This is a genomic window from Streptomyces sp. NPDC058646 (assembly GCF_042716875.1).
GTDB lineage: Bacteria > Actinomycetota > Actinomycetes > Streptomycetales > Streptomycetaceae > Streptomyces.
Map to the genome: position 1 here is coordinate 167915 of NZ_JBHXRK010000002.1, position 114505 is coordinate 282419.

The window sequence follows — 114505 nt, forward strand, 5'->3', positions numbered from 1 at the left end:
CGACCTGAACAGCCCGCCCGTGGCGGCAGCCGCCTGCGCGGAGCTGTTCCCCGACGCCACCCTCGTCGTACAGCCCGGGGCCGGCCACTACCCGTGGCGGGACGACCCCGGAGGCTTCGTCGCGGCCGTCGAGGCCTTCCTGGAGCGCACCCGGCCGGGGCACGCGTCCCGGCCACACGCAAGGCTTCCAGCAGAAGATTCCTGATGACGCACTAGACTGACGGGCTGTTCGCCGCCGGACCGGAACAACCCGGACAGACCCGGGCTCCGCCGGCGACCCGGACGTGCCGGGAACGAGACGCGAGGGCCGATGGCAGCAACACCTGGACACGGTGAAGGCACCCTGCTCGACGGCGCGGCGGCGTACGAGCCGGGCAAGTCCGCGCGCTTCTCCGCCGCCCCCGCCGCCCCCGCGCGCACCCTCGTCGACATCTTCGAGGACTCCGTACGGGCCCACCCCGACGAGCTCGCCCTGGACGACGGCACCGCCCAGCTCACCTACCGGGCGCTCGCCGCCGAGGTGGAGCGCCGGCGGCGCGCCCTCGCCGCCGCGGGAGTGGGCCTCGGCGACCGGGTGGGCGTCCGCGTCCCCTCCGGGACCAACGAGCTGTACACCGCGATCCTCGCCGTGCTCGCCGCGGGCGCCGCCTACGTACCCGTCGACGCCGAGGACCCGGACGAACGGGCCGAGCTGGTCTTCGGCGAGGCCGGTGTACGGGCGGTGCTGGGCGCCGGGGCCCGCATCGACCTCGCCGGCCCCGCGGCGCCCGCGGCGCCCGCCGCCCGGCCCGGCCCGGGGCAGGACGCCTGGATCATCTTCACCTCCGGATCCACCGGCAAGCCCAAGGGCGTCGCCGTCAGCCACCGCAGCGCCGCCGCCTTCGTCGACGCCGAGGCCGCGCTGTTCCTCACCGAGGAGCCGATCGCCCCCGGCGACCGCGTCATGGCCGGACTGTCCGTGGCCTTCGACGCCTCCTGCGAGGAGATGTGGCTGGCCTGGCGCTACGGAGCCTGCCTCGTGCCCGTCCCCCGCTCCCAGGTCCGCAGCGGCGCCGACCTCGGCACCTGGCTGGTCGAGCAGGAGATCACCGTGGTCTCCACCGTGCCGACCCTGGCCGCCCTCTGGGAGCCCGAAGCACTCGGCGAGGTCCGGCTGCTGATCTTCGGAGGCGAGGCCTGCCCGCCCGAGCTGACCCAGCGCCTGGTCACCGAGGGCCGCGAGGTCTGGAACACGTACGGCCCCACCGAAGCCACCGTCGTCGCCTGCGCCTCGCTCCTGACCGGAGAGGAACCCGTACGGATCGGCCTCCCGCTGAACGGCTGGGAACTGGCCGTGGTCGACGAGTCGGGGGAGCCGGTGCCCATGGGCGGCAGCGGCCAGCTCGTCATCGGCGGCGTGGGCCTGGCCCGCTACCTCGACCCCGAGAAGGACGCCGAGAAGTACGCCCCCCTGGAATCCCTCGGCTGGCAGCGCGCCTACCGCAGCGGTGACCTCGTCCGGGCGGAACCGGAGGGCCTGGTCTTCCTCGGGCGCGGTGACGAGCAGATCAAGCTCGGCGGCCGCCGGATCGAACTGGGCGAGGTCGACGCCGCACTCCAGGCGCTGCCCGGCGTCGCAGGCGCCGCCGCCGCCGTACGCACCGCACGCAGCGGCAACCAGCTGCTCGTCGGCTACCTCGTCACCCAGGACGGCTGGGACCACGCCGCCGCGGTGACCCGGCTGCGCGCCGAACTGCCCGCCGCCCTGGTACCGCTCCTCGCACCCGTCGGCGAACTGCCGACCCGCACCTCCGGCAAGGTCGACCGGGACGCACTGCCCTGGCCGCTGTCCGGCCTGGAGAGCACCGGCCCCGCCGAGCAGCTCTACGGGACCGAGGCCTGGCTCGCCGAGCAGTGGAACGAGACCCTCGGCGTGACCGTCGCCGGCGCCGCCGACGACTTCTTCGCCATCGGCGGCAACAGCCTCGCCGCCGCCCAGCTCACCACCCGGCTGCGCACCCGCTACCCGAGCGCAGCCGTCCTCGACATCTACCAGCAGCCCACCCTGCGCAAGCTGGCCCGGCGCCTGGAGAAGTCCGTGCAGGAGGACGGCGCGGCCCGGACCGTCGTGCCCGTACCGCTGCGCGCCAAGGTGATCCAGACGCTCCTGCTGCTCCCGCTGTCCACCCTGGTCGGCCTGCGCTGGACCGTGGCACTGCTGGCCCTCGGCAACGTGCTGCACCGGTTCGGGCCCTACCCCTGGGCACCCACCGCCTCCTGGTGGCTCGTCGCCGCCGGCGCCCTCCTCCTCTTCAGCCCGCCGGGCCGCATCGCCCTCTCCGCCGGCGGGGCCCGCCTGCTGCTGCGCGGGGTCCGGCCGGGACGCTACCCGCGCGGCGGAAGCGTGCACCTGCGGCTCTGGACCGCCGAGCGGCTGGCCGAGTACGCCGGCGCGACCTCCCTGACCGGCTCCTGGCTGGAACGTTACGCCCGGGCCCTCGGCGCCAAGGTCGGCCCCGAGGTGGACCTGCACGCGCTGCCCCCCGTCACCGGCATGCTCAAACTCGGCCGCGGCTGCGCCGTGGAGTCCGAGGTGGACCTCTCCGGCCACTGGCTGGACGGGGACCGGCTGGAGATCGGCCAGGTCAAGGTCGGCGCCGGAGCGGTGGTCGGCACCCGCAGCATGCTCTTCCCCGGCGCGCGGGTGGGCAAGCGGGCCGAGGTCGCACCCGGCTCCGCCGTCGTCGGCACCGTCCCGACCGGCCAGCGCTGGGCCGGAGCACCCGCCGTCAAACTCGGCAAGGCCAAGCGGAACTGGCCCGACGAGCGCCCACCGCGCGCCGTCCACTGGCGCGCCATGTACGGGACCACCGGCTTCTGCCTCACGGCCCTGCCGGTGCTCGCGACCGTGCCCGCCCTGTTCGTGGTGAGCCGGTTCGTACCGGCCGACGCCGGGACCGCCGAGGCCCTGCGCGGCGCGCTTCTCGCCGTGGTGCCCGGGGCGCTCGCCTTCGGGCTCGCGTACGCGCTGCTGCTGCTGGCCGCCGTACGTCTGCTCAGCCTCGGACTGCGCACCGGGAACCATCCGACGCACAGCCGGACCGGCTGGCAGGCCTGGACCGTCACCCAGCTGATGGACCTGTCCCGGGAGACGCTCTTCCCGCTGTACGCCGCGCTGATCACACCGGTGTGGCTGCGGCTGCTCGGCATGAGGATCGGCCGGGGTGCGGAGGTGTCCACGGTGCTCGCGCTGCCGAGCCTCACGACCGTCGGCGACGGAGCGTTCCTCGCCGACGACACCCTGACCGCCCCCTACGAGCTAGGCGGCGGCTGGATGCGGATCGGCCACTCCGAGATCGGCCGCCGGGCCTTCCTCGGCAACTCGGGCATGACCGCCCCGGGCCGCAGCGTGCCGGACGACGGCCTGGTCGGCGTCCTGTCCGCCACCCCGAAGAAGGCCAAGAAGGGCAGCTCCTACCTGGGCCTGCCGCCGGTCCGGTTGCCGCGGTCCGCCGCGGACTCCGACCACAGCCGCACGTACGACCCGCCCGCGCGCCTGCTGTGGGCGCGCGGCCTGGTTGAGCTGTGCCGGCTCCTCCCGGTCTTCTGCTCGGCCGCCCTGGCCGTGCTGACCGTGGCCGTACTCTGTGCGCTCGCCGCCACGACCGCCCTCGGGATCTGGGGAGCCGCCCTGCTGTCCGGAGCGGCCCTGCTGGCCGCGGGTCTGGCCGCCTGCGCGGTCTCCGCGGCCGCGAAGTGGCTGCTCGTGGGCCGGCACCGGGCGGCGGAGCACCCGCTGTGGAGCGGCTTCGTCTGGCGCAACGAGCTGGCCGACACCTTCGTCGAGGTGCTGGCCGTGCCCTGGCTGGCCGGATCCGTCCCCGGCACCCCGCTGATGACCCTGTGGCTGCGCTCGCTCGGGGCCCGGATCGGGCGCGGCGTGTGGTGCGAGAGCTACTGGCTGCCGGAGACGGACCTGGTGGTGCTGGGTGACGCGGTCACCGTGAACCGGGGCTGTGTGTTGCAGACACACCTCTTCCACGATCGGATCTTGAGAACGGATACTGTGGTCCTCCGCGAGGGCGCCACACTGGGCCCGGGCGGAATCGTCCTGCCCGGCAGCACCGTCGGGGCCCGCAGCACCCTGGGTCCCGCCTCCCTCGTCATGGCCGGGGAGTCCGTCCCCGCCGACACCCGCTGGCTGGGCAACCCGATCGAGGCCTGGCGGTCCTGAACGGTCCGCCCACGGCCCGGCACGTCGTACGAGCACAGCGCAGGGAGCGGCAGTGAGCGGCCAGAAGACAACGGCATCGGACCCGTACTTTCCGGCCAACGGCGACCCCCGTTACCGCGTGCACCGGTACGAACTCGCTCTGGAGTACCGTCCCGGCCCCAACCGGCTGGCCGGGACCGCGCGGCTGAGCGCGATCGCCGGGCGGGCGCCGCTCAGCGAGTTCCACCTGAACCTCGCCGAGTTCAGAACAGGCCGCGTCCTGCTGAACGGCCGGGCCCCGCAGTACGCCCACCGCGGCGGCAAGCTCCGCATCCGGCCGCCCAAGCCGTTGCCCGCCGGCGCCGCCTTCACCGTGGAGGTGCACTGGTCGGGCAACCCCAAGCCGGTGCGCAGCCCCTGGGGCGGCCTCGGCTGGGAGGAGCTGACCGACGGGGCGCTGGTGGCCAGCCAGCCCGTCGGCGCCCCCTCCTGGTACCCGTGCAACGACCGGCCCGCCGACAAGGCCTCGTACCAGATCTCGGTCAACACGCCGTCCGCCTACACGGTGGTGGCCGGAGGCCGGCTGCTCACCCGTACCACCAGGGCCAGCACCACCACCTGGGTGTACGAGCAGTCCGCACCGACCTCCAGCTACCTGGTCGGCCTGTCCATCGGCATGTACCAGACCGTCCTGCTCGGCGAGCCCGGGCTCGGCGGGATCCCGCAGAGCGCCCACGTGCCCGCGCACCTGCTGGCCCGGTTCTCCCGGGACTTCGCCCGGCAGCCCGCCATGATGCGGCTGTTCGAGGAGGTCTTCGGCCCCTACCCGTTCGGGGAGTACGCGGTGGTCGTCGCCGACGAGGAGCTGGACGTCCCGGTCGAGGCCCAGGGGCTCTCCCTCTTCGGCGCCAACCACGTGGACGGCGTCCGCGGTTCGGAGCGGCTGATCGCCCACGAACTCGCGCACCAGTGGTTCGGCAACAGCGTGACCATCGCCGACTGGCGGCACATCTGGCTGAACGAGGGGTTCGCGAAGTACGCGGAATGGCTCTGGTCGGAGCGCTCCGGCGGCCACACGGCGCACGAACTGGCGGCCACCGCCCACCGGCTGCTGTCCCTCCAGCCGCAGGACCTGCGGCTGGCCGACCCCGGCCGCAAGCTGATGTTCGACGACCGGCTGTACCAGCGCGGCGGGCTCGCCGTGCACGCGGTCCGCTGCGCCCTCGGCGACGACGCGTTCTTCCGCATGCTGCGCGACTGGACCACCGCGCACCGCCACGCGGTGGTGACCACGGCCGGCTTCACCGCCCACGCGGCCCGCTACGCGCCCGCGCCGCTGGACGAGCTGTTCACGGCCTGGCTGTACGAACCGGCCCTGCCGCCGCTGCCGGCGCCCGCACCCGTACGCCCGTCGATACCCGCCAGGCCCGGCTACCCGCCCACGAACGGCGGGGCAGCCTGGTAGCGGGCCCGGTGGAACCGGGCACGGGGCGGCCGCGTCCCTCCTGGTCATGAGCGGAAGAAGTACGGGACGGGCACCGGAACGGGCCGTGGGACAGATCCTCGCCGGCCTCGGCGCGACGGTGGCGGTGATGGTCTGGCTGCCGCGGGCCGCCTTCAGCATCGACGGCGGCTTCGAGAGCCATGCCCGCGACCTGAGCGTGGTCTACGTCGACCTGCCGCTCATCGTGCTCGGCGGCGTCCTGCTGCCGCTGTCCGTCTGGACGGCGACGACGAGGTGGGTGCACCGTCCCTGGATCCCGGTCCTCGCGGCCGTGGCGGCCCTCGCCCTCGGCGTCTGGGGCCTCACCGAATGGTGGAACCCGCGCCAGCACCCCGACCCCGGCTACGGGCCGGGGATCTGACCCCTCCAGGCGCGGCGGGACGGGCAGCGCGGTCCGGCGGAACGGCCGGCCGCTTCAGGGACGGCCGGCCGGTACCCGTGGCGGTACCGGTGCCGGGGCGCGGTTCCAGTGCATCCGGGACCAGGGGAGGGCGAGTTCGGCCTGGCTGGAGACGGGGCGGGGGGCGAGGTCCTCGATGCGGGCGGCCTCGCGGTGGCGGGCGTAGACCGTGTCCACGTAGCGGTGGCCGGTGTCCGCGGCGATGAACAGGACGGTACGGTCCGGGGCGCGGTCGCGTTCCCAGCGCGCGGCGAGGTAGCCGGCGCCGGTGGAGAGGCCGGCGAAGACGGCGTGCCGGCGCAGCAGGTCCACGCTGCCGGCCAGGGCGGCGTCGAAGCAGACCCAGTGGAGCTCGTCCTGGCCGCCCGGACCGCCGGGTTCCTGGCCGCCGTCGTGGTGGGCGGGGTCCTCGCCGACCGCCACTCGCGGCGGGCGGTCGTCCTCTGGTCGGCGCTGGCAGCCGGAGCCGCCGCCCCGCTGCCGGCCGCCGGACTGGGCCGTTCCGTCCTGCTCATGACCTGCGCCGCCGCCCTGGCGGGAGCCGGCCAGGGTGCGTGCCGGCCCGCCTTCCAGGCCCTGACCGCCGAGACCGTCGACCCCGGCCGCAGGCAGCAGGCCAACGCCGCCATGACCCTTGCCGTCCGCAGCTCCACCCTGGCCGGCCCCGCCCTGACCGCCCTGCTCGCCGCCTTCCTCGACATCCGGACCCTGCTGATGGGCATCGGCCTGCTCTGGCTCGTCGCCGCCCTCGTCCCCGGCCGGGGCTCACGGAACCCCGAAGCCGCCGCCGGACCGGCCCCGAAGGCGTCCTTCCGTGCGGAGTTCGTGGACGGCATACGCGAAGCCCGGCGCCATCCGTGAATCCTCGCGGGCCTCGGCGCGCTGACCGCCGTCATCGCGCTGGGCTACTCCGCGACCAGCGTCGCCCTGCCGCTGATCAGCCGGGACCGCTACGGCACGGAGTGGGTCCTGGCCGCGGCCCTGACGGCCTACACCGTCGGCGCACTCGGCGGGGCCCTGGTCATCGCCCGCCGGCGCCCCCGCGCCCAGGGCTGGGCGGCCTTCGCCGGGCTCGCCGCCTATGGGTTCGCGCCGTTGAGCCTCATGCTTCCCGTGCACCCCGCCGCGGTGATCGTCGCGTACGCCGTCGCCGGGATCGGGATCGAGCTGTTCAACGTGCCCTGGTTCACGGCCACCCAGCGCGAGGTCGCCCCGGACAAGCTGGCCCGCGTCTCCTCGCTGGACTTCCTCGTCTCCTACGGCCTGGCCCCGGTCGGCCTCGCCCTGATCGCCCCGGCCATCGGCGCCTTCGGCGTCACCCCGGTGCTCGCCGCGTGCGCCGCCGTGTGCTTCCTCGCACCGGCGGCAGCGGCGCTGGTGCCGACGGCCCGTCACTTCGCGCGGACGCCCGCCGCCTCCGGCTGAGACGGCCCGGGACGCCCGGCGGGACGACGGCGGCGGAGGCCGTCCGGCGGGCGTCACGGATCCCGCGCGCGTACGGACCCGGGAGGCGGCCGTACGCGCGCGGGGTCAGGTGTGCGCCGCCCCGCTCCGAACGGGTGCCGGGACGCGTCACCGGGCGGACGGGGCGGCCCGGCGCCCGTCTGCCGAGGGTGAGGTGCCCGCGGGACGCCGGCCCACACGAGCGCCGATCCCGGCAGGTGCCCCGGGATGCGGGCCCGGGGCCGCGGGACGCACCCTACGGGGCGCGGACCGATCCGGTGGTCGTGCCGGTGCTGTCGCCCAGGAAACAGGTGACCTCGCGGTCGCCGAGGTCCCAACTGTCGGACCGGGGGTGGTAGTAGTAGCTGTCGAGCTTCTCCAGGTTCGCGTCCGCGCCCACGTAGTCGGTGAGCGCCGCCCCGGAGCACCTCTCCTCGGCGATCGAGGCGATCTTCTCCGGGCCCGGGTACGCGCCGTCCTCCAAGTCGAAGACGGCGTACGCCTCCCCTTCGTGAGGCTGGTCGCAGGGCACGACGCGCACCGAGTAGGAGGCCTGGTTCTCGCCCTCGTCCCGGTGCTCGGTCAGATCGTCGTCCGTGGTGAAGCAGTCGCCCCGGCGGATGTCCTGCACCTCGATGGAGCCCGGTTCGGTGACCTGGCCGGCGCTCGAACGCTTCGGAGCGTCGTCCAGTGCTCCGGAGAAGCCGAAGACCAGCGCGAACGCGTAGAGCACGAGGGTCGCGCCGTTGATGGCGATGGCCGCGACGGCCAGGCCCTTGCCCTGTTCGCCGCGGTTGCGGATCTGGGAGAGGGCGATGACGCCGAGGACCAGCGGGACCAGCGGCAGCGGGCAGAGGATCGACATGACGAACGCCACGACGGCCAGCACGTTGGTCTTCCGCGCAGGCATCCCGGGCGGCGCATGCCAGCCCTGCGGGGCTCCGTACGGGCCAGGTCGGCCGGGGTGGCCGGGTTGCCCCGGCGGTCCGTACGGCCCTGGCTGCCCTGGCGGTCCGTACGGGCCCGGCTGGTCCGGCGGTCCGTACGGGCCCGACTGCGGGTCCGGTTCAGGGGGCCAGGGGGGTTGCGGTGGTGTGGTCATCCGCGTGGCGCTCCTTGTGCGGAGGCGGAGGAGGACGCTGCCGGGCCCGGTCCGTGTGCCCGGGGCGGCGCCGGCCACTCCCGAACCGCCAGGTCCCGGATGCCGTCGGCGGGACGACGGGCGGCGTACGCCGGTGGGCTCGTGCTCCTTCCACGCTACCGCCCGCCGCAGGGAGGCGCCCGTGGGGCGCGTGGCGGAACAGGCCCGCCCTCAGCGTGCCGAAGGGACGAGCGCCGCCGCCTCCCGGGTGTCCTCGGTGCCGCGCCCGGCGTGGTGTCCCTCAGGAGGGCGATGAGCGAGGTGCGGGCGCCGGCCCCGCGGGAGCGTACCGCCCCGATGGGACAGCCGACCGCCTGCGCCGCCTCGGCGTAGGGCAGGCCCAGGAGTTGGGTGAGGACGAACGCCTCGCGGCGCTCGGACGGGACGGCCGCCAGGAGTTCGGCCAGGGTGATGCCAGGGCGATGCCGTCCTCGGAGCCGGGTGCGTCGTGCGGCTGGGTCTGTTCGGCCGGGGTCTGCCAGTCGGCAGGGTCGGAGAGCCGGGGTCGGGACGCGGCGTGCCGGAAGCTGTCCACGACGGTGCGCCGGGCGATGGACAGGAGCCAGGTGCGGGCCGAGGAGCGGCCCTCGAACCGGGGGAGCGCGGCGAGTGCGCGGAGGAACACGTCCCGCGTGAGGTCGTAGGCGGACTGCGGACCGGCGCTGAGGCAGGCCAGGTAGCGCCGGACGTCGCGCTCCAGGGCGGGGACGAACCGGTCGGCCTTCGCCGCGTCCCCGTCACGGGCGGCGAGCGCCAGGAGCGTGACGGCGGCGTCGGAGGCGGGACTGTGCCGCGCCGGATGCCGGGCGGTGTCACGGCGCGGTGTGTTCAGGGCAGGGGTCATCGCCACAAGGCCCTTACGGGCAAGGGGTGTCCGGCGCCGGCGCGACGGGAACAGCCGTCAGCGCGTGCTCGGGGAGCCGGCTGTCACAGGACAGCGGTTCCCGCGGGCGGGCCCCGTGAGGTCCTCCGGTCGTCCGCCGCCGCGTGGGAACGGCGCCCGTCAGCCCCCCCGTGGCAGTGGTCGGTCGGCGGATGCGCGGGGTTCCCGCGGCACGGAGCCTTTTCGGCGGCTCCCGGTGCCTCCGGTCAGCGCCGGTCGGTCGTACGGGAAGCCGGCGTGAGCAGCGCGGCGTACGCCAGGGGTGCTCATGCGGGCGGCGAAGGCCGCCGGCAGTGCCTCGTGAGCGAGGACCAGGCTGCTCCCGGCGGGCGGGCGGGCGGCCGGCTCGTGCCGGAGGCGCGTCCGCCCAGGGGGAAGGCGGCAGGGGCGTTGCCGTACGGGCCCGCCACCAGGAAGCGGGCGACGTGCAGCCCGGCGCGGCCCGCACCGGCGGGGGCGTGAGGTCCACGGCGTCGGCCGCCGCCCGGTGAACCGGGAGGCGTGGGCGGGACGGGTGGGGGACGAACCGCCGGCTTCCGCGCGCAGGGTGCAGCCGGCGGCCGGCCGATCGTGCGGCCCCGGCTCCGCTGCGTGCTCCCTCAGTCCCGGCGAACGGCTCGTTCTCCTCCCACCGGCATCCCGTCGCCGGGTCGTCCGGGGCCGGGCAGGACGCTGACGAACGGCACCCCGGTGCGGGGGTGTTCGAGGACCTCGGCCTCGACCTCGTACACCTCGGACAGGAGGGAGGCGGTGAGGACCTCCGCGGGCTTTCCGCCGGCGACGACCCGGCCGCCCGCCATGACGCAGATCCGGTCGCAGAAGGCCGCGGCGAGGTTGAGGTCGTGCAGCGCGACGACGGCGGTGACGCCGAGCCCCCGGACGAGGCGCAGCGCGTCGAGCTGGTGCCGCAGGTCCAGGTGGTTGGTCGGCTCGTCCAGGACCATGGTCCCCGTGCGCTGGGCGAGCGCCCGGGCGATCAGGACCCGCTGCTTCTCGCCCCCCGACAGGCGGTCGAAGGGAGCGTGCGCGAGGGCGTCGACGCGGAGTTCCGCCAGCGACCGCGTGATGATGTCGCGGTCGTCCGCGTCGTCGCCCGCGAAGGCGCGCTTGTGCGGGGTGCGGCCCATGGCCACCACGTCGTACACGGTCAGCTCGAACTCCCCGGAGGTCTCCTGCAGGACGGCCGCGAGCCGCTGGGCGAGCCGCTTGCCGGGCATCCGCCAGACGTCCTCGCCGTCCAGCAGGACCCGGCCCGACGTGGGGCGCACCGCCCGGTAGAAGGTGCGCAGCAGGGTGGACTTGCCGGCGCCGTTGGGGCCGACCAGGCCCACTACCTCGCCGGGCGCCGCGTACAGCGACGCCTCGTGGACCAGGGCCCTGCCGTCCACGACGACGCTGACGGCCTCGGCGGCGAGGGAGCCGGCACCCGGTGAACCGGCCGGCCAGGAAACGGAGCCGGGGGAAGCGGAGTCGGGGGAAGGGGAGTCCTGGGGAGCGGCCGTGTCGGCCGGTCGGTCGGTCACCGGGCCGCCCTCCGTCGCATCAGCCAGAGGAAGAAGGGGCCGCCGACCAGGGCGGTGAGGATGCCGACGGGGATCTCCTCCGGACTCATGAGGCTGCGCGCGGCCAGATCGGCGGCGATCAGGAAGGCCGCCCCCAGGAGCGCGGCGGCGGGCAGTGCGCGGCGGTGGTCGGCGCCCACGAGCAGCCGCACCACGTGCGGCATGATCAGCCCGACGAACCCGATCTGCCCGCTGACGGCGACGATCGTGCCGATCATCAGCGCCACCAGCGTGAACAGGGCGCCCCGGAAGCGGTGCACGTCCAGGCCGAGGGCCGCGGCGGCCTCCTCCCCGGCCAGCAGGAGGTTGAGGGGACGGCAGACGCCGAGGAGGACGGCCGTACCGAGCAGGACCGCACCGACCGGGATCCATACGGTCGTCCAGCTGGTCCCGGCCAGTCCGCCGAGCATCCAGCGCAGTGCGGACTGGGTCTTGTGCGGATCGTTGGAGGTGACGATCAGGAAGCTGGCCAGCGCCGACAGGACTTCAGCCGTGGCCACCCCGGCCAGGACCAGCCGCACCGTCGTCATCCTCCCGCCGGAGCGGGCCAGGAAGTACACGGCGACCAGGGCGGCCAGGGCACCGCAGAACGCCGCGACGGGCAGCGTGAAGAGGCCGAACGCGGTCAGGTTGAGGACCAGGACGAGGACCGCGCCGACCGACGCGCCCGAGGACACCCCGAGCAGCATCGGGTCGGCCAGCGGATTGCGGACCAGCGCCTGCAGTGCCATGCCGGCCACCGACAGACCCGCGCCCACCACGGCGGCCAGCAGCACCCGCGGAAGCCGGACGTCCACGACGATCGTCTCGCGCACCGGGGTCCAGGTGGGCTCGGCGAGGGCCGGGTGCACGCGGTGGAGCAGGATGCTCCACACCTGGTCGGCCGGGACGCTGATCGAGCCGACCGCGATCCCGGCCGTGGCGGCGCCGGCCACGAGGACGCCGAGGAGCGCCAGCACCACGCCGTAGGGGACACCGGGACGGCGCGCGGGTACGGCCGTGCCCGTCCGCCGGACAGCAGTCGAGGCCCCGGCCGCCCCGTCCTTCAGGTGGGTCACTGGACGCGGCCCGGGTGGAGCTGGTGCGCCAGCGACTCCACGGCCGCGGGGACCCGGACGCCGAGCACCGTGGAGGACAGCGGCAGGACCGCGAACCGCCGGTTCCTGACGGCCGGTACGTCCTTGAGCGCCGGGTGGGCGAGCAGGAACTTCTTCTTGTCCTCGACGGACTGGTCCCCGTAGTCGTAGATGACGATGGCGTCGGGGGCGCGCTGCGCCACCTGCTCGAACGAGACGTCGCCGTAGGCCTTGTCCAGGTCGGCGAAGAGGTTCACCCCGCCGGCCCGCCGGATCATCTCGTTGCCGATGCCCTTGCCGCCCGCGGTGAAGGCCGTCTTGTCACCGCTGTCGTAGACGAAGAGCTTCACCGGCTCGGCACCCGCGAGCCCGGTCTCGACCTTGTCGAGGGTGGTGTGCATCTTCCCGATCTGCCGTTCACCCCGCTCGGGCACCCCGAAGATCTTCGCGACGGTACGGATCTCCTCGTCCATGGCGGCCACGTCCACGGGGCCGGTGGGACACTCCTCCGTGTTGAGGTGGGTGTTGATCCCGGCCTTGGTGAAAGCGGCGCGGCTGCGCCCTTCCTTCTCGTCGAAGGTGGAGGCCCAGCCGCCGTAGACGAAGTCGGGCTCGGCCTCCAGCAGGGCTTCGAAGGAGGGGTACTCCTTCGACAGGACCTTCACGCCGTCGTAGGCGCCCTGGTATTCGGGGAGGATCCTGTCGTCGAGGTAGCCCGTGCCCACCATCGACCGCTCCAGGCCGAGCGCCAGCATGACCTCGGTCGCGTGCTGGTTCAGGGAGACGGCGCGCTGCGGGGGGCGCTGATAGACGGTCTGCACCCCGCAGTTGTCGACGGTGACCGGAAATCCCTGGGCGGCCGCGCCCTCGGACGAGGTGGCCGAGGGTGTGGTGCCGCCTCCGCAGCCGGATATCAGCAGGGCCGCGGCGAGCGCGGACAGCACGGATTTCGGGTGCTTGCGGGGCATGGGGTGGTCCTCTCACCGCGGATGGAACGAAGGGGTCGCAGGGCCTCGCGTCCCGTCGGGTGGACGGGACCGCGCGGGCGCGGACGGCTCGGTCTCCGCGGACCCCTACGGATCCAGTCATTCCGGTTCGTCCCTGCCTCCGTTGATGCAACTTAGAGCTATTTGCATATAGTTCGCAACAAGGCTGCCGGGGCGCGCGGGGTCGCGCGCCGTGCACCGCGCACTCCCTCGTCCCTGGCAGCACGCCCACGTGCGGGGCGGTACGGGTTTCCCGTGCCGCCCCGCACGCGGCCGCCCGGTCTCGGCCCTGCTGGAACAGCCCGCCCTGATCACGGAGCGCAGGAGCCGCCGAAGGGGCGGGCCCGTGAGGTTGTCCACAGGTTCCGGCGGCCGGGGCGGGCCTGTCGGCAGGTGCCGATAGGCTTCACGAATGGCCCTTCCGGACGCTTCCCCCGAGACCTCCGACGCTCTGCAGGTGCTGCACCGCGTCTTCGGTTACAGCTCCTTCCGCGGTGAGCAGCAGGAGATCATCGAGCAGGTCGTCGGCGGCGGCGACGCCCTCGTGCTGATGCCGACCGGCGGCGGCAAGTCGCTCTGCTACCAGATCCCCGCTCTCGTCCGCGACGGCACGGGGATCGTGATCTCGCCGCTCATCGCGCTGATGCAGGACCAGGTGAACGCGCTCACCGCCCTCGGGGTGCGGGCCGGATTCCTCAACTCGACGCAGGACCCGTACGAGCGCCAGGCCGTCGAGCAGGCCTTCCTCGCCGATGAGCTGGACCTGCTCTACCTGGCCCCCGAGCGGCTGCGCTCCGAAGGCACGCAGCGGCTCCTCGACCGGGGCAGGGTCTCGCTCTTCGCCATCGACGAGGCGCACTGCGTCGCCCAGTGGGGCCACGACTTCCGGCCCGACTACCTCGCGCTGTCCATGCTGCACGAGCGCTGGCCGAAGGTGCCGCGGATCGCGCTGACCGCGACGGCCACCGAGGCCACCCACGCCGAGATCGTCGCGCGGCTCGGGCTGGAGGACGCCCGGCACTTCGTCGCCAGCTTCGACCGGCCGAACATCCAGTACCGCATCGTCCCGAAGAACAACCCGCTCAAGCAGCTGCTGGAGCTGATCCGGACCGAGCACGACGGGGACGCCGGAGTCGTCTACTGCCTCTCGCGCGCCTCGGTGGAGAAGACCGCGGCCTTCCTGGTGGAACAGGGCATCGATGCCGTGGCGTACCACGCCGGCATGGACGCCCGTACGCGTGCGGCGAACCAGGCGCGCTTCCTGCGGGAGGAAGGGGTCGTGGTGGTGGCCACGATCGCCTTCGGCATGGGCATCGACAAGCCGGACGTGCGCTTCGTCGCCCACCTCGACCTGCCGAAATCGGTCGAGGGCTACTACCAGGAGACCGGCCGCGCGGGCCGCGACGGGGAGCCGGCCACGGCGTGGCTGGCCTACGGGCTGCAGGACGTGGTCCAGCAGCGCAAACTCATCGACGGCTCCGAGGGCGACGACGCGCACCGCCGTTCGCTCGGCATGCACCTCGACGCCATGCTCGCCCTGTGCGAGACCGTCGACTGCCGCCGGTCGCGGCTGCTGGCGTACTTCGGCCAGCCGGGCGAGCCGTGCGGCAACTGCGACACCTGTCTGACGCCCGCCGAGTCCTGGGACGGGACGGTCGCGGCGCAGAAGCTGCTCTCCACGGTCTGGCGGCTGGCGAAGGAGCGGCGCCAGAAGTTCGGGGCCGGCCAGATCATCGACATCTTGCAGGGCAAGAAGACGGCCAAGGTCATCCAGTTCGACCACGACGGGCTCTCGGTGTTCGGTGTCGGGGCGGACCTGAGCACCGCGGAGTGGCGGGGCGTCGTACGCCAGCTGCTGGCGCACCGGCTGCTCGCGGTGGAGGGCGACTACGGGACGCTCGTGCTGACGGAGGACAGCGGCGAGGTGCTGGGGGGCCGCCGCAGCGTCTCGCTGCGCAAGGAGAAGGCGGTCGCCGGACCGTCGCGGAAGGAGTCCGGGTCGCGCTCCGGGAAGGGCGCCCGCGTACCGGTCGACCTGCCGGCCGGAGCCGAGCCGGTCTTCCTGGCGCTCCGCGCCTGGCGGGCCGCGACGGCGCGCGAGCAGGGCGTCCCGGCGTACGTCGTCTTCCACGACGCGACCCTGCGGGAGATCGCGACACGGCTCCCGGGCACGGTGGAGGAGCTGGCCACCATCGGCGGCGTCGGCGAGGCCAAACTCGCCAAGTACGGCCAGGGCGTCCTCGACGCCCTGACCGGGTCCGACGCCACCGGGTCCGACGCCACCGGGTCCGACGCCACCGAGCCCGCCGCCCCCGGAGCCGCCGCCCCGGCCGAACCCGCGCCACCGGCCCCCGCGGCCCCCGTCCCGGCGTCCCGCTCCGCGGAGCCGTACCCGGAGGAACCGCCCGCCGACCTGGACGAGTTCGACCCGCCCTGGGACGAGGACTGGCAGTAGCCGTCCGGCGCCGGGGGCGGCAGGGGCCACGAGCACGAGCAGGTGGGCCGGGCCCCTCCGTCCGCCGTGCGCCGCACGGCACCGGCCGCCGCCCCCCGACCCGGCCCGACCGGCACGGCCTCCCCGTGGCCCTCGCCGGCCCGGCGTGGACCTGGCCCTCCTGGACGCCGACGTCGCCGGTCTGGTGCAGAGGGAACTGAAGGGCGCACTCGACGACAGCGGCATCGCCCAGCTCCGGGTCCGCATCGCCGACCCCGCCGAGATCGTTCCCCTGATCCACGAGGAGTACTGCGCCTCGTACTTCACGCGCCTTCGGACGATGGCCCGGGTCGCAGCAGCGCCCCACGCCCCCGGCGCGGTCTGACCGCCGGGGACGAGACACCCCCGGGGTTTCCCGCGGCCCTCGTCAGGTTCTGGCCCGGTCCCGTTCGCCGGCGTTCGCTGCCGCTCGCTTCGTTGCGGGTGGCGGGCAGCTCGCTCTTCGAGCTCGGTGGCCGGTCTGGTCCGGGCCGCGACGGTTCCGGCGCCCCGGGGGGCCCTGGCCCGCCGGCAGTACGGGCGGCACGAACCCTTGACGCGGGGCCGAGGGCCTCGGATACTGGCGGCCAAATCGATTTGGCCAAATCGATTTGGCTCTCCGTACAGGGCCGGATCGCGGCTGAAATCCGAACGCGCAGCAACGCCCGAACGGAGCCCGAACGTGTCGAGTCCCCGCCAGAGCCCGCCCGGTGCGGAGCAGTCCCCGCCCGCACCCAGGACGCCCCAGCCCCACCCCGTCGACGAATCCCGCCCCCTCGGCCGGATCCTCCTCTTCGGGATCCAGCACGTCCTCGTCATGGCCGCCACCCCCATCTCGGCGATCTTCCTGATGAGCGCGACCCTCCGCCTCGATCCCGGCCTCACGGTCAACCTGCTCTCCGCCGCCTTCGTGCTCTCCGGGGCCGGATCCCTGATCCAGTCGCTCGGCCCGTGGAGGTTCGGACCGCGCCTCCCGTTCGTGATGCTCCCGGGAGGCGCGCCGCTCATCCTGTTCCTCGCCATCGCCGAGCAGCACGGCCTGCCCACGGCCACCGGGGCGGTGATCCTCACCGCCGCCTTCATCTTCGTCGTCCTGCCCGTCTTCTCACGGCTGCTGGCCTTCTTCCCGACCCTCGTCATCGGCACGATGATCGTCATCGTCGGCATCAACCTCGTGAAGGTCGGCGCCGTCCTCGTCACCGGCCGCCCGGGCACGCCGGGCTTCGCCGACCCCGCCAACCTCGCCCTCGGCCTGGCCACCATCGGGTTCACCGTCGCCTTCTACCTGCTGTCCAGCGGCACCCTGCGCCAGCTCGCGGTCATGCTCGGACTCCTCGCCGGCACCGCCCTCGCGGCGCTCCTCGGCTCCATCGACCTCGGCCGAGCCGCGGACGGCGGGCTCCTGACCCTGCCGCAGCTGATGCCGTTCGGCTCACCCCAGTTCAACCTCGTGGCCGCGCTGCCCCTGATGCTCTACAGCCTGGCCTCCATGGCGGAGGCCACCGGCCAGACCGTCATCAACGCCGAGGCGGTCGGCAAGGAGATCGACAAGCGCACCGACGTCCCCAAGACCGTCCGGGGCGACGCCCTCACCTCGCTCTTCGGCGGGTTCTTCGGGCTGCCCCTCATGGTCACCAGCGGGGAGAACATCGGGATCGTCCGCGTCACCGGAGTGCGCAGCCGCTTCGTGACGGCCGCGGCCGGCGTCGTCCTCATCGTCATCGGGTTCCTCGCACCCGTGACCCGGGCCATCAGCGTCATCCCCGCCGCGGTCGTCGGCGGCACCGCGATGGTCGTCTTCGCCGTGATCACCGTGCTCGGCGTGCAGATGCTGGGCCGTTCCGACCTCGACCAGCACACGCGCACCTTCATCTGCGCCGTCGCCCTCGCGCTCGGCCTGCTGCCGATCCTCGTCCCCGGGGTGTACGCGGGCTTCCCGCCGAACGTCCGGATCCTCCTCGAGAGCGGCGTCGCCGTCGGCGCGACCGTCGCCGCCGTCCTCAACATCCTGTTCCACCACGTCCGGCCGGGCGTCGTCGCCCGCCTGGCCACCTCCCGCCCGGCCACCGCCCGTACGGAAAGCACCCGATGACCCGGCTCAGCCGCGAACTCCTGAACCACTCCGGCCCGTTCCTCCTCGTACCGGACGCCGTACTGCTCCCCGAAGGTCCCGCCGAGGGGCATGCCGTGGTCGTCGGCGACGGCTCCTTCCGCGCCGTGGGGCCCGCCGGGCAGCTGATGCGCGACCATCCGCACCTCGACCCCGTACCGCTGCCCGGCCACCTCCTGATGCCCGGCTTCGTCGACTCCCACCACCACCTCACGCAGAGCTTCGGCTCCGCGCTCGCCTTCGGAGAGCCCTCGGAGATCTTCCGCAGGGTGTGGGTGCCGCTGGAGGGTGCGCTGGACGAGGAATCGGCCTACGTCGCGGCCAAGCTGGCCGCGTTCGAAGCCCTGCGCGGCGGTTTCACCACCGTCGCGGACGCGGGAACCCGCGCCGGCGTCGACGTCGAGGTGGTCGCGTCCGCGGCGCGCGACGCCGGGATCCGGTGCGTGCTGGGACTGGTCTGCAACGACGCCGAGAGCGGTGACCCGTCCGTCCTGGAGCGCGCCGCGAAGCACCTCGCGCGCTACGCGGGCGACCCGCTGGTCCACCCCTCCCTCGCCGTCTCCGTCCCGGAGGCCGCCACCGAGCGGACGCTGCGGAACACGGCCCGCCTCGCCGCCGAGGCCGGGGCGGTCGTCCAGATCCACCTCAACGAACACCTGGCCGGGGTCGAACGCTCCCTCGTGCGCCACGGGCTCCGCCCCCTGGAGCACCTGCACCGGATCGGTGCACTCGGCCCCCAGCTGCTCGCCGCGCACGCCACCCTGCTGACGCCGCGCGAACTCACCCTGCTCGCCGAGACCGGGACCTCGGTCAGCTACAACCCCGTGGCCAGCGCCTGGAAGGGCAACGCGGTGGCGCCCGCCACCGCCATGGCCGAACGGGGCGTCCGCTTCGGCCTCGGCACGGACGGCACCCGGGGCGACGGGTTCCGGCTCGCCGAGGCGGCGGAGTTCGCCCAGCGGCTCGCGTACGGGCTGGCCAGCGGCGACTCGTCCTGCGGAGCCGGCTGGACCTGGCTGGAGCACGCCACGAGCGGGGGCGCCGATGCCGTCGGCCTCGGCGCGCGGACCGGGGCGGTCGCCGAGGGCCTGGCGGCCGACTTCCTCCTCGTCGACATCGCCACCCCGGAGCTCGCGCTGTCCTGGGACCTGCCCTGGGAGCTGGTGCGGCGCGGCAACCGCGACCAGATCACCGCCGTGTTCGTCGACGGACGGATGCGCCTGTGGCGCGGCCGGCCAGAAGGCTGGGACGGCCCCGCTCTCGTGCAGCAGGCGGTGGGACTGGCCCGCGCCACCGTGGGACGGGCCGCCATCACCCGTGTGCACCCCACCTCCACCCAGGCACGCGGACGGAGTGCGGCACGGTGAACACACTGCATCTGGTGGTGCTCGCCGTCACCGTGACGGCCGCCGCGTTCGTCCAGGGCAGCAGCGGGCTCGGCTTCGCCCTGATCGTCGCCCCGGTGGCGGGCATCCTCGACCCCGGCCTGCTCCCGGTCTTCGTCCTGGCGGCGATGATCCCCCTCAACCTGTACGTCGCCTGGCGCGAGCGGGCCTCGCTCGATCTGCGGGGCGCGGGCTGGATCACCGGCGCGCGGCTGGCCGCCACCCCCGGCGGCCTGGCGCTGCTCCTGCTGGTGCCCGACCGCCGGCTCGGCCTGCTCGTGGGCGGCGCGACCGTGCTGGCGGCCGTCGTGAGCCTGGCGGCGCCCGCGTTCGCACCCGGCCGCGCCGCCTATGTGGGCGCGGGCGTGGTGACGGGCCTGACGGAGACCGCCACGGGGGTCGGCGGACCGCCGCTGGCGCTGGTCTACCAGCACCGGCCGCCGGCCGAGCTGCGCTCCACCGTCGCCGCGTGCTTCCTCGTCGGCGAAGTCGCCTCGCTGCTCCTGCTGTTCGCGACCGGGGAGGGGAGCCCCGCCGACCTCGGGTGGGCGCTCGCCCTCGTGCCCGCGATCGCCGTGGGGGCGTGGCTGAGCCGCCTGGCGCACCACCGGCTGGACCCGCGGCGGATGCGCCTGTGCGTGCTGGTCTTCGCCCTGGTGTCGGGGGTGGTGCTCCTGCTGGGCGTCTGACCCGTACGGAGAGGGGATGCCACCCCGCCGTCCCGTCCCGTCCCGCCGCCCGGTCCCTTCCGGCGCGGCGGGGCTCACGCCACGGCGGGGTTCACGCCACGGTCGCGCGGCGGAGCGACGACGCACGGACGATCAGCCGGGGCTCCGAAGCCGTGACCACCTGCCGTGCGGGGGAGTCACCGCGCAGGCGGCCCAGCAGCAGGTCCACGGCTTCGCCCGCCGCGTGGTCCAGGCGCAGGTCGACGGCGGTCAGCGGCGGTTCGCAGGTCCGGGCGCGCAGACCGTCGTACCGGGTGGCGACCATGACGTCGTCCGGGACGGACCGGCCGCTGTCCCGGAGCGCCCGCACGGCGCCCACCGCGAAGGCGTCCACCAGCGCGCAGACCGCGTCGATGCCGGGGTGCTCGGCGAGCAGGGCCGCGCACCCCTCGTAACCGGCCTGTTCGCCGCCCGCCTCGGGGGCGGTCGCCACGATCGGCTCCCAGCCGCGGACCGCGGCGATCCGCTCGAAGGCGGCGCGCGCGTCGACCGACGAGTGCCGTGAACCCGAGCCGATGAACAGGGCCGGCCGCCGGGCACCCTGTTCGTGCAGATGGGTGAGGAGCAGTTCGGCGACGAGCCCGCCGCGCAGATCGACGTACGGCACGTCAGGCGGTGCGTCCTCGTCCGGCGACACGGGCCTGCCGAGGGTGACGTACGGCAGTCCGCGCTCCTTCAGCACGGCCACCGCCGCGTCGTCCACGTCGGGCTCCACGACGATGGCCCCGTCGATGTCGACGGAGTAGAGCGCCGAGCCGGACATCACGGGCGGCACGAGCACCAGCGCGTAGTCGTGGGCGAGGGCGCTCTCGGCGGCAGCGGCGGCGACCTCCATGTAGAACCCGAGCCGGGACGGCCCTCCGGCCACCGCGAACGGCATGGACGACGCGAGGGCGATCGCCCTGGCCTGCCCGCTGCGCAACCGCTGGGCCCGCAGGTTGGGCCGGTAGCCGAGCTCGGCGGCGACCTGCTTGATGCGCTCCCGGGTCCGCGGGTCGACCTTCCCTAGCCCGTTGAGCGCGTGCGAGACCGTCGTGCGCGACACACCGGCGGCCTGCGCGACGTCGGCGATCGTCGGCGGCCTCGGACGGGAAGCGGTGGGGGACATCTGCGGGAACGCTCCTGGCGGGATGGGTACGGGCGACGCCTCCATCATCGCCGACGGCCGCAACGCACAGGGCGCGCCCGACGAGTTCGCAGCGCGCAGCGCCGAAGCCGGCGCCCGCCCCGCTCGCACACCGCCACGGCGCCGTCGCCCGGAGCGTGCTCCCGGTCCGGCCCCCGACCCTGAAGTTACCGAGGGGTAGCCGCGGGGCGGGCCGGGACGGTAGCGTCGGCCGCCGAGAAGGGGAGAGCCATGCCTCGTACGTTCACCGTGTCCGACAGCATCGTCGTCCAGGTCCCGCCCGCCGACGTCTACCGGCACGTTTCCGATCCCGCACGGATGGGTGACTGGAGCCCGGAGAACCTCGGCGCCACCGTCCACGGCGCCGCCGGCGGGGTGCGCGTCGGAACCGTCTTCGACGGCCGGAACAAGCGCGGCGCCTTCCGCTGGACCACCCGGTGCACGGTGACGGCGATCGAGGAGAACCGGCTGTTCCGGTTCCGTGTGCACGCCATCGGGATCCGGCGCCCGCGCCTACCCGGCCCCATCGCCACCTGGGAGTACCGCTTCGAGCCGGTCCCCGGCGGCACCCGGGTGACCGAGACGTGGACCGACGACCGCCGCGCGTGGCCGGACTTCGCGGCCCACGCCTTCGACCGGGTCGCGACGCGGGGCCACACCTTCGCCGACTTCCAGCGCAGGAACATCAGCACCACCCTGCGCAACCTCAAGAAGGCCCTGGAGCCGGCTTCCGACGCCGGGTGATCCCGGGCGTGCGGTCAGGCGGCGGGCCGGCCGGGCTGGTCGTGGGCCGCGCAGAGGATGCCGCCGCCGGCCGAGCGATCGCGCCGCTCGCGAGCGGCACGGCGTCCCGGCCGGGGAACTGCTCCGCAGGACGCTGTGGGCCCGGTCGTCGGCCTTGCGGTCCCCGAACCGGGGTCGGGCTGCGGCAGGTCGATCACCGCGAAGCGCCGGCCGCAGGGGTCCGTCGCCTTCGAGAGGGCGGACTTCGCGTGGTCGGCGGAGCGTGACCGCAATGCCCGCCGGGGTGCTGGACCGCGGAGCCTGAACCGGGGGTCCCGTACTCCTGGAGCGGGGTGCGGCCGACCGCCCCGTCGTTTCCGTGCTCCCGGCCGCGATCGGAGGACGGCCACCCGGCGCGGCGCCGGTGGACACGTACGCATCCACGGCGTACGGGCTGTCCGCACCGCCGGCAGCGTGGGGGAGCGGACGGCCGAGGCCTTCGCTCCGGGGCAGCGGCACGCCACCTGCGCAACGGGCCGCCCTACGCCCCTCTGCGGACACCGGGTGTGAGGGAGCCGTCACCCCGCGCGCCTTCCGGAAACCTGCACATCGTGTGCGCGAGGGCGACAGATGGCCCCCTCCACCCCGCGATATGACCCCTATGTCCCTTGGGATTCGCGCTGCTTTGTCCCGTTCGGTTCCGTGTGAGCAACCGAAGGCCCCTATCTGTTACTCGATCCTGTGGAGAAGTCGTCACCATTCGGTGAATCAAGCTGCACCTCCGTCGGCAGCGGTGGTCATCCACCCGCGGCGGGGCGTCAACGGGATTGGGTGCGCAGCCCGTTCGCGTGCTTTCATCTTGCGCATTGCAGCAGCCGTGAATGGCGGCCGAGTTCGGGCCGCCCAGCCGCCGCAGGAATGAATTCCTCCCCCCAATGAAAGGTGCGCGCCATGCGTAACGACATCGAGACCCGCGAGATCGCCGACACCGAGCTGGACGCTGTCTCCGGCGGCGTCATCAGCGTCTCCGGTGGCCTGGCCGGCGCCGTGACCAGCGATGTCAACGACGTCGTGGGCGTCGTGGGATCCCTCCACACCGTCCAGGCCGCGCAGGGCATCGTCTCCCACGTCCCCGGCCTCGTCACGGGCATCACCGGCGTTTCGGTGAACACCGGTCGTGCCGGTCTCTGATAGCGATATCCCCATGAACCCCGGAGTGTCCCCCACGGCTCCGGGGTTCCTGGCTGCCCGCTTGCCCCACCGATACGAATGCAGTCGAAGGAATAGTCCGTGCAGTTTCGCCAAAAGGCACTTTCCAAGCTGCAATCACCCGAAGAACTCGACCTGCCCGTCCGCTTCGCGCGCCCGCAGGGACGGCTCGTCCTCGCCGTGACGGTCCTCGTCATGGCCGCCGCGAGCTTCTATGCCTTCACCGGCACCGTGTCCTCCAAGCTGAGCGCACCCGGCATCCTCACCTACGCCGAGGGCAGCTACGTGCTCCAGACCCCGGTCGCGGGACAGGTGACCGCCGTCCTCGCCGAGGAGGGCCAGCTGCTGGCCGCCGGCGCACCCCTGCTCAACGTCCGTACGGATCAGGGGGACCGCCCCGTACGCGTGGTGACCGGCGGCCGGGTGGCGACCCTGGTGACCGAGGTGGGTTCCGTCGTCGCCACCGGTGCGGACGTGGCCACCGTGGAACGGGTGAAGGATCCGCAGGACCCGCTCGTGGCCGTCCTGTACGTGCCGGGCGGCAACGGCTCGGCGGTCCCCGTGGGCGCTCGCGTCGACCTGAGCGTCCAGTCCGTCCCGCAGCAGCAGTTCGGCACGGTGCGCGGCCGCGTCACGGCGGTCGGCCGAGCACCCCAGACGCCGGCACAGATCGGCGGTTTCCTGGGCGACAGCGGGCTCGCCGAGCAGTTCTCCCGCCACGGCAACCCGGTCGCCGTCCTCGTCCAGCTGGAGCGCTCCTCCTCCACCGCGTCCGGCTACCGGTGGTCCTCCGCGGGCGGTCCCCCGTACGCCGTCGACTCGCGGACGCCGGTCACCGGCGCCGTCCACCTCGCCGAGCGGCGCCCCGTCGACTGGCTGCTGCCGTGACCGCGCCGCGGACCGGGACACCGCCGCAGGCACCGCAGCTCCCTCCGGCCGGACGCCGACGCCACCGCCCCGATCCCAAGGGCGGCACCCGCCGCAGACCCGCGCCCGCCCCCAGGGGCAGGACGCCCCGGCCCGTACGCACCCCCACCGTCCTGCAGATGGAAGCGGTGGAATGCGGCGCCGCAGCCCTGGCCATGGTGCTCGGCCACTACGGCCGCTTCGTCCCCCTCGAAGAACTGCGCATCGCCTGCGGCGTCTCCCGGGACGGCTCCCGCGCCGGCAACCTCCTCAAGGCGGCCCGCGGCTACGGGCTGAAGGCCAAGGGCATGCAGATGGACCTGGCCGCGCTCGCCGAGGTGAGCGCCCCGGCCGTCCTCTTCTGGGAGTTCAACCACTACGTCGTCTACGACGGCATGGCCCGCCGACTCGGCCGCAGGGGCGTGTACGTCAACGACCCCGGCAAGGGACGCCGGTTCGTCCCCATGGAGGAGTTCGACACCAGCTTCACCGGTGTCGTGCTCACCTTCGAACCCGGCGACGGCTTCCGCCGCGGCGGGCGCAAGCCGGGCGTCCTGGGCGCCATGCCGGCCCGCCTGCGGGGCACCTCCGGCACCATGGCCGCCGCCGTGATCTCCAGCCTCCTCCTGGTGGCCGTCGGCGCATCGGTGCCGGCCCTCAGCCGTACGTACATCGACATGTTCCTCATCGGGGAGCAGACGTCCCTGCTGGGTGTGCTGTTCGCCTCGATGGCCGTCGCCCTCGTCCTCACCGCGACCCTCACCGCGCTGCAACAGGCCAACCTGCTGCGCGGGCGCATCATCTCCTCCACCCTGGGCAGTGCCCGCTTCTTCCGGCACCTGCTCAGACTCCCGGTCACCTTCTACTCCCAGCGCAACCCCGCCGACCTGGTCCAGCGCCTCCAGTCCAACGACGCGGTCGCCGAGACCCTCGCCCGGGACCTGGCCGCCGCGGGCGTGGACGCCGCGGTCGTCGTGATCTACGCCGTGCTGCTGTGGACGTACGATCCGCAGCTCACCCTCGTCGGCGTGGGCATGGCCCTGCTCAACGTGGTGGCCATGCGGATCGTGATCCAGCTGAGGGCCACCGGTACCCAGAAGCTGCGCGCCGAGAGCGCCCGGCTGACCAACACCTCCTACAGCGGTCTCCAGCTCATCGAGACGATGAAGGCCACCGGCGGCGAGAACGGGTTCTTCCGCCGCTGGGCCGGACAGCACGCCGTCACCCTCGACGTGCAGCAACGGCTCGGCGTGCCCAGCGCGTGGCTCGCCGTCGCCGCGCCCACCCTGGCGGCGTTCAACAGCGCGCTGATCCTGATGATCGGCGGCCTGCGGGCGGTGGAAGGACACCTCACCGTGGGTCTGCTCGTCGCCTTCCAGGCCCTGGTGACCAGCTTCACCGCGCCGATCTCCCGGCTGGGCGGCGTCGCCGGAAGGATCCAGGACTTCGGAGCCGACGTCGCCCGCCTCAAGGACGTCGAGAACTTCCCCGTCGACCCCGTCTACTCGCGGCGCGAGCCCGCCGCCGGCACCCGCCGCCTCAAGGGCCACGTGGAGCTGGACCACGTCACCTTCGGCTACAGCCCGCTGGACGCCCCGCTGCTCACGGGTTTCACGCTCTCGGTCGGCCCCGGGCAGCAGGTCGCGCTCGTCGGCGGCTCCGGCAGCGGCAAGTCCACCGTCTCCCGGCTGATCTCCGGCCTCCACACCCCCTGGGAGGGGGCCGTGCGCATCGACGGGATGCGGCTGGAGGACATCCCGCGCGGCGCGCTGGCCGCTTCCGTCTCCTTCGTCGACCAGGACATCTTCCTCTTCGAGGGCACCGTCCGCGACAACGTCACCCTGTGGGACCCCTCCATCCCGGACGAGGCCGTCGTCGCCGCCCTGGAGGACGCCGCCGTGCACGACGTGGTCGCCCGCCGCCCGGGCGGCATCCACAGCCGCGTCGAGCAGGACGGCCGCAACTTCTCCGGCGGCCAGCGGCAGCGCCTGGAGATCGCACGGGCGCTGGTGCGCCGCCCCAGCATCATGGTGCTCGACGAGGTGACCAGCGCCCTGGACGCGGTGACCGAGCAGGTCATCATCGACAACCTGCGCCGCCGCGGCTGCGCCTGCGTGGTCATCGCCCACCGGCTGAGCACGGTGCGCGACAGCGACGAGATCGTCGTGCTCGACCGGGGCACGATCGTCGAACGCGGGCGGCACGAGGACCTGGTCGCCGCGCAGGGCCCGTACGCCGAACTGGTCAAGGAGCACTGAGGTGACGCACGCCCACCCCGCCCCCGCCCCCGCCCCGACCGGCGCGTGGGCCGGGGCCCCGGACCCGGTCGTCGCGGCTCTGGGTGCGCTGGGTTCGCCGGTCGACTGCACGGGCCTGCGCAGCCTGTCCCTGGAGGGTCCGCTCGTCCTGTGGCTGGTCGTGCAGGGCGAGCTGGACCTGTTCGCCGTCGACGCCGCGCAGGCCGGGCACTGGCACCACCTGGGCCGGCTGGACCCGGGCACGCTGCTGCTGGGCCCGGCCGAGGGCCCCGGCCACACCCTGGTCGGGCGGCCCCTGCAGGGGTGCCGGCTGCGGCGCATCGAACTGCGCGAGCTGCACCGCCCGGAACAGGGCGACCGGTTCCACGGCGGACCGTGGTACGCCGAGCAGGGACCGTACGGCTCCGCCGCCGCCACCGGACACCTCAGCCCGCTGGAGGACGCCTTCGTACGCGGCATCGGCCGCGGCCTGCGCGTGCTCTACCAGGCACCGCTGGACGGCACCGCAGACACCGGGCACGGCCGGGCCGACGACGACATCCTGTGGATGCAGATCCCCCCGGGCAGCGTCCGGTACGGCGCCGTGTACGAGACGGAGGCCGTCGGCACCCTCCTCGTCGACGCGGCCATGTGGCAGGGCATGGTCGATCAGCAGTACCGGCTGCTGTACGCCCTGGACGGCTGGATCGAACAGCTGGAACGCGCGCACGAGGACCGTACGGCGGCCGGGATCGAGGCCGGCCGGGCCGCCCGCACCCAGGCGGACCGGGCGCTGCTGGCGTCCATCGGCCGCGAGGGCCGCCGCTCCCGCAGCGCCGGCGCCGACGCGACGTACGCCGTGTGCCGCCTGGTCGCCGACGCGGCCCGCATCACCCTGTCCGAACCGGGGGAGGCCGGCCGCACGGCCGGGCGGACGGACCCCGTCGAACGCATCGCGCTGGCCTCACGGATCCGTACCCGCACGGTCGGGCTCAGCGGGCGCTGGTGGCGGGAGAACAGCGGCCCGCTGGTGGGCCGGCGCGAGTCGGACGGCACGCCCGTCGCCCTGCTGTGGCGGCGCGGCGGCTACGAGGCCGTCGACCCCGCCACCGGCGTGCGCGAGCGCGTCGCCAAGACCGGCGGGACCGCCTTCGAGCCGCGCGCCGTCATGCTGTACCGCCCGCTGCCCGACGGGCGGGTGGGCCTGCCGGCCCTGCTCCGCTTCAGCGCGCGCGGAACCCTCCCGGAGCTGCGCAGCCTCCTGCTGGGCGGGCTCGTCGCGGTGGTCCTGGGCGCCCTGGTGCCGCTCGCCACCGGCCAGGTCCTCGGCCGGTACGTGCCCCGGGCCGAGAACGGCCTCATCGTGCAGACCGGACTGGCGCTGATCGCGACCGGCATCGTCTCGGCCGTCTTCATGCTGCTGCAGAACACGTCCGTCCTGCGCATGGAGGGCCGCATCGAGGCCACCCTCCAGCCGGCGGTGTGGGACCGGCTGCTGCGCCTGCCGACGACGTTCTTCGCCGGCCGTTCCACCGGCGAACTGGCCGGTGCGGCGATGGGCATCAGTGCCATCCGCCGCATGCTGTCCGGCATCGGCCCGGTCTGCCTCCAGGCGGGCGCGGTCGGCGCGGTGAGCCTCGTCCTGCTGCTCGTCCACAGCGTGCCCCTGGCGATGGCCGCGCTCGCCATGCTGGTCGTCGTCGCGGGGCTCTTCCTGGGCATGGGCCTGTGGCAGCTGCGCTACCAGCGCCGGCTGATCGAACTGGGCCACCGGCTCAACAACCAGGCCTTCCAGACCCTGCGCGGACTGCCCAAGCTCCGCGTCGCCGCGGCCGAGAGCTTCGCGTACGCCGCCTGGGCGCGGGAGTTCGCCCGTACCCGCGAGCTGCAGCAGCGCATCGGCCGGATACAGAACGTCGTCACGGTGCTGGGAGCCGTCTACCTGCCGCTGTGCACGCTGGTGATGTTCATGCTGCTGGCCGGCCCGGCCCGCGGCGCCATGTCCGCCGGCGAGTTCCTCACCTTCAGCACCGCCCTGACCATGCTGCTGTCCTCGGTCACCCAGCTGACCGGTGCACTGATATCGGCCGCTGCCGTGCTGCCGATGTTCGAGCAGATCAAGCCCGTCCTGCGGGAGATCCCCGAGGTCGTGCGCTCCAGTACCCGACCTGGCGAGCTGACCGGCGCCATCGAGGCCAAGAACCTGTCGTACCGCTACTCCGACGACGGCCCGCTCGTACTGGACGACGTCGGCTTCCGCATCCGCAAGGGCGAGTTCGTCGCGATCGTCGGGGCCAGCGGCTGCGGCAAGTCCACCCTGCTGCGGCTGCTCATCGGCTTCGACAGGCCCGTCTCCGGCAGCGTCCTGTACGACGGCCAGGACCTGGCGGCGCTCGACCAGGCGGCCGTGCGCCGCCAGTGCGGCGTCGTCCTGCAGAACGCCGAGCCCTTCACCGGCTCGATCCTCGACTGCATCTGCGGGGCCGGGACGTTCTCGCTGGAGGAGGCGTGGGAAGCCGCCGCGATGGCCGGCCTGGCGGAGGACATCAAGGCCATGCCGATGGGCATGCACACCATGCTGTCCGACGGCGCCGGCACCGTCTCGGGCGGCCAGCGCCAGCGACTGATGATCGCCCAGGCCCTCATCCGCAAGCCGCGGATCCTGTTCTTCGACGAGGCGACCAGCGCGTTGGACAACGAAGCCCAGCGCGTGGTCGTCGAATCCACCCGAGCCTTGCACGCCACCCGCGTCGTGATCGCCCACCGCCTGTCCACGATCATGGAAGCCGACCGGGTGATCGCCATGGCGGACGGCCGGATCGTCCAGCAGGGCCCACCCGCCGAACTGCTCGCCGACACGGCCGGCCTCTTCCACGACCTGGTCCGTCGCCAGCTCCGCTGACGCACACGACCACCGGCCGGCGGTCGGGGAACTCCCGGTGCGCAGGGGGCGGTTACGCGGGGGGCTCCTCGCGGGCCACGGACGGCAGCGGGGCGTCCCCAGGGGCTTTCCCCCGCTGGTTGAAGGGGAGCCTGCCGAGCACGACCGCCATGCCGCAGCTGTTGCTGAGGGCGGCGAAGACCAGGCCGGCCGCGATCCCAGCGGACAGCAACTGGAAGGCCGGGTGGACGAGGAGGCCGAGGAGCAGGCCGAGCAGCACGAGGGAGCCCGCGGTCAGCCGGACCTGGCGCTCCATCGCCCAGACGGCCCGCGGACGGGCTCCGGGGTGGTCGAGCCGGTGCCCCTCGGCCGCCCAGGCAGCGGTGCCACCGGTGAGGCTCGACGCTTCGATGCCGTGGGAGGCCAGTGTGGCGACGGCGCTCTCCGACCGGGCTCCGGAGGCGCACACCACCAGCAGGGGCCTGCGCCCGGCGGCCCGCCGGAGATCCGGCAGCGCCCGCCCGATGAGGTCGAGGGGGATGCTGACGGCGTCCGGCAGATGTCCGGACGCGAACTCGCCCGGCGTGCGGACGTCGACGACGGTCAGCTCGTGGCGGCGGTGGAACGCCTCGCTCACGCTCAGGGCGGCGGAAACACTCATGGCGGATCGTGGTCCTTGGCAGAGGGAAAGGGCATGCACGGAAGAACGAGGCACGTGACGGGGATCCTAGACAGTGGATCGCTCCTCCGTCCGCCGCCCCGCCCGACTGCCATACGGTTGCCATGGTGCGGCAACACCAGCGGAAGTTGGTCCGGCCGTGCCCGCCCGCCCGGAAGCCGGCCGAGCACGGCGGCCCCACCACCGAGGAACCACACATGACCGACTCGCCCGAACCCTCCGAGCCCGCCGCGCCCTTCGCGCTCCTTCCCGGCGCCGCCTCGTCGCCGGTGATCCTCCACGTGCCGCACTCCTCCCGCGTCGTACCGGAGTCGGCCCGCCGTGCCATCGTGCTGGACGACCGGGCGCTCGGCGAGGAGCTCGACCACATCACCGACGCCCACACCGCGGACATCGCCGCAGCGGCTGCGGCGATGTCCGCCGTCACGCCGTGGCAGTTCGTCAACGGGCTGTCCCGGCTCGTCGTCGACCCCGAGCGCTTCCCCGACGAACGCGAGGAGATGCTGGCCGTCGGCATGGGCGCGGTGTACACGCGCACCACCCACCGGGAGCGGCTGCGACCGGAGGGCTTCGACGGCCGGCCGCTGATCGACCGCTACTTCCACCCGTACGCGGACGCGATGACCCGGGCCGTGGAGGACCGGCTGGGGGCCGTGGGACGAGCGGTGATCATCGACGTGCACTCCTACCCGACGGAGCCCCTCCCGTACGAAGTGCACGGTGACGGCGCCCGGCCGCCGATCTGCCTGGGCACGGACCCCTTCCACACTCCCGCCGGGCTCCTCGCCGCGGCCCGGAAGGCCTTCGCGGGCTTCGGCGGCGTCGGACTCGACAGCCCCTTCGCCGGCACGTACGTACCCCTGGAGCACTACGGCAAGGACGCCCGGGTCGGCGCGCTGATGGTCGAGATCCGCCGGGACACGTACATGTCCGAACCCGGTGGCCCTGCCGGCCCCGGCCTGCCCGCACTGGCCGAGGCCCTGGCGGAACTCGTCGGGCTGTCCGCCGGAGCGTAGGACCGCCGGTCGCCGGCCCCCGCGCGCGAGGGCCGGCGACGCCGTCAGCCGTCGTGCCCCGGCTTACAGGGTGATCTCGTACGCGAGCACGTCGCTCTCCGTCTCCTGGAGCACCAGGTCGGTGATGTTCCCCGCCGACCGCACGTCCCCGCCGATCCGGCGGAGGGCCGCCAGCAGCGGCGCCGGCCCGCGGGCGGTCACCTCGGCCACTTCGGCCCGCATGGAGACCTGGGCCGCGCTCTTGGCCTTCCGGATCGCGGCGATGGCCTCGCCGGCGACGCCCAGGAGCTGGGGCTCCCCGTCCGCAGCCGGTTCGCGCAGCTCCCTCCCGCCGGGCCACTGCGCCCGGTGCACCGAGCCCTGCTGCCACCAGCTCCACGCCTCCTCGGTGGCGAACGGCACGAACGGCGCCAGGAGCCGCAGCAGCACCGACAGCGCCGTCGACAGCGTCGCCTGCGCGGACGCGGCGGCCTCCGCCTCCGCTCCGCCGTAGGCACGGCCCTTCACCAGCTCCACGTAGTCGTCGCAGAACGCCCAGAAGCACCGTTCGACCGTCTCCAGCGCGCGGGCGTAGTCGTACGCCTCCAGCTGGGCCGTCGCCTCGTCCACGACATCCGCGAGCCGCGCGAGGAGCGCCCGGTCGAGCGGGTCGGTCACGGCCGTCGGGCGATCCGCCGCACCGAGGCCCAGGACGAACTTCGACACGTTCAGGATCTTGATGGCCAGGCGTCGGCCGATCTTCATCTGGCCGACCTCGAAGGCGGTGTCCGTACCCGGCCTGGCCGACACGGCCCAATAGCGCACCGCGTCCGATCCGTGCTGTTCCAGAAGATCCACCGGGGTGACGACGTTGCCCTTGGACTTGGACATCTTCTTGCGGTCCGGGTCGAGGATCCAGCCACTGATCGCGGCGTGGGCCCACGGGAGCGCGTCGTGCTCCAGCTCGGCGCGCGCGACGGTGGAGAACAGCCAGGTACGGATGATCTCGTGGGCCTGCGGGCGCAGGTCCATCGGGAAGACCCGTTGGAAGAGGTCCTCGTCGTACCCCCAGCCACCGGCGATCTGCGGAGTCAGCGACGACGTCGCCCAGGTGTCCATCACATCCGGATCACCGGTGAAACCACCGGGTACGTCCCGCTGGTCCGCCGTGAACCCGGGCGGCGCCTCGCTGCTGGGGTCCACGGGCAGCGACTGCTCGGAGGGCACGATCAGTTCGCCGGTCGGGCTGCCGTCGGCGTCCAGCCGGTACCACACGGGCACGGGCACGCCGAAGTAGCGCTGCCGGCTGATCAGCCAGTCGCCGGCGAGCCCCTCCACCCAGGACCGGTACCGGCTGCGCATGTGGTCGGGGTGCCAGCTCAGCGCGGAGCCCCGCTCCAGCAGCTTCTCCCGGAGGGCGGCGTCCCGCCCGCCGTTGCGCAGGTACCACTGGCGGCTGGTGACGATCTCGAGGGGCTTGTCGCCCTTCTCGTAGAACTTGACCATGTGGTTGAAGGGCCGCGGCTCCCCGACCAGGGCGCCCTCGGCGCGCAGCATTCCCACGAGCCGCTCCCGGGCCGTGTGCGGGGTCGCTCCGGCGAGCTGCGCGTACGCCGCCCGCGCGGCTTCGGACTCCAGCACTGCCGGGGCCTCGCGCACGAAACGGCCGTCGCGGCCGATCACGGACCGCGTGGGAAGGTCGAGTTCACGCCACCACACCACATCGGTGGTGTCGCCGAACGTGCAGATCATGGCCGCTCCGGTGCCCTTCTCGGGGTCGGCGAGCCGGTGGGCCACCACCGGCACCTCCACCCCGAAGACCGGTGTACGGACCGTGGTGCCGAAGAGCTTCTGATAGCGCTCGTCGTCCGGGTGCGCCACCACGGCCACACAGGCGGGCAGCAGTTCGGGCCGCGTCGTCGCGATCTCCAGGGCCGGTCCCGCCTCCGAGCGGAACAGCAGGTGGTGATAGGCACTGGGGCGCTCGCGGTCCTCCAGCTCGGCCTGGGCGACAGCGGTCTGGAACGTCACGTCCCACAGGGTCGGCGCCTCCGCCTGGTACGCCTCGCCCCGGGCGAGGTTGCGCAGGAACGCGCGCTGTGAGATCGCGCGGGCCCGGCTGTCGATGGTCTGATAGCTGTGGTTCCAGTCGACGGAGAGCCCCAGCCGCCGCCAGAGGCTCTCGAAGGCCTTCTCGTCCTCCACCGTGAGCCGTTCGCACAGCTCGATGAAGTTGCGTCGGGACACCGGGATCTGCTGCTTGCCGGGGTCGGCGGGCGGGGTGTAGTCCGGATCGTACGGAAGCGAGGGGTCGCACCGGACGCCGAAGTGGTTCTGGACCCGGCGTTCGGTCGGTAGTCCGTTGTCGTCCCAGCCCATCGGGTAGAAGACGGCTTTGCCGCGCATCCGGTGGAAGCGGGCCAGCGCATCGGTCTGGGTGTACGAGAACACGTGTCCGACGTGGAGGGAGCCGCTGACCGTAGGCGGGGGCGTGTCGATCGAGTACACCCGCTCGCGCGGCGCGGAGCGGTCGAATACGTACACGCCCTGCTCGTCCCAGGTCGGAGCCCACTTGGCCTCGAGGCCGTCGAGTGAGGGCTTGTCAGGTGCGCCCTGGTGAGGAGATGCGGTCGTCATGGCGACAGATCATATCGAGCGCGAGAGCACCGGCAATTCCTTTACCGCACGCCTCAGTTCGGCCGGCTGCGAGCCCCCACCGGCCGGCCGCGGTTTCCCTGCCTGAGTCACAGGGGAGCGCCGCGCCGGGACCGGCTCCAGGCCTCGGGAAGGGATGGGGCTCAGTGCTCGCAGAGGGAGAATTCCCGCTCGTAGAGCTGCTCGTTGTGTTCGTCGATGAAGAACTTGCGTTCCTGCATGAGCTGTTCGCGGTAGTTCTTTGCCTGTTCGAGCGTCATGGTCGAGGTTTCGGCCCATGGCTGCTGTGGTGGCACATCGGAGGTCGAGAAGATCCTCTCCGACGGATCGACCAGGAAGAACGCGAGGATCTTCCGATGTCCCGGGCGGCTGGTGTCCTTCAGACGGAATGAACCGACACGGTGCTGCAGGATGTTCGGGAACGCCAGGCAGCGGCCCGCCGGCGTCGATGTCGATCCCAGGACCTGATTCAGTGCGTCTTCGTCCTCCAGGCCGTAGACCTCACGCACACCGTTGTCGTCGTTCTGTTCGTAGTCCGGGTCGTCGAGTGCCGCCCGGAAACTCAGCCGGCTTTCGGTGATGTTCTCGCTGTCCCAGTAGTAGATGCCGGTCGAGACGATCCGCTCGTTCATCATCCCCTCGACGTGCCAGGAACCCCCGGGGTACTCGGGCTTGTCCGGAGTGAGGTGAATGGTGGCGAGCTTGACGATGACCTGGAGACGGCGCCCGCGCAGGTCGACGCGGGCGGACGCATCGGGCACCTCGGGCGGGGTGAAGGGCGGGGCGTCCGGGATGACCGGGCAGCGGTTCTCCCACCAGTCGTCCTGAGCCTGTTCCCACGCACGAAGGGCTTCCGCGTAGGCCTGGTCATCACCGTAGGACGATGCGTTCGGACGCTCCGGCTCCGAGTCGTACCACCCGTAAGGATCGGCCTCGATCCGCAGGGGCCGCGGATGACGCAGATCGGTGAGCACGTTCTCCAGCAGGGGGCGCAGGCGCGCGAACAGTTCCGGGAGGACGGAGGAGAGTTCGTGGTGCTTCTCGGGGTGGACGTTGTTGACGTACGAACGGAAGGCCACCTCTCCGTCGTCACTGACGTCGACGTCCGTGGGCAGCCACTGGAACTTCTCCGAGAATTCGTACTTCGAATAGCGGTCCGTCGGGTTCTGCCAAGCCTGCTCGGGCGCGCCACTCGCCTCTCTCACCAGGCAGAACAGCGAAGGATGGACCAGATCCAGTACCTGGCCGCCGGATCCGGGATGCCAGTCCAGTTCCGCTTCAGGGACCTGCTCCAGTACCTGGACCGCCTCACGCAGCCGGGACCGGAGCTTGTCGTCGACCAGTGTGTCCGACTGCCACACCCCGTCGACGGCGGACACCTCGATGCCGGTCCGCCCGTCCCGCAGCGCGGCGTAATGCGCGAGTTCGGCAAGAACGTAACGAACTTGCGCCTCCGTGAGCCCCTGGGCGACCGCTTCCTGCGTCCACCGGGCGACGACGTCGGCATCGTTCATCTTGTCGAACCACCCGGGCTTCGCCCGAATGTGCGCGCTGCACTGCATCATCTCCAGTTCCCGCAGCGTTCGCGGCGTCGCGAACGCTATGGAACGGGATGTGTGAAAGGGCAGCGGGAAAGCAGACAGGCCGGTCAATTCTCTCGGTCCTCCGAGTCGGTGTGCGGTGGCGGGAAGGATACTTGAGCGCACTGACACCGCAGCCGTGGTAACCCTCATGGCCGGCGCGGGAGGCCGGCCGCCTTGTGCCGCACGCGCCGCACCCTGGACGATCCCGGGCAAGGGCCGCTCAGCAGGCCTTCGGTTGCCGTGGCCGTGAGGTGGTGGGCCTGGCGGATGAACGGGTGTCCGGCGGCTCCGTCACGTGCGCCACAGGCGCCGCGGCCCCTGTGTACATCCGCCACGCCGGCCTGTCCGCCCCGCGCCACCGCGTCCGCGTCGGGCCCAAGGGAGAGCTAGCCGTCGACGGAGTCCCCGGCGACCAGGAACGAACCGTCCGCGCCCGACGCGTACCAGGGCTCCGTCCCGTTGACGGACTCGGTCCCGGTCGTCGACTCCGTGCCGGTCACGGTCTCGGTCCCCACCGAACTCTCCATCGGGGGCTGCACGTCCCCGCCGGACCCCGTCCCGTGGCGGACCTTCGCCCGCGCACGGGCCCGGGCGGGACGAGGAGCGGCCAGGGGCATCAGGCCTTGCTCCACCCGGTTGTGCTGGAGTACGCGTCGAGCAGGTCCACCACGAAGACCAGCGTCGAGCCGGCCGGGATCAACGGCGAGGGCGACTGGTTGCCGTAGCCGAGGCGCGGGGGAACGATGATCTCGCGCCGACCGCCGACCTTCATCCCCCTCACCCCCCGGTCCCAGCCCTTGATGACCTTCCCGCCGCCCAGGGCGAACTTGAACGGCTCGCCCCGGTCCCAGGAGGCATCGAACTCCTTCCCGGACGCGAAGGTCACCCCGACATAGTGGACCCTGACCACCATGCCCGGCTTCACCTCGGCCCCGTCCCCTACGACCAGGTCCCGGATGGCCAGCTCGGTAGGAGCGTCACCCTTGGGAACGTCGACCTCCGGCTTGGTCAGTTCACTCATTGCAGCCTCGTCACTCTCCGTCGAAAACCCCGCACGGACCAGCCGGACACAGGGGCATGGGGACACCCCCATGCAGCAGATGATCACGCTACCGAGAATCCCGCCCCCCGGAGCACACCGAACCCAGCGGCCACACAAGGGCCGGCGGCGTGCATGCGCCGTGCTGGGCCGTGGCAGGGGGCTCGGCCCTCGACTCCGCCGCCGGCCGGCTGTGTCGCCCGCCTAGAAGAAGCCGAGCTTCTTGGGGGAGTAGCTGACCAGGAGGTTCTTCGTCTGCTGGTAGTGCTCCAACATCATCTTGTGGGTCTCCCGGCCGATGCCCGACTGCTTGTAGCCGCCGAAGGCGGCGTGGGCCGGGTAGGCGTGGTAGCAGTTCGTCCAGACGCGGCCCGCCTGGATGGCGCGGCCCGCGCGGTACGCCTTGTTGATGTCACGGGTCCAGACGCCGGCGCCCAGGCCGTACGCCGTGTCGTTCGCGATGCGCACCGCGTCCTCGAAGTCCTCGAAGGAGGTCACGGACACCACGGGCCCGAAGATCTCCTCCTGGAAGATCCGCATGCGGTTGTCGCCCTCGAAGATCGTCGGCTGGACGTAGTAGCCTCCCGCCAGGTCTCCGTCCAGCTCCTGGCGCAGGCCTCCGGTGAGGACCTTCGCGCCCTCCCTCTGGCCGATCTCCACGTACGACAGGACCTTCCGCAGCTGCTCCTCCGAGGCCTGGGCCCCGATCATCGTGCCCGTGTCCAGGGGATGCCCCGGCACGATCAGTTCGGTGCGCGCCACCGCCGCGTCCAGGAAGTCGCCGTAGCGGCCCCGTTCGATGAGCGCCCGCGAGGGGCTCGTGCACACCTCGCCCTGGTTGAGGGCGAACATGGTGAAGCCCTCCAGAGCCTTGTCGCGCAGGTCGTCGTCGGTCGACCAGATGTCGTCGAAGAACAGGTTCGGGCTCTTCCCGCCCAGTTCCAGGGTGACCGGCTTCAGGTGCTCGGCCGCGTACTGCATGATCAGCCGTCCCGTGGCGGTCTCCCCGGTGAAGGCGATCTTCGCCACGCGCGGGCTGGAGGCCAGCGGCTTGCCGGCCTCCTCCCCGAAACCGTTGACGATGTTGACGACGCCCGGCGGCAGCAGGTCCGCCACCAGGCTCAGCCAGTAGTGCACCGACGCCGGTGTCTGCTCGGCCGGCTTCAGCACCACCGTGTTGCCCGCCGCCAGTGCGGGCGCCAGCTTCCACACCGCCATCAGGATCGGGAAGTTCCACGGGATGATCTGGCCGACCACGCCCAGCGGTTCGTGGAAGTGGTAGGCGACGGTGTCGTCGTCGATCTGGCTGAGCGCCCCCTCCTGGGCGCGCAGCGCGCCCGCGAAGTAGCGGAACTGGTCGATGGCGAGCGGGAGGTCGGCCGCCAGGGTCTCCCGGACCGGCTTGCCGTTCTCCCAGGTCTCCGCGACCGCGAGGGCCTCCAGGTTCTGCTCCATCCGGTCCGCGATGCGCAGCAGGATGCCCGCCCGGTCGGCCACGGAGGTCCGTCCCCAGGCCGGGGCGGCGGCGTGGGCCGCGTCCAGGGCCCGTTCGACGTCCTCGGCGCTGCCGCGCGCCACTTCGGTGAAGGTCTGGCCGTTGACCGGGGAGGGGTCGGCGAAGTACTGGCCGCGGGCGGGTTCCACGTACTCCCCGCCGATGAAGTGGCCGTAGCGGGACGCGTACGACATGAGCGCCCCCTCGGTACCGGGCGCAGCGTAGCGGGCCAAGGTGTCCTCCCCTTGCCGGGCGCCGCCCCCTGCCGGACGGCGTTCGGCAGGAGGTTAGGAGCCGGCAGGTTGCGGATACGTTGCACGCCGCGGGACGTCCGGCCGTCCCGCCGACTCGCCGCCCGAGGTGCCCAGTTCGCGGTCCAGGGCGTGTACGCGGGCCAGCGCGGGCGAGCGCCCCCCGGGCGGGAGCGCCGCCGCCAGGGCGTCCCATGCCTCCCGGTCGTCCGCGCCCCACGGGCTGCACACCCAGTCGGTCAGCAGTCCGGCGTCCGCCCGGGAGATCACGGCCGCCCTGGCCTGCTCCTCGATCCGGCGGCGCAGCCGGACGATGCCGGGAGCGGTCGAGGCGGGCAGCAGCGGACCCGGGTAGCGGGACAGGGCCGCGGACACGGCGCCCGCGGCGAGCTGCCGGGTGAGGACGGTGAAGTCCGCCTCCAGCGGGCCGGCCGCACGGTACGGGCGGGAGAGCGGAGCCAGCGGCCCCAGCAGCGTGCGCAGACGGGACACTTCGGCACGCAGGGTGACCGGTGACACCGACTCGTCCTCGTACAGGTCGATCGCCAGTTCTTCGCCCGACATCCCCTGCGGGTGGTGCGTGAGCAGCGCCATGATCTCGCTGTGCCGCCGGCCCAGCCGGGTCACCCGCCCGCCGCCGACCAGCAGGGCCTCGTCCCTGCCGAGCGCGGCGAGCGTGTCCGCGGAGGTCGTCGGGGACGGCGCCGGGGGCACCCCCGGAACGGCCGGCGCCGGGGCCGGTGCCGGGGCGAGCAGGGCGAGCTGTGCCTCAGCCGCGCGGGCCACCGCCTGGACGAAGGCGAGGGAGTGCGGGTGGGCGAGCCCGTCGCCGCCGGTGATGTCCACCGCGCCGAGCAGCCGCCCGCTCCGGGGATCGCGCACGGGGGCCGCAGCGCAGGTCCACGGGTGCACCCGGCGGCTGAAGTGCTCGGCCCCGAAGACCTGCACGGGTGCGCCGACCGCGACCGCCGTGCCGGGCGCGTTCGTGCCCATCGCCGTCTCGGCCCACCGCGAGCCCGGTACGAAGCCGAGCCGTTCCGCCCGCCGCAGCGTGCCCGGTTCGCCCTCCACCCAGAGCAGGCTGCCGCGCGCGTCGCACACCGCCAGCAGATGCGCCCCGTGCGCCGCGAAGGCTCCGACAAGGTCCCGGAACAGCGGCATCACCCGGGCCAGCGGGTGCTCATCGCGGTACGCCCGCAGTGCCGCCTCCGTCAGCTCAACCCGTGGGGAGCACTCCGGGCTGACCCTGGCCCGGGCGCACCGCCGCCAGGACCGCGCGATGACGGCCCGGACCGGTGCCTCGACCCGTCCGTCCCGGGTGAACACGGCGTGGGCCCGGCGCAGTTCGCGCGTGCGCGCGGCAGGATCCGCGCCGCCCGGCAGTGCCACCGCAGGATCGTCCATGTCGCCCTCCCGTGGGGCCGCGGTACCCGGAGCGCCCCCATCGTCGTCCCGGCCCGGCGCCCCGGCAAGCGGTACGTCGGCCAGTACCTGGCCGGTACGCCGGCGGCCTCGGGCCGGGGCGGGCCGGGCGAGGCCGGGCCGGGCCAGGTCGCGGAGGCTACGCAGGATCCTCCGGGTCCAGCGCCGTCAGCGCCGACGCCGGGTCCGGGGCCGACGGGCCCGCCGGGACCCACCGGCCCGCCTCGCGGCGGTACGGCCACCAGCGCCCCTCCCGGCCGAGCCGGAGCTGGCGGCCGGCGTCCGCCTCCGTCCACCGGGCGCGGACCCTGCGCAGCTCCGGCGCGGCCCCGTCCGCCCAGGCCCCGGCGAGCGCCGCCCGGGCCAGGGCCAGCGCCGCCCGGTCCGGCGTCCAGTCGTCCTCCAGCGCCGCGAGGGCCCCGCTCCCGCCGAAGCCCCAGGCCAGTACGGCCAGTTCCATCTCGGCCCGGTTCCTTCCGGTAGCCGCGGCCAAGCGGGCGCGGACCCGGACGTCGCCGGCCTCCGCCGTGAGCCGTACGGCATCCTCCGCGGCGGTGGGCGGGGCCGGGAGGGCGCGGTCGGCGTGGCCCGGAGCCAGGGCCTGCGCCAGCAGCCGCCAGGCCTGCGACGCCGCCGCCTGCGCGAGGAACTCCACCGCGTCCACGTCCAGTTGCGGCTCGGCCTCGGTGTCCAGCGTCGGCGGCTGGCCCGGGGCGTCCGGCAGCGCGGGCGGGGCGGGCAGCGGGGGCCGGGCCGGCCGCGCCTCCCAGGCCGCGTACGCCTCCGCCGCCGCGACCCCCAACGGCACGGCCTCCTGCGGAGCGGGCGCTTCCGCCGTACTCCGCTCCTCCAGCTCGTCCACCAGCTCCCGTTCGCCCCGGCCGCGCAGGAGCAACAGCACGAAGGCGTCCTGGTCCAGCAGCCGCGCCACCTGGTAGCAGAGCGCGGCCGTGTGCGGGCAGTGGTCCCACTCGCCGCAGTCGCACCGCGGGTCGAGGTCGCCGATGCCCGGCAGCAGCTCCACCCCGGCCGCCGTCGCGTCCTCGGCGAGTTCCGGCGGCACCTCCCGGTCGAGCAGCGCCGCGATGTACCCGGACTCCGCCGCTGCCAGCCCCAGCAGCCGGTCCCACTGCCCTTCCGTGAACTCCTGCACCAGCACGTCCGTACGGTGCGCCGTGCCGTCCCGGTCGCGCACCACCGCGGTGAGTCCGCCCGGGCGCACCGACACCGCGCCCACGGCGCCCGCACGGGCGTACCGGCGGCCCTGCCGGACCTGTTCCCCGTCGAGGGCGCTGTCCTCCAGCGCGCGCAGCCAGGCGTGGCCCCACCAGGTGGTCGCGAAGCCGCGTCCGGGCGCGGGCGGCAGCGCGGCGAAGGTCTTCTCCAGGCGGTCGTCGCGGTCGCTCATCCGTCGCTCCCCACGGCCGGGCGCAGCGCCACGAGCTCGGCCAGCTCGGCATCGGTCAGTTCGGTCAACGCGGCCTCGCCGCCCGCCAGGACGGCGTCGGCGAGCGCCCGTTTGCGCTCCAGCAGCCGGGCGATGCGGTCCTCCACCGTGCCCTCGGCGATCAGGCGGTGCACCTGCACGGGCTGGGTCTGCCCGATGCGGTAGGCCCGGTCGGTGGCCTGCTCCTCGACGGCTGGGTTCCACCAGCGGTCGTAGTGGACGACGTGCCCGGCCCGGGTGAGGTTCAGCCCGGTGCCCGCGGCCTTCAGGGAGAGGAGGAAGACGGGGACCCGGCCGGCCTGGAAGCCGTCCACGAGTTCCTCGCGCCGGGCGACGGGCGTCCCGCCGTGCAGCAGCTGGGAGGGGATGCCGCGCGCCGCGAGGTGCTTCTCCAGGATCCTGGCCATCGCCACGTACTGGGTGAAGACGAGGACGGAGCCGCCCTCGGCGAGGATCGTGTCGAGCAGTTCGTCCAGCAGCTCCAGCTTGCCGGAGCGGGGGGCGGCGCCCGGGTCCCGCGGGCCGGGCTCCTTCAGGAACTGTGCGGGATGGTTGCAGATCTGCTTGAGGGAGGTCAGCAGACCGACCACGAGGCCGCGCCGCTCCATCTCGTCCGCCTCCGAGATCGCGGTGAGGGTCTCGCGTACGACGGCCTCGTACAGCACGGCCTGTTCACGGGTGAGCGTGACGGTGTGGTCGGTCTCGGTCTTGGGCGGCAGCTCGGGCGCGATCCCCGGGTCGGACTTCTTGCGGCGCAGCAGGAACGGCCGTACGAGCGCCGCCAGCCGGGCCGCCGCCTGCGGGTCCCGGCCGCTCTCGACGGGCTCGGCGTAGCGGGTGCGGAACGCGCCGAGGCGGCCGAGCAGCCCGGGCGTGGTCCAGTCGAGGAGCGCCCACAGCTCGGAGAGGTTGTTCTCGACGGGCGTGCCGGTGAGGGCGACGCGCGCCGCGGCCGGGATCGTACGCAGGGCCTTGGCGGTGGAGGAGTACGGGTTCTTGACGTGCTGGGCCTCGTCGGCGACGACCAGGCCCCACGGGGCGGCGGCGAGTACGGGGGCGTCCAGGCGCAGCGTGCCGTACGTGGTGAGGACGAAGCCGCCGGTGAGCCCCGTGAGGCTGCGGCCCGGGCCGTGGAAGCGGCGTACGGGCGTCCCCGGCGCGAACTTCTCGATCTCCTGCTGCCAGTTGCCGAGCAGCGAGGCCGGACACACCACCAGGGTGGGCCCGGTGGTGGCGGGGTCCTGCGCGCGGTGGAGGTGCAGGGCGATGAGCGTGACGGTCTTGCCGAGGCCCATGTCGTCGGCGAGGCAGGCGCCGAGGCCGAGCGAGGTCATCCGCGCCAGCCAGCGCATGCCCCGCAGCTGGTACCCGCGCAGCTCGGCACGCAGACCCGGCGGAGCCTCCGGTCCGTCGGCCTGTTCCGGGCCGGCCGCGAGGAGCGCCCGCAGCCGCTCCAGCGGTCCGGAGGCCTCCACGTCGATCCGCAGGCCGTCGATCTCCGCGGAGCCGGTGAGTACGGCGGCCAGCGCGTCCACGGCCGGGACTTCGCGGTCCTGCCGCGCGCGGGCCCGGCGCAGTGCGGCCGGGTCGATGAGCACCCACTGGTCGCGCAGCCGGACCAGGGGGCGGCCGGCCTCGGCGAGGCGGTCCAGCTCGGCCCGGGTGAGGTCGTCCTGGCCGCCGAGCGCGTGGCGCCAGGTGAAGGAGAGCAGGGCGCCGGGGGAGAGCAGCCCGGAGGGGAGGCCGGACGCGGCGGAGTCGGGGGAGCGCACGACGGCGCGGGCGGTGAGCGTGCGGGCGAACTCGCGCGGCCAGTGCACCTGCACCCCGTCCGCGGCCAGGGTGGCGGACGCCTCCCCGAGCAGCTCCGTGACCTCCTCGTCGGCGAGTTCGACGGAGTCCGGGACCGCCGAGCCGAGCAGCGGGGCGAGCGGCGGCCAGAGCCGGGCGGCGCGGCGCAGGGCCCGCAGGGCGTCCATCCGGGCCCGGGGTCCGAAGGCCGCCGCCGTGGCCCCGGACCCGGCCCAGACGTCCACGGCGTCGGCGACGGGGGCCGCGTCGCCGGGGCCGTGCATCTGCAGCACGGCCCGGAAGGACGGGTCGGCTTCGGGGGCCCCGTCCAGCTCGATCCGCAAGGAGATGCGTACGCCCGCGTCGTGACCGGCGGCCACCTCCTCGGCCCAGTCGCGCAGCTCGGGCCGGAGCCGGGGCGGACGGGCGGCGTACGCCGGGCCGCCGGCGGCCGCGGGCGCGGCGGGGGAGCGGGGGAGGGTGTCGGCGACGGCGTCGAGGAAGGCGCGCAGCAGCGGCTCGGGGGAGGGCAGCCGGGGCGGTCCGTCCTGGTCCAGGGGCACGCAGTGGGCCCCGGGCGGCATCGCGGCCGCCAGCTCCCGGATGTCGGCCAGGTCGGCGGCGTCGAGCGGCCCGATCCGCCAGGCGTCGTGCCCGGCCGGGCTCAGCCCGGGCAGGAGCTGCCCGCGGGCCGCGAAGCGCAGGGCCAGCAGGGCGGCGGCGCCCCAGAAGGCGGCGGAACCATCGCCTACGGAGGCACCGGCACCGGCACCGGCCGTCGCACCGGCGTCAACAGCAGCACCGCCCGTCGCACCGCCACCGCCCGTCGCCCCGGCGCCGACAGCCTCGTCCTCGCCTGCGCGGGCGCCGGCCCTGGCCCGCGCCCGGGTGAGGAGGGGAAGGGCTTCGCCGACGGTGAGCACGCGGGCGGGCACGGTGGCCCGGTTCAGGTCGGGGGTGACGACGGTGATGTGTTCGAGGGTGTCGCCGGCTTCCTCTCCGCCGGCCGCGCCCGGCGCCGGCCAGAAGGCGACCCGCCCGTCGCGGGCGGGGTCGGCGGGAAGGAAGACGGTGGAGTGGCGGACGAGGCCGGAGATCTCGGTCAGCACGTATTCCTCAAACTTGACCACTGGGTACGGGGCGGCCGAGAGTAACCCACGAGGAGCCTCCGGAGGCAGGAGCACGCCCGTGAGGCGAGTCACTTCGCGAGATGTGCGGGCACGCGGGAACGCGCGGATGCGGCGGCGCGTTGAGGGGGTAGTGGTCGACGATCAGGAGGAGGTGTCCGCACATGTCCACCAGCGGAAAGGTCGCGGTTGCCGGGGTCGTGGCAGCCCTGGTCCTGTTCTGGACGGTCGGGTTCTGGGTGGGCCTGCTGGTCCTGATCGGCGTGCCGACGGCCGCCTACTTCCTGCTGGACCCCTCCCAGCGCCGTCGGCTGCGGGGTACGTCCAGGAAGCAGATCGGCCGCTGACGGCGGCAGGGGGGACATCATGAGCACGGCACGGAGCGCCCGGGTCACCGCGGTCAGCAGCAACGGCGTGTACTCCTTCACCAAGCCCAACCGGGACAGCATCACGCTGCTCGCGGGCCTCGGTGTCGAGGGGGACGTCCACTCCGGGGTGACGGTCAAGCACCGCTCCCGGGTGGCGCAGGACCCGACGCAGCCGAACCTGCGACAGGTCCACCTGATCCACCGGGAGCTCTTCGACGAGGTGGCGGCCTCCGGCTTCAGCGTGGAGCCCGGCCAGCTCGGGGAGAACGTGACCACCGAGGGCATCGACCTCCTCGGCCTGCCCACCGGCGCCCTGCTGCGCTTCGGCGCGGAGGCGGTGGTGGAGGTGACCGGACTGCGCAATCCCTGCGTGCAGATCGAGGCCTTCCAGCACGGGCTGCTCAAGCAGGTCGTGGGCCGGGACGACCAGGGCCGCCTGGTCCGCAAGGCCGGCATCATGGGCGTGGTCCGGGAGGGTGGCGCGGTCCGCCCCGGCGACCCGATCACCGTGACACTGCCCCCGGCCCCGCACACCCCGCTCGAGCGGGTCTGACGTACGGCGGCGGACCCCGGCCTCTGGGGGGCCGGGGTCCGCCGCCGGTACGGACCTCCGGTCAGAACCGCCCCGGGGCCGCACCTGCCGGAACGAGGTCCGCCTCCAGGAGCATCCGGGACGCGTGGTCCACCAGACGCCGCAGCACGGGCAGATAGCTCTCGTCGCCTCCGATCTGGCGCAGTATGTGGTGCGCCTCGTACCGGAAGCGCCCGATGTCGTCGCGGTACCGGCGGAGAAGGGCCGGTCCCCGCAGGATCTCGGCCAGTTCGGCTCTCGCCGCGAGGGAGCCTCCCGCGGCGGCGCACAGACCCAGGACGTGTGCCCGGACCGGGGGCGAAGCGTCCTCGGCGGCGCAGGCGAGCAGATAGGTGACGGTCCCGTTCAGCAGGTCCTCGTGACGACCGGACAGGATGTCCTCCTGGTCGTTGAACAACTGCCACAGGATGCCGAAGACGTATCCGAACTCACGCCACAGTTCTGTCCGTTCGTCAGGTGCCCCGGAAAGGATCGCCGCCATCGCGGTGATCATGCCGAAGGGTGCTCCGGATTTGCCGCGATAGGTGTCGACCACCGAAGTACGCGTCGCGCGGGCGATGTCCCCGCGCATGTCGGCCATCTGGCCGTCGGCGGCGATGACCCAGGCGTTCGTGAGCTCGCTCGTCAGGGCGCCGCGGACCGACTCGGGAATCCGCTGCGACTGGATGATCTGGATCGGCAGCGCATTGCCCGTGACCACGGACGCGAGCAGCGCCTCGTTCTCGCTGAGCTCGCCCGAGAGGTCCGTGCCGTGTCCGTCGGCCAGGTCGTCCAGGTAGCACGCCGATGTCCACCAGAGCAGGTGGACGGCGGCCAGCGGCATGGCCGGTCTGGGGTTCCCGGTCTCCGTCGCGTGGACGAGTAGCGGCAGTACGGACAGGGGATGTTTCAGCTGCCGGTGCCGCAGGAGGGCGGCGACCGCGTCCCTGGTCGCCCGGGAGGAGGTGCCCAGCTGCGCGAGGGCGGCTGCCACTTCGCTGTCGATCTCTTCCGATAATTCCCGGTGCAGGTCCAGGTACGACATCGAATTCACGGGGTGGCCTCCACCTTGGAAATGAATCACGGGGTTTGTGCGTGTTTTGTGTCGCATTACGCCGCCGATTCGATCATTCAGCCGGAGGGCGATCTAGGGCGATTTTCGGCCTTGGCTGATGTGCTGGGTCCTTCGTGGCCGCGCACCGGCGCGCCGTCAAGTTCGGGCCCGCGTGGTCGCCTCGGGTGCCGCGCGTCCCCTCCGGTCCTGCCCGCCGCCACTCTCCCCCAGGGTCCGTGCCCGCGTCAGACCGGCCGCACCGCGACGCCGTCCAGCCCCGCCAGCAGCTCCGACAGCTCCGGATCCCCGCCCCGGGGGACCTGGAGCACCTCGCCCGGCTCCTCGTCCAGCAGGACGAAGGCGGCGTCGCCGGTACGGGCCACCAAGGACCAGCCCGGCCCGTCGGCCCGCAGCGTCCGCGCGCCCTCACCGGCGAACGAGGACCGCACCCGCCCCGGCGGCGGCGGGTTCCGCGTGTACCCCAGGGCCTCGTCGAGCGCCCGTGCCAGTCCCGGGTGCGCTGCGGCCGCCGCTCCGCCGTCCGTCGCCACCCGCCCGCGCCAGTCGGCCCATTCCCGGGCGATCTGGTCCGCGCCCAGGCGGCGCTGCACCGGACCCCAGGATTGCGCCGAGGGCGGAGCCAGCGGGACGCGGCCGGTGCCGTCCGCGCCCTGTTCCGGATCGTGCGGTTCGGGGATCCCCGCGGCGGCCACCGTCAGCTCGACGGGCCAGCCCGCCAGCGAGACCACGATCGCCCGCTCGTCGGGGGACAGGTCGTACTCCATCCCGCAGTCCCAGGACGCGATCGCGGCTGCCACGAGCGAGACGTCGTCCACGACGACCGTCCAGCGCGCCCCCGCCTCGTCCTGGCCCAGCACCAGCCCGTACCCCGCCCCCGCCGGCTCCACGCCGAGGAGCGCGCAGGCCTCGGGGTAGTCGTCGCCCAGGAGGCTCGGGAACTGCGCGGGGGTCAGCTGTACGGCGGTCAGCACGTACAGCGAGCCGCCCCCCTCGTCGTCGGACACGTGCGCCTCCCGGTAGCTCTCTCGTCGGCGCACCCTAACCAGCGGGTAACCCACCCGTCGAGAGCCCGAAGGTGACGATTTCCAAGCCCGTTACCTGCACGTAGAGTTGGTGTCCCGCCACAGAAAGGGACAACCGGTGCAGCGATACGACAGGCTGAGGGAGATCCTCCGGCTCGATCCCGACCAGGATTTCCTCGCCATCTACCGGCTCACCGCCACGTACGAGTTCCCCTGGGACTTCACCAGGGCCCTGGAACTCGCGCTGTTCCGGACGTACGCCGTCCCCGCCATCGGCGGCCTGCTGGCGGAGACCGCGGAGTTCACCCGCCGGACCCAGAAGCGCTACGACGACACGGTGCTGCTGCTCGACGCGGTGGTGGAGCACGGTTTCGAGAGCGACATCGCGCGCACCGCGATCCGCCGCGTCAACCAGATGCACCGCAGTTACGACATCTCCGACGACGACATGCGGTACGTCCTGTGCACGTTCGTGGTGATCCCGGCGCGCTGGCTCGACGCGTACGGCTGGCGGCCGCTGACCCAGCACGAGCGCCGGGCTTCGGCGAACTACTACGCCACCCTCGGCCGGCACATGGGCATCAAGGATATTCCAGGATCTTTCGAGGAGTTCGAAACCGTCCTGGATGCCTACGAGAAGGCCCACTTTGGCTGGGACGGGGGCGCCCGCGAGGTCGCGGAGGCCACTCTCGGCCTGATGGCGTCCTGGTACCCGGCGCCGCTCGCCCCCGCCGTGCGCGGTGCGAGCCTCGCCCTGCTCGACCAGCCGCTCCTGGACGCCTTCCGGTTCGAGCGCCCCCGCCCCGGGGTCCGGCGGCTGGTCCGGGGAGCCCTCCGGCTGCGCGGGCGCGCGGTCCGGCTGATGCCCCCGCGCAAGCACCCGCACTACGGGCGCCAGAACCCGGAGATCAAGAGCTACCCCGGGGGCTACGACGTGGGCGAACTCGGCACCTTCCCCGTACCCGGCTCGGGCGGCTGCCCCGTCCCGCACCCTCGCCGCCCCGCCGGAGCCGACGCCCAGCCCCCGGCGTGACCCGCGGCCGGCCCTCGGCGTGACCGTCACCCCGGTTCAGGGGTGACGTACCGCCAGTACGAGGAACCGGGCGTCCTCGTCGGCGTACGAGACCATCTCCCAGCCGGAACCGGACAGCAGCGGGCCGAGGTTGGTCTCGGCCCGCAGGTCCTGCGGGGTCAACTCGCGGCCCTGGCGGGCGGCGAGGGCCGCTCGCCCGATCGGGTGAAAGAGCGCGAGCCGCCCGCCGGGACGGACCACGCGCGCCAGTTCGCGCAGGTTCGTCTCCGGATCGGGCAGGTGGGCGATCAGTCCCGCGGCGAACACGGCGTCGAGCGCCCCGTCGCGCAGCGGCAGCCTGGTCACGTCCGTGAGCAGCAGCGCGCCCTCGGCGGTGCGCCCGGCCCGCCGTGCGGCGGCCAGCATCTGCGGGGTGAGGTCGGCGCCGACGACGAGCCCGGCGGGCCCGACGGCGGCGCGCAGCGCGGCCAGCGCCCGCCCGGTTCCGCAGCCCGCGTCGAGCACGCGGTCGCCGGGCCGCAGGCCGAACTCGGCGACGGCGGTCGCGAAGGCGGGCCCGTCCTCGGGGAACTTGCCATCCCAGTCGGCGGCGCGCGCCCCGAAGAACTCCTGCACGTGCGTGTGGTCTTCGCTCATGCGCCCATGATCCCCCACCGGCTTGCGCCGCCGCGCGTGCGGACCGTGTGCAAGGTGGCACGTGGCGTGATCGAACATGAACGTAGCTCTGTCATATTCCAGCAGTTCCAGCTGCTTTCGAAATGCGCCCCTTGTTCGCGCCCTCACCCGGACTAGCGTCCCGTGGCCATGGGACACCTGGACCACGCCGCCTATGGCTGGCTGACACCCGCGCTGTCATACGTGATGGCATCGATCGGCGCCGCCCTCGGCCTGCGCTGCACCGTACGCGCGCTCGCCGCGACCGGATCCTCCCGTCGCAACTGGCTCCTCACCGCCGCCTCCGCCATCGGGACGGGCATCTGGACGATGCACTTCGTCGCGATGCTGGGATTCGACGTCGCCGGCACCGAGATCCACTACGACGTGCCGCTGACCATCCTCAGCCTGCTCGTCGCCATGCTGGTCGTGGGCGCCGGAGTCTTCGCCGTGGGCTACGGCAAGGACCGCGGCCGGGCCCTCGTACTGGGCGGCCTCACCACCGGGCTCGGCGTCGCCAGCATGCACTACCTCGGCATGGCGGCCCTGCGCCTGCACGGTGACATCTCCTACGATCCGCTCGCCGTCGGGCTGTCCGTCGCCATCGCCGTCGTGGCCGCCACCGCCGCCCTGTGGGCCGCTCTCCACATCAAGGCACCCGTGGCCGTGGCCGTCGCCTCGCTCGTCATGGGCGCCGCGGTCAGCAGCATGCACTACACCGGGATGCTGGCCGTCGCCGTCGGCGTGAGCCCCTCGGACAGCGCCCTGCCCGGCGCCACGGCCATGCAGTTCATCTTCCCGCTCGCCGTCGGCCTCGGTTCGTACCTGTTCATCACCTCCGCGTTCGTCGCGCTCTCCCCGACCGCCGACGAGCGCGCCGCCTCGGCCTCCGCGCAGTACCTGGGGGACCAGCCCGTGGCCGCCCGCTGAGCCCGCCCGGCACGCCGCGCCTGCAGCCCCCGGCACAGCCCCTCCCCAGCACAGGGAGCCCCCGGCCCGGCAGCCCCGGAGACCCCCGCCCATCCGCCCCGCACCACCGCACCGGCACGTACGCCCCGGAACGAGGAGCCCATGCGCACACCCCGCAGACCACCGGAAGCAGCGGCGCCGGGGCTGTCCGCGCCTGCGGCGCGCGGCCGCCGGGCGCACGCCGGGGCACCGGCCGAGGAGCCGCCGGTGCCCCGCGCCCCCGGGGGCGCGCCCGCAGCCGACCGTGAGGGCAGACCCCGGCCGCGGCTGCGCCCCCGCACCGTGCGCGCGAAGATCGTCTCCCTGCTGATGGTCCCCGTCGTCTCGCTCCTCGCGCTCTGGGCCTTCGCCACCGTCAGCACCGCCCAGGACATCGCCCGGCTCAGCCGCGTCCAGCGGGTCGACGCGCAGATACGGACCCCCGTCGCCGCAGCCGTCACCGAACTCCAGGCCGAACGGCGCGCCGCGGTCCGCCTGCTGGCCGGCCCCGCCGCCGAGCAGGACACCGCCCTGGACCAGCAGGCGAGCCGCACCGACGCCGCGGTCCGCAAGCTCCGGCTCGGCGACCGGCACACCGTCGCCGACTCCGGCGACCACCGCACCGACGTCGTGGTCCGCCTCCGCACCTTCGTCGCCGCCGCCGACGAACTGGCCTCGACCCGCAAGGACGTCACCGGCCGCCGGGCCACCCCCGAGGCGGCCTACGAGATCTACACCCGCGTGGTCGACTCGGCCCTCGCCGTCGCCGGGGCCCTCTCCGACGGCCAGGACGCCGAACTCGGTCCCGACGCCCGGGTGCTGCTCGAATTCGCCCGCGCCCGGGAGCTCCTCGCCCGGGAGGACGCGCTCCTCGCGCTGCCGGGCCCGCGCAGCGCCGAAACGCTTCGGCGGCTGACCGGCGCCGTAGAGACCCGCCGCGCCCTCACCACCGGTGCCACCGCGGACCTCCCCGCCGCCCAGCGGGCCGCCTGGGAGTCCGTGGCCAAGAGCGCCGCCTACGCCGACCTCACCGGTGCCGAGGACCGGGCGCTGTCCGCCGGCACCTCCCGGGACGCGGCCGGCGCCCCGGCCGGCTGGGAGGCCGCCCACACCGGGATCGGCGCCTCGATGCGGGAGATCGACGAAGCCGCGCACGCCGCGGCCGCCGACCGCGCGGACCCGTTCTCCCACGGCGCGCTCAGCCCGGCCGGCGCCGCCGTACTGCTCGGCCTGGCCGCCGTCGCCGCCTCGCTCTTCATCTCCGTACGCATCGGCCGCGCCCTGGTCGTCGAACTCGTCTCCCTGCGCAACACCGCTCTGGAGATCGCCCACCGCAAACTCCCGCACGCCATGAACCGGCTGCGGGCCGGGCAGGACATCGACGTCGAGGCGGAGACCCCGCCCGGGGCCCCGGCCGACGACGAGATCACCCAGGTCGGCGAGGCGCTCGCCACCGTCCACCGGGCCGCCCTCAGCGCCGCCGTCGAACGGGCGGAGCTGGCCAGCGGGGTCTCCGGGGTGTTCGTCAACCTCGCCCGGCGCAGCCAGGTCCTCGTGCACAAGCAGCTCACCCTGCTGGACTCGATGGAACGGCGGGCCGACGATCCGAACGAGCTCGGCGACCTCTTCCGCCTCGACCACCTCACCACCCGGATGCGCCGGCACGCCGAGAGCCTCATCATCCTGTCCGGCGCCGCGCCCGGCCGGGCCTGGCGGATGCCGGTCCCGCTGACGAACGTCGTCCGGGCCGCCGTGTCCGAGATCGAGGACTACCCGCGCGTCGAGGTCCGCCAGCTCGCCGAGGCCGCGGTCACCGGCGGCGCCGTCGCCGACCTGACCCACCTCCTCGCCGAACTCATCGAGAACGCCACCCAGTTCTCCCCGCCGCACACCAAGGTCCGGGTCAGCGGGGAGCCCGTCGGGGCCGGCTACGTCCTGGAGGTCGAGGACCGGGGACTGGGCATGGGCCGGGACACGCTGAACGACGCCAACCGGCGCATCGAGCAGTCCGAGGCGCTCGACCTCTTCGACAGCGACCGGCTCGGCCTCTTCGTGGTCAGCCGCCTGTCCGCCCGTCACGGTGTGAAGGTGCACCTGCGTACGTCACCGTACGGCGGCACCACCGCTGTGGTGCTGCTGCCGAACTCCCTGCTCCAGGGCGCGATCGCGGCCGGCGCCGCGGCCCCGGACCACGCCGCCGCAACACCGCCCCGCCGACCGGGGCACCACGACGCGCCGGCCGCGGCGTCGGAACAGCACCCCGCCGTGACCGTCGTACGGGAGGACGCACACGCCACGGCGGGGCGGGAGCACGTACGCGGCATCCCGGCCCCCGACCGCACCTCCGGGCTGAACGGGACCTCCGCGCCGGACCGGAGCTCCGCGTTCGACGGGACCCCCGCCCCGGGCCGGACCCCCGCCGCGCACCGTCGTCCCGCCGTGCCCGCAACCCCCGAGCCGCAGGAGCAGGGCCCGGCATCCGTGGCCTCGTTGCGGCCGCGTACCTCCGGGCCCGCGGGCCCCCGTACGCACGCGGCGGGCGCCGGCACCCCCGGCCCGGCCCACCAGACGGCCTCGGTGACCGAACTGCCGCGCCGGGTGCGCCAGGCCAGCCTCGTCCCCCAGCTGCGCGAGGTCCCCGCCGCCGGGCCCACGGCCGGGGACCGGGTCCCGGCGGACCCGCCCGACCGCAGTCCGGAACAGGCCCGGGACCGGATGGCGGCCTACCGGGACGGCTGGGCCCGCGGCACCCGGGAGAACTCCCCCCGTACAGGCAGCGAAGGAGAACGGTGATGATCGAACACCAGAGGATCGACCTCGACGGAGTCCGCCGGTCGGGCGAACTGGACTGGCTGCTGGACGACCTGGTGCTCCGGGTCCGCGAGGTCCGGCACTCCGTGGTCCTGTCCAACGACGGTCTGGCGGTCGGCGCCTCCAGCGGGCTGAGCCGGGAGGACGCCGAGCACCTGGCCGCCGTGGCCTCCGGCTTCCACAGCCTGGCCAAGGGCACGGGCCGGCACTTCCACACCGGGGGCGTGCGCCAGACGATGGTGGAGATGGACGAGGGCTTCCTCTTCGTCGCCGCCGCCGGGGACGGATCCTGCCTGGCCGTCCTCAGCGCCGCCAGCGCCGACATCGGGCTGATCGCGTACGAGATGGCCCGGCTGGTGAAGCGGGTCGGCGAGCACCTGTACACCCCGCCCAGGTTCGCGGCGCGCCCGCCGGCCGCCGGCTGAGGGCGGCGGTCCGACACATGAACGGCCAGTGGTACGACGCCGACGCGGGCCCCCTCGTCCGCCCCTACGCCATGACCGGGGGGCGTACCAGGCCGGGACCCCACGGCGTCCGCTTCGACCTGATCGCACTGGTCGTCGTGGACCCGCAGGGCACCGACGCGGCGGCCGAGTCGCTGCTCGGCCCGGAGCACCGTGCGCTGCTCGGACTCTGCCGGTCCGAGACCCAGTCGGTGGCGGAGCTCTCCGCGGACGCCGACCTGCCGGTGGGGGTGGTGCGGGTCCTGCTCGGGGACCTGCTGGAAGGCGGACACGTCAAGGTGAGCAGGCCGGTACCGCCCGCCCAGCTGCCGGACGAGCGGATTCTGCGGGAAGTCATCGAGGGATTGCGAGCGCTTTGATGGGACGACAGGACACCGACTCCGACATCGGCACCGACTCCGAAAGCGATGCCGAACTGACCTCGCTCGCACTGAAGATCCTCGTGGCGGGCGGCTTCGGAGTGGGCAAGACCACGCTGGTGGGCGCGGTGAGCGAGATCCGGCCGCTGCGGACCGAGGAGGTGCTGAGCGAGGCGGGCGAACGGGTCGACGACACGGGCGGGGTGGACCAGAAGACCACCACGACCGTGGCCATGGACTTCGGCCGGATCACCATCAGGTCCGGACTGTCGCTCTACCTGTTCGGGACGCCGGGACAGGACCGGTTCTGGTTCCTGTGGGACGAACTCTCGCAGGGGGCGCTCGGTGCGGTGGTGCTCGCCGACACGCGGCGCCTGGAGGACTGCTTCCCGGCGGTGGACTACTTCGAGCACCGGCGCATCCCGTTCGTCGTGGCCGTCAACTGTTTCACGGACGCCCGGCGGTACGGGGCGAACGAGGTGTCGCGGGCACTGGATCTGGACCAGGGGACGCCGGTGGTGCTGTGCGACGCCCGGGACAAGGACTCGGGCAAGGAAGTGCTGATCCGGCTGGTCGAGTACGCCGGGCGGGTGCACACCGCCCGGCTGCTGGACTCGGTGGAGCCGCAGGCGGGTTCCGTGTGAGGCGGCCCGGGCGGCACGGTCCGGTCCGCGGGGGCCCCGGCTCAGTCGGCCACGCCCGCCTCGGAGATCACCTTCGCGATGGGGACGCGGACGAGGAGTTCGCCCGGGACGGCGTTGCGCCGGCCGAAGGCCTCGCCCCGGTCCGCACCCATGTAACGGGCGCCGATCCTCGTCGCCCAGGCGAGCATGGTCTGCGGGTCGTCGGCGTACTCGCTGATCTCGGCGCGGCCCTGGAGCACGACGTAGGAGAACGGCGGCCGGTCGTCGTCCACGCAGAGCGCGACCCGGCCGTCGCGGGCCAGATTGCGCCCCTTGACGGTGTCCTTGCCGGTGTTGAAGACGAAGGAATCGCCGTCGAGTACGAACCAGATGGGAGCGATGTGAGGGCTTCCGTCCTCGCGGACGGTGGAGAGCTTGCCGGTGCGGGTGGAGTGGGAGACGAATGCCCGCCATTCCTCTTGAGTCATCTTCTTCGCCATGGGGACATCCTCCTTGCCGGAAAGGCACTGGTGGGGAAGGCTTGCTGGAGGACTACGCGGGGTGGGGCGCGGCCACGTCGGCCGCGTCGACGGGAGGGGCTCGACATGGCACTGGACAAGCAGCTCGACTGGCTGCTGGACGACCTCACGCGCAGGGTCCAGCAGGTCCGTCACGCGGTCGTGCTGTCCAACGACGGGCTGGTCACCGGCGCGAGCGCCGGACTGGCGCGGGAGGACGCGGAACACCTCGCGGCGGTTGCGGCCGGCCTGCAGAGCCTGGCCAAGGGGTCGGGACGGCACTTCCGGGCCGGTGAGGTGCGCCAGACCATGGTCGAGTACGACGAGGGGGTCCTCTTCGTCATGGCGGCGGGCGCGGGCAGTTGCCTGTGCGTGCTGAGCGCGGCCGAGTCCGACATCGGCCAGGTCGCGTACGAGATGACCCTGCTGGTCAACCGGGTGGGCGAGCACCTCGGGGTGGCGGAGCGGCGCATCACCGGCGGCTGACTCCGCCCGGCACGCGGTGGGTCGCGGGTTTTCCACAGGCCTCGCGGGATGTCGTCGCACCGCGTTACGGTCTTCACACAGAGTAATCACTTCTGGTGGGGGAGACCGTGATGATGCAGAGGGAGAGCGCCCTGCGCGAGGCCGGGACCGTGGGCGTGCGACCGCCGGCGGATACGGCAGCAGGCGCGGACGCGGGGGCGGTCGCACTGGTGGGCGGCATGCAGGCGGCCGCGGAACTGGGGCTGAGCCGGAGCGAGTTCGCACGGGCCGTGCAGCTCGGGATCGTGCGTGCCGGGCCCGCGGCGTCCGGCGGCAGCGCGCGGTACGCGCGGGCCGAACTGGAGCGGGTCGCAGCCTCGGCGTGCCTGGCGGCCGGGGACGGGCCGCGCACCCTGCGTGAGCGTGTCCGGGCCGTGGCCGGCGCGGACGCCGGAGCGCAGCTCCTCGGGATCGGCCCCAGCCGCTTCACCCGGCTCGCGCGGTGCGGACACCTCGTTCCCGTGGGGTACCGGATCAACCGGTACCGTGCCGTGGTCTGGCTCTACCTGGCCGCGGAGCTCGAGGAGTTCGCCGAGCGGGAGCCCGCGATGCTGCGGGGGGCGGCGTCACCCGCGGACCGGGCACTCACTGCGGCCAGGGCCGATCTGCGCCCGCGGAAATGGCGCGCGCGGCATGTGGGGCTCCTGCTGGGACGCACCGCCGACCCGTGGGAGCGCGCAGCCGTACTGGCCTCCGTACTCCCCGAGGAGGAGCTGTGGGAGGCCGTGCCCGACCCGGCGGAGCGGATCGTCCTGGCCGGGCTCGCTCCGCCCCCGCCGTACGGTCACCCGCAGGCCCCCGCGGCCGCGGCCGTGGCGCTGCGGCTGCTGACGGCGGAAGCGGAGGAGTTCCCCTGGTACCGGGCCGGCCTGGAGTTCGCCCTGACCGGGGCGCGCGCTCAGTCGAAGTCGACGGGGGACAGGGGGCCGACGTAGACCCAGGCCCCGGCCTCACGGGAGAAACCGCTGAACTCGTGCAGCGAGCCGGTGTGCCGCCCCTCGCGGTAGTGCGCCCGGAACTCCACCGAGCCCTCCGTCTCGAACATCCCGCCGCGTTCCGTACCGAGGATCTCCAGCCGCTCCCAGCGCTGCCCGGGGTCCAGGTCGAGCCGGTCCGGGCGGGTCGAGGGATGCCAGGAGCGCAGCAGGTAGGCGGTGTCGCCGACGGCGAAGGCACTGAAGCGCGAGCGCATCAGCAGTTCGGCCGTGGGCGCCTGCCGGGAACCGGAGTGGAAGCGGCCGCAGCACTCCGGGTAGGCGGCGGGCAGCCCGCAGGGGCAGGGGAGGGCCGGGGTGGGCATGGGTGCGCTCAGCTCTTCGGGGACGGTCCGGCCGGCCCGGCCGGCCGCGGGGAGTACGGACGGAACAGGCCCTCCTGGACCACGGAGACCAGCAGTCTGCCCTCCAGGTCGTAGATGCGGCCGCGGGCCAGGCCGCGTCCGCCGTGGGCGATGGGCGACTCCTGGTCGTACAGGAACCACTCGTCGGCACGGAAGGGCCGGTGGAACCACATGGCGTGGTCGAGCGAGGCCATGTCGAACCCGCGCATCCCCCACAGGGGTTCCACGGGGATGCGCACGGCGTCGAGGAGGGTCATGTCACTGGCGTAGGTGAGGGCGCAGGTGTGCACGAGCGGGTCGTCGCCCAGCGGGCCGACCGCCCGCATCCACACCGCGCTGCGCGGATCGGCGTCCTTGAGCTCTTCGGGAGCCCAGCGGAGCCGGTCCACGTACCGGATGTCGAAGGGCTGGCGGCGGGCCATCCGCTCCAGCGCCTCGGGCAGCGCCCCCAGGTGCTCGCGGATCTCGTCCGCGACCTTGGGGAGCGAGTCCGGATGAGGGAAGTCGAGGCGGGGCGGCAGCTGGTGCTCGATGCTGCCCTCCTCCGGGTGATGGAAGGAGGCGGTGAGATTGAAGATCGTCTTGCCCTGCTGGACCGCGGTGACGCGGCGCGTGGTGAAGGACCGCCCGTCGCGCACCCGCTCCACCTGGTACACGATCGGTACCCCGGGGATGCCGGGGCGCAGGAAGTACGCGTGCAGCGAGTGGACCGGGCGGTCGCTCTCGGTCGTCCGGCCCGCGGCCACCAGGGCCTGGCCGGCGACCTGGCCGCCGAAGACCCGCTGGAGGGACTCCTGCGGGCTGGCGCCGCGGAAGATGTTGACCTCGATCTGCTCCAGGTCGAGCAGATCGACCAGTCTCTCGGCGGGGTTCGTCATCAGGGGTTCTCCACTGTCAGGTCCGGGCGGAGCCGGCGGGAAGCGGGACTCGGCGGGTTGCGGCGGGCGGTCAGAGCGCGCCGAGTTCCCCGACCGAGGTGACGCGGATGACCGCCCGGCCCTCCTCGTCGGAGGCCGCGAGGTCGACCTCGGCGCTGATGCCCCAGCCATGGTCCCCGTTGGGGTCGGCGAACGTCTGGCGGACGCGCCACAGGCCGTGCGCCGCGTCCTCCTCGATCTGGAGCAGCTTCGGGCCGCGGGCGTCGGGGCCGGTACCCAGGTCGTCGTACTCGTCCCAGTAACCGTCCAGGGCCTCGCCCCAGGCGTCCGCGTCCCAGCCGGACTCGGCGTCCAGCTCGCCCAGCACGTTCACGTGGTCGAGCGCGGCGAGCTCCACCCGGCGGAACATGGCGTTGCGCACCAGGACGCGGAAGGCGCGGGAGTTCGCCGTGACCGGCTTGACCTGATCGGCCTTCTCCTGGGCCTGCTCCGCCGTCTCCACCTCCGGGTTCGCCAGCTGCTCCCACTCGTCGAGCAGGCTGGAGTCGACCTGGCGGACCAGTTCGCCGAGCCAGGCGATCAGGTCCTGGAGGTCCTCGGACTTCAGGTCGTCGGGGATGGTGTGGTCGAGGGCCTTGAACGCGCTCGCCAGGTACCGCAGCACGATGCCCTCGGTGCGGGCCAGCTCGTAGAACGACGTGAACTCGGTGAAGGTCATCGCGCGCTCGTACATGTCGCGGATGATCGATTTCGGGGAGACCGGGTGGTCGCGGACCCAGGGGTGGCTCTTGGCGTAGACGTCGTAGGCGTGCAGGAGCAGCTCTTCGAGCGGCTTGGGATAGGTGACGTCCTGGAGCCGCTCCATCCGCTCCTCGTACTCGATCCCGTCGGCCTTCATCTGGCCGACCGCGATGCCGCGCTCCTTGTTCTGCTGGGCGGCCAGGATCTGGCGCGGGTCGTCGAGCGTGGACTCCACCACGGACACCATGTCCAGTGCGTAGGAGGGGGACTCGGGGTCCAGCAGGTCGAAGGAGGCCAGCGCGAAGGTGGACAGCGGCTGGTTGAGCGCGAAGTCCTGCTGGAGGTCGACGGTGAGCCGGATGGTGCGGCCCTCCGCGTCCGGGGTGTCGAGCTTCTCGACGACCCCGCCGTCCAGCAGCGAGCGGTAGATCGCGATCGCCCGCCGGATGTGCCGCAGCTGGGCCTTGCGCGGCTCGTGGTTGTCCTCCAGGAGGTGGCGCATGGCCTGGAAGGCGTCGCCCGGCCGGGCGATGACCGACAGCAGCATGATGTTGGTGACCTTGAAGCGCGAGGTCAGCGCCTCCGGGTCGGCGGCGATCAGCTTCTCGAAGGTGATGTCCGACCAGGCGACGAAGCCTTCCGGTGCCTTCTTGCGGACCACCTTGCGGCGCTTCTTCGGGTCGTCGCCCGCCTTCGCGAGGGCCTTCTCGTTCTCGATGACGTGCTCAGGTGCCTGGGCGACCACATAGCCCGCCGTGTCGAAGCCGGCCCGCCCGGCCCGGCCGGCGATCTGGTGGAACTCGCGGGCGCGCAGCGTCCGGACCCGGTTGCCGTCGTACTTGGTGAGCGCGGTGAACAGCACGGTGCGGATCGGCACGTTGACGCCGACGCCGAGGGTGTCGGTGCCGCAGATCACCTTGAGCAGACCGGCCTGGGCGAGCTTCTCCACCAGGCGCCGGTACTTGGGCAGCATGCCCGCGTGGTGCACACCGATCCCGTGCCGGACGTAGCGGGAGAGGTTCTGGCCGAACTTGGTGGTGAAACGGAAGTTGCCGATGAGCTCGGCGATCTTGTCCTTCTCCTCGCGCGTGCACATGTTGATGCTCATGAGCGACTGCGCCCGCTCGACCGCCTGGGCCTGCGTGAAGTGCACGATGTAGACCGGAGCCTGCCGTGTGTCCAGCAGCTCGGTGATGGTGTCCGTGATCGGCGTCGTCACGTACTCGTACGACAGCGGGACGGGGCGGGTGGCGGAGCGGACCACCGAGGTCGGCCGCCCGGTCCGCCGGGTCAGGTCCTCCTCGAACCGCTTCATGTCGCCGAGGGTCGCCGACATCAGCACGAACTGTGCCTGCGGCAGCTCCAGCAGCGGAATCTGCCAGGCCCAGCCGCGGTCGGGCTCGGCATAGAAGTGGAACTCGTCCATCACGACCTGGCCGATGTCGGCGTGCTTCCCGTCGCGCAGGGCGATGGAGGCCAGCACCTCGGCCGTGCAGCAGATCACCGGGGCGTCCGCGTTCACGGAGGCGTCGCCGGTCAGCATGCCGACGTTCTCGGTACCGAAGAGCTTGCACAGGTCGAAGAACTTCTCCGACACGAGCGCCTTGATGGGGGCGGTGTAGAAGGTGACCTTGTCCTGGGCCAGGGCGGTGAAGTGCGCGCCCGCGGCCACCAGGCTCTTGCCGGATCCGGTGGGGGTGGACAGGACGACGTTCGCCCCGGAGACGACCTCGATCAGCGCCTCCTCCTGAGCCGGGTACAGGGTGATGCCCTGGTCCTCGGCCCACGAGGAGAAAACCTCGAAGAGGGCGTCGGGGTCGGCGTTCGGCGGGATCTGATCAATGAGGGTCACACCCCCCATCTTGCCTGGCTTCCCCCCGGATGAGGGAACCGGCGGACAGGAGGAAGATCACCGCCGGTACGCTGTGCCGTCGATGAGGCCCGAACGACACCGACGACGGGGCCCGACCACCACACCACCGGGGCGGGGAACGATCATGATGGGTCCGGCGCACTCACTGTCCGGGGCAGCGGCCTGGCTGGGGGTCGGCGCGGCGACCGCGGCAGCCGGACATCCCATGCCGTGGCCGGTCCTGGTCGTCGGCGCGCTGATCTGCGCCGGCGCGGCCCTCGCACCCGACCTGGACCACAAGTCGGCGACGATCTCGCGCGCCTTCGGCCCCCTCTCCCGGGGCCTGTGCGAAGTGGTCGACAAGATCTCTTACGCCGTCTACAAAGCCACCCGGTCCACGAAGGACGCCCGTCGCACCGGCGGCCACCGCACCCTGACGCACACCTGGCTCTGGGCCGTCCTGATCGGCGGCGGAGCCTCGGCCGTCGCCGTGAGCGCCGACCGCTGGGGCGTGCTCGGGCTCCTCTTCGTCCACCTGGTACTGGCCGTGGAAGGCCTGCTGTGGCGGGCCGCCCGGATGTCCAGCGACATCCTGGTCTGGCTCCTCGGGGCGACCAGCGCCTGGATCCTGGCCGGGGTGCTCGACCAGCCCGGCAACGGCGCGGGCTGGCTGTTCACCGGCCCCGGCCAGGAATACCTCTGGCTCGGTCTGCCGATCCTCCTCGGCGCCCTGGTCCACGACATCGGCGACGCCCTGACCGTGTCGGGCTGCCCGATCCTGTGGCCGCTCCCGATCGCGGGCAAGCGCTGGTACCCGATCGGCCCGCCCAGGATGATGCGTTTCCGCGCGGGCAGCTGGGTGGAGCTGAAGGTCCTGATGCCGCTGTTCCTCCTCCTCGGCGGATTCGGCGGCGCATCGGCCCTCGGCTTCGTCTGACCCCCGGCCGCCCTCCCTCACCGGGGCCTCAGGGGCTCGTGAGGACGACGAGCTGCTTGGTCGCCCGGGTCATGGCGACGTAGCGGTCGACCGCTCCTTCGACGCCCTCGCCGAAGGCGTCCGGGTCGACGAGGACGACCAGGTCGAACTCCAGCCCCTTCGACAGCCCCGGGGTCAGCGAGCGGACGCGGGACGTCGCCCGGAAGGTGGGATCGCCGATGACGCAGGCGATCCCGTCGGTGTGTGCGGCGAGCCAGGTGTCGAGGACCGGGCCCAGGTCCGCGACGGATCCGTGCACGACGGGGATGCCGCTGCTGCGGATGGAGGCCGGTACGTTGGCGTCCGGGAGCACGGCCCGGATGACGGGCTCGGCTTCCGCCATGACCTCTTCCGGTGTCCGGTAGTTGATGCCGAGCGAAGCCAGTCCGATCCGGTCGAGACCGATCCGCTCCAGCCGTTCCTGCCACGACTCCGTGAACCCGTGCCTGGCCTGGGCGCGGTCCCCGACGATGGTGAAGCTCCGGGACGGGCAGCGCAGCAGCAGCATCTGCCACTCAGCGTCGGTCAGTTCCTGGGCCTCGTCCACGACGATGTGCGCGAACGGACCGGCGAGCAGGTCCCGGTCGGCGGCGGGCAGAACCGTCTCGTCGATCAGACTGTCCTGCAGGTCCTTTCCGCGCAGCATCGTCACCGCGCCTTCACCGTCGGCGTCGGCCTCGATCACGCTGTCGATGACGTGGGCCATGCGCGCGCGTTCGGCGGCGACGGAGGCGTCACGCCGGCGCTTGCGCAGGGACGCCTCCGGGTCGCCGAGCCGCTGCCGGGCCGCGTCCAGCAGCGGGAGGTCGGACACCGTCCAGGCCCGGGGGTCCTCGCGCTGGAGCTTGCGCACCTCGTCGGGGCCGAGCCAGGGAGCGCACTTGCGCAGGTAGGCGGGCACCTCCCAGAGGTCTCCGACGAGGTCGGTCGCCTCGAGCATCGGCCAGGCACGGTTGAGGGTGGTGACCAGCTCCCTGTTCTGCAGCAGCGTCTTGCGGAACAGTGCGGGCGGCACCTCGTCGTCGTCCTGCTTGTCCAGGAGGATGGTGACCAGCTCGTCCCAGATCTGGTCACGCGCCTCGTTGTGCGGAGTACCCGCCTCCGGTGCCTTGAACGCCGCCGCCCAGTCGTCGGCGCTGAGCCAGATGTCGGACCAGGGGGTCTCGACCGTCATCCCCTTGGCGGGCGGCTCCTCGTAGATGCGGACGGCGGGCTCGATCGCCCTCACCATGTCCGCGGACGCCTTCAGCCGGGCCACGGCCGGGTCGCGCTCGAGCGCCGCCGCGGCTCCCTCGTCGACGAGGTCCCGCAGGGTGCAGGTCTGCACGCCCTCCTCACCGAGGCTGGGAAGGACGTCGGCCACGTAGTCCAGGTAGGGCCGGTGCGGGCCGACGAACAGCACGCCGCCCCGGCGGTGGCCCAGGCGGGGATCGGAGTAGAGCAGGTGGGCGGTGCGGTGCAGGGCGACGACGGTCTTGCCCGTACCCGGACCGCCGTCGACGACGAGGGCGCCGCGGGAACCCGCCCGGATGATGGCGTCCTGATCGGCCTGGATGGTGCCGAGCACGTCACGCATCCGGGACGACCGGTCGCTGCCCAGGCTGGCGATGAAGGCGGACTGGTCGTCGAGCGCGGCGTGCCCTTCGAGCCCGTCCGAGGTGAACACCTCGTCCCAGTAATCGCTGATCCGGCCGCGGGTCCAGCGGTACCTGCGGCGGCTCGCCAGACCCATCGGGTCGGCGTGGGTCGCCGCGAAGAACGGTTCGGCCGCGGGCGAGCGCCAGTCGACCAGCAGCCGGCGCCCCGTGCTGTCGGTGAGGCCGAGCCGTCCGATGTACAGGGGTTCGGGGCTGTCCGCACTGACGACGTGCCCGAGGCACAGGTCCAGGCCGAAGCGGCGCAGGGCCCGCAGGCGACCGGTCAGCCGGTGGATCTCCACGTCCCGGTCCATCGCTTCCCGGCCGGCGCCGCCGGGCGCCCTGCGCGCGGCGGCGAGGCGGTCGGACACGTCGGCGATCGCCTCTTCGAGGCTCGCGGCGACGGCCGCGAAGTGCTGCTCGTCGCGGTCGATCAGCCTCGGGTCGGCCTTGGGGGAGAGGTGGTCGGGAAGGTCGAACGCACTGGTGGTCAGCGAATGCACTGAGTGAAACTCCCGTTTCCGCAGGTGACTTAGGTGCATGATTCTGCGACAGCACCAGGGCCTTGCGGCAAGCCCCCCCATGGGCTATAAGTTAAGAGTGCCCCGCAGAGGGCACTCTTTTTTTGCCCTGAGCACCCCCTGCGGGCGGACGGGACCTCCCCCGAAGGCCCTCCACCGCAACCCCTTCCCCCGCGTGTCCCCTCGTGGCGGCGGCCCTCACGGCCCGCCGCCGTCCGGGATCAGCCGTGCCAGGAACGCCACAGGGCCGCGTAGGCGCCGTCCGCGGCGACCAGCTCGTCGTGGGAGCCGAGTTCGCTGATGCGGCCCGCCTCGACCACCGCGATCACATCCGCGTCGTGCGCGGTGTGCAGCCGGTGGGCGATGGCGATGACCGTGCGCCCGTCCAGCACCCGGGCCAGCGAGCGCTCCAAGTGCCGCGCCGCGCGCGGGTCCAGCAGCGACGTGGCCTCGTCCAGCACCAGGGTGTGCGGGTCCGCGAGGACCAGCCGGGCCAGGGCGACCTGCTGGGCCTGCGCCGGAGTCAGCGACGTACCGCCGGAGCCGACCGCCGTGTCCAGGCCCGCATCGAGGGCCCGGGCCCAGCCGTCCGCGTCCACCGCGGTCAGCGCCGCCCAGAGCTCCGTGTCCCCGGCGCCCGTCCTGGCGAGCCGCAGGTTGTCACGCAGCGAGCCCACGAAGACGTGGTGCTCCTGGTTGACCAGCGCCACGTGCTCGCGCACCCGCTCCGCCGGCATGTGCGACAGCCGCGCCCCGCCCAGGGTGACCTCGCCGGCCCGGGGCGCGTAGATCCCCGCCAGCAGCCGGCCCAAGGTGGACTTGCCCGCTCCCGAGGGGCCGACCAGCGCCATCCGCGTGCCCGGCGGTACGGACATCGACACCTGGTGCAGGACGTCCACGCCCTCCCGGTAGCCGAAGTGGACCTCCTGCGCGCGTACGTCCCGGCCCTCGGGCACCACCTTCGCATCGCCCGCGTCCGGCTCGATCTCCCGCACGCCCACCAGGCGGCCCAGCGAGACCTGGGCGACCTGCAACTCGTCGTACCAGCGCAGGATCAGGCCGATCGGATCGACCATCATCTGTGCCAGCAGCGCACCGGTGGTCAGCTGCCCCACCGACATCCAGCCCTGGATCACGCAGTAGCCGCCGATCATCAGCACGGAGCCGAGGATCGTCATGTACGTGACGTTGACGACCGGGAAGAGGACCGTCCGCAGGAACAGCGTGTACCGCTCCCACGCCACCCACCGGGTGATCTGCCGTTCCGACAGAGCGATCCGCTCCGGGCCGAGGCGGTGGGCCTCCACCGTGCGGCCCGCGTCCACGGTCTCGGTGAGCGAGGCCGCCACCGCCGCGTACCCGGCCGACTCCGAGCGGTACGCCGAAGGCGCCCGCCGGAAGTACCAGCGGCAGCCGATCACCAGGACCGGCAGCGCCACCAGCGCGGCCAGCGCCAGCGGCGGAGCGGTGACGGCGAGCGCGCCGAACAGGAGCCCCACCCACACCACGCCGATGGCCAGCTGCGGCACGGCCTCGCGCATCGCGTTCGCCAGCCGGTCGATGTCGGTGGTGATCCGGGACAGCAGATCACCCGTACCGGCCCGCTCCAGTACGCCCGGCGGCAGCGCCACCGAGCGCACCAGGAAGTCCTCGCGCAGATCGGCCAGCATCTCCTCGCCGAGCATCGCGCCGCGCAGCCGTACCAGCCGGACGAACAGCGCCTGCACGACGAGCGCCAGCGCGAACAGCAGCGCCACACGCCCGAGATGGAGTTCGCGCGCCCCCGCCGCGAGGCCGTCCACGACCCGGCCCAGCAGGTACGGGCCGGCCATGGAGGCGATCACCGCGACCGCGTTGACCGACACCAGCGCGAGGAAGGCCCGCCGGTGCCGCCGGAACAGGCCGCGCACATAGCCCCGTACGGTCTCCGACGTGCCCACGGGCAGGGTCGCGGCCGTCTCGGGAGCCGCCGGGTCGTACTCCGGCGGCGCTACGCCGATCATGCTGATTCCTCGATCTCTGTGAGTGCTTCTTCGAGCCGGTCCAGTTCCCGCCGTGCGAGCCGCTGCTCCTCCTCCGTCTCCCGGGTGACGACCGCCCGGTAGAGCGGTTCGTCGCGCAGCAGTTCACGGTGCGTGCCGACCGCGGCGACCGCGCCGTCGTGGATGAGGACCACCCGGTCGGCCCGGTCCAGCAGCAGGGGCGAGGACGCCATGACCACGGTGGTGCGTCCGGCGCGCAGGGCCGCGACACCGTCGGCGATCCGGGCCTCGGTGTGCGAGTCGACCGCGGAGGTCGGCTCGTCCAGGACCAGCACCTCCGGGTCGGTGACCAGGGACCGCGCCAGGGCCAGCCGTTGGCGCTGGCCCCCGGACAGGGACCGTCCGCGCTCGGTGATCCGCGCGTCCATGGCGTCGAGGACCCCGTCCGGCGCCGATTGCAGCAGGGCGTCGAGCACGTCCGCGCACTGGGCGGCCTCCAGCGCGTCCCGCGCCTCGACCGCTCCGGACGCGGGCACCTCGAACAGCTCGCGCAGCGTGCCCGAGAGCAGCACCGGGTCCTTGTCCTGGACGAGGACCAGGGTGCGCGCGGTGTCCAGCGCGAGGTCGTCCAGTGCGACCCCGCCGAGGAGCACCGAGGGTTCGTCGCCGTCGCCGGCCGCCTCGTCGTCCACGGGGTGGCCGCCGAGGCGTTCCGCGAGCCGCCCCGCCAGGTCCGGATCCCCGCACACGACGGCGGTGAACCGGCCGGCGGGGGCAAGCAGTCCGGTCCCCGGGTCGTACAGGTCCCCGCCCGGTGCGGGGGCCTGCGCCGTCCCGGCGGACCCGGGCCCCTCGCCGGCGGCGTCCGTACGGGTCAGGGACAGCACGTGAGCGGCCCGTTGGGCGGAGGGACGCGAGAAGGAGTACGCCATCGCGATCTCCTCGAAGTGCCGCAGCGGGTAGAGCAGGGTGGCCACCGCGCTGAAGGCCGCGACGAGTTCGCCCACCGCGATGCGCCCGTCCAGGACGAGCGCGGCGCCGTACCAGACCACCGTGATCATCAGCGCACCCGGCAGCAGCACCTGGATCGCGGAGATCAGCGCCCACATCCGGGCACTGTGCACAGCGGCCGTGCGCACCTCCTGGGAGGCTTCGCGGTAGCGGCCGAGGAACAGCTCCTCGCCGCCGATGCCGCGCAGTACGCGCAGCCCGGCAACGGTGTCGGAGGCCAGTTCGGTGGCCTTGCCCGCCTTGTCGCGCTGGACGTCGGCGCGCTGGGTGGCGCGCGGCAGCAGCGGGAGCGCGGCCAGCGCGACCACGGGGACGCCGATGGCCACGACCACACCCAGTTCGGGGGCGTAGAACATCAGGCCCACGCAGACCAGGACCACGGCGAAGACTGCGGCCAGGAAACGGGAGACCGCCTCGACGAACCAGCCGATCTTCTCCACGTCCGAGGTGGACACGGCGACCACCTCGCCCGCGGCGACCCGGCGGGTCAGGGCGGAGCCCAGCTCCGCGGTCCTGCGCGCCAGCAGCTGCTGCACGCGCGCGGCGGCGGTGATCCAGTTGGTGACGGCGGTGCGGTGCAGCATCGCGTCGCCGACCGAGATGGCGACGCCCAGCACCACGAGCAGGCCGCCGACGAGCAGGAGCCGGTTGGTGTCGCGGTCGACGACCGCGTCGACGCCCAGACCCACGGCGTACGGCAGCCCCGCGATCCCGGAGAAGTGCACCAGCCCCCAGGCCAGGCTCTTCAGCTGCCCTCCGATCTGCCCCCGCCCCAGCCAGACCAGGAAACGGGGACCGGAACGGGTGTCGGGCACCCCGGGGTCCGGATACGGAAGATCGCTGATCTGCATGACGCCCCATGACTGGTCGAGTGGCCCAAACAGTGCAAGGTTCGTCTTCCGGACCTGGTCGCGGCAATCGATTTTCCGTCGTCCGAGGGCTCCGGCGAACAGCCTTGCGGCGGTGGCGTCCCGCGTCGCAGCAGGTCAGAGCCTCGGTCAGGGACGGGTGGCGCGCTCCAGTTCGAGCAGGGCGGAGTAGTAGCTCCGGCCGGTGGCCCGGTCCATGCCCACTTCGCACATCCGGTTCGCCGACAGGTGCGCGTCGAATTCCCGCGCCGTCACCTCCGCGGCCTCACGGGCCGTGGCCGAGGCCGTCAGCTCGGGGTGCAGCATGCCGCGGTCGCCCGCGAAGGCGCAGCAGCCCGCGTCCTGCGGGACCACCACTTCGCGGGCGCACGCCTCGGCGACCGTCCGCAGCTGCGCCTCGTCACCCAGGTGCTGCATGGAGCAGGTGGGGTGGAGCACCGCGGAACCCACCGTGCGGCGGATCTCCAGGCGGGGCAGCAGCTCCTGCGCCGCCCACACGACGGAGTCGAGAATCCGCAGCTCCGCGTGGAGCTCCCGGTTGTCGGGCGTCAGGTACGGGAGCACCTCGCGCGCGAGGCCCAGCGTGCACGAGGAGGCGTCGGCCACCAGCGGCAGCCGGCCGCCGGCCGTCCAGCCCCAGGCGGCCTCCACGATGCGGTTGGCCATCACCCGGCTGCCCTCCTCGTAGCCCTTGGAGTGCCAGATCGTCGCGCAGCAGGTGCCGTGCACGTCGCGGGGGATCCACACGGGCCGTCCGGCCCGCTGCGACACGGCCACCACGGCCTCCGGGAGGGTGGGGCCGCTCCGGTCCGCGGGGCCGCCGAAGATCCGGTTGACGCAGGCCGGGTAGTACACGGCCGAGGCGCCCGCCCGCCCGGTGGCGGGCAGGGGGCGCGCGGCGGCGGGGATCTGGGGCAGCCACTGCGGTACGAGGCCGGGTCGTACGGCCCTGCGCGCGGCGCCCGTGACCGCTTCCAGCAGGTGGTCCCCGACCCGGTCGCCGATCTTGCCGGCGGCGGCCACGGCCAGCCGGGCCGCCGCCTCGACGGCCCCGAAGCGGCGCGCGGCCACCGCGGCCGCGCGCTCCTGGCGCGGGCTGTGCCGCCGGTGCCGGAAGTCCTTCATCAGGGCGCCGGTGTCGATGCCGACCGGGCAGGCGAGCCTGCAGGTGGAGTCGCCCGCGCAGGTGTCCACGGCGTCGTAGCCGTAGGAGCCGAGCAGGGCGTCCAGTACCGGGGAGCCGGGCTGCTGGCGGGTCATCTCGCGGCGCAGCACGATCCGCTGGCGCGGCGTGGTCGTCAGCTCCTCGCTGGGGCACGTCGGCTCGCAGAACCCGCACTCGATGCACGGGTCGGCGACCGCCTCCACCTGCGGGATGGTCTTCAGACCGCGCAGGTGGGCCCGCGGGTCGCGGTCGAGGAGGACGCGCGGGGCGAGCACCCCGTCCGGGTCGAGGGTCCGCTTCGTGCGCCACATCAGTTCGGTCGCCTCGGGGCCCCACTCCAGTTCCAGGAAGGGGGCCATGTTGCGGCCGGTGGAGTGCTCGGCCTTCAAGGACCCGTCGAAACGCTCCACGGTGAGCCGGCAGAACGCGTCCATGAAGGCCGCGTAGCGCTCGACGTCGGCGGGCAGGGCGGCGTCGAAGGCGAGCAGGAAGTGCAGGTTGCCGTGGGCCGCGTGACCGGCCACGGCCGCGTCGAACCCGTGCCGCGCCTGGAGTTCGAGGAGCGCCTCGCAGGCCTCGGCCAGCCGGGACGGCGGTACCGCGAAGTCCTCGGTGATCAGGGTGGTGCCGCGGGCGCGGGCGCCGCCGACCGCGGTGACGAAGGCCTTGCGGGCCTTCCACCAGCCGGCGATGGTTCCCGCGTCCCGGGTGAAGGCGTTCGTGACGGATGCCACCGGGGAGACCAGGTCGAGGCCGGCGAGGGCCTCGGCCGCCCGGCGCTCGTACACGGCCCGGCCGGCTGCGTCCGGAGCCCGGAACTCCACCAGCAGGGCGGCCGTCCGCCCGGGCAGGTCCGCCCAGTCGGCGGGGACGCCCGCCACGCTGACGGAGGCGCGCAGGGTGTTGCCGTCCATCAGCTCGACGGCGGCCGCCCCGGCCTCGTTGAACCGGGGTACGGCGGCCGCCGCGGCGGTGAGGGACGGGAAGAAGAGCAGGGCGCTGGTCAGCTCGCGGTCCAGCGGCAGGGTGTCGAAGACGACCTCGGCGATGAAGCCGAGGGTGCCTTCCGAACCGACCATCAGCCCGCGCAGGATCTCCACGGGGGTGTTCCCGTCGAGGTAGGCGTCGAGCCGGTATCCGGTGGTGTTCTTGATCTCGTACTTGGTGCGGATCCGGGCGACGAGTGCCGGATCGGCCTCGATCTCCCCCTTGATGTCCATCAGCCCGCGGCACAGCGCCGGTTCGGCGCGTGCCAGCTCCTCGTCGGCCAGCGGGTCGGCCGTGTCCACCACGGTGCCGCCGGGCAGGACGAGGGTCAGGGAGGAGAGCGTGCGGTACGCGTTCCTCGTGGTCCCGGCCGTCATGCCCGAGGCGTTGTTCGCCACCACCCCGCCCAGGGTGCAGGCGAGGGCACTTGCCGGGTCGGGGCCCAGGATCCGGCCGTGGCGGGCGAGGGCGGCATTGGCCCGCACGACGGTGGTGCCGGGCCGGATGCGGGCGAGCCGTCCCCCGTCGAGCAGCTCGGTCCCGGCCCAGTGGCGGCGTACGTCGACGAGGATGTCCTCGCCCTGGGCCTGCCCGTTGAGCGAGGTCCCGGCGGCGCGGAAGACGACGTCGCGCTGTCTGGCGCGGGCGTACGAGAGGACAGCGGAGACGTCGTCGATGTCCTCGGCGACCACGACGACCTGCGGAACGAAGCGGTAGGGCGAGGCGTCCGACGCGTAGCGGACGAGGTCCGAGACCTTCCACAGCACCTTCCCGGCGCCCAGCAGCTCGCACAGTTCGCTGCGCAGCGGCTCCGGCGTGCCGGCCGACCGGTGCGCGGGCACCCGGTCGGGGGCGGGTCGGGCGGTGCCGTGCGGGAGCAGGGTCCCCGGGTCCGGTTCCAGCAGCGGCATGTGCGACCCCTCGCCTGTTCGCGGCCGGCGCGGTCACCGCGCGGCCTCCTCAGCAGCGGCGCTCCGCGGGGGCGTCCGTCAGAGCGTCCAGCAGGCCGCCGAGCACCTCGCGCTGGTCGGCGGTCAACGGAGCCAGGATCTCCTCCGCCGCGTCCGTCCGCGCGTTGCGCAGGCGGCGCAGCGTGGCGCGGCCCGTGTCGGTGAGCTCGATCCTTATGACCCGCCGGTTCGCGGGGTCGGGCACGCGCCGTACGCACCCGGCCGCCTCCAGCCCGTCCACGAGGGTGGTCACGGCGCGCGGCACCACTTCGAGGCGGGCGGCGAGGTCCGCCATTCGGGGGGGCTCCCCGCCGTCGACGTGCGAGACCAGACGCAGCAGCCGGGACTGGGCCGGAGTGATGCCGAGGGGCTCCAGATGGCGCTTCTGGATGCGGTGGAGCCGCCGGGTCAGGCGCAGCAGCTGCTCCGCGAGCACGCCGTCCGTGGTGTCGGTCTCGGGGGAGGTCCTCATACTGGAAAACAGTATCAGGACCAGATTCATAGTGAGCATAGGTAACAATGAGCTATGCTCATTCGAGTCTCGTCGGAAGGAGGCCCATGCGCCCCGAAGAACCGAATTGGATCCCATCGAAAGAATCCCTCGACCCCACGCGCCCGGATCCGGCGGAGCGGCCGCGGGAGCTGCGCCGCATCGTGGGTCTCTTCCGGCCCTACCGCGGCCGGCTCGCCGTCGTCGGCCTGCTCGTCGGCGCCTCCTCGCTGGTCGGCGTCGCCTCGCCGTTCCTGCTGAAGGAGATACTCGACGTCGCGATCCCGCAGGGCCGCACCGGGCTGCTCAGCCTCCTTGCGCTCGGCATGATCCTCACGGCCGTCGTCACGAGCGTCTTCGGCGTGCTCCAGACGCTGATCTCCACGACCGTCGGCCAGCGCGTCATGCACGACCTGCGCACCGCCGTCTACGCCCAGCTCCAGCGGATGCCGCTGGCCTTCTTCACCCGGACGCGCACCGGCGAGGTGCAGTCCCGCATCGCCAACGACATCGGCGGCATGCAGGCCACCGTCACCTCGACGGCGACCTCCCTGGTCTCCAACCTCACGGCCGTCATCGCCACCGTCGTCGCCATGCTCGCCCTCGACTGGCGGCTCACCGTCGTGTCCCTGCTCCTGCTGCCCGTGTTCGTGTGGATCAGCCGCCGGGTCGGCAGCGAGCGCAAGAGGATCACGTTCCAGCGGCAGAAGCAGATGGCCGCCATGGCCGCGACGGTCACCGAGTCCCTGTCGGTCAGCGGCATCCTCCTGGGCCGCACCATGGGCCGTTCCGATTCGCTGACCTCCGCGTTCTCCGAGGAGTCGGAGAAGCTCGTCGGCCTCGAAGTGCGCTCCAGCATGGCCGGGCGCTGGCGCATGTCCACCATCGGCATCGTGATGGCCGCCATGCCCGCGCTCATCTACTGGGCCGCGGGCATAGCCCTGCAGTCGGGTGCCCCGTCCCTCTCCGTCGGTACCCTCGTCGCCTTCGTCACCCTCCAGCAGGGACTCTTCCGGCCCGCCGTGAGCCTGCTGTCGACCGGGGTGCAGATCCAGACCTCGCTCGCCCTGTTCGCCCGCATCTTCGAGTACCTCGACCTGCCGGTGGACATCACCGAGCGCGAGGACGCGGTACGGCTGGAGCGGGCCCGGGGCGAGGTCCGGCTGGAGGGCGTGGACTTCGCCTACGACACCAAGCACGGGGCCACCCTGAAGGGCATCGACATCACGGTCCCGGCCGGCGGTTCCCTCGCCGTCGTCGGCCCGACCGGCTCCGGCAAGAGCACGCTCAGCTACCTCGTGCCCCGGCTCTACGACGTCACCGGCGGCCGGGTCGCCATCGACGGCGTGGACGTGCGCGACCTCGACTTCGACTCGCTGGCCCGCTCCGTCGGGGTGGTCTCCCAGGAGACCTACCTCTTCCACGCCTCGGTCGCCGACAACCTGCGCTTCGCCAAGCCCGACGCCACCGACGAGGAGATAGCCGAGGCGGCCCGGGCGGCCCAGATCCACGACCACATCGTGTCCCTTCCCGACGGGTACGACACCCTGGTCGGTGAGCGGGGCTACCGCTTCTCCGGCGGGGAGAAGCAGCGCCTGGCGATCGCCCGGACCATCCTGCGGGACCCGCCGGTGCTGATCCTGGACGAGGCCACCAGCGCCCTCGACACCCGCACCGAGCACGCGGTGCAGCGGGCGATCGACAACCTCTCCGCGGGCCGTACCACCATCACCATCGCCCACCGCCTCTCCACCGTCCGCGATGCCGACCAGATCGTGGTGCTGGACGGGGGGAAGATCGCCGAGCGCGGTACGCACGAGGAACTGCTGGAGGCGGACGGCCGGTACGCGGCCCTGGTGCGCCGGGACCGGGAGGCCGCACTGCCCGCGGAGGCGGACCCGTCCAGGGCTCCGGGGTCCGCGTCCGAGCCGGTGCCGAAGTCGGAGCCGGAGCAGGGGACCCGGTTCGCTCCGATGAATGTGTGATCGTATGACGGGCGGACGAGTCGGTTGCCGGAAATGTGATGGTTCGCGGGTTAGCGTTCCCGCATGGGTCATGAGTACCGGCCGCCGCAGCGCCGTTTCCGGCTCACCCGCCGGGGCCGGCTGGCGCTCCTGTTCGGCACGCTCCTCGCGCTCGGGGTGATCGTCCTGATACCGCTGCTGCGCGGTGCGGAAGAGCGCGAGAAACCCCGCCACCTGGTGATCCCCGAAGGCTGGCGGGCCCCCCAGGTCTACGCCGCGGTCGACCGCGAGCTGAAGCTCCCTGCAGGTTCCGCCAAGGCCGCCGTGGCCACCGCCGGACTGGCGCTGCCCGCCGAGGCCAAGGGCAATCCGGAGGGGTACCTCTTCCCGGCCGCGTATCCGGTGACCTCGAAGACCACCCCGGCCGCCCTCCTCGCCTACATGGTGCGGACGGCGAACCAGAAGCTGGCCACCCAGGCCGTGGCGGACGGCGCCAAGGCCCACGGGATGACCCCGTACCAGACGGCCACCCTCGCCAGCATCATCGAAGCTGAGGCCGACCGGCGCGCCGACATGGGCAAGGTCGCACGGGTGGTGCACAACCGGCTGGCGAAGTCGATGCCGCTGCAGATGGACTCCACCCTCAACTACGCGCTGAACCGCAGCATGGTGGACACCACGCTCGCCGACACCCGGATCGACAGCCCCTTCAACTCGTACGTGCGCCAGGGCCTGCCCCCCACCCCGATCGACAGCCCCGGGCTGGAGGCGATGGCGGCCGCGGTGGCGCCGACGCCCGGCGACTGGCTGTACTTCGTCACCGTGAAGCCGGGGGACACCCGGTTCTCCGTGACGTACGAGGAGCACAGGAAGCACGTGGCGGACTTCAACCGGATCCGTGCCACCGGGGGTTCCCCGGCCCTCCCGGGGGCGGCCCCCGGGAAATGAGGAGCGGTCCGTCCCGCGCCGGTCCGGCTGCGTGTACCCGACGCCCGGAGCCCGCGACGCGGACACCCCGGACCGGGAGTTCCCCGTCCAGGCGCCGGCGCCGCAGTGAGGGCGCCGACGGGCGGCAGCACGGACGGGCAGCACGGGCAGCGCAGGCCTGGCAGCACGGAGCGGCAGCGCAGACCGGCAGGCCGGGCCCTGCGTTCAGGCCGGCACGGCCGCGGCGTCCTCCCGGGACAGCAGCCGGCGGATCGCCCGGACCGCGGCGCCACCCGCACGGTTGGCGCCGATGGTCGATGCCGAGGGGCCGTAGCCGACGAGGTGGATCCGTTCGTCCCGTACGGCCCTGGTCCCCTCGACGCGTATGCCACCGCCCGGCTCGCGCAGGTGCAGCGGTGCCAGGTGGTCGACGGCCGCGCGGAAGCCGGTGGCCCACAGGATGACGTCCGCGTCCACCCGCCGGCCGTCCGCCCAGACCGCGCCGGTGGGGGTGATCCGGTCGAACACGGGCAGGCGGTCCAGCACCCCGGAGGCCAGCCCGGCGCTGACGGCCTCGTTCAGGGGGAGTCCGGTGACGCTGACCACGCTCCGGGGCGGCAGCCCCCGGCGCACCCGCTCGTCCACCAGGGCCACGGCGGCCCGCCCTTCGGCCTCACCGAAGCTCCCGTCGCGGAAGAGCGGGGGCCGCCGGGTCACCCAGGTGGTCCCGGCCGCCACCTCGGAGATCTCCAGCAGGTGCTGGACCGCCGAGGTCCCGCCGCCCACCACGATCACCCGGGCACCGGCGAACTCCTGGGGGCCCGGGTAGTTCGCGGTGTGCAGCTGGCGCCCGCGGAAGGTCTCCTGGCCCGGGTAGCGCGGCCAGAACGGCCGGTCCCAGGTTCCCGTGGCGTTGATCAGGGCGCGCGCGGACCATGTGCCGGCGGAGGTCTCCACCTGCAGCCGGCCCCCGGCTCCGGCCGCTCCGCCGCGTACGGCCGTGACGTCCACGGGGCGTCGGACGTGCAGGCCGAAGCGCCGTTCGTACGCGGCGAAGTACGCCGGGACCACCTCGGAGGACGGCCTCCGCGGGTCGGCGCCGGTGAGTTCCATGCCGGGCAGGGCGTGCATCCCGTGGACCTTGCCGTACGTCAGGGAGGGCCAGCGGAACTGCCAGGCCCCGCCGGGGCGCGGCGCGTGGTCCAGCACCACGTGGCCGATCGCCGCCCGCGTCAGGTGGTACGCACTGGACAGGCCCGCCTGCCCGGCGCCGATCACCACGACGTCCGTCTCCGCCACGTCCCGCGCCATATCGTTCACGGTTCTACCAACTCGCGGGGGTCGCGGGATCTTCCCCACCGGGACACCCGCCGCGGATCGCCGCGCAGGGCGTGCCGGTGGGACGGGGGTGCCCGCGCCGTTCAGGCCGACGCGGCGATCCAGGCCGCCAGCTGTTCCGGTGTGGTCGTCGGATCGGCGACCAGCGTGGCGAGTTCGTCCTCCTGGAACGTGGCCGTGGTGACCGCCGGGCAGCGGTGGCAGGCGTCCACACCCGACTGCTGCCACCACTGGCACCGGGCGCGCAGGTGGCACCGTGGGAGCGCGCGGGCGTCCGCCGGGGGCGGCAGGGTCAGGACCCTCTCCACCAGGGCGCAGTCGTCGCCCCTCCGGTTGACGCAGGCGGAGACGCAGTGCGAGGCGAACCGCAGGACCCGGGTCGGCGCGATCCCCTCGGGGAGGGTGCCCAGTACCTCGGACGCCGGTACCGGGTCGGCGAGGTAGGCCACCCGGCCGCCCTCGCCCGACCGGACGCCGAGGACGAGCGACTCCGGGGCCCTGGCCTCGCCGCTCGGGCACCAGGTGACGGGCGATGCGCCCGCCGGCGCGTCTGCGGACGTCTCTGCTGACTGCTCGCTTCCCACGGTGCTCACCCGCCCGTCAGCCGTCGATCGCGTCGTGCGACTCGAGCACCTCACGGCCCACGGGGCCGCCCAGAGTGCCCTGCAGCCCGGCGGCCTGCTCCTGCTCCACCGCCTGCGCGAGGCTCTCGTGCAGCTGCTCCACGGAGGTGATGCGCTCGGGGGAGGACGGGGCCGCGTTGGCCACCCCGACCGCACCGATCGCGATCCCCGCGGCCATCACCACCGCGGCGCCACCGGCCGCCAGCTTGTTCTTCTTCGGATTCATCAAGGCCTCTCCTCGTGCGGAGCGGCGGTGCCCGCCGCTGTTCCCGGACCGAGGGTAGGAGCGGCCGGCGCCGCCGAGAGGCAGTTCACGGGGGCAGTCGGACCCTGCCGGTGGCCGCGGTGAGCGGGGCTGCCGCAGGGCCCCGGCGCCTGCCGGCCTGGTCGGGCGCCCGCTGCGGACGGAGCGGGCCCCCCGGAGGCGAGTCGGTTCCGGGCCGCGCCGACGGCCCTCAGCCCTCCCGGCGCGCGAGCAGCCAGTCGTACGCCGCGTCCGCGCTGAACCCGCACTGCCCCGCGGGGAAGAGCAGCCCGGCGCCCGCGAAGGCGGGATCGTCCGCCGTCGCCGCCACGTAGGGGACCGCCACGCAGTCCATCCCCGCGGCGCGGGCGGCCAGCGCCCCGGGCGCCGCGTCCTCGACGACCACGCAGTCGGCGGGCCGCGCACCCAGCCGGCGTGCGGCCTCCAGGAACACGTCCGGGGCGGGCTTGCCGTGCTCGACCTCCTCGGCGGACACCGCCGTGGTCAGCACGGCGTCCAGGCCGGTCCCGGCCAGCACGGCGTCGATCGCCTCGCGCGAGGAACCGGAGGCCACGGCCATAGGCACCCGCTCGGCGTACAGCCGCTCCACGAACTTCCGCATCTGCGGGAAGACCTCGGTCCCGGTGCGGGCCAGCTCCAGGTAGGCCGCGTTCTGCTCGGCGAGCAGCTGCTCCACCGGCGCCCGGATCCCGTACCGCTCCTTCAGGATCTCCAGCGTCTCCAGCGTTCCGATGCCGATGAACCGGGAGTGCTGCTCCCAGGTGAACTCCGGGACCCCGTGCCGCTCCAGGGTGCGGCGCCCGGACTCGTAGTAGTTCGGCTCGCTGTCCACGAGAGTGCCGTCGAGATCGAATATGACGGAGATCATCCGCTGCGCCCGTCCTGCCGGCCGTGTCCTGACCCATGCATTTTGTCAGGTTTTGCGGGCTGCCCGTCCCACGGACTCGACCAGCGGCAGCAGCCGGTGGGCGACCCGCTCGCGCAGGGCGACCTCGGTCCGGGTGCGGACCACCCCGGGGAGGCGGATCAGCCGCTGGATCACGTCCTCCAGATGCGCGTTGTCCCGGGCCGCCACCCGGGTCAGCAGGTCTCCGCCGCCGGTGATCGAAAAGGCCTCGATGATCTCGGGTACGGCGGCCAGCGCATCGCCGACCTCGTCCAGGTGCCCCTGGGTGACCTCGATGTGCACGAAGGCCAGCACCGGGTGTCCGAGCGCGGCGGGGGACAGTACGGGCCCCGTCCCGGTGATCACCCCGGTCCGCTCCAGCCGGTCCAGCCGGGCCTGGAGGGTGCCGCGCGCGACACCGAGGAGCCGGGCGTACTCGCGGACGCTGGTGCGCGGCTGCTCGATCAGCAGGCGCAGGATTCTGGTGTCGAGCTCGTCCACCGCCATGCCGCGACTGTACCAATGGCCCAGACCATGCGGACCGTGGTGTGGTGGGAGGGTGCGGGCACCCGCCCGCCCTGCGGCGGACCCAGCCGGTCGACGGACGCCGTGGACACATCCGGGCGGCGCATCCGATCCCGCCGGCCGGCGGGAAGCCCGTACGGGACCACTGAGCGCGCGAGGAGCGGAGACGACCATGACGGGCCTGAACTGCCTGGTCACCGGAGCCACCGGCTACATCGGAGGGCGGCTGGTGCCCGAACTCCTCGACGCGGGGCACCGGGTCCGCTGCCTGGCCCGCTCCCCTCAGAAGCTGCGCGACCACGCCTGGGCCGGCCGCGCCGAGGTCGTCCGCGGCGACGTCACCGACCCCCGGTCCGTGGCGGACGCCCTCCAGGGCATCGACGTCGCCTACTACCTGGTCCACGCCCTCAGCTCGGGCCCCGGATTCGAGGAGCGCGACCGCACCGCCGCCCGCGTCTTCGCCGAGCAGGCCCACGCCGCCGGGGTCGGCCGCATCGTGTACCTCGGCGGGCTCACGCCCGAGGGCATCCCGCACCGCGAACTCTCCCCGCACCTGCGCTCCCGGGCCGAGGTCGGCGAGATCCTCCTCGCCGCAGCCGTACCGGCCGCGGTGCTGCGCGCCGCCGTCATCATCGGCTCCGGCTCCGCCTCCTTCGAGATGCTGCGCTACCTCACCGAGCGGCTGCCCGTCATGGTCACCCCCAGCTGGGTCTCCACCCGCTGCCAGCCCGTCGCCGTCCGTGACGTCCTGCGCTACCTCGTCGGCTGCGCCGGCCTGCCGCCCGAGGTGAACCGCACCTTCGACATCGGCGGGCCGGACGTGCTGACGTACGAGGAGATGATGCGCCGCTACGCCGTCGTCGCGGGGCTGCCCCACCGGCTCATCCTGCGCGTCCCGATGCTCACCCCGCGGCTGTCCAGCCACTGGATCGGCCTGGTCACCCCGGTACCGCGGGCCCTGGCGCGGCCGCTCGCCGAGTCCCTGCGGCACGAGGTCGTCTGCGCGGAGAACGACATCGCCCGGTACGTCACCGGCCCGCCCGGCACCCCGATCGGCTTCGACCAGGCCCTCGACCTGGCCCTGCGGCGCGTACGGGAGGCCGACGTGGTCACCCGCTGGTCCTCGGCCTCGCTTCCCGGCGCGCCGAGCGACCCGCTGCCCACCGACCCCCACTGGGCCGGCGGCAGCCTCTACACGGACCAGCGGGAGCGGACCGTGGACGCCCCGGCCGGTGCGCTGTGGCGGGTGGTCGAGGGCATCGGCGGCGAGAACGGCTGGTACTCCTTCCCGCTGGCCTGGTCGGTACGGGGCTGGCTCGACCGGCTGGCCGGCGGGGTCGGCATCCGCCGCGGCCGGCGCGACGCGGCCCGGCTGCGGGTGGGGGACTCCCTCGACTTCTGGCGGGTGGAGGAGATCGAACCGGGCCGTCTGCTGCGCCTGCGCGCCGAGATGCGGCTGCCGGGCCTGGCCTGGCTGGAGATGTACGTGGACCCCGACCCGGACGCCCCGGCCCCCGGTACGGCCGAAGCCCCGGCCCCGGGCACCGGAGGGACCACCGCCCCGGCGCCGGGCCGTGCCCGGTACCGGCAGCGGGCGCTCTTCCACCCCCACGGGCTGCTCGGCCACCTCTACTGGTGGAGCGTGTCCCCCTTCCACGCCGTCGTCTTCGGCGGCATGGCCCGCAACATCGCCCGCGCCGCCGAGCACCTGGACGCCGAAACCCCCTGACCGGCCGGGTCCGAGGCAGCCCCCGCCGGCCCCTGCCCCACCGGCGGAGCCGGCCCGCATCCGGAAGACCGCCCCCGGCCGAAGTACCCGACGACAGCCGGCCGACCCCCAGCCCCGGAACGCGGAGCGAGAACCCATGAACGTCGCGGTGGTCCTCTACACCTCCGACCTGCGCCTGCACGACCATCCGCCGCTGCGCGCGGCCCTCTCCTCCTGCGACCAGGTCGTCCCCCTCTTCGTCCGGGACCGCGCCGTCGCCGCCGCCGGCTTCGCCCCGCCCAACCGGCAGGCCTTCCTCGCGGACTGCCTCGCCGGCCTCGACGCCGGACTCCGCGACCGCGGCGGCCGTCTCGTGATCCGCTCCGGCGACGTCGTCGCCGAGGTGTGCGCCCTCGTACGGGAGGCCGACGCCGACGAGGTGCACATGGCCGCCGGGGTCAGCGCGTACGCCCATGCCCGCGAGGAACGGCTGCGCGACGCCCTCGAAGGCGACGGCCGCAGGCTGTACGTGCACGACTCGGTGGTCACCGTCCAGGCCCCCGGAGCCGTCCTGCCGGCCGGCTCCGACCACTTCGCCGTCTTCACGCCCTACTTCCGCCGCTGGTCCGAACTGCCCGGGCGGGCACCCGCCGCCGCCCCGCGAGCCGTCCGCGTACCCGCCGGTCCGGGCTCCGAGCCGCTGCCCCGGCGCTCCGACGTCACCGGCGTCTCCCCGGGCCTCGCCCGCGGCGGCGAGAGCGAGGCCCGGCGCCTCCTCACGGACTGGCTGCGCTACGGCATCACCCACTACGAGGACACCCACGACGACCTGGCCGGCGACGCCACCTCCCGGCTCTCCCCGCACCTGCACTTCGGCACCCTCTCGCCCGCCGAGGCGGTCCACGGGGCCCGCAGGGCCGCCGGGCCCGGAGCCGAGGCCTTCGTCCGGCAGCTGTGCTGGCGCGACTTCCACCACCAGGTGCTCGCCGCCCGCCCCCGGGCCGCCGTCGAGGACTACCGCAGCCGCGGGGACCGCTGGCGCACCGGCGCCGCCGCCGAGGAGGAGACCGAGGCCTGGAAGGAGGGCCGGACCGGTTACCCGGTGGTCGACGCGGCCATGCGACAGCTCCGCCACGAGGGCTGGATGCACAACCGCAGCCGGCTGCTGGCCGCCAGCTTCCTCGCCAAGACCCTGTACGTCGACTGGCGGACCGGAGCCCGGCACTTCCTCGAACTCCTCGTGGACGGGGACCTCGCCAACAACCAGCTCAACTGGCAGTGGGTGGCCGGCACCGGTACCGACACCCGCCCGAACCGCGTCCTCAACCCCGTCCGCCAGGGCCTGCGCTACGACCCCGACGGCCGCTACGTGCACCGCTGGGTGCCCGAGCTGGCCGCACTGCCCGCCCCCGGCGTGCACACCCCCTGGCGGCTGCCCGCACCCGAGCGCGCCCGCTACGACTATCCCGCCCCGCTGGTGGAACTCGCCGACGGGCAGGAGCGGTTCCGGCTGGGCCGGGCCGGCGGATGAACGCCGCGCCCCCGCCGCCCGGGCGCGCCGCACCGCCGTCGCGCCGCAGCGCGCCGTCGTAGGGTGGTCGTGTGCAGCCCGAGCCGCCGCAGGACGCCCTCGCCGCCGCGCTGTCCACCGGCGCCGTGGCCCGCCACCTCGGGGTCTCGCCGACCACACTGCGCTCCTGGGAGCGCCGGTACGCGATCGGCCCGGCCCGCCGCGAGGACGGCCGTCACCGCCGCTGGACCCCGCAGGACATCGCCCGCCTGGAGCTGATGTGCCGGCTCACCGCGCACGGCGTACCCCCCGCCGAAGCTGCCCGGGCCGCCCGCGGAACGGCCCCCGCGGGCTCCGCCCGGCCGCCGCAGGGCGGGCCCGGCGGGCAGGGGGCGCTGCCCCTCGGAGAGGTCCGCCCGGAGTGCCGGGGGCTCGCGCGGGCCGCCGTACGCCTGGACGCCTCCGCCGTTCAGGAACTGCTGGAGACCGCCCTCGCGGACCACGGCCTGGTCACGGCGTGGGAGGAGGTCATCGCCCCTACCCTGCACGCGGTGGGCCGCAAATGGGCTTCGGCGGGGGAGCGTTACGTGGAGGTCGAGCACCTGCTGTCCTGGTACGTATCCGGGGCCATGCACCGGATCCGGCCCGCCCCCGGAGCGCCGCGCACCCCGCCCGTGCTCCTCGCGTGCGTGCCCGGCGAACAGCACAGCCTGCCCATCGAGGCCCTGGCCGCGGCCCTCGGCGAACGGGGCCTGCCGGTCCGCATGTTCGGAGCCGCCCTGCCGGCCGAGGCGCTGCGGGACGCCGTACGGCGCACCGGCCCGCGCGCGGTGGTGCTCTGGTCGCAGTCCAGGGCGACCGCCGACCGCGCCCTGGCCCGGTCGGTCGCCGGCATCGAATGGGGCCTGCGCGGCGCCCGCGGGCACTCGGCGCTGCTGCTCGCCGGACCCGGCTGGGGTGCGGGCACCCCCGACCCGCGTACCGGCCGGCTGTTCGGCCTGCGCTCGGGCCTCGACGTCATCGTGGAACTGGCAGCGGGCGGGGCTGCGGCCGGGGGGATTCCAGCGAGTGGCGCAGCACCTGCAGGGCCCGCCGCATATGGCTCTTGACGGTGCCCAGCGGCAGCCCGGTGCGGGCCGCGATCTGCGTCTGGGTCAGGTCCCCGTAGAAGGCCAGGCACACCACGCGCCGCTGCGCCGACGGCAGCCGGGCCAGTTCACCCAGGACCAGGACCCGGTCCAGGACCCGTTCCGGCTCCGGAGCCGGATGTGCGAGCGCACCCAGGTGCGTGCCGAGGCCCTCGGCGGCGCGCGCGGCGGCGGCCGCCGCGCGGATCCGGCGGGTCCGCGCCTCCAGGGCGTCGGCCACCTTGTGCCGGGTGATGCCCGTCAGCCAGGCCCCGAGCCCGCCCGGCCCCGGCCGGTATCCGCGCCGGCCGCGCCAGGCCGCGAGGAAGACCTGCTGGGTCACGTCCTCGGCCTCCCGCTCGTCGCCCAGTGAACGCCGGGCGAGGGAGTGCACCAGGGGCCGCCAGCGCCGGTAGACCGCCTCCACGCAGTACTCGTCGCCCGCCGCGAAACCGGCCGCGACGTGATCCTCGTCGTCCATGGCCCGAGCCTCGCCACCCCGCACCCGCGGGCCAACTCGCAGCGTTTCCGCATCGAATTCCCCGCGGCTCCGGATCCTGCCCATCCGGTGTGCAGCAGCGGCAGTCTCCGTTGTCCCAGGGCCACCAGCGGCACCACCGCCGCCGGCAGCAGGCTCCGGCTCGGCAGACCCGTGACCGCGGTGAGGAGGGCGATCAGCGACGGCCGGCTCGGCGGGGCGGCCTTCATGACGCCCGACGGTGACACGCCCGCCCGGGCCTCCGGCGCCGGCATGCCGCAGGACATAGGCTGCGGAGGGTGAGTGACCTGCTGCTGGTGAGGCACGGCGAGACGGCGTGGAGCGCGGACGGACGGCACACCGGGCGCACCGACGTGCCGCTGACGGCGCGCGGGGTGGAGGAGGCCCTCTCCCTGGCCCCCTGCTTCCGCGACCGGCAGCCGGCCCTGGTCCTGACCAGCCCACTGCGCCGGGCCGTCGCCACGGCCGAGCTCGCCGGACTCATCGGCGGTCTGCCCGATCCGTCCCTCCTCGAATGGGACTACGGCGGCTACGAGGGCGTCACCACCGTGGAGATCCGCCGGACCCGGCCGGACTGGTCCCTGTGGTCCGACGGAGTCCCGCCGGGGGATACGGAGCACCCCGGCGAGAACGCCGCCCAGGTGGGGGCGCGCGCGGACCGGGCCCTGGCCCGTGTCGCCCCCGTGCTCGCGGCGGACGGCGGCGACGCCGTGCTGGTGGCCCACGGCCACTTCCTGCGCGTCCTCACCGCCCGCTACCTGGGGCTCCGGCCCGAGGAGGGCCGGCTGTTCCTCCTGCGGACCGGCACGGTCAGCGTGCTGTCCACGGAGCACGGCCTGCCGGTGATCGCGGGCTGGAACACCCGCCCCTGACGTCCGGCGTCCCCCTGCGGCCGCTCCGCCTCGCGCGGCGGCGGCCGGTGCGTGACGATTCGTACATGGCCCACGACGGTACGGCTGGCGGCGGACCGGACCCCGCGGTCACGGACCCCTCGGTCACGGACGGCACGGGGCTCAAGGCGAACGCGATCGGTTTTCTCGACGCCCTCGTCATCGGCCTGAACTCCACCTCGCCCGCGTACTCCCTCGCGGCCGTGCTCGGCCCGATCGTCGCCCTGGCCGGGATCTACGCGCCGGGCGTCATGCTGGCGTCCTTCGTGCCGATGCTCCTGATCGCCGCGGCCTTCTACTACCTGAACAAGGTCGACCAGGACTGCGGGACGACCTTCTCCTGGGTCACCCGGGCCATGGGCCCCTGGGCCGGCTGGCTCGGCGGCTGGGCCATCGCCATGACCGGCGTCCTGGTCATCGGTTCACTGGCCGACGTCGCCGTCCACTTCGGCCTCCTCGCCGCCGGCCTCGACAGCTGGGCCGCGAACGACGTGATCCGCCAGAGCCTGACGGTCGTGGTGATCCTGGCCATGACCGCCATCTGCGTCATCGGCACCGAACTCTCGGCGCACCTCCAGGACATCCTCATCCTCGCCCAGGTCTTCTTCCTCCTGGCCTTCGCGGTGGTCGCCATCCACCGCGTCTACGCCGGCACCAGCACCCTCGACTCCATCGAGCCGTCGATCACCTGGCTCAACCCCTTCGGGGCCGGCGGCGCCGCCCTGACCGGGGGACTGCTCCTCGGCGTGTTCATCTACTGGGGCTGGGAGTCCGCGGTGAACCTGACCGAGGAGGTCGAGAACTCCGCCACCGCCCCCGGCAAGGCGGGCGTCTGGTCGACCGTGGTCCTCCTGGTCACCTACCTGTCCGTCGGGTTCGCCGTCGTCGGCTACGCGGGGACCGCCTTCCTCGCCGAGAACGCGGCGGAGGAGGAGGCCATCTTCGCGGTTCTGGCCCACGAGGTGATGGGCGGCTGGGACTGGGTCGTGCTCCTCGCGGTCTGCACCTCCGCGCTCGCCTCCACCCAGACCACGATCATCCCCGCCTCCCGCACCGCCCTCTCGATGGCCCGCCGCCACGCACTGCCGCCGCCGCTCGCCCACATCCACCCGCGGTTCCGGACCCCCGACGTGAGCACCTGGTGGGTGGCCGGCATCGCCATCGGCTGGTACCTCGTCGTCAACCAGATCAGCGAGAACGCCCTCCTGGACTCCCTCACGGCCCTCTCCCTGCTGATCGCCTTCTACTACGCGCTCACCGGTCTGGCCTGCGCCGTCTACTACCGCCGCCACCTGCTGGAGAACCTCCACAACTTCCTGCTCATCGGCCTCGGGCCGGTGGTCGGCGCCGGCCTGCTGGGCTGGCTGCTGGTGGAGTCCATCGGGGACATGTCCAACCCGGAGAACTCGGCCGGCGGAGTCTCCTGGTTCGGTCTCGGGCCGCCTCTCGTCATCGGGATCGCGATCTTCCTCGTCGGCCTGCTCGTCATGTGCTCCTGGCGGCTGCGGGACGGCAGGTTCTGGCAGGAGCGGCGCGGAGTGGCGGACCCGGAACTCGTACACGGCAAGAAGAAGCCCTGAGGCCCCGCCTCCCGCGGCCCTTTCCCGAGGCCCTGCGGACGGCCGCGAGAGGAGACCCCGATGTCTGTCGTCCTGGGGTACGACGAGTCGCCCGGAGCGGAACGGGCCCTGCAGGTGGCTCTGGAAGTCGCCACCGCCTTCGGCGAGCCGCTCGTCCTCGTCTACGGGGCGGCCGCCCCCGGCGTCACCGGGGAGGAGTACCGGGCGCACCGCGAAGCCGTCCGCCAGGCGGGCCGCAGCGCCCTGGCGCACGCCGTCCGGGCCGCCGACGAGGCGGGCGTGCCCTCCACGGTCGAGGTGCGGGACGAGAAGCCGGCCCAGGCCCTGCTGGCCGCGGCCGAACGGCACCGCGCGCGGGTCATCATCGTCGGTACCTGGGGGGACAGCCCGATCCGCGGCGCCCTCCTCGGGTCCACCCCGCACAAGCTGCTGCACCTCTCGCCCGTTCCCGTCCTGTGCGTGCCGACGGAGAACCCTCCGGGATAGTGGTCCGTTGGTCCGCCGGTGGCTGAAGATCACCCGATTTATTTGGGCCAATGGCCCACTCGATGGATGCCGTGTTGAGCCAGTGGGCCTTCGGATGCTTATCTGTGCCGTATCCAAGTACTTGTGGCGCCGCGCGGCGCCGGACGGCGACGAGGCCGGATCCGGAGCGCGGCGCCTTCGCCGTGCCCGTCCGCCGCCCACCACCCCCGGGCGGCCGCCGGGCCGGCGCGCACCACTGCAAGGGGGGCGGCACACCGCCGTGAAGAGGATGTTCGTGGCTCCGGATCCGGGGCGTCTGAGGCTCAGGAACGCACTGCGCGCGGTGCTCGGCATCGCCCTCGCCGTGGCCGCCGCCGAGCTGTGCGGCCTGTCCCTGACCGCCTCGATCACCGGGGGACTGGCGGCCCTGCTGGCCCTCTTCACCGTGGCCGACGCCGGCGTGCGCGCCCAGCGCGTGACCACGGCCCTGCTGCCCCTCGCCGGATTCCCCGTCCTCGCGCTGGCCACGACCCTCCACGGGATCCCGCTCGCCCGCGACGCGGCCTTCCTGGCCGTCGTCTTCGCCGGGGTCTACGCCCGGCGCTGGGGGCCGCGGGGGCACGCCCTCGGGATCTTCGCCTTCATGCACTTCTTCGTCACGCAGTTCCTGCACGCCGTGCCCGGACAGCTTCCCGAGCTGTACGCCGCCGTCGGTCTGGCGCTCCTGGCGGCCGGGGCCGTGCGGTTCGTGCTCTGGCCCATCGAGCGGCGCACCCCGCCGGCCGCCGCCCCGCCCGCACTGCCGGGCACCGGGCTGGCCCGGCCCACCACGCGGCAGGCCTTCCAGACCACCGCCGCCTGCGCCTTCGCCCTCGCCATCGGCCAGGTCCTGTCCGAGGACCGCTGGTACTGGGCCGTGGGAACCGCCTGGTGGATCTTCGTGAACACCGCCTCGCGCGGGGAGACCCTGGTACGCGGCTTCCGGCGCGTCCTCGGCACCGTCATCGGCATCGCCGCGGGCCTGCTGATCGCGGTGCCGCTGCACGGCGCGGCCGTGCCCACCGCCGCGCTGGTCGCCGTGTGCGTCTTCGGGATCTTCTACACCGCCCCCGTCTCGTACAGCTGGATGATGCTGGCCGTCACGGTCATGGCCGGCCTGCTCTACGGACTCCTCGGCGTCCTGCATCCCGGGCTGCTGCTCCTGCGCTTCGAGGAGACCGCGGTCGGGGCCCTCGGCGCCGCCCTCGCGGTGGTGCTGGTGCTGCCCGTCACCACCCACGCCACCAACGAGGCGTGGATCCAGCGCGCCCTGCGCTGCGTGCACGCCGCCACCGGGGAGGCGGCCGCCCGCCTGGCCGGCTCGGAGTCGGCCGACCCCACCCCGCACGCCGCCGAGCTGGAGCTGCTCCTGGGCCGGGTCCGGATGGCGCTGGCGCCCCTGGTGCACCCGCTCAGCCCCTTCCGCGCCCGCAAGGCCCGCGCCCGCCAGGTGATCGCGCTGCTGGACGACTGCGCCCGGGAGGTACGCGGGCTGGCGGCCGTCGCCGCCGACCCCGCGGCCTCCCACGACGCCCGGCTCGCAGCCGCGTGCTGGCGGGTGGAGGCGGCGGTCGAGGCCCTCACCGCCGGCGAGCGGGCGCTCGACGCCGCCACGGCCGGCGCCCGCCCGCAGGCCCGGCCCGCCCCCGCCGGCGAACCGGCCCTCGCCCACCTCCACGGCCTGGAACGGGCCCTCGCGGAGCTGGCGACACCCCTGCACAGCGACCCCCGCAGCCCCCTGGTCCGGGCCTGACGGCCGTCAGCCCGCGGTCAGCCCCGCCGGGCCTTCCGCCAGCCCGGCCGGCAGGCTTCCCGGGGTGTGCACCACGCCGAGGACCTGGGTGGGCCGGGTGAGGGCCACGTACAGGTCGCTCGGCTGGAAGTCGGCCGGCTCCACCACGACCACCGTGTCGAACTCCAGCCCCTTGGCCTGCCGCGGGTCGAGGAGTACGACCTGCCCGGTCAGGTCCGGCTCCCCGTCCGCCCGTACCCCGGGCAGCACGGCGGCCAGCGTCTCGTGCAGCGCGCGCGGGGCGATCACCGCCAGCCGCCCGTCGGCCGGGAGCGCCTGCCGCACGGCCTCCCCGGCCGCCGCCAGGTCTCCGGCGGCCCGGACCCAGGGCCGTACCCCGGTGGAGCGCACGGAGCGCGGAGGCTCGAAACCGGGGTCGCGGGCCCGCAGGACGGCCGCCGCCACCTCCATGACCTCGGCGGGCGTGCGGTAGTTCACCCCCAGCCGGACCAGCTCCCAGCGCTCGCCCACGTACGGCGCGAGGACCCGCTGCCAGGAGCCGCAGCCCGCCTCGTCGGCCGTCTGCGCCGGATCGCCGACCAGGGTCATCGAGCGGGTCGGGCACCGCCGCATCAGCAGCCGCCAGGCCATCTCCGACAGCTCCTGCGCCTCGTCCACGATGACGTGCCCGAAGGCCCAGGTGCGGTCGGCGGCGGCCCGCTCGGCCGCGCTGCGGTGGTCGGCCTCCTCCTGCCGCTCCGCCATTCGCTCGGCGTCGATGATGTCGTGCGCCGCGAGGAACTCGTTCTCCTCGTCCTCGAACTCGAAGGACTGCGAACCCTCCGACAGGTCCAGCACCCCCTGGGCGTAGGCGACGCGCCGCTCCCGCTCCCGCTCCTCGGCCGCCCGCCGGGCGCTGTCGTCCTCCCCGAGCAGTTCCGCCGCCTCGTCCAGCAGCGGCACGTCGGCGGGCGTCCAGTCCGGCCGGGCCGAGTGCGGGCGGCGGATCAGCTCCGCCTCGTGCGCGGGCAGGTGCGCCGGGTCGGCCAGGAAGTCGGCGACCAGCCGCTGCGGCGTGAGGGAGGGCCACAGGGTGTCGACGGCGGCGTGCACCGCGGCGCTCGTCGCGATCTCCTTGCCGAGCTGGGCGACGTCGTCCGGGCCGAGCAGGTTCGGGCCGCCGTACGGATCGGCGCCCAGCCGGTCGGCGAGCTGCGCGGTCAGGGCGTCGATGACGCGGAAGGCGAAGGCGGGCCGGGCCAGGTTGTGGGGCAGACCCGTGGCCCGGGCCCGGTCCCGTGCCTCGTACGCCATCGCCCGGTCCAGCAGCAGGGTCCCGTAGTCGTCGTGGTCGATCTCCAGCGCGGGTTCGGGCACGGTGTCGTACTCCTCGCCACTGCCCGCCGGAACGGTGTCGGGCAGCCGCTGGCGGTCGGCGACGACCCGGGCCAGGACCTCCGCCATCGAGGCCCGGCCCTTGACCGCGGCGGCGCCGGGCCGGTCGGTGCCGGTGGCGTGCACGCCGGGGAAGAGCTCGCCGGGGGTGGCGAGGAGGACCCCCGTCTCGCCGAGCGCGGGGAGCACCCCGCCGATGTAGCCGAGGAAGGCCGGGCCCGGACCGACGATCAGCACGCCCCGCCTGGCCAGCAGCTCTCGGTGGGCGTACAGCAGGTAGGCGGCGCGGTGCAGCGCGACCGCCGTCTTGCCGGTCCCGGGGCCGCCCTCCACGACCAGTACCCCGCGGTGCGAGGAGCGGATGACCCGGTCCTGTTCGGCCTGGATGGTGCGCACGATGTCGTGCATGCGGCCGGTCCGGGCGGCGTCGAGCGCGGCGAGCAGGACGGCGTCCGCGTCGGCCCCCTCGTGCCCGGTGCGTTCGGCGTCGGTCAGGTCGAGGATCTCGTCGTGCAGGGCGGTGACGGTCCGGCCGCGGCTGCTGATGTGCCGGCGGCGGCGCAGCCCCATGGGGGTGTGTCCGGTGGCGAGGTAGAACGGGCGGGCCACGTCGGCGCGCCAGTCCACGACGAGCGGGGTGCGATCCGTGTCGTCCGCGCGGATTCCGATGCGGCCGATGTGGTGGTCGCGGCCGTCGGAGAACTCCAGGCGGCCGAAGCAGAGGCCGTTCTCGCCACCATTCAGGGCGGATAGCAGACCGGACTGCTCGGCGACCATGACGTCACGCTCCAGCCGGGCCTGGAATCCGCTGCCGACCTCCCGCAATGCCCCCTCGACCGCACGTTCGGCCTGGTCGCGGAGCTCGTCGAGGCGCCGATAGAGGTCGGTGACGAATTGCTGCTCTTTCCGGAATTCCTCGGTTGACAATTGCACTCCTGCCGCGATACAGTGTCCTCGTAAAGTTCTTCACGTCTGCGCCTCCGCGAAGATGTGAAACATCAAATATACGCACTTCGATCCCGCGGCAGTCAATTGGCATAGCCAATTCGGCCGGGGGATTTTTTGCGTACGGTGGATTCCATGACCACCGCACACGGCTCCGCCGACGGCATCGTCTACCGCCTCGCCCTCCCCGGTGACGCGGGCGCCATCGAGGCCCTGGACAGTTCCTTCACCACCGACACCGTCTTCGAGGTGGCCGCGACCGACACCGGCTTCACCCTCCGCGAGGTCCCCGTGGAGCCGCCGCTGCACAAGGTGTTCCCGCCCGAGGAGCACGACGAGCAGGCGCTCGCGGGCGCCCGGGACTCGGCCGGTGACGCGCGGACCTACGTGGCCCTGGCCGGCGGACGGGTGTGCGGCTTCGCGGCCGTGGGCTACACCCCCTGGAACCGGCGCCTGGCGATCGAGGACATCGAGGTGGCGCCCGCGCACCGGGGGCGCGGCATCGGCCGCGCGCTGATGGAATGCGCGGCCGAGTTCGCCCGCGAACGCGGCGCCGATCACCTCTGGTTGGAGGTCAGCAGCGTCAACGCCCCCGCGGTGCACGCCTACCGGCGCATGGGCTTCACCTTCTGCGGCCTGGACACCGCCCTCTACGGGGGCACGCCGGCCGCCGGCGAGCAGGCGCTCTTCATGAGCCGGCCGTGCGGCTGAGCCGGCCGGGCGGGAACCCGGGCGCAGGGCGCGGCCGCCACGGTGCGTGGTCAACTCCCGTAAACGCGCCGGATCGTACGCCCCCCTGGGCCTCGCCCGCAGGACGATCGGCGTAGATCACTCGGAGGAGTGTTCCGAACGTCTGCACCGCCCGGCGCTGACCAGCGGCATGTACAACGGGTGATTGTTCATTGCACATTCATCCGGCACGTACAGGGTGGATCTGGCCGGACAGGGGGTAACCGCCCGGAATGGAAATACTTCAACAGCGTTCCACCACCGCTCAGGTGTGGGGAGCGGCCGAGGAGTTCATCCGGCTCTTCCACGGGGAGAGCAAGGACGCGGGTGACGTACGGGTCCGGCTCGCCGCCGTACGGGCCGAACTCGCGGACACCGGCACCTACCGGCACACTCCCGAGGAGCTGGTCCACGGTGCCCGCGTGGCCTGGCGCAACAGCAACCGCTGCATAGGCAGGCTGTACTGGAACTCCCTGCGGGTGCGCGACCGCAGGGAGACCGCCGATGCGGACGGCATCGCCGCCGAGTGCTTCGAGCACCTGCGGGAGGCCACCAACGGCGGCCGGGTCCGGCCCACGATCACCGTCTTCGCCCCGGAGGGACCCGACCGCCCGGGGCCGCTGATCTGGAGCGAGCAGCTCGTCCGTTACGCCGGCTACGGGGACCACCACTCCGTGACCGTGGGCGACGCACGCAACGCCCCGCTCACCCAGGCCCTGCTCCGGCTCGGCTGGGCCGGCGGCCCCGGAACCCCCTTCGACCTCCTCCCGCTGGTGGTGCAGGGCGTCGACGACAAACCGCGCTGGTTCGACACCCCCGCGGACGCCGTGCTGGAGGTGCCCCTCACGCACCCCGACGGGGAGGGCGACGGGGACGGCTGGGCCGACTGGAAACTGCGCTGGCACGCCGTACCCGCCATCTCCAACATGTGCCTGGAGATCGGCGGCATCCACTATCCGGCCGCACCGTTCAACGGCTGGTACATGGGCACCGAGATCGGCGCCCGCAACCTCGCCGACGCGGACCGCTACAACCTGCTGCCCGCGGTCGCCCGCCGCCTCGGCCTGGACCTCACCACGGAACGCTCGCTCTGGAAGGACCGGGCGCTGGTGGAGCTCAACCGGGCCGTCCTGCACTCCTTCGACCGGGCCGGCGTCACCATCGCCGACCACCACACCGAGTCCCGGCGCTTCCTGGACCACCTGGAGCGGGAGGAGCGCAAGGGGCGCGAGGTGGGCGCCGACTGGTCCTGGATCGTGCCCCCGATCTCCGGCTCCGCCACGCCGGTCTTCCACCGCACGTACGAGGACCGGCCGAGCAGTACGGCCTACGTCCACCATCCCGGCGCACAGGGACGCGCCCAAGGGCGAGATTTGGTCTAGACCTTCTGTTACGGTCGCCCCGTACGGATCCTGGACGGCGGAGAGGGGCACCCGGTGGACGACGCGGACAGGACGGACCGGGGCGGCGGACACCGGTGCCGGATCGGCTCGTTCACCTCGGGGGGCGGCCGCGGCATCACCACCGCGGCCGTGGATCCCGCGACCGGGGCCCTGACCGTCCTGACGGCCTGTGACACCGTCGAGGACCCCTCGTACCTAGCCGTCGCCCCGGACACCGGGGTGCTCTATGCGGTCAGCGAGACCGAGCAGGGTGCGGTGTGCGCCTTCCGGCCCACTGCCGGGGGCCTCGCCGCGCTCGGTCCCGCCGTCCCCGTCGGCGGCTCCGGACCCACCCACCTCAGCGTGGCGGCGGGCCGGTTGCTCACCGCCAACTACACCTCCGGCAGCGTCAGCAGGCTTCCCCTCGGCGCCGACGGCCGTCCGGGCGGGCCGGCGTCCGTCCTCGTGCACGAGGGCTCGGGGCCCGATGCGGACCGCCAGGAACGCCCGCACGCCCACCAGGTACTGCCCGACCCGACCGGCCGCTGGGTGCTCAGCGTGGACCTGGGCTCCGACTCGGTACGGGTCTGCGCGCCGGACCCGGCCACCGGGGGGCTGCGGGTGCACTCCGAGACGCCGCTGAGGGCCGGGACCGGCCCGCGCCACCTCGCCTTCCACCCGGACGGCACGGTGGTCTACGTCCTCCACGAGCTGGAGCCGCAGCTGACGGTCTGCCGGTGGGAAGCGGCCGCGGGGCGGCTGGAGCCGGTCGGCGAGGTCCCGGTCGCTCCTGAGGGCGCTCCAGGGGCCGCACGGGCCTATCCGTCGGCGGTCGTCGCCTCGCCCGACGGACGGTTCCTCTGGGCCGCCGTCCGGGGTGCCGACATCCTCGTCACCTTCTCCCTGGCCGAGGGGGCCGAGCAGCCGCGGCCGGGTGCCGCGGTGGACTGCGGAGGCAGCTGGCCGCGCGATCTCGTCGCCGACCCCTCGGGGCGCCGGCTGTACGCGGCCAACGAGCGCTCCGGGGACGTCACCTGGTTCGAGGTGGACCCGCTGACCGGGGTGCCGCGCAGGGCCGGCTCGGTCGCCGTGCCCGCCGCCACCTGCGTGGTCTTCGGCTGACCGGCGACCGGGGGCCGCCGGCCCGCCCGGACGTACGGGTGCCCCGCCACCGGAATCCGGCGGCGGGGCACCCGTGCACGCGGGTCAGTGGGAGGTGGCTCCCTGGGTGATCCCCAGGGCCGCGGAGTACTGGGCGACGGCCAGCTTGCCGAGAGCCGGGTAGGCCCCGAGCACCTCGGCGGTGGCGCAGTCGGCCTCCTTGCAGGCGGTGTCCAGCAGCCCCTCGGCCGCCTCCGGGCCGATCAGGTACGGGGCGAGCGCCAGCTGCGTGGAACCCTCGCGGCGCAGCTGCTCGGCGACCGCGGCCACCGAACCCTCCTGGTCCAGCGCGGCCGCCTGGACGGGCACGGCGAGCCGGGCGGCGAGCAGCATGCCGGTGATCCCGGCGGCCTGGACGGCCTCCTCGCCGCCGGTGGTGGCCAGGACGATGCCGTCCGCGGCGGTGGTCACCGTGAACAGGCGGGCGCGGTCGGCGCGGGCCAGGCCCGCCTCCGACAGCCGCACGTGCAGGCCCTCGGCGAGCAGCGGGTGCGGGCCGAGCACGTCGGCCAGCTCGGCGGCGGCCGAGGAGTCCATCAGGGCCTGGCGGACCCGGCGCAGCAGATCGCTGTCCGGCCCGGCCAGCAGCGGCACGACCACGGCGTCCGGGCCGGTCGGCGCGGGCACCTCGTGGCCGGCGGCGCGGGCGAACTCCGCGCGCGCGGCACGCTCGGCCGCGACGGCGGTCAGCGCGCCGGACAGCGTCGGGAACTCGGAGGCATCGTCACCGTCGAGGAAGCCGATGCGGGCGTCCAGGCCCGGCAGCTCGGAACGGCCGATGCTGATGATCTCTTCCGCGAGGCTCCGCGAGGAGGCCGAGGGGGCACCGGGCACGGCGAGCACCAGCGCGGGCGCGCCCTCGGGCGCCACCGCGGGCTCGGGCCGGCGGTGCCGTCCGGTCTGGCGGGGTCGCGGCATTCGTACGGGCAGGCCATTTGCGGGCCCAGTGGGGGAGCTCATGGCGCCGCATGCTACTGGCTTATCGGAACCGGGTGTTCGGGCAGGGCGGGCGCCGATGGCATCTGTCCGTATTTATCCGGTGAATGTGAGAAACGTCAACTGACGGACGGCAAGCGCCAGTCCACGGGCTGTGCACCCTGGCCCGTGAGCAGCGCGTTGGTCCGGCTGAACGGCCGGGAGCCGAAGAAGCCGTAGTCGGCGGATTTGGGGGAGGGGTGCGAGGACTCCACCACCGGCAGTTCGCCGAGCAGCGGCCGCAGGTTCCGGGCGGCCCGGCCCCAGAGGATGGAGACGAGCGGCTTGCCGCGCGCGGCCAGCGCCCGGATGGCCTGGTCGGTGACGGCCTCCCAGCCCTTGCCCTGGTGCGCGTTCGACCGGCGGGGGGCGGTGGTCAGGGAGCGGTTGAGCAGCAGGACGCCCTGCCGCGTCCACGGCGTCAGGTCGCCGTTCGCCGGCCGGCCGGTTCCCAGGTCCCGGTGCAGTTCCAGGAAGATGTTGTCCAGGCTGGGCGGCACCGGCCGCACCTCGGGGGCCACCGAGAAGGACAGCCCCACGGCGTGCCCCGGGGTGGGGTAGGGGTCCTGGCCGACGATGAGGACCCTGACCTCGTCGAAGGGCTGCTGGAAGGCGCGCAGTACATGTGCCCCCGCGGGGACGTACGTTCTCCCCGCTGCGATCTCGGCGCGCAGGAAGTCGCCCATGGCGGCGATCTGCCCCGCCACCGGCTCCAGAGCGCGGGCCCAGCCCGGCTCGACGATCTCGTTCAACGGTCGTGGTGCCACAGTGGATCACTCTACTGGCCGATCCCCGGCACCCTCCACCCGCTCCGTCGCGCCCCGTCGCCGGGCCGTGCCCCCGGTCCCCGGCCCTGCTCCCGCCCTGTCCCCGGGGCGGGCTAACCGCTCAGCCGGGCGGCCCGCACGCACAGCACGTCCGGCAGGTGGTCGGCCAGCAGCTGCCAGGTGTCCCCGTCGTCGTGGCTGGCGTACAGCTCGCCGTTGCGGTTGCCGAAGTAGACCCCCGCCGGGTCGGCGTCGTCCGTGCACAGGGCGTCGCGCAGCACCGTGCCGTAGTGGTCCCCGGCCGGCAGTCCGCGGGACAGGGGCTCCCAGGTGGCTCCCGCGTCCCGGGTCCGGAAGACCCGGCACCGGTGCTCCGCCGGGACGCGGTCGGAGTCGGCGTTGAGCGGGAAGACGTAGGCGGTGTCCGGCCGGTGCGGATGGGCGGCCACCGCGAAGCCGAAGTCGGACGGCAGACCGCCCCCGATGTCGGTCCACCGGCCTCCCGCGTCGTCGCTGCGGTAGACGCCCCAGTGGTTCTGCAGGTACAGGCGGTCCGTGTCCGCGGCGTCCTGGGCGATCTTGTGCACGCACTGCCCGAACTCCGGATGGGGATCCGGCAGGAACACCGCCGAGACCCCGTCGTTGGAGGGCGACCAGCTCGCGCCGCCGTCCTGGGTGCGGAAGACCCCGGCGGTGGAGACGGCCACCGTCACCGCGTCCGGGTCGCGGGGGTCGGTGATCACCGTGTGCAGGCCCTCGCCGCCCCCGCCCGGCTCCCAGCTCTTGCGGCTCGGGTGCTCCCACAGAGGCCGGACCAGCTCGAAGGACTCCCCGCGGTCGGTCGAGCGGAACAGCGCGGCCGGCTCCGTCCCCGCGTACACCACGTCCGGAGCCTCCGGCCCGGCCGGATGCAGCTGCCAGACGCGCTCCAGCGAGGCGCCGGTGTCCTTGGGGAACTTCACCGCGGCGGTGGAGGGTTCCCGCCAGGTCGCTCCCAGGTCGTCGGAGCTGAAGACCGACGGCCCCCAGTGCAGGCTGTCCGCACCCACCAGCAGCCGCGGCACGGGACCCCGCCGGTCGACGGCGACCGCGTAGACGGCCTGGGCGTTGAAATGGGGGCCCTCGAACTCCCAGGGGCCGTCCCCCCGGCGGCGGCCGGTGAACAGTCCCTTGCGGGTCCCTACGAGCAGCAGTACCTCGGCCATGGCCGGTACCTCCGGACTTCGTCGCCCTCACCGGGCGTTCGGTGTTCAGGTGTTCCTTGCCGGTGTCTTCCGGCCAGTCTGCACCCGCCCACCGACAGAGGCCCGGCGGACGGCGCGGGGCCCTGAATGGCTGATCGATACCGACCGTTCACGGGTTGGAAATGGTTGCTGCTTGCATAGAGGTGTCCGGAATCGGTTGACTTCGGGCCACTGCCGTCGTACGCGAGAGGACCTCAGTGGCCACCGAGCACCTGTCACCGCTCGACCTCGCCTTCTGGCGGATCGAATCCGCCGCCCATCCCATGCACCTCGGCGCCCTCGCCGTCTTCACCGCCGGGGGGCCCGGCGCCGCCGAGCACGCCGCGGAGCTGATCGCCGCCCGCTGCCCCGCCGTGCCGGGCCTGCGCCGCCGGATCCACGACGTCCTGCTGCCCTTCGGCGCGGCCGCCTGGTCGCCCGACCCCGGCTTCGACCCGGCGCGCCACGTCTTCCTCGTACGGACGGGGTCCCCGGACCCGCACACGGCGGCCGGGCCGCTGATGGCGCGGCCGCTGGACCGCGAGCTGCCGCCGTGGGAGGCGCACGTGCTGGCCGGACCGGACCCCGGTTCCTTCGCGGTGCTCTTCAAGTTCCACCACGCCCTCGCCGACGGCCTGGGCGCCCTCGCCCTGGCCGCCTGCCTCTTCGACGAGGGCCCGCCGCCGCGGGGCCCCGTGCGGCCCGTGCCCCAGCAGTGCCCCGGCTCCGCGCTGCGCCGCCTCCCCGGAGTACTGGCGGCCCGGGTCCAGGACGTCGGCCAGGCCCTGGAGATCGGCGCGGCCGTGGCCCGCGCGGGGCTGCCGCTCGGGGTTCCCCCGGCCCTCACCGCCGGCCTCGCGGCGCGCCCGGCCCGGCCGGGGACCCGCGCGATCGCCGGGCTCGCGCTGGACCTGGACGAGGTCAACCTGATCCGCAAGGCCGCCGGCGGGACCGTGAACGACGTACTGATCGCCCTGGTCGCGGGCGGGCTGCGGCGCTGGCTGGCCGGACGGGGCGACCCCGTGCCCCAGGGGGCCGGGCCGCGCGCGCTGATCCCCGTGTCCCGCCGCCGCGGGCCGGGTGCGCCCGGCCGCGCCGGCAACCGGCTCTCCGGCTACGTGCTCCGGCTGCCGCTCGCCGAGCCCGACCCGTGGCGCCGCCTGGGCTCCGTACGCAGGGGCATGGACCGGAACAAGGACGCCGGGCCCGCCCGCGGCGCCGGGGCGGTCGCCCTGCTCGCCGACCACGTCCACCCGCTCGGGCACCGGCTCGGCGGCCCGCTCGTCGCCCAGGCCGCCCGGCTGCTCTTCGACATCCTGGTCACCAGCGTCCCGCTGCCCGGCTTCACCTTCACCCTCGGCGGCAGCCGGGTCCGCTCGGTCTACCCCCTCGCCCCGCTGGCCCCGGGCCAGTCCCTGGCGGTGGCGGTCTCCACCTACAAGGGCACCGTCCATTACGGCCTGGTCGCCGACGGCGGCGCCGTCCCGGACCTGGACGCGCTGGCCGCGGCGCTGCGTGCCGAGCTGGACGCACTTGTACGAGAGGTCTCGTAGTACGAGGGATTTCGTAGTACGATTGTTCTCGTACTCAGCGCGCCGATCCCCGGCGTGCCCGGTAACCCTGGAGACCCCTGATGAGTGCTGCCGTCCCCGTCCCCGCCCCCGCCGCTGCCCCGGCCGTCGCGCACGCTGCTTCCGCCGCCCTGTTCGCTCCCTGGACCCTGCGCTCGGTCACCGTCCCGAACCGGGTGTGGATGGCCCCCATGTGCCAGTACAGCGCCGAGCCCTCCGGCCCCGACGCGGGCGTGGCCCACGACTGGCACTTCGCCCACTACGCCGCGCGCGCCGCCGGCGGCACCGGCCTGATCCTCCAGGAGGCCACCGCTGTCTCGCCGGAAGGCCGGATCTCCCCGTACGACCTCGGCATCTGGAACGACACCCAGGTCGAGGCGCTGCGCCGGATCACCTCCTTCCTCAAGGCCCAGGGAACGGTCCCCGGCATCCAGATCGGCCACGCCGGCCGCAAGGCCTCCACCGACCGGCCCTGGAAGGGCGGACAGCCGGTCGGGCCCGAGGCGCACGGCTGGCAGACCGCCGCCCCGAGCGCGGTTCCGTTCGCCGAGGGCCACCCGGTGCCGGACGAGCTGACGGTCGACGAGATCCGGGAGATCACCGGCCAGTTCGCCGCCGCCGCCGAGCGCGCGGTGGCCGCGGGCTACGAGGTCGTCGAGATCCACGGCGCCCACGGCTACCTCATCGGCGAGTTCCTCTCCCCGACGAGCAACCGGCGCACCGACGCGTACGGCGGCTCCTTCGAGAACCGGACTCGCTTCGCCCTCGAAGTCGTGGACGCGGTGCGGGCGGCCTGGCCGCAGGAGCTCCCGCTGTTCTTCCGGATCTCCGCGACCGACTGGCTGGAGGAGGACGGCTGGACGGCCGACGAGACGGTGCGGCTGGCCTCCCTGCTGCACGAGCACGGGGTCGACCTGCTCGACGTCTCGACCGGCGGCCTGGCCCCCGGGGCCAGGATCCCGGTCGGCCCCGGCTACCAGGTCCCCTTCGCCGCCCGGGTGAAGGTCGAGACCGCGCTGCCGGTCGCCGCCGTCGGCCTGATCACCGAGCCGGAGCAGGCCGAGAAGATCCTGGCCGACGGCGAGGCCGACGCGGTCCTGCTGGGGCGGGAGCTGCTGCGCGACCCGTACTGGGTCCGCCGCGCGGCCGTCGAGTTCGGGGAGGAGCCGCGCACGCCGCACCCGTACCACCGCGCCTGGTGAACCCCCCGCGGCCCGGCCCGCCCGGACCCGTGGGCCGGCCTCGGGTGGCCGCGGTCCGCGGGTCCTACGACGACTCTCGTACGATGGGGGCCGGAGCAAGCCGAGTGAGCGGAGCAGGGACATGACGGAACGGGACGCGACCCGCACCCTCGCCCACCCCCCGACGGCCGAGATCCGCCTGGAGGGCGTCCTGCACGCCCTCTCCGACCCGCTGCGGCTCTCCATCGTCCGCGACCTGGCGGCCTCCGCCTCGGAACTGGCCTGCTCGTACTTCGACCTGCCCGTCACCAAGTCCACGACCACCCACCACTTCCGCGTCCTGCGCGAGAGCGGCGTCGTCCACCAGACCTACCGCGGGACGACCAAGCTCAACAGCCTGCGCCGCGCAGACCTGGAGACCCTCTTCCCGGGCCTCCTGGACGCCGTCCTCACGGCAGCCGGATCCGAAGCGGCCCGCCTGGACCACCCGTGACCTCCGGGCCGCCCCAGGCGTAGTCAACTCCCGGTGGCGGGGCGGTGGTTCTCCGTACGATGCGTGCGAGGTGACGGGCGCCCGGCCGGCCGGTCCCGGGGACACCGCCCCCGTCAGGCCGGGTCCGCGGCGTGGAGGAGGCCCGGCCAGTCCGGGATCTTCACGGAGCGGCGGCCCAGGGAGCGCCCCAGGTCCGACTCGGCCGACTCGATGGCCAGCCAGCCCGGCCACAGGACCGGGCGCAGGCCCGCCGCCCGGAGCGCGTCCAGCGGGTCGCCGGGGAGCTCGCGCCGGGCCAGCGCCCCCGCGTCCTGGAGCAGCGAGGAGACCGTCTCCTTGGCGCAGGGCCGGTTCGTGCCGATCACCCCGGTCGGACCCCGCTTGATCCAGCCCGCGACGTACTCGCCGACCGAGGCCCGGCCCCCGCGCAGCACCCGCCCCGCCGCGTGCGGGACGGTGCCCTTCGCCGGGTCGAAGGGCAGGCCGGGCAGCGGGACGCCCTTGTACCCCACCGAGCGCAGCACCAGCTGCGCGTCGAGGTCCTCGTACGCACCCGTGCCGGTCACCCCGCCGAGGCCGTCCGGGAGCGTCCGCTCGAAGCGCACGGCCCGGACACGGCCGTCGGGCCCGCCCAGCACCTCCACCGGCCGGAGGTAGAACCGCAGCGCGATGCAGCGCTGCGCGGGCGGCGAGCCGTCCGGGCCCCGTTCCGCCCAGCCGCGCAGCACCTCCAGGTTGCGGCGCGCCGCCGCGGGGAGCGCCGCCGCCGCACCCGGGTCGGCGTACGCGGGATCCAGAGCCAGCTCGGCGGGGTCCACCACGGCGTCCACCGAGGGCAGCGTGCCCAGTTCCCGCAGCTCCTTGGTGGTGAACTTGCCCTGCGACGGCCCGCGTCGGGCCACCATCGACACCGTGCGCAGGCCGCTGGCGCCCAGCGCGCCCAGTGCGGGCTGCGGCATGTCGGTCGGCGTCAGCTCCGGCACGCCGCGCGCCAGGATCCGCGTCACGTCCACGGCGACGTTGCCCGCGCCGATCACGACCGCCGCATCCACCCCGGGCAGGTCGAAGGTCTCGGCCGCGGCGTCCGGGTGCCCGCTGTACCAGGACACGAAGGCCGTCGCGGAGTGCACCCCGGCCAGTTCCTCGCCGGGGATCCCCAGCAGCCGGTCCCGGGCCGCCCCCACGCAGTACACCACCGCGTGGTACAGCTCCAGCAGCCGCGCGGGGGGCAGCGGCTCCGCGCCGACCTCGACGTGGCCGAGGAAGCGGATCCGTTCGTCCTCCAGCACGGTGCGCAGGCTGCCCTGGAGCGATTTGATCTTCTCGTGGTCGGGGGCGACCCCGTACCGCACGAGCCCGTACGGGGCCGGCAGCCGGTCCAGCACGTCGACCCGGACGCCCGGCACCTCGCGCTGCTGGGTCAGCGTCTGGGCGGCGTACACCCCGCTGGGGCCCGATCCGACGACGGCGATTCGAAGCACGGCGGAACTCCTTGCGCAGGTGGTCCCAGCATGACACCGGTGCGCCCGGCCGTCAGCCCATCGCGCGCATCCGCGCCATCTCGGCGGTCTGTGTCGCCACGACCTCGTTGGCCATCTCCTCGACCGTCACGTTGTTCCCGTCGGCAAGCGCCTCGCCCGCCATCGTCAGGGCGCCCGCGTGGTGAGCGGTCATCAGCTTCAGGAAGAGCCGGTCGAAGTCGGCGCCCCGGGCCTGCGCCAGCTCCTGCAACTGCTGCTCGGTGGCCATGCCCGGCATGGCTCCGTGGTCGTGCCCGGCGGAGCCCGCGGCGGGTGCCGGGTAGCGGCTCAACCACCCTTCCATCGCCCCGATCTCGGGCTTCTGCGCGGCCGCGATCCGTTCCGCGATCCGCTTGACCCCCTCCGCCGCGGCCCGGTCCGGTGCCAGTGCGCTCATGGTCAGGGCCTGCCGGTGGTGCTCGATCATGCCCTGCACGTAGGCGTGGTCCGCCGCGTTCGGGCTGTCGTCGGGCTGCTCCTTCGCGGCCTGCCCGGGGGAGAGCGTGCGGGCCTTCTCGCCGGGCCTGCCGGGGGCGATCACGACGGGCCCGCCGTCGTCCGCACCGGCCTTCGCCGCGGAGCTCCCGCGACCCTCCTGGCAGCCGGCGAGCGCGAGCAGGAGGCCGACGGCCACGACCGTCCCGGTGATCCGGCCGGGCCGCGTCCGCAAGGCGTTGCGACCCCGGAGGTCTTTTGTCATGTCCATGAAAAGACGATACTGCCGGGGTCCTGGTTCCGTTCCCACGGCGGACGGAATCGATCGGACTCCCATGGGAGGGCACAGTGACCCCGATGCACACCACGAGAGTGCGGAACAGGAGTCTGGGAGCGGCCGTCGCCGCGGCCGGGCTGATCGCCGCGCTCCTCGCGGCCGGACCCGCGGCCGCTTCCCCGGACCCGGGTGAATCAACACCCGGAACGGGCGGTCAGCAGAGCACCGGCCTCGCCCAGGGCCGGGAGCTCGCACCCGGCGAGATCCCCGGCCAGGACGAGATCGTCCACAGCCGCAACATCACACCCCTGGCCAACGTCCCCAGCACCTTCCCCGGCATCACCAACTCCGACCTGGCCTTCCAGGGGAAGTACGCCTACGCGGGCAACTACAACGGCTTCACGATCTACGACATCGGCAATCCGAAGGCGCCCAAGACCGTCAGCCAGGTGCTCTGCCCCGGCGGCCAGAACGACATCTCCGTCCACGGCGACCTGCTCTTCCTCTCCACGGACTCCTCGCGCAGCGACGACTCCTGCAACAGCGTCTCGCAGCCCGCGACGGAGAAGTCCTCGTGGGAGGGCATCAAGATCTTCGACATCAAGGACAAGAAGAACCCCCGGTACATCAAGTCCGTCGAGACGGCCTGCGGTTCCCACACCCACACCCTGCTGTCGGGCGATCGCGACATCTACCTCTACGTCGCCTCCTACTCGCCGAACGAGGCCTTCCCGGACTGCCGGCCGCCGCACGACGGCATCTCGGTGGTGAAGGTCCCGAAGAAGAAGCCGGCCCAGGCCGCGGTCGTCGCCTTCCCGATCCTCTTCCCGGACGGCGGCAACCCGGGCGGACCGGTCAACCCGGGCGTCTCCAAGACCACCGGCTGCCACGACATCACCGTGCTGCCGTCGAAGGACCTGGCCGCCGGCGCCTGCATGGGCGACGGCATCCTCTTCGACATCAGCAGGCCCGAGCAGCCGAGGGTCATCGACCGGGTCCAGGACAACGTGAACTTCGCGTTCTGGCACTCGGCGACCTTCAACGAGCGGGCGGACAAGGTGGTGTTCACCGACGAACTCGGCGGCGGCGGCAGCGCCACCTGCAACGCGGCCACCGGACCCGACCGGGGTGCGAACGGGATCTACGACGTCACCGGCCGCGGCGACCAGCGCGAGCTCGTCTTCCGCAGCTACTTCAAGATCCCGCGCCACCAGGCCGACACCGAGAACTGCGTGGCCCACAACGGCTCGCTGATCCCGGTCGGCGGCGGCCGCGACATCATGGTCCAGGCGTGGTACCAGGGCGGCGTCTCGGTATGGGACTTCACCGACTCCGCCCGCCCCGAGGAGATCGGCTACTTCGAGCGCGGCCCGCTGAGCACGGACCAGCTCGGCCTCGGCGGCTCCTGGTCGGCCTACTACTACAACGGGCACATCTACTCGAACGACATCGCCAAGGGCCTCGACGTGCTGAGGCTGGACGACCGGCGCACCGACAGCGCCAAGTGGGTCCGGATGGACCGGCTCAACGTGCAGACCCAGCCCGACTACCGATAGGTGCCACCGCGGGGCCTGCGGCTCCCGCGCTCAGAGCGGAACCGTTGCGCCGGGCGGCTCGCGGCCGTCCGGCGGAACGCCGAGTTCCCAGTCCAGCCCGTAACGGTGGAACAGCTCCGCCCGCAGCCGGGCCAGCGGCATCGGCGCCCCCGGCAGCAGCACGGCCACCACCGCGCCCATCAGCAGCGCCCGCAGCAGCGGGTAGTCGGTGTCCACGTCCTGCGAGCCGTACCGGGTGACGGCATGGCGCAGCAGCTCCGCCAGCCGCTGCTGCTCCGGGCACTGCACGAAGCCGTCCGCCGTGAGGATGCCCGCCATGTGCGTCCGCATCAGCAGGGGATGGTCCCGGGTCAGCCCGAGGACCGAGTCGATGGCACGGGCGAGGAGTTCACGTCCCCCGGATCCGGCGGGGGGCACCGGTTCGCGTTCCAGCGCCTCCTGCAGGGTCAGGTGCATCAGCCGGTGCACGGCCGACTGCAGCAACTGGCGCTTGCCCGGGAAGTAGTACGAGACCAGGCCGCGCGCCGCACCCGCCCGGTCGGCGATGTCGCCGAGGGTCGTGGCCTCGTAGCCGCGCTCGGAGACGAGTTCGACCGTGGCCTGGAGCAGCCGCTCCCGGGAACGTCTGCGCAATTCTTCATTGACCGATGCGCTGCGCGGGGACATGCTTACTCCTGCGTTGACTGGCTCGGAGCCAATATACTCAGCGCACGGGGCCGCCTGCTCTGGGTGACACGGGGGATCGCCCAGAGCAGGCACACCGCACTGCGTCGTGCGCGGATCAGGCCCGGCCCTCCTCGGGCAGCACGAAATGAGCCCCGTTCCCCGCGTCGTCGACGTGTACGACGTGACGGCCCACCCGGACCGTCTGCGTACCCGCCACCCGCCACGAGCCCTGCGGTACGGTGCGCCCGGTGCCCGTGCGGGAGCCTTCGCTGCCGGGTTCGTCGGCGTCGGTGCCGCCGAGCGGGGTCCAGACCTCCGTGAAGGTGCCGCCGTCGAGGTTCTCGCCCGTCTCGACCAGATCGGCGCCCTCGCGGCGCAGGGTCCCCACGTCATGGCCGGGGCTGCCGACCTCGTGGTGGAAGGTGACCCGCCGCCCGTCGTAGGCGGTGGTTCCGGCGAAGCCGCGGCTGTCGGCGTAGAACTCCCCGCTCTGGAGCCAGACCACGTGCTCCGTCTCGCGCATCGGGCCGCCGTCCCGGCTGATGCCGGCGCGCAGCCAGGCTCCGGGGAGGGGTGCGTTGATACCCCGAGCCTGACACGCACCCGGCCCCGGACCTCCACGGGCCGCCTGAGGAGCGGGGCGGCCCGGCCGGTCCGGGGGAGCGGTCGGCGAGCGCGCGGACCGGACTTCCCAGGTCGCCACGAGGGCCACCAGGGCCACGCCCAGCAGCCAGCCGCCGAGCACGTCGGAGGCCCAGTGCACGCCGAGGTGGACGCGGGTGAACCCGACGCCGAGCACCGACACCGCGGCCACCGTCCACGCGGCCCACGCCGTCCCCGTGGTCCACGGCGGCCAGGCCGTACGGACCGGACCCGCCGGGCCTCCCCGCGGGCCCGGCGCCCCCGGGGGCCGGTGGGGGAGCAGCCACAGCAGCAGTCCGCAGACCACCGTGGCCGTCATGGCATGGCCGGACGGGTAGGCCGCGTACTGGGCCGAGTCCACGGGATCGGTCCACACCGGGCGCTCCCGCCCCACCAGAGCCTTCAGTCCCTGCTGCACCGCTGACGCGACCAGGACGGCCAGCCCCACCCGCAGCGCCCGCCGCCGGTCTCCGCACCACCACAGCCAGGCGCAGGCCAGCACGGCCACGGCGCGCATGGTCCAGGGGTCCCACACCCAGTCGCTCAGCACCCGCATCGCCTGTGTGACCCCCGGGTGGAGCACGGCATGGGTGTGCAGGGCACGGGCCACGCGGGCGTCGAACGACAGCAGCGGCTGCCACTGCGCGAGCACCAGCGCGGTCAGAACGGCCGCCGACAGCGCGCAGCCGACGCCCACCCACCGAAATCGTTGGTTCCGCATCGGGTGATCCTCGCAGCAGCGGGACCGTCCGGGCAGGGCGGGCACGCCAGCGGAGGGCACCGCACCCGCCCGCCGGTGAACCCGGCCGGAGATGCCCGGCCGACCCGCCCGGCCCAGCGCGGACCGTCCCGGACCGGGCCGCGGCGTGCCGGAGCCCGCGCCTGGGACCGGCGCGCCGCGGAGGCCGGCGACCCGCGGCACCGGCAACCCGGTGAAGGCCGAGGCCTCAGGCCCGGATCACTGGGCCAGCGCGCTCAGGCCCGGTACGAAGGCCACCAGCAGCGGTACCGCCGGCACCAGCGTGGCCAGCGCCGTCAGCCGCAGGCGGCGCACCGCCGACAGCCGCGGCGCGGCCGACAGCAGCCTCCGCACCCGGTGCGTGACGTGCGCGTGCGGACCCGGGGCGGGCCCGAACACCCCGCGGTCCTCGTTCAGTCCGACCAGGGCCAGGGCGATCGTCAGCCGGCCGAACCGCCGCGAGGCGACGTCGTCGGCGGCCAGCTCCACCAGCCGGTGCATCTCCGTCTCGAACGCGGCGAAGACCGGCACCCGGGGGAAGCCTCCGGCCAGCGCCCGCGCGCAGTTCAGCAGCCAGTCGTGGCGCGCCGCCGCATGCCCCTGCTCGTGGGCCAGTACGGCGTCCAGCTGGCTCCCCTTGAGCCGGCCCAGGGCCGCTGTCGTGACCACCAGCTGCGGAGCCGTACCGGGCAGCCACCAGGCGTCCGGCCGTACCCCCTCCAGCACGACGAGCCGTGCGGCCGCCGGGTCCTCCCCGGGCAGCAGCGGGGCCCGGAGCAGCAGTTCGCTGCCCTGTGCCCGCCGCCGCGCACGAGCTCCCAGTACCTCCCGGGTCAGCCTCGCCCCCGTCCACAGCGCGCCGCCCGCCAGCGCCAGTGCCGTACCGGCCGCCCAGGGGCCACCGGCCGCGCCCAGCGCGTAGGCCTCGACCACCGAGTGCGGGGCGACGGCGAAGAGCCGGCCCCGGACCGCCAGCCAGGCGGCCGCCGCGCTGATCAGCATCGACAGCGCGAAGCACAGGAGCACGGCACCGACGACGCACTGCCACACCCACAGGGCGACGACGGGTTCACGCTCGGGCCAGTCGGCCCGGGCCAGCAGGCGGGGGGCGAGCACCGCGGTCAGGGCGCCGAGCAGCAGAAGAACGGCGGGGACCATCATGTGAGCCAGCCTATGAGCGCGGAGCTACCTGCGGGTATGGCCCGGGGGCATTGGTGACGCAGGACACGTCCGCGGACCCCGTCACATGCTCAGCAGCATGGCCAACGTCCCTATGCCCATGGCCAGTCGGCAGGCCCGGGCCAGTTCCGCGGACTTCAGGGGGGTGTCACCGCCCCCCGTGGCCGTGAGCGGCCGCGGTCCGCCGCCCGCCGCCACCAGCCGCGCCCCGCCCAGCAGCACGTACCCCGCGAAGTAGAGGAGCAGTGCACCGGTGACGAGCGGCGGACCGCCGCCGTGCCCGCCTCCGTACCCGGGCGCCGTCGTCATCGTCAGCGCCATGTAGGCCATGGCCAGAGAGCCGACGAGATGGTGCGCGTGGTGCACGCCCTCCCGCAGCAGCCACAGGGCGTGCAGCGCTGCCCCGCAGAAGACGGCCAGCAGGATCGGGGGTCCCCACGGGCCGAGCCCCGAGGGCGCGGCCATCACGGCCATGGCGAGCCCCATCAGCGCCTCGGCCAGTGCCGCACCGCGCCCGCCCCGGCCGGCTCTGCCCGCGCGCACCAGACAGGAGACGCCGCTCGCCGCGCACAGCAGGACCAGCAGCCAGGCGGAGACGGAGGCGGGCAGGGACGTGGTGGAACCGTGCACGGCGGAACCTCCCGGTTCGTCGGCGTCACGGGAAGGGATGCCCGTGCGCGGAGGTCCGCACGCCGGTCCGGGTTAGGCTCTCCTTGCCGTACCAGGCATGTCATATGCCACCGCGATGAACGGAGCCCGCATGACGACCCCCAGCCCCTCTCCGCTGAGCTTCCGCAGTGCCGTGGAGGCGGACGTACCGGAGCTGGTGGCGCTCGTGGAGTCGGCGTACCGGGGCGAGGCCAGCCGCGGGGGATGGACCACGGAGGCGGACTACCTGGACGGCCGGCGCACCGACGAGGACGGGGTCCGCCAGGTCATCGCGACCCCGGACAGCACCCTGCTCGTCGTCGAGCGGTCCGGGGGGATCGTGGCCTGCTGCCAGCTCGAACACCGGGGCGACCACGTCTACTTCGGGATGTTCGCCGTCCGCCCCGGACTTCAGGGAGGCGGCCTCGGCAAGGAGATCCTGGCCGAGGCCGAGCGCCGCGCGGGCGAGGTGTGGGGCGCCAAGGAGATGCGGATGACGGTGGTCAACGTCCGGGAGGAGCTCATCGCCTACTACGAGCGCCGCGGCTACCGGCGCACCGGCGAACTGAGCCCCTTCCCGTACGGCGACGAGCGCTTCGGCATCCCGCTCCGGCCGGACCTGGCCTTCGAGCTGCTGGTCAAGTCGCTCTGACGCCGGCCGTCACGCGGTGAAGCGGCCTGTGCTGCGGATCTCGGGGAAGTCGGTGGCCGCACCGTCCAGCCCGAGGGCCCGCGCGAGCCGCAGCTGATCCAGGGTGTTCACGGTCCAGCCGGTCACCCGGATCCCCGCCTCGTGCGCCGCCTCCACGGTCTCCAGGGAGATCCGCCGGATGTCCAGGGCGATCGTGGCGGCTCCGGCGGCCAGCGCGCGGTCCACGACGTCGGCGCCGTGCGGGTTCGCGTACAGGACGGTCCGCAGGCCCGGCACCAGCCGGGACGTTTCGGCGAGCACCGCGTCGTGGGCGGAGGCCACCTCCACCCGTGCGGTCAGGTCGTGCCGCAGCACGAGCGCGGCGAGCACCCCGGCGGCGGCCCGGTCCGTCACCGACACCTGCAGAGGGGTCCGGACCGCGTCCAGGACCTCCTCGAAGACCGGCACGTGCTCGCCCTGACCCGCGTCGAGTTCACGCAGGGCAGCCAGGGTCAGCTCGGCGACGGCCCCCGAGCCGTCGGTGGTCCGGTCCACTTCGGGGTCGTGCAGGGCGACGAGGGTGCCGTCCTTGCTCAGCTGGAGATCCAGTGCGATGACGTCCATGCCGGAGCGCTCCGCGCGGACGAACGACCGCAGGGTGTTCTCCGGTTCGACACCCATGACCCCGCGGTGACCGATGGTGAGGAAAGTCAAGGTTCTCTCGCTTCCGTCGACGGCGGCTCTCCGCGCGGACGCGGTGTCCCGACCGGTCGCGCGCGGTGAGGTCGCATGCTAGTGCGCCGCGGTCGCGTTGGGACCGCCCGTGCAGCGGCCTCGAAGGGCCGTACGGCCGCATCCCGTCAGGGCTCGCCGCCCGCCCCCGGCCCTGCCGCGTCACCCGCGGGTGGGCGCGTCCCCGTGGGCTTGACGGCCCGCGGCCGGGCCGTCCGACCGCGCCTCGGGCCGGGCTCCGGACGAGGCCTCCGCGGGGCTCCCGGGGCCGGTCCCGGGCCGGGTCTCCGTCCCGGTCCCGGCCTGGGCCTTCCCGGCCTGGGCCTTCCCGGTCCCGGTTCCTGGCTGCGGCCGGGCTCCGGACGGCGTCCGCGCGGGGGCCGGGAGGGCCGCCAGGTCGGTCAGCAGGGCCTGCGCCAGGTCGAGTTCCGCCAGGTGCTGCCGCTCGCTCCAGCGCAGCGCCAGGACCGGGAAGGCCCATTCCGACACGTCATCCGCCTGCTCCATCGCCTCCCGTACGGCGGCCAGTTCGCCCCGGGTCCGCTCCAGGTGCTCGCCGACCATCGCCCGCAGCCGCTCCGGTTCGGTCAGGTGCCCCAGCCAGATCCGCAGCAGCAGCCCGTGCTTGAGGACGGGGGGCCCGGCCTCGGACACGTCCGCGGCCCAGCCGGCCAGGGCCGCGCGGCCGGCGTCCGTGATGGCGTACCGGCGCTTGGCCCGCGCCTCCTCGGGGCCCGAGCGCGCCGATGCCGCGTACCCCAGCCCTTCGAGGCGGCGCAGCTCCGCGTAGATCTGGCTGATCGCCGGTGACCAGTAGAAGAAGCGCAGCGAGGAGTCCGCCCACTTCTTCAGTTCGTAACCGGTCCGCTCCCCGGGGAAGGAGAGCAGACCGAGAACCGCCCACGCGGTCGGCGGCAGCTCTTGCTTCTTCAGCTTCTGACTACTAGTCATATTCCTTATTGAAGTAGGGCCGGGCTCAGGACGCAACCGTGGAGGCACCGTGGAATTCTCCGTGATCTTCGAAGCTCAGCTCGCCGACCCGACGGTCGAACGGGAGCATCAGGTCATCCGCGACTGCGTCGAGCAGGCCGTGCTCGCCGAGCGGATGGGGTTCGACCGCATCTGGGCCGTCGAGCACCACTCGCTGAAGTGGTACGCACACATGTCCGCCCCGGAGATCTTCCTGACCTGGGTCGCGGCCAGGACGGACACCATACGCATCGGGCACGGGGTCGTGTGCATGCCCTTCAACTTCAACCATCCGGTGCGGGTCGCCGAACGGGCCGCCATGCTCGACCTGCTCTCGGGAGGGCGGCTCGACCTCGGGGCCGGCCGCGGTGGCACCGTGCAGGAGACCTCGCTGTGCGGGGTGGACAAGGAGCGCACCACGGCGGAGGTCGAGGAGGCCCTGAGGATCATCGGCAGGGCCTGGCAGGAGGAGGAGCTGGAGTACCACGGGGAGCTGATCGACATCGACCCCCACCCGATCCTGCCGCGCCCCGCGCAGACCCCGCACCCGCCGCTGTTCCTGGCGTGCAGCCGGGAGGAAACCCTGGTGCAGGCCGCCGAGCTGGGCATCGGGGCCCTGGTGATGGGCTTCGCCGGGCCGGAGTCCATCGCGAGGATGCGCTCCGTGTACGACGCCGCGGTGGCCGGGAGGGACGGCGGCCGCTTCGTCTCCTCCGTCGTCAACGACCACTTCTCGGTGCTCTGCCCGACGATCGTGCTCGACGACCCCGAGGAGGCCCGCCGCGTCGGCATCCGGGGCCAGCGGTTCTTCGCCCAGTCGATCGGCCACTGGTACGGCGGGGCGGGCGTCCCGGACGAGGCGGTGGTCGGGGGTGCCGACGAGGCCGCGGAGATGCGCAGGGCCGCCGAGCAGGTGGTGGCGCGGCTGCACGAGCAGGAGATCCCGGTCCGGCCGACCTCCACGGCCACCTTCAACGCCGACCACGCCTACGGCAGCGCCGATGACGCCATCGCCTACGTGCAGCGTCTCAAGGAGGCGGGGGCCGACGAGATCATGTGCCTGATCCAGATGGGCACGGTGGGGCAGGAGGCCTGTCTGGAGACCCTGCGGCAGTGGGGTGAGAAGGTCATCCCGCACTTCACCGACGGGCCGGGCGGCCCCCTGGGCCGCCGTGGCCGCGGGGTCCGGTGACGGCCGGCCCGGTGGACCGCCCCGACCTGCCGGCCCGGCCGTTCGCGGACCGCCTCGACCCGGCGGCCCGGCCGTTCGCGGACGCCCTCGCCGCCGCCTTCCCCGATGTCGGAGGCGGCGTCACCGACGCCGGCGAGGCGCGCCGGATCCTGGCCGCCGCGCCCGCGCCGCCCGGCCCGCCGCCCGCCGTCGGCTCCGTCGAGGACCGGGAGGTCCCCGGCCCGCCCGGGGCCCCGCCGCTGGCCGTACGGGTCTACCGCCCGGACCCGGAGCGGTGGCCCGGGCCCCGCCCGACCGTGGTGTTCTGCCACGGCGGGGGCTGGGTGCTGTGCGGCCTCGACAGCCACGACGCCACCGTCCGCGCGCTCTGCCGGGCCTCCGGCGCCGTCTTCGTCTCCGTCGACTACCGGCGCGCCCCCGAGTCCCGGTTCCCGGCCGCCGCCCTCGACGCGTACGCCGCCCTGTGCTGGGCGGGCGCCCACCTCGACGAGCTGGGCGCGGAACCGGCCGCCCTGGTGGTCGCCGGGGACAGTGCCGGAGCCAACCTGGCCGTCGCCTCGCTGCTGCTGGCCCGTGAGCGCGGGGGGCCGGCCGTCGCCCTCCAGGTGCTGCTCTACCCCGCCCTGGACGCGGCCCAGGACAGCCCCTCGTACCGGACCTGTGCGCGCGGGTACTTCCTGACCGCCGCCCACCTGCGCTGGTTCTGGGCGCAGTACCTCGGCCCGGCGGACCCTGCCCTTCCGCTGGCCTCGCCGCTGCACGCGGACCCGGCGGGGCTGCCGCCCGCCCACCTGGTCGTCGCCGGCTGCGATCCGCTGCGGGACGAGGGCGTGGCGTACCACCGGCTGCTGGCCGGGAGCGGGATCGCCTCGACCCTCGACCTGCATGCGGGGATGTTCCACGGCTTCCTCGCCCTCTCCGGCGTACTTCCGGAAGCCCGCCAGGCCATGGAGCGGTTGGGCGGAGTCATCAATTCCACCCTCAATCGCGGGAAGAATTTCGGTGAAGGAGGGGGTGACGCAGGATAATTTCCCGAGTTACCTCTTGAGCGGAAGAGCCTCACGTGCTTAGGCTGTCCCGACGTGAGGTTCTCCTGTGGAGGAAGTGACATGACGGAAACTCTTGTGCCGGGCCCCGGCGGTACCGCAATAGCCGCCGAAGCGCGGGTGGTCGACCACCCGGCGTGGCCTGAGCTCAAGGCCGCCGTGGAGGAGATCCGCCCCTGGCAGGCCAAGGACGGCTCCATCGACTTCGAGGCGGAGGGCGCCCCCGCCCGGTCCGCCGCCGAGGCCGCCGTCGAGCGCGTGGTCGGCGCCGTCGAGGCGTTGTCCCCGCTGCTTCCGCACGCCACCGCCTACCACCGGGCGCTCGTCGGCGACCTGCGCAAGTGGGCCGCGGACGGCTTCCGGGTGCCCGACTTCCTCGACTCCCTGCTGGCCTTCCACCCGGCCTCCCAGCGTGCCGACGGTCTCCAGCACCTCGTCGTCTTCCCCATGTACACGCAGAACGGCAACCCGGACCGCAACCTGGAGGCCGTCGCGCTCAGGATGGTGTGGCCGGAGTGGCTCGCCGAGCTGGAGCGCACCCGGTACGACAACCCGCTCTTCCTCGGCATCACCTTCGAGGACTTCACCCCGGGCTACGACACGAACTCCGCCGTGCTCTTCCCGGAGACCATCGCCGTGCGCGAGGCCCCCGAGCGCTTCACCTGGGGCGGCATCTTCTGCGACCGCGAGGCCGCCCGCTACCGCAAGGTCACCGAGGCCGCGGTCGACATCCTGGGCATCGAGCTGCCCGAGGACATCGCGGCCATGGTCCAGGACCAGGAGCGCTGCGAGAAGGCCTTCGTCCTGTGGGACATGGTCCACGACCGCACCCACAGCCACGGCGACCTGCCGTTCGACCCCTTCATGATCAAGCAGCGCCAGCCGTTCTGGATGTACGGCCTGGAGGAGCTGCGCTGCGACCTCACCGCCTTCAAGGAGGCCGTGAAGCTCGAGTCCGAGGGCAACGAGCACGGCCGTGACGTGCAGTACGCGGTCCTCTTCGACCGCATGTTCCGCTTCCCGGTCTCCGGTGACCGCAACCGCAACTACGACGGTCTCGGCGGCCAGCTCCTCTTCGCGTACCTCCACAAGCACGACGTCGTGCGCTGGACGGACAACAAGCTGAAGATCGACTGGATGCGCGCCCCGCAGGTCACCAACCAGCTGTGCGCCGAGATCGAGGACCTCTACCGGGCCGGCATCGACCGCCCGAAGCTCGTCCACTGGTTCAAGGCCTACGAGCTGGTCTCCACCTACCTCGCCCCGCACCCCGGCTCCAAGTGGGCCAAGGGTCCCGACGCCCTCGACATGACGCAGCCTCCGCGCAAGCTCGTGGACGACGTGCTTCCGGACGAGTTTCCGCTCAGCATGTTCTATGAGGCCCTCGCCAAGAAGCTCAAGGGCGTGATCGCCTCCACGAAGGGCATCACCGCCCGCAACGCGGAACACGCCGAGAACGCCGCGCAGGTCGCTGCGTGAGCACTCGTCCTCAGGAGGCTGCACGGATGAACGGCAACGGGAAGCTCCAGGGAGCGGTGGTCGCGGTGGCCGGGGCCGGCGGCCCCGCCGGCCGCGCGACGCTCCTGCGCCTCGCCGAGGCGGGCGCGGTGGTCGTGGCCTCCGACGCCGATCCGGCGCGGCTCGCGGAGGCCGTGGACGCGGCCCGCTACGCCCACGGCGGCGCCACCATCACCGGTGACACCGTGGACCTGCTCGACCTGGCTGCCACCCAGGCCTGGGCCGAGCAGACCGAGAAGGAGTTCGGGCACGTGGACGGCCTCGTCCACCTCGTCGGGGGCTGGCGCGGAAGCAGCACCTTCACCGACACCGACCTCGCGGACTGGGACTTCCTGGAGAAGCTCCTCATCCGTACCGTCCAGCACACTTCGCTCGCCTTCCACGACGGCCTGCTGCGCAGCGACCGCGGCCGTTACGTCCTGGTGAGCCAGTCCGGGGCGCACAAGCCGGTCGCCAACAACGCCGCGTACAACGCGGGCAAGGCGGCCGCCGAGGCGTGGACCCTGTCCCTCGCCGACTCCTTCCGCAAGGTCGGGGGCGACGACGGCCCGGGCGCCGCGGCTGCGATCCTGGTCATCAAGGCTCTGGTGCACGACGCCATGCGCGCCGAGCGCCCCCAAGCGAAGTTCGCGGGCTTCACCGACGTCAAGGAGCTGGCCGAGGCCATCGCCGGCGTCTGGGAGCGGCCCGCCATCGATGTGAACGGACAGCGTCTGTGGCTCACTCCGCAACCCTGAGGACCGATGCGCGCCGCCACCACGACCCGGCGGTGCGCGGTTTCGCGAGCGACAACTACGCGGGCGTGCATCCGGAGATCCTGGAAGCCGTCGCGCTCGCCAACGGCGGCCACCAGGTCGCCTACGGTGACGACGAGTACACCGAACACCTGCAGAAGATCTTCCGCAGCCACTTCGGACCGTACGCGCAGGCCTTCCCGGTCTTCAACGGGACCGGCGCCAACGTCACGGCCCTCCAGGCCCTGACCGACCGCTGGGGCGCCGTGATCTGCGCCGAGTCGGCGCACATCAACGTCGACGAGGGCGGTGCGCCGGAGCGGATGGCCGGCCTGAAGCTGCTCACCGTCCCGACGCCGGACGGCAAGCTGACCCCGGAGCTCATCGACCGCCAGGCCTGGGGCTGGGAGGACGAGCACCGGGCGATGCCCCAGGTCGTCTCGATCACCCAGAACACCGAGCTGGGCACCGTCTACACCCCGGACGAGATCCGGGCGATCTGCGAGCACGCGCACGGCAAGGGCATGAAGGTCCACCTCGACGGGGCCCGGATAGCCAACGCCGCGGCCTCTCTCGACGTGCCGATGCGGACCTTCACCAACACGGTCGGCGTGGACGTGCTGTCGTACGGCGGCACCAAGAACGGCATGATGTTCGGCGAGGCCGTGGTGGTGATCAACCCGGACGCGGTCCGGCAGATGAAGCACATCCGCAAGATGTCGATGCAGCTCGCGTCCAAGATGCGGTTCGTGTCGGTCCAGCTGGAGGCGCTGCTCGCCAAGGACCTGTGGCTGCGCAACGCCCGGCACGCCAACGCCATGGCGCAGCGCCTGGCGGCGGGCGTGCGGGAGGCGGACGGGGTGGAGATCCTCTACCCGGTGCAGGCCAACGCGGTGTTCGCGCGGCTGCCGCACGAGGTGTCACGGCGGCTGCAGAAGCGTTACCGCTTCTACTTCTGGGACGAGATCGCCGGAGACGTGCGCTGGATGTGCGGCTTCGACACCCAGGAAGAGGACGTGGACGGTTTCCTCCAGGCACTCAAGGAGGAGCTGGCGCGCTGAGCCGCAGCCGGCCGTGACCGGGCGGATGCGAAAACTCGATAGTCATGCGGTTGATCGCATAGATATGCTCCTGGATCATGGAACTGATCCAGGAGCAGCCCGACCTCGCCGCCTATCTGGCGGCCGACGACGTGATCGACCACGACCACCCGCTGGTACGCGAAACGGCCGACGCCCTCTGGACCGCCACGGACGCCGACCCCCGCGCGTACGCCGAGGTGGCCTTCGGGTTCGTCCGTGACACCGTCCCGCACTCGGCGGACTCCGGCGACCCCCGCGTCGCCTGGCGCGCCTCCGACGTGCTCGCCACGCGCAACGGCATCTGCTACGCCAAGTCCCACGCCCTGGCCGCGCTGCTGCGCGCCCAGGGCATCCCGGCGGCCCTGTGCTACCAGCGCCTCGCCGACGACGACGGCACGAACCCGATCGTCCACGGGCTGATCGCCCTGCGCCTGCCCGGCCTGACGCGGTGGTGCCGCCAGGACCCGCGGGGCAACAAGCCCGGAGTGGACGCGCAGTTCAGCCTCGACCGCGAGCAACTGGCCTTCCCCGTGCGCCCGCAGCTCGGTGAGCTGGACTACCCCGAGCTGTACGCCGCCCCGCCCCCGGCCGTGCTCAAGGCCCTCCGCGGCTCCGCCGACCGGCAGGAGCTGTGGAGGGCGCTTCCGACGGCCCTGTAGCCGCCCGCGGGGCGCTGCCCCGTACGGTCGACCCCGCGTGCAGCAGGGCGGCGGCGAGCTGCAGTCCGGCGATCGCGGCCAGCAGGGCCCGCGGGGGCGCGGCGGCGGCGAAGCCGACCAGGGCCGCCCCCGCGGAGGCCGCCGTGAGCTTCAGCCCGGCGCCCAGGGTGAACACCTGCGTGCGCGCACCCGCCGGCGCGTACTCCGAGCGGATCCGGAGCGTGGCCGACAACAGCGGACCGTCGCACACCCCCGCGACCGCGAACAGCGCCGCCATGACGGCCACGGACGGAGCGAAGGCCGCCGCGGCCAGGGCGGCCCCGGTCCCGGCCAGGGCCCACCGCACGAGGCGGCCGGACTCCACCGAGGTCAGCCGGCCCAGCGTCAGGGCGCCGGCCAGCGCGCCCACCGCGAAGGCCGTCACCAGGACGCCCCCGGCGCCCGGGCGGCCGAATCCGGCCGCCAGCAGGACCGAGGTGGTGGTGAGCGAGCCGATGCCGACGAACGCCAGGGTCGTGGCCGCGGTGACGGCCCGCAGCTCCCTGACCCGCCACAGGGCGGC

Annotated in this window: 94 protein-coding genes and 3 pseudogenes (2 of these 97 cut by a window edge); 50 read left to right on the forward strand and 47 right to left on the reverse strand. The window is 73.6% G+C overall.

Going from position 1 to position 114505, the window contains the following annotated elements:
- The 4 genes from ACFWUZ_RS04265 to ACFWUZ_RS04280 all read left to right on the forward strand — a co-directional run.
- On the forward strand, positions 1-205 hold the 3' portion of the coding sequence (locus tag ACFWUZ_RS04265) for an alpha/beta fold hydrolase (protein ID WP_384367264.1). It extends 680 nt beyond the left edge of the window; 205 of the gene's 885 nt are visible here — the last part of the coding sequence; the start codon falls outside the window, past its left edge; its stop codon occupies positions 203-205.
- A 105-nt stretch (positions 206-310) separates the two neighbouring features.
- Positions 311-4213: a Pls/PosA family non-ribosomal peptide synthetase gene (locus tag ACFWUZ_RS04270; protein ID WP_384366759.1), complete on the forward strand. Its 3903-nt coding sequence runs from the start codon at positions 311-313 to the stop codon at positions 4211-4213.
- 52 nt (positions 4214-4265) lie between these two features.
- Positions 4266-5657, forward strand: coding sequence for a M1 family metallopeptidase (locus tag ACFWUZ_RS04275; RefSeq protein WP_384366762.1), 1392 nt, complete (start codon positions 4266-4268; stop codon positions 5655-5657).
- 46 nt (positions 5658-5703) lie between these two features.
- Positions 5704-6057, forward strand: coding sequence for a hypothetical protein (locus ACFWUZ_RS04280; protein WP_384366765.1), 354 nt, complete (start codon positions 5704-5706; stop codon positions 6055-6057).
- 54 nt (positions 6058-6111) lie between these two features.
- Here the strand turns inward: ACFWUZ_RS04280 and ACFWUZ_RS04285 are convergent, their stop codons facing one another.
- Positions 6112-6408 (reverse strand): hypothetical protein, encoded by a 297-nt coding sequence (locus ACFWUZ_RS04285; protein WP_384366768.1) that lies wholly within the window; start codon positions 6406-6408, stop codon positions 6112-6114.
- Between the two features lie 39 nt (positions 6409-6447).
- Here ACFWUZ_RS04285 and ACFWUZ_RS04290 point away from each other — a divergent pair.
- Positions 6448-7521, forward strand: a pseudogene (locus ACFWUZ_RS04290) (MFS transporter); the annotation flags it as partial.
- 274 nt (positions 7522-7795) lie between these two features.
- Here the strand turns inward: ACFWUZ_RS04290 and ACFWUZ_RS04295 are convergent.
- The 5 genes and pseudogenes from ACFWUZ_RS04295 to ACFWUZ_RS04315 all read right to left on the reverse strand — a co-directional run bounded on the left by ACFWUZ_RS04295 (position 7796) and on the right by ACFWUZ_RS04315 (position 13169).
- On the reverse strand, positions 7796-8449 hold the full coding sequence (locus tag ACFWUZ_RS04295; RefSeq protein ID WP_384366770.1) for a DUF4190 domain-containing protein: 654 nt from the start codon (positions 8447-8449) through the stop codon (positions 7796-7798).
- 347 nt (positions 8450-8796) lie between these two features.
- Positions 8797-9524 (reverse strand): annotated as a pseudogene (locus ACFWUZ_RS04300) (sigma-70 family RNA polymerase sigma factor).
- A gap of 638 nt (positions 9525-10162) precedes the next feature.
- Positions 10163-11113 (reverse strand): ABC transporter ATP-binding protein, encoded by a 951-nt coding sequence (locus ACFWUZ_RS04305; protein WP_384367267.1) that lies wholly within the window; start codon positions 11111-11113, stop codon positions 10163-10165.
- On the reverse strand, positions 11083-12183 hold the full coding sequence (locus tag ACFWUZ_RS04310; RefSeq protein WP_384366773.1) for a FecCD family ABC transporter permease: 1101 nt from the start codon (positions 12181-12183) through the stop codon (positions 11083-11085). Before ACFWUZ_RS04310 ends, ACFWUZ_RS04305 begins: the two co-directional genes overlap by 31 nt.
- The gene (locus ACFWUZ_RS04315; RefSeq protein WP_384366776.1) at positions 12180-13169 is read right to left on the reverse strand and encodes an ABC transporter substrate-binding protein; all 990 of its coding nucleotides are present in this window, start codon (positions 13167-13169) and stop codon (positions 12180-12182) included. Before ACFWUZ_RS04315 ends, ACFWUZ_RS04310 begins: the two co-directional genes overlap by 4 nt.
- Positions 13170-13599: 430 nt before the next feature.
- Here ACFWUZ_RS04315 and recQ point away from each other — a divergent pair, with 430 nt between their 5' ends.
- The 5 genes from recQ (at position 13600) to ACFWUZ_RS04340 (ending at position 19844) form a co-directional block, all read left to right on the forward strand.
- Positions 13600-15642 (forward strand): DNA helicase RecQ, encoded by a 2043-nt coding sequence (gene recQ / locus ACFWUZ_RS04320; RefSeq protein WP_384366779.1) that lies wholly within the window; start codon positions 13600-13602, stop codon positions 15640-15642.
- Positions 15643-15787: 145 nt separating this feature from the next.
- Entirely contained in the window at positions 15788-16006 is a 219-nt protein-coding gene (locus ACFWUZ_RS04325) for a hypothetical protein (RefSeq protein ID WP_384366782.1), read from the forward strand.
- A gap of 336 nt (positions 16007-16342) precedes the next feature.
- Entirely contained in the window at positions 16343-17752 is a 1410-nt protein-coding gene (locus ACFWUZ_RS04330) for a uracil-xanthine permease family protein (protein WP_384366785.1), read from the forward strand.
- Positions 17749-19137, forward strand: a complete 1389-nt coding sequence (locus ACFWUZ_RS04335; RefSeq protein WP_384366788.1) for an amidohydrolase family protein — start codon at positions 17749-17751, stop codon at positions 19135-19137. Before ACFWUZ_RS04330 ends, ACFWUZ_RS04335 begins: the two co-directional genes overlap by 4 nt.
- Positions 19134-19844: a sulfite exporter TauE/SafE family protein gene (locus tag ACFWUZ_RS04340; RefSeq protein WP_384366791.1), complete on the forward strand. Its 711-nt coding sequence runs from the start codon at positions 19134-19136 to the stop codon at positions 19842-19844. The genes ACFWUZ_RS04335 and ACFWUZ_RS04340 overlap by 4 nt, the downstream gene beginning before the upstream one ends.
- Positions 19845-19935: 91 nt before the next feature.
- Here the strand turns inward: ACFWUZ_RS04340 and ACFWUZ_RS04345 are convergent, their stop codons facing one another.
- A complete protein-coding gene (locus ACFWUZ_RS04345) occupies positions 19936-20991 on the reverse strand; it encodes a LacI family DNA-binding transcriptional regulator (protein WP_384366794.1) in 1056 nt (351 codons plus the stop codon).
- A gap of 249 nt (positions 20992-21240) precedes the next feature.
- On the opposite strand from ACFWUZ_RS04345, the gene ACFWUZ_RS04350 reads away from it, so the two are divergent.
- The 5 genes from ACFWUZ_RS04350 (at position 21241) to ACFWUZ_RS04370 (ending at position 28986) form a co-directional block, all read left to right on the forward strand.
- Positions 21241-21753 (forward strand): SRPBCC family protein, encoded by a 513-nt coding sequence (locus ACFWUZ_RS04350; RefSeq protein ID WP_384366797.1) that lies wholly within the window; start codon positions 21241-21243, stop codon positions 21751-21753.
- A 930-nt stretch (positions 21754-22683) separates the two neighbouring features.
- Positions 22684-22923: a hypothetical protein gene (locus ACFWUZ_RS04355; protein WP_384366800.1), complete on the forward strand. Its 240-nt coding sequence runs from the start codon at positions 22684-22686 to the stop codon at positions 22921-22923.
- Positions 22924-23022: 99 nt separating this feature from the next.
- Positions 23023-23829 carry an HlyD family efflux transporter periplasmic adaptor subunit gene (locus ACFWUZ_RS04360; RefSeq protein ID WP_384366803.1) on the forward strand — a complete coding sequence of 269 codons (807 nt, stop codon included), beginning with the start codon at positions 23023-23025 and terminating at the stop codon, positions 23827-23829.
- Positions 23826-26105 carry an NHLP family bacteriocin export ABC transporter peptidase/permease/ATPase subunit gene (locus ACFWUZ_RS04365; RefSeq protein ID WP_384366806.1) on the forward strand — a complete coding sequence of 760 codons (2280 nt, stop codon included), beginning with the start codon at positions 23826-23828 and terminating at the stop codon, positions 26103-26105. Before ACFWUZ_RS04360 ends, ACFWUZ_RS04365 begins: the two co-directional genes overlap by 4 nt.
- Before the next feature lies 1 nt (position 26106).
- A complete protein-coding gene (locus tag ACFWUZ_RS04370; RefSeq protein WP_384366809.1) occupies positions 26107-28986 on the forward strand; it encodes an NHLP bacteriocin export ABC transporter permease/ATPase subunit in 2880 nt (959 codons plus the stop codon).
- A gap of 52 nt (positions 28987-29038) precedes the next feature.
- Here the strand turns inward: ACFWUZ_RS04370 and ACFWUZ_RS04375 are convergent, their stop codons facing one another.
- A complete protein-coding gene (locus ACFWUZ_RS04375; protein ID WP_384366812.1) occupies positions 29039-29626 on the reverse strand; it encodes a rhodanese-like domain-containing protein in 588 nt (195 codons plus the stop codon).
- Between the two features lie 215 nt (positions 29627-29841).
- Here ACFWUZ_RS04375 and ACFWUZ_RS04380 point away from each other — a divergent pair, with 215 nt between their 5' ends.
- Positions 29842-30660, forward strand: a complete 819-nt coding sequence (locus ACFWUZ_RS04380) for an N-formylglutamate amidohydrolase (protein ID WP_384366815.1) — start codon at positions 29842-29844, stop codon at positions 30658-30660.
- A 63-nt stretch (positions 30661-30723) separates the two neighbouring features.
- Here ACFWUZ_RS04380 and valS read toward each other — a convergent pair whose 3' ends face one another.
- The 8 genes from valS to ACFWUZ_RS04420 form a co-directional block, all read right to left on the reverse strand.
- On the reverse strand, positions 30724-33276 hold the full coding sequence (gene valS, locus ACFWUZ_RS04385; protein ID WP_384366818.1) for a valine--tRNA ligase: 2553 nt from the start codon (positions 33274-33276) through the stop codon (positions 30724-30726).
- Between the two features lie 161 nt (positions 33277-33437).
- Positions 33438-34946: a DUF4246 domain-containing protein gene (locus tag ACFWUZ_RS04390; RefSeq protein WP_384366821.1), complete on the reverse strand. Its 1509-nt coding sequence runs from the start codon at positions 34944-34946 to the stop codon at positions 33438-33440.
- Between the two features lie 317 nt (positions 34947-35263).
- Entirely contained in the window at positions 35264-35392 is a 129-nt protein-coding gene (locus tag ACFWUZ_RS04395; protein ID WP_384366824.1) for a hypothetical protein, read from the reverse strand.
- A gap of 101 nt (positions 35393-35493) precedes the next feature.
- Complete coding sequence (locus ACFWUZ_RS04400; protein ID WP_384366827.1) at positions 35494-35898, reverse strand: FKBP-type peptidyl-prolyl cis-trans isomerase; 405 nt, start codon at positions 35896-35898, stop codon at positions 35494-35496.
- Between the two features lie 222 nt (positions 35899-36120).
- The gene (locus ACFWUZ_RS04405) at positions 36121-37644 is read right to left on the reverse strand and encodes an aldehyde dehydrogenase family protein (protein ID WP_384366830.1); all 1524 of its coding nucleotides are present in this window, start codon (positions 37642-37644) and stop codon (positions 36121-36123) included.
- Positions 37645-37698: 54 nt separating this feature from the next.
- Positions 37699-39066, reverse strand: coding sequence for a GAF domain-containing protein (locus ACFWUZ_RS04410; protein ID WP_384366833.1), 1368 nt, complete (start codon positions 39064-39066; stop codon positions 37699-37701).
- A 157-nt stretch (positions 39067-39223) separates the two neighbouring features.
- Positions 39224-40492, reverse strand: coding sequence for an SWF or SNF family helicase (locus ACFWUZ_RS04415; RefSeq protein WP_384366836.1), 1269 nt, complete (start codon positions 40490-40492; stop codon positions 39224-39226).
- A complete protein-coding gene (locus ACFWUZ_RS04420; protein WP_384366839.1) occupies positions 40489-43431 on the reverse strand; it encodes a DEAD/DEAH box helicase in 2943 nt (980 codons plus the stop codon). Before ACFWUZ_RS04420 ends, ACFWUZ_RS04415 begins: the two co-directional genes overlap by 4 nt.
- A 182-nt stretch (positions 43432-43613) precedes the next feature.
- On the opposite strand from ACFWUZ_RS04420, the gene ACFWUZ_RS04425 reads away from it, so the two are divergent.
- On the forward strand, positions 43614-43796 hold the full coding sequence (locus ACFWUZ_RS04425; protein WP_384366842.1) for a hypothetical protein: 183 nt from the start codon (positions 43614-43616) through the stop codon (positions 43794-43796).
- A 19-nt stretch (positions 43797-43815) separates the two neighbouring features.
- Positions 43816-44370: an MOSC domain-containing protein gene (locus tag ACFWUZ_RS04430; protein WP_384366845.1), complete on the forward strand. Its 555-nt coding sequence runs from the start codon at positions 43816-43818 to the stop codon at positions 44368-44370.
- 61 nt (positions 44371-44431) lie between these two features.
- Here ACFWUZ_RS04430 and ACFWUZ_RS04435 read toward each other — a convergent pair whose 3' ends face one another.
- Positions 44432-45433, reverse strand: a complete 1002-nt coding sequence (locus tag ACFWUZ_RS04435) for a polyprenyl synthetase family protein (RefSeq protein WP_384367271.1) — start codon at positions 45431-45433, stop codon at positions 44432-44434.
- Between the two features lie 254 nt (positions 45434-45687).
- Positions 45688-46467 (reverse strand): hypothetical protein, encoded by a 780-nt coding sequence (locus tag ACFWUZ_RS04440; protein WP_384366848.1) that lies wholly within the window; start codon positions 46465-46467, stop codon positions 45688-45690.
- 136 nt (positions 46468-46603) lie between these two features.
- Between ACFWUZ_RS04440 and ACFWUZ_RS04445 the strand changes: the two genes are divergently transcribed.
- Positions 46604-47518, forward strand: a complete 915-nt coding sequence (locus ACFWUZ_RS04445) for an oxygenase MpaB family protein (RefSeq protein ID WP_384366851.1) — start codon at positions 46604-46606, stop codon at positions 47516-47518.
- A 36-nt stretch (positions 47519-47554) separates the two neighbouring features.
- Here the strand turns inward: ACFWUZ_RS04445 and ACFWUZ_RS04450 are convergent, their stop codons facing one another.
- Complete coding sequence (locus ACFWUZ_RS04450; RefSeq protein WP_384366854.1) at positions 47555-48154, reverse strand: methyltransferase domain-containing protein; 600 nt, start codon at positions 48152-48154, stop codon at positions 47555-47557.
- A gap of 168 nt (positions 48155-48322) precedes the next feature.
- Here ACFWUZ_RS04450 and ACFWUZ_RS04455 point away from each other — a divergent pair, with 168 nt between their 5' ends.
- The 5 genes from ACFWUZ_RS04455 to ACFWUZ_RS04475 all read left to right on the forward strand — a co-directional run bounded on the left by ACFWUZ_RS04455 (position 48323) and on the right by ACFWUZ_RS04475 (position 53398).
- On the forward strand, positions 48323-49102 hold the full coding sequence (locus tag ACFWUZ_RS04455) for an MHYT domain-containing protein (protein ID WP_384366857.1): 780 nt from the start codon (positions 48323-48325) through the stop codon (positions 49100-49102).
- A gap of 141 nt (positions 49103-49243) precedes the next feature.
- Positions 49244-51913: a nitrate- and nitrite sensing domain-containing protein gene (locus ACFWUZ_RS04460; RefSeq protein WP_384366860.1), complete on the forward strand. Its 2670-nt coding sequence runs from the start codon at positions 49244-49246 to the stop codon at positions 51911-51913.
- Positions 51913-52356 (forward strand): roadblock/LC7 domain-containing protein, encoded by a 444-nt coding sequence (locus tag ACFWUZ_RS04465; RefSeq protein ID WP_384366863.1) that lies wholly within the window; start codon positions 51913-51915, stop codon positions 52354-52356. The genes ACFWUZ_RS04460 and ACFWUZ_RS04465 overlap by 1 nt, the downstream gene beginning before the upstream one ends.
- A 17-nt stretch (positions 52357-52373) precedes the next feature.
- Entirely contained in the window at positions 52374-52754 is a 381-nt protein-coding gene (locus ACFWUZ_RS04470; protein WP_384366866.1) for a DUF742 domain-containing protein, read from the forward strand.
- Entirely contained in the window at positions 52754-53398 is a 645-nt protein-coding gene (locus ACFWUZ_RS04475) for an ATP/GTP-binding protein (RefSeq protein WP_384366869.1), read from the forward strand. Before ACFWUZ_RS04470 ends, ACFWUZ_RS04475 begins: the two co-directional genes overlap by 1 nt.
- Before the next feature lie 41 nt (positions 53399-53439).
- On the opposite strand, the gene ACFWUZ_RS04480 is transcribed toward ACFWUZ_RS04475, so the two are convergent.
- Positions 53440-53877: a PPOX class F420-dependent oxidoreductase gene (locus ACFWUZ_RS04480; protein WP_384366872.1), complete on the reverse strand. Its 438-nt coding sequence runs from the start codon at positions 53875-53877 to the stop codon at positions 53440-53442.
- Positions 53878-53982: 105 nt separating this feature from the next.
- On the opposite strand from ACFWUZ_RS04480, the gene ACFWUZ_RS04485 reads away from it, so the two are divergent.
- Both ACFWUZ_RS04485 and ACFWUZ_RS04490 read left to right on the forward strand, forming a co-directional pair.
- Positions 53983-54381, forward strand: coding sequence for a roadblock/LC7 domain-containing protein (locus ACFWUZ_RS04485; protein WP_031141767.1), 399 nt, complete (start codon positions 53983-53985; stop codon positions 54379-54381).
- Between the two features lie 110 nt (positions 54382-54491).
- Positions 54492-55355, forward strand: a complete 864-nt coding sequence (locus tag ACFWUZ_RS04490; RefSeq protein WP_384366876.1) for a DUF6397 family protein — start codon at positions 54492-54494, stop codon at positions 55353-55355.
- Here the strand turns inward: ACFWUZ_RS04490 and ACFWUZ_RS04495 are convergent.
- From ACFWUZ_RS04495 to ACFWUZ_RS04505, 3 genes are all read right to left on the reverse strand, one after another.
- Positions 55319-55720 (reverse strand): YchJ family protein, encoded by a 402-nt coding sequence (locus tag ACFWUZ_RS04495; RefSeq protein ID WP_384366879.1) that lies wholly within the window; start codon positions 55718-55720, stop codon positions 55319-55321. The two genes, ACFWUZ_RS04490 and ACFWUZ_RS04495, sit on opposite strands and share 37 nt — an antisense overlap.
- An 8-nt stretch (positions 55721-55728) precedes the next feature.
- On the reverse strand, positions 55729-56637 hold the full coding sequence (locus ACFWUZ_RS04500; protein ID WP_384366882.1) for an acyl-CoA thioesterase: 909 nt from the start codon (positions 56635-56637) through the stop codon (positions 55729-55731).
- A 70-nt stretch (positions 56638-56707) separates the two neighbouring features.
- On the reverse strand, positions 56708-59230 hold the full coding sequence (locus ACFWUZ_RS04505; protein ID WP_384366885.1) for a DEAD/DEAH box helicase: 2523 nt from the start codon (positions 59228-59230) through the stop codon (positions 56708-56710).
- A 145-nt stretch (positions 59231-59375) separates the two neighbouring features.
- Between ACFWUZ_RS04505 and ACFWUZ_RS04510 the strand changes: the two genes are divergently transcribed.
- Positions 59376-60167, forward strand: a complete 792-nt coding sequence (locus ACFWUZ_RS04510) for a metal-dependent hydrolase (protein ID WP_384366888.1) — start codon at positions 59376-59378, stop codon at positions 60165-60167.
- A gap of 28 nt (positions 60168-60195) precedes the next feature.
- On the opposite strand, the gene helR is transcribed toward ACFWUZ_RS04510, so the two are convergent.
- The 5 genes from helR to ACFWUZ_RS04535 all read right to left on the reverse strand — a co-directional run bounded on the left by helR (position 60196) and on the right by ACFWUZ_RS04535 (position 69800).
- Positions 60196-62346 carry an RNA polymerase recycling motor ATPase HelR gene (gene helR / locus ACFWUZ_RS04515; RefSeq protein WP_384366891.1) on the reverse strand — a complete coding sequence of 717 codons (2151 nt, stop codon included), beginning with the start codon at positions 62344-62346 and terminating at the stop codon, positions 60196-60198.
- Between the two features lie 239 nt (positions 62347-62585).
- Positions 62586-64367, reverse strand: coding sequence for an ABC transporter ATP-binding protein (locus ACFWUZ_RS04520; RefSeq protein WP_384366894.1), 1782 nt, complete (start codon positions 64365-64367; stop codon positions 62586-62588).
- Positions 64364-66208, reverse strand: a complete 1845-nt coding sequence (locus ACFWUZ_RS04525; RefSeq protein WP_384366897.1) for an ABC transporter transmembrane domain-containing protein — start codon at positions 66206-66208, stop codon at positions 64364-64366. The genes ACFWUZ_RS04520 and ACFWUZ_RS04525 overlap by 4 nt, the downstream gene beginning before the upstream one ends.
- 147 nt (positions 66209-66355) lie before the next feature.
- Positions 66356-69289 (reverse strand): FAD-binding and (Fe-S)-binding domain-containing protein, encoded by a 2934-nt coding sequence (locus ACFWUZ_RS04530; protein ID WP_384366900.1) that lies wholly within the window; start codon positions 69287-69289, stop codon positions 66356-66358.
- A 49-nt stretch (positions 69290-69338) separates the two neighbouring features.
- Positions 69339-69800 (reverse strand): MarR family winged helix-turn-helix transcriptional regulator, encoded by a 462-nt coding sequence (locus ACFWUZ_RS04535; protein WP_384366903.1) that lies wholly within the window; start codon positions 69798-69800, stop codon positions 69339-69341.
- An 86-nt stretch (positions 69801-69886) separates the two neighbouring features.
- Between ACFWUZ_RS04535 and ACFWUZ_RS04540 the strand changes: the two genes are divergently transcribed.
- Together ACFWUZ_RS04540 and mltG are read left to right on the forward strand one after the other, a co-directional pair.
- Positions 69887-71803 carry an ABC transporter ATP-binding protein gene (locus ACFWUZ_RS04540; RefSeq protein ID WP_384366906.1) on the forward strand — a complete coding sequence of 639 codons (1917 nt, stop codon included), beginning with the start codon at positions 69887-69889 and terminating at the stop codon, positions 71801-71803.
- Between the two features lie 63 nt (positions 71804-71866).
- Positions 71867-72730 carry an endolytic transglycosylase MltG gene (gene mltG, locus ACFWUZ_RS04545; RefSeq protein ID WP_384366909.1) on the forward strand — a complete coding sequence of 288 codons (864 nt, stop codon included), beginning with the start codon at positions 71867-71869 and terminating at the stop codon, positions 72728-72730.
- A 204-nt stretch (positions 72731-72934) separates the two neighbouring features.
- Here mltG and ACFWUZ_RS04550 read toward each other — a convergent pair whose 3' ends face one another.
- The 5 genes from ACFWUZ_RS04550 to ACFWUZ_RS04570 form a co-directional block, all read right to left on the reverse strand.
- Positions 72935-74020: an NAD(P)-binding domain-containing protein gene (locus tag ACFWUZ_RS04550; protein ID WP_384366912.1), complete on the reverse strand. Its 1086-nt coding sequence runs from the start codon at positions 74018-74020 to the stop codon at positions 72935-72937.
- Between the two features lie 110 nt (positions 74021-74130).
- Positions 74131-74631, reverse strand: coding sequence for a hypothetical protein (locus ACFWUZ_RS04555; protein ID WP_384366915.1), 501 nt, complete (start codon positions 74629-74631; stop codon positions 74131-74133).
- A gap of 16 nt (positions 74632-74647) precedes the next feature.
- Positions 74648-74896, reverse strand: a complete 249-nt coding sequence (locus ACFWUZ_RS04560; RefSeq protein WP_384366918.1) for a hypothetical protein — start codon at positions 74894-74896, stop codon at positions 74648-74650.
- Between the two features lie 229 nt (positions 74897-75125).
- Entirely contained in the window at positions 75126-75803 is a 678-nt protein-coding gene (locus tag ACFWUZ_RS04565; RefSeq protein WP_384366921.1) for an HAD family hydrolase, read from the reverse strand.
- A gap of 45 nt (positions 75804-75848) precedes the next feature.
- Positions 75849-76328 carry an Lrp/AsnC family transcriptional regulator gene (locus tag ACFWUZ_RS04570; RefSeq protein WP_384366924.1) on the reverse strand — a complete coding sequence of 160 codons (480 nt, stop codon included), beginning with the start codon at positions 76326-76328 and terminating at the stop codon, positions 75849-75851.
- 190 nt (positions 76329-76518) lie between these two features.
- Here ACFWUZ_RS04570 and ACFWUZ_RS04575 point away from each other — a divergent pair, with 190 nt between their 5' ends.
- The 3 genes from ACFWUZ_RS04575 to ACFWUZ_RS04585 all read left to right on the forward strand — a co-directional run bounded on the left by ACFWUZ_RS04575 (position 76519) and on the right by ACFWUZ_RS04585 (position 80673).
- Entirely contained in the window at positions 76519-78075 is a 1557-nt protein-coding gene (locus ACFWUZ_RS04575) for an SDR family oxidoreductase (protein WP_384366927.1), read from the forward strand.
- A 136-nt stretch (positions 78076-78211) separates the two neighbouring features.
- On the forward strand, positions 78212-79585 hold the full coding sequence (locus ACFWUZ_RS04580) for a cryptochrome/photolyase family protein (RefSeq protein ID WP_384366930.1): 1374 nt from the start codon (positions 78212-78214) through the stop codon (positions 79583-79585).
- Positions 79586-79656: 71 nt separating this feature from the next.
- Positions 79657-80673 carry a MerR family transcriptional regulator gene (locus ACFWUZ_RS04585; RefSeq protein ID WP_384366933.1) on the forward strand — a complete coding sequence of 339 codons (1017 nt, stop codon included), beginning with the start codon at positions 79657-79659 and terminating at the stop codon, positions 80671-80673.
- Here the strand turns inward: ACFWUZ_RS04585 and ACFWUZ_RS04590 are convergent.
- Positions 80582-81172: an RNA polymerase sigma factor gene (locus tag ACFWUZ_RS04590; RefSeq protein ID WP_384366935.1), complete on the reverse strand. Its 591-nt coding sequence runs from the start codon at positions 81170-81172 to the stop codon at positions 80582-80584. The genes ACFWUZ_RS04585 and ACFWUZ_RS04590 overlap by 92 nt on opposite strands.
- A gap of 296 nt (positions 81173-81468) precedes the next feature.
- Here ACFWUZ_RS04590 and ACFWUZ_RS04595 point away from each other — a divergent pair, with 296 nt between their 5' ends.
- From ACFWUZ_RS04595 to ACFWUZ_RS04610, 4 genes are all read left to right on the forward strand, one after another.
- Complete coding sequence (locus ACFWUZ_RS04595) at positions 81469-82062, forward strand: histidine phosphatase family protein (protein WP_384366938.1); 594 nt, start codon at positions 81469-81471, stop codon at positions 82060-82062.
- Positions 82063-82127: 65 nt separating this feature from the next.
- Positions 82128-83660, forward strand: a complete 1533-nt coding sequence (locus ACFWUZ_RS04600; protein WP_384366941.1) for an APC family permease — start codon at positions 82128-82130, stop codon at positions 83658-83660.
- 60 nt (positions 83661-83720) lie between these two features.
- Positions 83721-84146 (forward strand): universal stress protein, encoded by a 426-nt coding sequence (locus ACFWUZ_RS04605; RefSeq protein WP_384366944.1) that lies wholly within the window; start codon positions 83721-83723, stop codon positions 84144-84146.
- A gap of 268 nt (positions 84147-84414) precedes the next feature.
- Positions 84415-85917, forward strand: a complete 1503-nt coding sequence (locus ACFWUZ_RS04610) for an FUSC family protein (protein WP_384367274.1) — start codon at positions 84415-84417, stop codon at positions 85915-85917.
- A gap of 6 nt (positions 85918-85923) precedes the next feature.
- Here ACFWUZ_RS04610 and ACFWUZ_RS04615 read toward each other — a convergent pair whose 3' ends face one another.
- On the reverse strand, positions 85924-88218 hold the full coding sequence (locus ACFWUZ_RS04615) for a HelD family protein (RefSeq protein WP_384366947.1): 2295 nt from the start codon (positions 88216-88218) through the stop codon (positions 85924-85926).
- 153 nt (positions 88219-88371) lie between these two features.
- Between ACFWUZ_RS04615 and ACFWUZ_RS04620 the strand changes: the two genes are divergently transcribed.
- The 3 genes from ACFWUZ_RS04620 (at position 88372) to ACFWUZ_RS04630 (ending at position 91469) form a co-directional block, all read left to right on the forward strand.
- Positions 88372-88947 (forward strand): GNAT family N-acetyltransferase, encoded by a 576-nt coding sequence (locus ACFWUZ_RS04620; protein ID WP_384366950.1) that lies wholly within the window; start codon positions 88372-88374, stop codon positions 88945-88947.
- 251 nt (positions 88948-89198) lie between these two features.
- Positions 89199-90347, forward strand: a complete 1149-nt coding sequence (locus tag ACFWUZ_RS04625; RefSeq protein WP_384366953.1) for a nitric oxide synthase oxygenase — start codon at positions 89199-89201, stop codon at positions 90345-90347.
- Positions 90348-90401: 54 nt separating this feature from the next.
- Complete coding sequence (locus tag ACFWUZ_RS04630) at positions 90402-91469, forward strand: lactonase family protein (RefSeq protein ID WP_384366956.1); 1068 nt, start codon at positions 90402-90404, stop codon at positions 91467-91469.
- A gap of 84 nt (positions 91470-91553) precedes the next feature.
- On the opposite strand, the gene ACFWUZ_RS04635 is transcribed toward ACFWUZ_RS04630, so the two are convergent.
- From ACFWUZ_RS04635 to ACFWUZ_RS04645, 3 genes are all read right to left on the reverse strand, one after another.
- Positions 91554-92468 carry a sirohydrochlorin chelatase gene (locus tag ACFWUZ_RS04635; RefSeq protein ID WP_384366959.1) on the reverse strand — a complete coding sequence of 305 codons (915 nt, stop codon included), beginning with the start codon at positions 92466-92468 and terminating at the stop codon, positions 91554-91556.
- A gap of 95 nt (positions 92469-92563) precedes the next feature.
- Positions 92564-93250: a uracil-DNA glycosylase gene (locus ACFWUZ_RS04640; RefSeq protein ID WP_384366962.1), complete on the reverse strand. Its 687-nt coding sequence runs from the start codon at positions 93248-93250 to the stop codon at positions 92564-92566.
- Between the two features lie 113 nt (positions 93251-93363).
- A complete protein-coding gene (locus tag ACFWUZ_RS04645; RefSeq protein ID WP_384366965.1) occupies positions 93364-94455 on the reverse strand; it encodes a WD40/YVTN/BNR-like repeat-containing protein in 1092 nt (363 codons plus the stop codon).
- 236 nt (positions 94456-94691) lie between these two features.
- On the opposite strand from ACFWUZ_RS04645, the gene ACFWUZ_RS04650 reads away from it, so the two are divergent.
- The 3 genes from ACFWUZ_RS04650 (at position 94692) to ACFWUZ_RS04660 (ending at position 97718) form a co-directional block, all read left to right on the forward strand.
- Positions 94692-96026, forward strand: coding sequence for a wax ester/triacylglycerol synthase family O-acyltransferase (locus tag ACFWUZ_RS04650; RefSeq protein ID WP_384366968.1), 1335 nt, complete (start codon positions 94692-94694; stop codon positions 96024-96026).
- An 80-nt stretch (positions 96027-96106) separates the two neighbouring features.
- Complete coding sequence (locus tag ACFWUZ_RS04655) at positions 96107-97246, forward strand: NADH:flavin oxidoreductase/NADH oxidase (RefSeq protein ID WP_384366971.1); 1140 nt, start codon at positions 96107-96109, stop codon at positions 97244-97246.
- 121 nt (positions 97247-97367) lie between these two features.
- Positions 97368-97718 (forward strand): ArsR/SmtB family transcription factor, encoded by a 351-nt coding sequence (locus tag ACFWUZ_RS04660; protein WP_384366974.1) that lies wholly within the window; start codon positions 97368-97370, stop codon positions 97716-97718.
- A gap of 113 nt (positions 97719-97831) precedes the next feature.
- Here ACFWUZ_RS04660 and ACFWUZ_RS04665 read toward each other — a convergent pair whose 3' ends face one another.
- Positions 97832-99199 (reverse strand): FAD-dependent oxidoreductase, encoded by a 1368-nt coding sequence (locus tag ACFWUZ_RS04665; protein ID WP_384366977.1) that lies wholly within the window; start codon positions 99197-99199, stop codon positions 97832-97834.
- A gap of 52 nt (positions 99200-99251) precedes the next feature.
- Positions 99252-99944 (reverse strand): DUF305 domain-containing protein, encoded by a 693-nt coding sequence (locus ACFWUZ_RS04670; RefSeq protein ID WP_384366980.1) that lies wholly within the window; start codon positions 99942-99944, stop codon positions 99252-99254.
- Between the two features lie 86 nt (positions 99945-100030).
- Between ACFWUZ_RS04670 and ACFWUZ_RS04675 the strand changes: the two genes are divergently transcribed.
- Positions 100031-101506, forward strand: coding sequence for an LVIVD repeat-containing protein (locus tag ACFWUZ_RS04675; protein WP_384366983.1), 1476 nt, complete (start codon positions 100031-100033; stop codon positions 101504-101506).
- 30 nt (positions 101507-101536) lie between these two features.
- Here ACFWUZ_RS04675 and ACFWUZ_RS04680 read toward each other — a convergent pair whose 3' ends face one another.
- The 4 genes and pseudogenes from ACFWUZ_RS04680 to ACFWUZ_RS04695 form a co-directional block, all read right to left on the reverse strand.
- Positions 101537-102172 carry a TetR/AcrR family transcriptional regulator gene (locus ACFWUZ_RS04680; protein ID WP_384366986.1) on the reverse strand — a complete coding sequence of 212 codons (636 nt, stop codon included), beginning with the start codon at positions 102170-102172 and terminating at the stop codon, positions 101537-101539.
- A 634-nt stretch (positions 102173-102806) separates the two neighbouring features.
- Positions 102807-103535 (reverse strand): annotated as a pseudogene (locus ACFWUZ_RS04685) (phosphatase PAP2 family protein); the annotation flags it as partial.
- 237 nt (positions 103536-103772) lie between these two features.
- Positions 103773-104714: a M56 family metallopeptidase gene (locus tag ACFWUZ_RS04690; protein WP_384366989.1), complete on the reverse strand. Its 942-nt coding sequence runs from the start codon at positions 104712-104714 to the stop codon at positions 103773-103775.
- A gap of 81 nt (positions 104715-104795) precedes the next feature.
- The gene (locus tag ACFWUZ_RS04695; RefSeq protein ID WP_384366992.1) at positions 104796-105362 is read right to left on the reverse strand and encodes a DUF5134 domain-containing protein; all 567 of its coding nucleotides are present in this window, start codon (positions 105360-105362) and stop codon (positions 104796-104798) included.
- Positions 105363-105492: 130 nt separating this feature from the next.
- On the opposite strand from ACFWUZ_RS04695, the gene ACFWUZ_RS04700 reads away from it, so the two are divergent.
- The gene (locus tag ACFWUZ_RS04700; RefSeq protein ID WP_384366995.1) at positions 105493-106032 is read left to right on the forward strand and encodes a GNAT family N-acetyltransferase; all 540 of its coding nucleotides are present in this window, start codon (positions 105493-105495) and stop codon (positions 106030-106032) included.
- A gap of 9 nt (positions 106033-106041) precedes the next feature.
- On the opposite strand, the gene ACFWUZ_RS04705 is transcribed toward ACFWUZ_RS04700, so the two are convergent.
- Positions 106042-106725 carry a glycerophosphodiester phosphodiesterase gene (locus ACFWUZ_RS04705; RefSeq protein WP_384366998.1) on the reverse strand — a complete coding sequence of 228 codons (684 nt, stop codon included), beginning with the start codon at positions 106723-106725 and terminating at the stop codon, positions 106042-106044.
- Positions 106726-106905: 180 nt separating this feature from the next.
- Entirely contained in the window at positions 106906-107694 is a 789-nt protein-coding gene (locus ACFWUZ_RS04710) for a helix-turn-helix transcriptional regulator (RefSeq protein WP_384367001.1), read from the reverse strand.
- 49 nt (positions 107695-107743) lie between these two features.
- Here ACFWUZ_RS04710 and ACFWUZ_RS04715 point away from each other — a divergent pair, with 49 nt between their 5' ends.
- The 6 genes from ACFWUZ_RS04715 (at position 107744) to ACFWUZ_RS04740 (ending at position 113943) form a co-directional block, all read left to right on the forward strand.
- Positions 107744-108904 (forward strand): LLM class flavin-dependent oxidoreductase, encoded by a 1161-nt coding sequence (locus ACFWUZ_RS04715; protein ID WP_384367004.1) that lies wholly within the window; start codon positions 107744-107746, stop codon positions 108902-108904.
- An 11-nt stretch (positions 108905-108915) separates the two neighbouring features.
- Positions 108916-109932, forward strand: coding sequence for an alpha/beta hydrolase (locus ACFWUZ_RS04720; protein ID WP_384367007.1), 1017 nt, complete (start codon positions 108916-108918; stop codon positions 109930-109932).
- Between the two features lie 81 nt (positions 109933-110013).
- On the forward strand, positions 110014-111429 hold the full coding sequence (locus ACFWUZ_RS04725) for a DUF6421 family protein (protein WP_384367010.1): 1416 nt from the start codon (positions 110014-110016) through the stop codon (positions 111427-111429).
- 26 nt (positions 111430-111455) lie between these two features.
- On the forward strand, positions 111456-112205 hold the full coding sequence (locus tag ACFWUZ_RS04730) for an SDR family NAD(P)-dependent oxidoreductase (RefSeq protein ID WP_384367013.1): 750 nt from the start codon (positions 111456-111458) through the stop codon (positions 112203-112205).
- Complete coding sequence (locus ACFWUZ_RS04735) at positions 112202-113263, forward strand: threonine aldolase family protein (RefSeq protein ID WP_384367277.1); 1062 nt, start codon at positions 112202-112204, stop codon at positions 113261-113263. The genes ACFWUZ_RS04730 and ACFWUZ_RS04735 overlap by 4 nt, the downstream gene beginning before the upstream one ends.
- Positions 113264-113340: 77 nt before the next feature.
- Positions 113341-113943 carry a transglutaminase family protein gene (locus ACFWUZ_RS04740; protein WP_384367016.1) on the forward strand — a complete coding sequence of 201 codons (603 nt, stop codon included), beginning with the start codon at positions 113341-113343 and terminating at the stop codon, positions 113941-113943.
- Here the strand turns inward: ACFWUZ_RS04740 and ACFWUZ_RS04745 are convergent.
- Positions 113879-114505, reverse strand: partial view of an MFS transporter gene (locus ACFWUZ_RS04745; protein WP_384367019.1) — the 3' portion only. Its footprint extends 621 nt past the window's final position; only the last 627 of its 1248 coding nucleotides appear in the window; its start codon lies off the right edge, out of view; it ends in the stop codon at positions 113879-113881. The genes ACFWUZ_RS04740 and ACFWUZ_RS04745 overlap by 65 nt on opposite strands.

Coding starts and splice junctions, on each gene's coding strand:
- ACFWUZ_RS04270 (WP_384366759.1), top strand. CDS start 311: ATGGCAGCAACACCTGGACACGGTGAAGGCACCCTGCTCGACGGCGCG.
- ACFWUZ_RS04280 (WP_384366765.1), top strand. CDS start 5,704: ATGAGCGGAAGAAGTACGGGACGGGCACCGGAACGGGCCGTGGGACAG.
- ACFWUZ_RS04295 (WP_384366770.1), bottom strand. CDS start 8,449: ATGCCTGCGCGGAAGACCAACGTGCTGGCCGTCGTGGCGTTCGTCATG.
- ACFWUZ_RS04315 (WP_384366776.1), bottom strand. CDS start 13,169: ATGCCCCGCAAGCACCCGAAATCCGTGCTGTCCGCGCTCGCCGCGGCC.
- recQ (WP_384366779.1), top strand. CDS start 13,600: ATGGCCCTTCCGGACGCTTCCCCCGAGACCTCCGACGCTCTGCAGGTG.
- ACFWUZ_RS04335 (WP_384366788.1), top strand. CDS start 17,749: ATGACCCGGCTCAGCCGCGAACTCCTGAACCACTCCGGCCCGTTCCTC.
- ACFWUZ_RS04345 (WP_384366794.1), bottom strand. CDS start 20,991: ATGTCCCCCACCGCTTCCCGTCCGAGGCCGCCGACGATCGCCGACGTC.
- ACFWUZ_RS04350 (WP_384366797.1), top strand. CDS start 21,241: ATGCCTCGTACGTTCACCGTGTCCGACAGCATCGTCGTCCAGGTCCCG.
- ACFWUZ_RS04355 (WP_384366800.1), top strand. CDS start 22,684: ATGCGTAACGACATCGAGACCCGCGAGATCGCCGACACCGAGCTGGAC.
- ACFWUZ_RS04375 (WP_384366812.1), bottom strand. CDS start 29,626: ATGAGTGTTTCCGCCGCCCTGAGCGTGAGCGAGGCGTTCCACCGCCGC.
- ACFWUZ_RS04380 (WP_384366815.1), top strand. CDS start 29,842: ATGACCGACTCGCCCGAACCCTCCGAGCCCGCCGCGCCCTTCGCGCTC.
- valS (WP_384366818.1), bottom strand. CDS start 33,276: ATGACGACCGCATCTCCTCACCAGGGCGCACCTGACAAGCCCTCACTC.
- ACFWUZ_RS04400 (WP_384366827.1), bottom strand. CDS start 35,898: ATGAGTGAACTGACCAAGCCGGAGGTCGACGTTCCCAAGGGTGACGCT.
- ACFWUZ_RS04410 (WP_384366833.1), bottom strand. CDS start 39,066: ATGGACGATCCTGCGGTGGCACTGCCGGGCGGCGCGGATCCTGCCGCG.
- ACFWUZ_RS04415 (WP_384366836.1), bottom strand. CDS start 40,492: ATGAGCGACCGCGACGACCGCCTGGAGAAGACCTTCGCCGCGCTGCCG.
- ACFWUZ_RS04425 (WP_384366842.1), top strand. CDS start 43,614: ATGTCCACCAGCGGAAAGGTCGCGGTTGCCGGGGTCGTGGCAGCCCTG.
- ACFWUZ_RS04430 (WP_384366845.1), top strand. CDS start 43,816: ATGAGCACGGCACGGAGCGCCCGGGTCACCGCGGTCAGCAGCAACGGC.
- ACFWUZ_RS04435 (WP_384367271.1), bottom strand. CDS start 45,433: ATGTCGTACCTGGACCTGCACCGGGAATTATCGGAAGAGATCGACAGC.
- ACFWUZ_RS04450 (WP_384366854.1), bottom strand. CDS start 48,154: ATGAGCGAAGACCACACGCACGTGCAGGAGTTCTTCGGGGCGCGCGCC.
- ACFWUZ_RS04455 (WP_384366857.1), top strand. CDS start 48,323: ATGGGACACCTGGACCACGCCGCCTATGGCTGGCTGACACCCGCGCTG.
- ACFWUZ_RS04460 (WP_384366860.1), top strand. CDS start 49,244: ATGCGCACACCCCGCAGACCACCGGAAGCAGCGGCGCCGGGGCTGTCC.
- ACFWUZ_RS04465 (WP_384366863.1), top strand. CDS start 51,913: ATGATCGAACACCAGAGGATCGACCTCGACGGAGTCCGCCGGTCGGGC.
- ACFWUZ_RS04470 (WP_384366866.1), top strand. CDS start 52,374: ATGAACGGCCAGTGGTACGACGCCGACGCGGGCCCCCTCGTCCGCCCC.
- ACFWUZ_RS04475 (WP_384366869.1), top strand. CDS start 52,754: ATGGGACGACAGGACACCGACTCCGACATCGGCACCGACTCCGAAAGC.
- ACFWUZ_RS04480 (WP_384366872.1), bottom strand. CDS start 53,877: ATGGCGAAGAAGATGACTCAAGAGGAATGGCGGGCATTCGTCTCCCAC.
- ACFWUZ_RS04485 (WP_031141767.1), top strand. CDS start 53,983: ATGGCACTGGACAAGCAGCTCGACTGGCTGCTGGACGACCTCACGCGC.
- ACFWUZ_RS04490 (WP_384366876.1), top strand. CDS start 54,492: ATGATGCAGAGGGAGAGCGCCCTGCGCGAGGCCGGGACCGTGGGCGTG.
- ACFWUZ_RS04495 (WP_384366879.1), bottom strand. CDS start 55,720: ATGCCCACCCCGGCCCTCCCCTGCCCCTGCGGGCTGCCCGCCGCCTAC.
- ACFWUZ_RS04500 (WP_384366882.1), bottom strand. CDS start 56,637: ATGACGAACCCCGCCGAGAGACTGGTCGATCTGCTCGACCTGGAGCAG.
- ACFWUZ_RS04510 (WP_384366888.1), top strand. CDS start 59,376: ATGATGGGTCCGGCGCACTCACTGTCCGGGGCAGCGGCCTGGCTGGGG.
- ACFWUZ_RS04520 (WP_384366894.1), bottom strand. CDS start 64,367: ATGATCGGCGTAGCGCCGCCGGAGTACGACCCGGCGGCTCCCGAGACG.
- ACFWUZ_RS04525 (WP_384366897.1), bottom strand. CDS start 66,208: ATGCAGATCAGCGATCTTCCGTATCCGGACCCCGGGGTGCCCGACACC.
- ACFWUZ_RS04530 (WP_384366900.1), bottom strand. CDS start 69,289: ATGCCGCTGCTGGAACCGGACCCGGGGACCCTGCTCCCGCACGGCACC.
- ACFWUZ_RS04535 (WP_384366903.1), bottom strand. CDS start 69,800: ATGAGGACCTCCCCCGAGACCGACACCACGGACGGCGTGCTCGCGGAG.
- ACFWUZ_RS04540 (WP_384366906.1), top strand. CDS start 69,887: ATGCGCCCCGAAGAACCGAATTGGATCCCATCGAAAGAATCCCTCGAC.
- mltG (WP_384366909.1), top strand. CDS start 71,867: ATGGGTCATGAGTACCGGCCGCCGCAGCGCCGTTTCCGGCTCACCCGC.
- ACFWUZ_RS04550 (WP_384366912.1), bottom strand. CDS start 74,020: ATGGCGCGGGACGTGGCGGAGACGGACGTCGTGGTGATCGGCGCCGGG.
- ACFWUZ_RS04560 (WP_384366918.1), bottom strand. CDS start 74,896: ATGAATCCGAAGAAGAACAAGCTGGCGGCCGGTGGCGCCGCGGTGGTG.
- ACFWUZ_RS04565 (WP_384366921.1), bottom strand. CDS start 75,803: ATGATCTCCGTCATATTCGATCTCGACGGCACTCTCGTGGACAGCGAG.
- ACFWUZ_RS04570 (WP_384366924.1), bottom strand. CDS start 76,328: ATGGCGGTGGACGAGCTCGACACCAGAATCCTGCGCCTGCTGATCGAG.
- ACFWUZ_RS04575 (WP_384366927.1), top strand. CDS start 76,519: ATGACGGGCCTGAACTGCCTGGTCACCGGAGCCACCGGCTACATCGGA.
- ACFWUZ_RS04580 (WP_384366930.1), top strand. CDS start 78,212: ATGAACGTCGCGGTGGTCCTCTACACCTCCGACCTGCGCCTGCACGAC.
- ACFWUZ_RS04590 (WP_384366935.1), bottom strand. CDS start 81,172: ATGGACGACGAGGATCACGTCGCGGCCGGTTTCGCGGCGGGCGACGAG.
- ACFWUZ_RS04600 (WP_384366941.1), top strand. CDS start 82,128: ATGGCCCACGACGGTACGGCTGGCGGCGGACCGGACCCCGCGGTCACG.
- ACFWUZ_RS04605 (WP_384366944.1), top strand. CDS start 83,721: ATGTCTGTCGTCCTGGGGTACGACGAGTCGCCCGGAGCGGAACGGGCC.
- ACFWUZ_RS04610 (WP_384367274.1), top strand. CDS start 84,415: ATGTTCGTGGCTCCGGATCCGGGGCGTCTGAGGCTCAGGAACGCACTG.
- ACFWUZ_RS04620 (WP_384366950.1), top strand. CDS start 88,372: ATGACCACCGCACACGGCTCCGCCGACGGCATCGTCTACCGCCTCGCC.
- ACFWUZ_RS04625 (WP_384366953.1), top strand. CDS start 89,199: ATGGAAATACTTCAACAGCGTTCCACCACCGCTCAGGTGTGGGGAGCG.
- ACFWUZ_RS04635 (WP_384366959.1), bottom strand. CDS start 92,468: ATGAGCTCCCCCACTGGGCCCGCAAATGGCCTGCCCGTACGAATGCCG.
- ACFWUZ_RS04645 (WP_384366965.1), bottom strand. CDS start 94,455: ATGGCCGAGGTACTGCTGCTCGTAGGGACCCGCAAGGGACTGTTCACC.
- ACFWUZ_RS04655 (WP_384366971.1), top strand. CDS start 96,107: ATGAGTGCTGCCGTCCCCGTCCCCGCCCCCGCCGCTGCCCCGGCCGTC.
- ACFWUZ_RS04660 (WP_384366974.1), top strand. CDS start 97,368: ATGACGGAACGGGACGCGACCCGCACCCTCGCCCACCCCCCGACGGCC.
- ACFWUZ_RS04670 (WP_384366980.1), bottom strand. CDS start 99,944: ATGGACATGACAAAAGACCTCCGGGGTCGCAACGCCTTGCGGACGCGG.
- ACFWUZ_RS04675 (WP_384366983.1), top strand. CDS start 100,031: ATGCACACCACGAGAGTGCGGAACAGGAGTCTGGGAGCGGCCGTCGCC.
- ACFWUZ_RS04680 (WP_384366986.1), bottom strand. CDS start 102,172: ATGTCCCCGCGCAGCGCATCGGTCAATGAAGAATTGCGCAGACGTTCC.
- ACFWUZ_RS04690 (WP_384366989.1), bottom strand. CDS start 104,714: ATGATGGTCCCCGCCGTTCTTCTGCTGCTCGGCGCCCTGACCGCGGTG.
- ACFWUZ_RS04700 (WP_384366995.1), top strand. CDS start 105,493: ATGACGACCCCCAGCCCCTCTCCGCTGAGCTTCCGCAGTGCCGTGGAG.
- ACFWUZ_RS04710 (WP_384367001.1), bottom strand. CDS start 107,694: ATGACTAGTAGTCAGAAGCTGAAGAAGCAAGAGCTGCCGCCGACCGCG.
- ACFWUZ_RS04725 (WP_384367010.1), top strand. CDS start 110,014: ATGACGGAAACTCTTGTGCCGGGCCCCGGCGGTACCGCAATAGCCGCC.
- ACFWUZ_RS04730 (WP_384367013.1), top strand. CDS start 111,456: ATGAACGGCAACGGGAAGCTCCAGGGAGCGGTGGTCGCGGTGGCCGGG.
- ACFWUZ_RS04740 (WP_384367016.1), top strand. CDS start 113,341: ATGGAACTGATCCAGGAGCAGCCCGACCTCGCCGCCTATCTGGCGGCC.